The 92,214-nt window shown below is 65.7% G+C and carries 87 protein-coding genes, 1 tRNA gene and 1 pseudogene; 40 read left to right on the top strand and 49 right to left on the bottom strand.

The genetic code is table 11. From position 1 onward, the window contains the following. The first annotated feature begins 92 nt into the window (after window positions 1-92). The 3 genes from NQJ30_RS12515 to NQJ30_RS12505 are packed head-to-tail and all read left to right on the top strand — an operon-like array spanning window position 93 to window position 3,164. Window positions 93-1,322 carry a type III polyketide synthase gene (locus NQJ30_RS12515; RefSeq protein WP_255770256.1) on the top strand — a complete coding sequence of 410 codons (1,230 nt, stop codon included), beginning with the start codon at window positions 93-95 and terminating at the stop codon, window positions 1,320-1,322. Window positions 1,323-1,336: 14 nt separating this feature from the next. Continuing rightward, window positions 1,337-2,029 carry a class I SAM-dependent methyltransferase gene (locus tag NQJ30_RS12510; RefSeq protein ID WP_255770247.1) on the top strand — a complete coding sequence of 231 codons (693 nt, stop codon included), beginning with the start codon at window positions 1,337-1,339 and terminating at the stop codon, window positions 2,027-2,029. Beyond that, window positions 2,022-3,164, top strand: coding sequence for an FAD-dependent oxidoreductase (locus NQJ30_RS12505; RefSeq protein WP_255770246.1), 1,143 nt, complete (start codon window positions 2,022-2,024; stop codon window positions 3,162-3,164). The genes NQJ30_RS12510 and NQJ30_RS12505 overlap by 8 nt, the downstream gene beginning before the upstream one ends. A gap of 23 nt (window positions 3,165-3,187) precedes the next feature. On the opposite strand, the gene NQJ30_RS12500 is transcribed toward NQJ30_RS12505, so the two are convergent. Beyond that, window positions 3,188-3,607 carry a nuclear transport factor 2 family protein gene (locus NQJ30_RS12500; RefSeq protein WP_255770245.1) on the bottom strand — a complete coding sequence of 140 codons (420 nt, stop codon included), beginning with the start codon at window positions 3,605-3,607 and terminating at the stop codon, window positions 3,188-3,190. A gap of 59 nt (window positions 3,608-3,666) precedes the next feature. On the opposite strand from NQJ30_RS12500, the gene NQJ30_RS12495 reads away from it, so the two are divergent. The 5 genes from NQJ30_RS12495 (at window position 3,667) to NQJ30_RS12475 (ending at window position 7,420) form a co-directional block, all read left to right on the top strand. After that, entirely contained in the window at window positions 3,667-4,344 is a 678-nt protein-coding gene (locus NQJ30_RS12495) for a peptide deformylase (RefSeq protein ID WP_255770244.1), read from the top strand. Window positions 4,345-4,354: 10 nt separating this feature from the next. After that, window positions 4,355-5,242 (top strand): methyltransferase domain-containing protein, encoded by an 888-nt coding sequence (locus tag NQJ30_RS12490; RefSeq protein WP_255770243.1) that lies wholly within the window; start codon window positions 4,355-4,357, stop codon window positions 5,240-5,242. 102 nt (window positions 5,243-5,344) lie between these two features. After that, a complete protein-coding gene (locus NQJ30_RS12485) occupies window positions 5,345-5,806 on the top strand; it encodes an NfeD family protein (protein ID WP_255770255.1) in 462 nt (153 codons plus the stop codon). 59 nt (window positions 5,807-5,865) lie between these two features. Beyond that, window positions 5,866-6,807 carry an SPFH domain-containing protein gene (locus NQJ30_RS12480; protein ID WP_255770242.1) on the top strand — a complete coding sequence of 314 codons (942 nt, stop codon included), beginning with the start codon at window positions 5,866-5,868 and terminating at the stop codon, window positions 6,805-6,807. 265 nt (window positions 6,808-7,072) lie between these two features. Next, window positions 7,073-7,420, top strand: a complete 348-nt coding sequence (locus NQJ30_RS12475) for an RNA polymerase-binding protein RbpA (RefSeq protein ID WP_003802221.1) — start codon at window positions 7,073-7,075, stop codon at window positions 7,418-7,420. Between the two features lie 194 nt (window positions 7,421-7,614). On the opposite strand, the gene NQJ30_RS12470 is transcribed toward NQJ30_RS12475, so the two are convergent. From NQJ30_RS12470 to NQJ30_RS12385, 18 genes are all read right to left on the bottom strand, one after another. Continuing rightward, the gene (locus NQJ30_RS12470) at window positions 7,615-8,346 is read right to left on the bottom strand and encodes a polyprenol monophosphomannose synthase (RefSeq protein WP_255770241.1); all 732 of its coding nucleotides are present in this window, start codon (window positions 8,344-8,346) and stop codon (window positions 7,615-7,617) included. A gap of 105 nt (window positions 8,347-8,451) precedes the next feature. Further along, window positions 8,452-10,104, bottom strand: coding sequence for an amidohydrolase (locus tag NQJ30_RS12465; RefSeq protein WP_255770240.1), 1,653 nt, complete (start codon window positions 10,102-10,104; stop codon window positions 8,452-8,454). 83 nt (window positions 10,105-10,187) lie between these two features. Beyond that, complete coding sequence (locus tag NQJ30_RS12460; protein ID WP_255770239.1) at window positions 10,188-13,112, bottom strand: DEAD/DEAH box helicase; 2,925 nt, start codon at window positions 13,110-13,112, stop codon at window positions 10,188-10,190. A 24-nt stretch (window positions 13,113-13,136) separates the two neighbouring features. Continuing rightward, window positions 13,137-13,931, bottom strand: coding sequence for a twin-arginine translocase subunit TatC (gene tatC / locus NQJ30_RS12455; protein WP_255770238.1), 795 nt, complete (start codon window positions 13,929-13,931; stop codon window positions 13,137-13,139). Between the two features lie 48 nt (window positions 13,932-13,979). Further along, window positions 13,980-14,270 (bottom strand): Sec-independent protein translocase subunit TatA, encoded by a 291-nt coding sequence (tatA, locus tag NQJ30_RS12450; protein WP_255770237.1) that lies wholly within the window; start codon window positions 14,268-14,270, stop codon window positions 13,980-13,982. Between the two features lie 32 nt (window positions 14,271-14,302). Further along, on the bottom strand, window positions 14,303-14,656 hold the full coding sequence (locus NQJ30_RS12445) for a hypothetical protein (protein WP_255770236.1): 354 nt from the start codon (window positions 14,654-14,656) through the stop codon (window positions 14,303-14,305). Between the two features lie 10 nt (window positions 14,657-14,666). After that, window positions 14,667-16,649 carry a helix-turn-helix transcriptional regulator gene (locus NQJ30_RS12440; RefSeq protein ID WP_255770235.1) on the bottom strand — a complete coding sequence of 661 codons (1,983 nt, stop codon included), beginning with the start codon at window positions 16,647-16,649 and terminating at the stop codon, window positions 14,667-14,669. Between the two features lie 104 nt (window positions 16,650-16,753). Beyond that, window positions 16,754-17,149, bottom strand: a complete 396-nt coding sequence (locus NQJ30_RS12435; protein WP_255770234.1) for an FKBP-type peptidyl-prolyl cis-trans isomerase — start codon at window positions 17,147-17,149, stop codon at window positions 16,754-16,756. A gap of 38 nt (window positions 17,150-17,187) precedes the next feature. Beyond that, complete coding sequence (locus tag NQJ30_RS12430) at window positions 17,188-18,150, bottom strand: FKBP-type peptidyl-prolyl cis-trans isomerase (protein ID WP_255770233.1); 963 nt, start codon at window positions 18,148-18,150, stop codon at window positions 17,188-17,190. A gap of 109 nt (window positions 18,151-18,259) precedes the next feature. Next, entirely contained in the window at window positions 18,260-19,624 is a 1,365-nt protein-coding gene (gene pafA, locus NQJ30_RS12425) for a Pup--protein ligase (protein WP_255770232.1), read from the bottom strand. A gap of 1 nt (window position 19,625) precedes the next feature. Continuing rightward, complete coding sequence (gene prcA / locus NQJ30_RS12420; protein WP_255770231.1) at window positions 19,626-20,345, bottom strand: proteasome subunit alpha; 720 nt, start codon at window positions 20,343-20,345, stop codon at window positions 19,626-19,628. Window position 20,346: 1 nt separating this feature from the next. Continuing rightward, window positions 20,347-21,168, bottom strand: coding sequence for a proteasome subunit beta (gene prcB / locus NQJ30_RS12415; protein ID WP_255770230.1), 822 nt, complete (start codon window positions 21,166-21,168; stop codon window positions 20,347-20,349). 81 nt (window positions 21,169-21,249) lie between these two features. Beyond that, window positions 21,250-21,453 carry a ubiquitin-like protein Pup gene (locus tag NQJ30_RS12410; protein ID WP_255770229.1) on the bottom strand — a complete coding sequence of 68 codons (204 nt, stop codon included), beginning with the start codon at window positions 21,451-21,453 and terminating at the stop codon, window positions 21,250-21,252. An 85-nt stretch (window positions 21,454-21,538) separates the two neighbouring features. After that, on the bottom strand, window positions 21,539-23,212 hold the full coding sequence (dop, locus tag NQJ30_RS12405) for a depupylase/deamidase Dop (RefSeq protein ID WP_255770228.1): 1,674 nt from the start codon (window positions 23,210-23,212) through the stop codon (window positions 21,539-21,541). Next, window positions 23,209-24,960, bottom strand: coding sequence for a proteasome ATPase (arc, locus tag NQJ30_RS12400; RefSeq protein ID WP_255770227.1), 1,752 nt, complete (start codon window positions 24,958-24,960; stop codon window positions 23,209-23,211). The genes dop and arc overlap by 4 nt, the downstream gene beginning before the upstream one ends. Window positions 24,961-25,043: 83 nt before the next feature. Further along, a complete protein-coding gene (locus tag NQJ30_RS12395; RefSeq protein WP_255770226.1) occupies window positions 25,044-26,120 on the bottom strand; it encodes a tRNA (adenine-N1)-methyltransferase in 1,077 nt (358 codons plus the stop codon). A 101-nt stretch (window positions 26,121-26,221) separates the two neighbouring features. Further along, a complete protein-coding gene (locus NQJ30_RS12390) occupies window positions 26,222-27,385 on the bottom strand; it encodes a site-2 protease family protein (RefSeq protein WP_255770225.1) in 1,164 nt (387 codons plus the stop codon). After that, window positions 27,382-28,107 (bottom strand): HAD family hydrolase, encoded by a 726-nt coding sequence (locus NQJ30_RS12385; RefSeq protein WP_374113257.1) that lies wholly within the window; start codon window positions 28,105-28,107, stop codon window positions 27,382-27,384. The genes NQJ30_RS12390 and NQJ30_RS12385 overlap by 4 nt, the downstream gene beginning before the upstream one ends. 150 nt (window positions 28,108-28,257) lie before the next feature. Between NQJ30_RS12385 and NQJ30_RS12380 the strand changes: the two genes are divergently transcribed. Next, the gene (locus NQJ30_RS12380; protein WP_255770224.1) at window positions 28,258-29,163 is read left to right on the top strand and encodes a PAC2 family protein; all 906 of its coding nucleotides are present in this window, start codon (window positions 28,258-28,260) and stop codon (window positions 29,161-29,163) included. 87 nt (window positions 29,164-29,250) lie between these two features. On the opposite strand, the gene mshC is transcribed toward NQJ30_RS12380, so the two are convergent. Together mshC and NQJ30_RS12370 are read right to left on the bottom strand one after the other, a co-directional pair. Next, the gene (mshC, locus tag NQJ30_RS12375; protein ID WP_255770223.1) at window positions 29,251-30,528 is read right to left on the bottom strand and encodes a cysteine--1-D-myo-inosityl 2-amino-2-deoxy-alpha-D-glucopyranoside ligase; all 1,278 of its coding nucleotides are present in this window, start codon (window positions 30,526-30,528) and stop codon (window positions 29,251-29,253) included. A 15-nt stretch (window positions 30,529-30,543) separates the two neighbouring features. Further along, window positions 30,544-31,377: an undecaprenyl-diphosphate phosphatase gene (locus NQJ30_RS12370; protein WP_255770222.1), complete on the bottom strand. Its 834-nt coding sequence runs from the start codon at window positions 31,375-31,377 to the stop codon at window positions 30,544-30,546. 50 nt (window positions 31,378-31,427) lie between these two features. On the opposite strand from NQJ30_RS12370, the gene NQJ30_RS12365 reads away from it, so the two are divergent. Next, window positions 31,428-32,363, top strand: a complete 936-nt coding sequence (locus tag NQJ30_RS12365) for an aldo/keto reductase (RefSeq protein ID WP_255770221.1) — start codon at window positions 31,428-31,430, stop codon at window positions 32,361-32,363. Window positions 32,364-32,410: 47 nt separating this feature from the next. Here the strand turns inward: NQJ30_RS12365 and NQJ30_RS12360 are convergent, their stop codons facing one another. Beyond that, on the bottom strand, window positions 32,411-32,677 hold the full coding sequence (locus NQJ30_RS12360) for a hypothetical protein (protein WP_255770220.1): 267 nt from the start codon (window positions 32,675-32,677) through the stop codon (window positions 32,411-32,413). A 39-nt stretch (window positions 32,678-32,716) separates the two neighbouring features. Here NQJ30_RS12360 and NQJ30_RS12355 point away from each other — a divergent pair, with 39 nt between their 5' ends. Beyond that, complete coding sequence (locus tag NQJ30_RS12355; RefSeq protein WP_255770219.1) at window positions 32,717-32,950, top strand: DUF5703 family protein; 234 nt, start codon at window positions 32,717-32,719, stop codon at window positions 32,948-32,950. Here NQJ30_RS12355 and NQJ30_RS12350 read toward each other — a convergent pair. Both NQJ30_RS12350 and NQJ30_RS12345 read right to left on the bottom strand, forming a co-directional pair. Continuing rightward, entirely contained in the window at window positions 32,947-34,107 is a 1,161-nt protein-coding gene (locus tag NQJ30_RS12350) for an acyl-CoA dehydrogenase family protein (RefSeq protein ID WP_255770218.1), read from the bottom strand. The genes NQJ30_RS12355 and NQJ30_RS12350 overlap by 4 nt on opposite strands. A 9-nt stretch (window positions 34,108-34,116) precedes the next feature. Then, window positions 34,117-35,421, bottom strand: a complete 1,305-nt coding sequence (locus NQJ30_RS12345; protein ID WP_255770217.1) for a M20/M25/M40 family metallo-hydrolase — start codon at window positions 35,419-35,421, stop codon at window positions 34,117-34,119. Between the two features lie 172 nt (window positions 35,422-35,593). Here NQJ30_RS12345 and NQJ30_RS12340 point away from each other — a divergent pair. Further along, window positions 35,594-35,676: transfer RNA gene (locus NQJ30_RS12340), tRNA-Leu, on the top strand. A gap of 921 nt (window positions 35,677-36,597) precedes the next feature. After that, entirely contained in the window at window positions 36,598-36,900 is a 303-nt protein-coding gene (locus NQJ30_RS12335; RefSeq protein ID WP_252565365.1) for a DUF4193 domain-containing protein, read from the top strand. Window positions 36,901-37,004: 104 nt separating this feature from the next. Here NQJ30_RS12335 and NQJ30_RS12330 read toward each other — a convergent pair whose 3' ends face one another. Next, window positions 37,005-37,469, bottom strand: coding sequence for a GatB/YqeY domain-containing protein (locus NQJ30_RS12330; RefSeq protein WP_255770216.1), 465 nt, complete (start codon window positions 37,467-37,469; stop codon window positions 37,005-37,007). 117 nt (window positions 37,470-37,586) lie between these two features. Here NQJ30_RS12330 and NQJ30_RS12325 point away from each other — a divergent pair, with 117 nt between their 5' ends. From NQJ30_RS12325 to NQJ30_RS12315, 3 genes are all read left to right on the top strand, one after another. After that, window positions 37,587-38,324, top strand: coding sequence for a M50 family metallopeptidase (locus tag NQJ30_RS12325; RefSeq protein ID WP_374113256.1), 738 nt, complete (start codon window positions 37,587-37,589; stop codon window positions 38,322-38,324). A gap of 10 nt (window positions 38,325-38,334) precedes the next feature. Continuing rightward, window positions 38,335-39,474 (top strand): glutathione S-transferase family protein, encoded by a 1,140-nt coding sequence (locus tag NQJ30_RS12320; protein ID WP_255770214.1) that lies wholly within the window; start codon window positions 38,335-38,337, stop codon window positions 39,472-39,474. Between the two features lie 72 nt (window positions 39,475-39,546). Next, window positions 39,547-40,662, top strand: coding sequence for an FUSC family protein (locus tag NQJ30_RS12315; protein ID WP_304664070.1), 1,116 nt, complete (start codon window positions 39,547-39,549; stop codon window positions 40,660-40,662). Here NQJ30_RS12315 and NQJ30_RS12310 read toward each other — a convergent pair. The 3 genes from NQJ30_RS12310 to NQJ30_RS12300 are packed head-to-tail and all read right to left on the bottom strand — an operon-like array spanning window position 40,659 to window position 44,284. Beyond that, window positions 40,659-41,570 (bottom strand): MaoC/PaaZ C-terminal domain-containing protein, encoded by a 912-nt coding sequence (locus tag NQJ30_RS12310; RefSeq protein WP_255770213.1) that lies wholly within the window; start codon window positions 41,568-41,570, stop codon window positions 40,659-40,661. The genes NQJ30_RS12315 and NQJ30_RS12310 overlap by 4 nt on opposite strands. Continuing rightward, window positions 41,567-42,907, bottom strand: coding sequence for a 3-oxoacyl-ACP reductase (locus NQJ30_RS12305; protein WP_255770212.1), 1,341 nt, complete (start codon window positions 42,905-42,907; stop codon window positions 41,567-41,569). The genes NQJ30_RS12310 and NQJ30_RS12305 overlap by 4 nt, the downstream gene beginning before the upstream one ends. A 9-nt stretch (window positions 42,908-42,916) precedes the next feature. Beyond that, window positions 42,917-44,284, bottom strand: coding sequence for an acetyl-CoA C-acetyltransferase (locus NQJ30_RS12300; protein WP_255770211.1), 1,368 nt, complete (start codon window positions 44,282-44,284; stop codon window positions 42,917-42,919). Window positions 44,285-44,372: 88 nt separating this feature from the next. On the opposite strand from NQJ30_RS12300, the gene NQJ30_RS12295 reads away from it, so the two are divergent. Next, on the top strand, window positions 44,373-45,053 hold the full coding sequence (locus tag NQJ30_RS12295) for a TetR/AcrR family transcriptional regulator (protein ID WP_255770250.1): 681 nt from the start codon (window positions 44,373-44,375) through the stop codon (window positions 45,051-45,053). Between the two features lies 1 nt (window position 45,054). Then, window positions 45,055-47,226 (top strand): acyl-CoA dehydrogenase family protein, encoded by a 2,172-nt coding sequence (locus NQJ30_RS12290; RefSeq protein ID WP_255770210.1) that lies wholly within the window; start codon window positions 45,055-45,057, stop codon window positions 47,224-47,226. A gap of 128 nt (window positions 47,227-47,354) precedes the next feature. Here the strand turns inward: NQJ30_RS12290 and glgA are convergent, their stop codons facing one another. Continuing rightward, on the bottom strand, window positions 47,355-48,551 hold the full coding sequence (gene glgA, locus NQJ30_RS12285) for a glycogen synthase (RefSeq protein ID WP_255770209.1): 1,197 nt from the start codon (window positions 48,549-48,551) through the stop codon (window positions 47,355-47,357). Between the two features lie 101 nt (window positions 48,552-48,652). Between glgA and glgC the strand changes: the two genes are divergently transcribed. The 3 genes from glgC (at window position 48,653) to NQJ30_RS12270 (ending at window position 52,108) form a co-directional block, all read left to right on the top strand. Beyond that, window positions 48,653-50,062, top strand: a complete 1,410-nt coding sequence (glgC, locus tag NQJ30_RS12280; RefSeq protein ID WP_255770208.1) for a glucose-1-phosphate adenylyltransferase — start codon at window positions 48,653-48,655, stop codon at window positions 50,060-50,062. Between the two features lie 65 nt (window positions 50,063-50,127). Further along, complete coding sequence (locus tag NQJ30_RS12275) at window positions 50,128-51,591, top strand: SDR family NAD(P)-dependent oxidoreductase (protein WP_255770207.1); 1,464 nt, start codon at window positions 50,128-50,130, stop codon at window positions 51,589-51,591. A 49-nt stretch (window positions 51,592-51,640) separates the two neighbouring features. Beyond that, entirely contained in the window at window positions 51,641-52,108 is a 468-nt protein-coding gene (locus NQJ30_RS12270) for a pyridoxamine 5'-phosphate oxidase family protein (RefSeq protein ID WP_255770206.1), read from the top strand. 17 nt (window positions 52,109-52,125) lie between these two features. On the opposite strand, the gene NQJ30_RS12265 is transcribed toward NQJ30_RS12270, so the two are convergent. The 3 genes from NQJ30_RS12265 to NQJ30_RS12255 form a co-directional block, all read right to left on the bottom strand. Beyond that, on the bottom strand, window positions 52,126-52,977 hold the full coding sequence (locus NQJ30_RS12265; RefSeq protein ID WP_255770205.1) for a transglutaminase family protein: 852 nt from the start codon (window positions 52,975-52,977) through the stop codon (window positions 52,126-52,128). Next, window positions 52,974-53,900 carry an alpha-E domain-containing protein gene (locus NQJ30_RS12260; RefSeq protein ID WP_255770204.1) on the bottom strand — a complete coding sequence of 309 codons (927 nt, stop codon included), beginning with the start codon at window positions 53,898-53,900 and terminating at the stop codon, window positions 52,974-52,976. The genes NQJ30_RS12265 and NQJ30_RS12260 overlap by 4 nt, the downstream gene beginning before the upstream one ends. A 75-nt stretch (window positions 53,901-53,975) precedes the next feature. Beyond that, complete coding sequence (locus NQJ30_RS12255) at window positions 53,976-55,532, bottom strand: circularly permuted type 2 ATP-grasp protein (RefSeq protein WP_255770203.1); 1,557 nt, start codon at window positions 55,530-55,532, stop codon at window positions 53,976-53,978. A gap of 113 nt (window positions 55,533-55,645) precedes the next feature. Between NQJ30_RS12255 and NQJ30_RS12250 the strand changes: the two genes are divergently transcribed. Both NQJ30_RS12250 and pepN read left to right on the top strand, forming a co-directional pair. Next, window positions 55,646-56,716, top strand: coding sequence for a YeiH family protein (locus NQJ30_RS12250; protein WP_255770202.1), 1,071 nt, complete (start codon window positions 55,646-55,648; stop codon window positions 56,714-56,716). 52 nt (window positions 56,717-56,768) lie between these two features. Further along, complete coding sequence (gene pepN / locus NQJ30_RS12245) at window positions 56,769-59,387, top strand: aminopeptidase N (protein ID WP_255770201.1); 2,619 nt, start codon at window positions 56,769-56,771, stop codon at window positions 59,385-59,387. 15 nt (window positions 59,388-59,402) lie between these two features. Here the strand turns inward: pepN and NQJ30_RS12240 are convergent, their stop codons facing one another. The 5 genes from NQJ30_RS12240 to NQJ30_RS12220 form a co-directional block, all read right to left on the bottom strand. Further along, on the bottom strand, window positions 59,403-60,494 hold the full coding sequence (locus tag NQJ30_RS12240; RefSeq protein WP_255770199.1) for a lipoate--protein ligase family protein: 1,092 nt from the start codon (window positions 60,492-60,494) through the stop codon (window positions 59,403-59,405). A 95-nt stretch (window positions 60,495-60,589) separates the two neighbouring features. After that, complete coding sequence (locus NQJ30_RS12235) at window positions 60,590-60,847, bottom strand: type B 50S ribosomal protein L31 (RefSeq protein ID WP_024365679.1); 258 nt, start codon at window positions 60,845-60,847, stop codon at window positions 60,590-60,592. Between the two features lie 122 nt (window positions 60,848-60,969). Then, complete coding sequence (locus tag NQJ30_RS12230; protein WP_255770198.1) at window positions 60,970-61,794, bottom strand: TrmH family RNA methyltransferase; 825 nt, start codon at window positions 61,792-61,794, stop codon at window positions 60,970-60,972. 7 nt (window positions 61,795-61,801) lie between these two features. Further along, window positions 61,802-62,587, bottom strand: a complete 786-nt coding sequence (locus NQJ30_RS12225; RefSeq protein ID WP_255770197.1) for a sulfite exporter TauE/SafE family protein — start codon at window positions 62,585-62,587, stop codon at window positions 61,802-61,804. Between the two features lie 15 nt (window positions 62,588-62,602). After that, the gene (locus NQJ30_RS12220; RefSeq protein WP_255770196.1) at window positions 62,603-63,388 is read right to left on the bottom strand and encodes an ABC transporter ATP-binding protein; all 786 of its coding nucleotides are present in this window, start codon (window positions 63,386-63,388) and stop codon (window positions 62,603-62,605) included. A gap of 131 nt (window positions 63,389-63,519) precedes the next feature. Here NQJ30_RS12220 and serB point away from each other — a divergent pair, with 131 nt between their 5' ends. Continuing rightward, on the top strand, window positions 63,520-64,413 hold the full coding sequence (gene serB / locus NQJ30_RS12215) for a phosphoserine phosphatase SerB (protein ID WP_255770195.1): 894 nt from the start codon (window positions 63,520-63,522) through the stop codon (window positions 64,411-64,413). A 99-nt stretch (window positions 64,414-64,512) separates the two neighbouring features. Here the strand turns inward: serB and NQJ30_RS12210 are convergent, their stop codons facing one another. Both NQJ30_RS12210 and NQJ30_RS12205 read right to left on the bottom strand, forming a co-directional pair. Beyond that, a complete protein-coding gene (locus NQJ30_RS12210) occupies window positions 64,513-65,265 on the bottom strand; it encodes an SDR family oxidoreductase (RefSeq protein WP_255770194.1) in 753 nt (250 codons plus the stop codon). Window positions 65,266-65,406: 141 nt separating this feature from the next. Further along, window positions 65,407-66,132: a beta-ketoacyl-ACP reductase gene (locus NQJ30_RS12205; protein WP_255770193.1), complete on the bottom strand. Its 726-nt coding sequence runs from the start codon at window positions 66,130-66,132 to the stop codon at window positions 65,407-65,409. Between the two features lie 122 nt (window positions 66,133-66,254). Here NQJ30_RS12205 and NQJ30_RS12200 point away from each other — a divergent pair, with 122 nt between their 5' ends. From NQJ30_RS12200 to map, 5 genes are read left to right on the top strand one after another with little or no spacing between them, the layout of a single operon-like run. Continuing rightward, window positions 66,255-66,710 carry a DUF3099 domain-containing protein gene (locus tag NQJ30_RS12200; RefSeq protein ID WP_304664068.1) on the top strand — a complete coding sequence of 152 codons (456 nt, stop codon included), beginning with the start codon at window positions 66,255-66,257 and terminating at the stop codon, window positions 66,708-66,710. Beyond that, window positions 66,707-66,982, top strand: a complete 276-nt coding sequence (locus NQJ30_RS12195; RefSeq protein ID WP_255770191.1) for a hypothetical protein — start codon at window positions 66,707-66,709, stop codon at window positions 66,980-66,982. Before NQJ30_RS12200 ends, NQJ30_RS12195 begins: the two co-directional genes overlap by 4 nt. Then, a complete protein-coding gene (locus NQJ30_RS12190; RefSeq protein WP_255770190.1) occupies window positions 66,983-67,876 on the top strand; it encodes an SURF1 family cytochrome oxidase biogenesis protein in 894 nt (297 codons plus the stop codon). Next, window positions 67,876-68,355 (top strand): YbaK/EbsC family protein, encoded by a 480-nt coding sequence (locus tag NQJ30_RS12185; protein ID WP_255770189.1) that lies wholly within the window; start codon window positions 67,876-67,878, stop codon window positions 68,353-68,355. The genes NQJ30_RS12190 and NQJ30_RS12185 overlap by 1 nt, the downstream gene beginning before the upstream one ends. 52 nt (window positions 68,356-68,407) lie before the next feature. Next, window positions 68,408-69,184 carry a type I methionyl aminopeptidase gene (gene map, locus NQJ30_RS12180; protein ID WP_255770188.1) on the top strand — a complete coding sequence of 259 codons (777 nt, stop codon included), beginning with the start codon at window positions 68,408-68,410 and terminating at the stop codon, window positions 69,182-69,184. An 89-nt stretch (window positions 69,185-69,273) separates the two neighbouring features. On the opposite strand, the gene NQJ30_RS12175 is transcribed toward map, so the two are convergent. Further along, a complete protein-coding gene (locus NQJ30_RS12175; protein WP_255770187.1) occupies window positions 69,274-70,872 on the bottom strand; it encodes an ABC-F family ATP-binding cassette domain-containing protein in 1,599 nt (532 codons plus the stop codon). Window positions 70,873-71,143: 271 nt separating this feature from the next. Between NQJ30_RS12175 and NQJ30_RS12170 the strand changes: the two genes are divergently transcribed. From NQJ30_RS12170 to NQJ30_RS12160, 3 genes are read left to right on the top strand one after another with little or no spacing between them, the layout of a single operon-like run. Further along, a complete protein-coding gene (locus tag NQJ30_RS12170; protein ID WP_255770186.1) occupies window positions 71,144-71,776 on the top strand; it encodes a biotin transporter BioY in 633 nt (210 codons plus the stop codon). Between the two features lie 6 nt (window positions 71,777-71,782). Further along, window positions 71,783-72,499 carry an energy-coupling factor ABC transporter ATP-binding protein gene (locus NQJ30_RS12165; RefSeq protein ID WP_255770185.1) on the top strand — a complete coding sequence of 239 codons (717 nt, stop codon included), beginning with the start codon at window positions 71,783-71,785 and terminating at the stop codon, window positions 72,497-72,499. Continuing rightward, window positions 72,496-73,119, top strand: a complete 624-nt coding sequence (locus tag NQJ30_RS12160; protein ID WP_255770184.1) for an energy-coupling factor transporter transmembrane component T family protein — start codon at window positions 72,496-72,498, stop codon at window positions 73,117-73,119. The genes NQJ30_RS12165 and NQJ30_RS12160 overlap by 4 nt, the downstream gene beginning before the upstream one ends. Window positions 73,120-73,150: 31 nt before the next feature. Here the strand turns inward: NQJ30_RS12160 and NQJ30_RS12155 are convergent, their stop codons facing one another. Next, on the bottom strand, window positions 73,151-74,335 hold the full coding sequence (locus tag NQJ30_RS12155; RefSeq protein WP_255770183.1) for a thiolase family protein: 1,185 nt from the start codon (window positions 74,333-74,335) through the stop codon (window positions 73,151-73,153). Beyond that, on the bottom strand, window positions 74,325-75,728 hold the full coding sequence (locus NQJ30_RS12150) for a class I adenylate-forming enzyme family protein (RefSeq protein WP_255770182.1): 1,404 nt from the start codon (window positions 75,726-75,728) through the stop codon (window positions 74,325-74,327). Before NQJ30_RS12150 ends, NQJ30_RS12155 begins: the two co-directional genes overlap by 11 nt. Window positions 75,729-75,787: 59 nt before the next feature. Here NQJ30_RS12150 and ypfJ point away from each other — a divergent pair, with 59 nt between their 5' ends. Continuing rightward, entirely contained in the window at window positions 75,788-76,672 is an 885-nt protein-coding gene (ypfJ, locus tag NQJ30_RS12145; protein WP_255770181.1) for a KPN_02809 family neutral zinc metallopeptidase, read from the top strand. Between the two features lie 164 nt (window positions 76,673-76,836). Here ypfJ and NQJ30_RS12140 read toward each other — a convergent pair whose 3' ends face one another. The 6 genes from NQJ30_RS12140 to NQJ30_RS12115 form a co-directional block, all read right to left on the bottom strand. After that, window positions 76,837-77,169 carry a metal-sulfur cluster assembly factor gene (locus tag NQJ30_RS12140; protein WP_255770180.1) on the bottom strand — a complete coding sequence of 111 codons (333 nt, stop codon included), beginning with the start codon at window positions 77,167-77,169 and terminating at the stop codon, window positions 76,837-76,839. A gap of 15 nt (window positions 77,170-77,184) precedes the next feature. Further along, on the bottom strand, window positions 77,185-77,970 hold the full coding sequence (gene sufC / locus NQJ30_RS12135; RefSeq protein WP_255770179.1) for a Fe-S cluster assembly ATPase SufC: 786 nt from the start codon (window positions 77,968-77,970) through the stop codon (window positions 77,185-77,187). 87 nt (window positions 77,971-78,057) lie between these two features. Continuing rightward, a complete protein-coding gene (locus NQJ30_RS12130) occupies window positions 78,058-78,417 on the bottom strand; it encodes a non-heme iron oxygenase ferredoxin subunit (protein WP_255770177.1) in 360 nt (119 codons plus the stop codon). Window positions 78,418-78,433: 16 nt separating this feature from the next. Further along, complete coding sequence (sufD, locus tag NQJ30_RS12125) at window positions 78,434-79,720, bottom strand: Fe-S cluster assembly protein SufD (protein WP_255770176.1); 1,287 nt, start codon at window positions 79,718-79,720, stop codon at window positions 78,434-78,436. A 2-nt stretch (window positions 79,721-79,722) separates the two neighbouring features. Further along, the gene (gene sufB / locus NQJ30_RS12120) at window positions 79,723-81,186 is read right to left on the bottom strand and encodes a Fe-S cluster assembly protein SufB (protein ID WP_255770174.1); all 1,464 of its coding nucleotides are present in this window, start codon (window positions 81,184-81,186) and stop codon (window positions 79,723-79,725) included. After that, window positions 81,186-82,028 carry a helix-turn-helix transcriptional regulator gene (locus NQJ30_RS12115; protein ID WP_255770172.1) on the bottom strand — a complete coding sequence of 281 codons (843 nt, stop codon included), beginning with the start codon at window positions 82,026-82,028 and terminating at the stop codon, window positions 81,186-81,188. Before NQJ30_RS12115 ends, sufB begins: the two co-directional genes overlap by 1 nt. 115 nt (window positions 82,029-82,143) lie before the next feature. Between NQJ30_RS12115 and NQJ30_RS12110 the strand changes: the two genes are divergently transcribed. Genes NQJ30_RS12110 through NQJ30_RS12100 form a run of 3 tightly spaced genes read left to right on the top strand, consistent with a single transcriptional unit; the run spans window position 82,144 to window position 84,828 of the window. Further along, a complete protein-coding gene (locus tag NQJ30_RS12110; RefSeq protein WP_255770171.1) occupies window positions 82,144-83,109 on the top strand; it encodes an ABC transporter ATP-binding protein in 966 nt (321 codons plus the stop codon). Between the two features lie 5 nt (window positions 83,110-83,114). Further along, window positions 83,115-83,876: an ABC transporter permease gene (locus NQJ30_RS12105; protein ID WP_255770249.1), complete on the top strand. Its 762-nt coding sequence runs from the start codon at window positions 83,115-83,117 to the stop codon at window positions 83,874-83,876. A gap of 7 nt (window positions 83,877-83,883) precedes the next feature. Beyond that, entirely contained in the window at window positions 83,884-84,828 is a 945-nt protein-coding gene (locus tag NQJ30_RS12100; RefSeq protein ID WP_255770170.1) for a COX15/CtaA family protein, read from the top strand. 366 nt (window positions 84,829-85,194) lie between these two features. Here the strand turns inward: NQJ30_RS12100 and NQJ30_RS12095 are convergent, their stop codons facing one another. After that, window positions 85,195-86,154: a heme o synthase gene (locus NQJ30_RS12095; protein ID WP_255770169.1), complete on the bottom strand. Its 960-nt coding sequence runs from the start codon at window positions 86,152-86,154 to the stop codon at window positions 85,195-85,197. A 505-nt stretch (window positions 86,155-86,659) separates the two neighbouring features. On the opposite strand from NQJ30_RS12095, the gene tkt reads away from it, so the two are divergent. The 4 genes and pseudogenes from tkt to NQJ30_RS12075 form a co-directional block, all read left to right on the top strand. Further along, window positions 86,660-88,777 carry a transketolase gene (gene tkt, locus NQJ30_RS12090; protein ID WP_255770248.1) on the top strand — a complete coding sequence of 706 codons (2,118 nt, stop codon included), beginning with the start codon at window positions 86,660-86,662 and terminating at the stop codon, window positions 88,775-88,777. Window positions 88,778-88,800: 23 nt separating this feature from the next. After that, window positions 88,801-89,916: a transaldolase gene (gene tal, locus NQJ30_RS12085; protein ID WP_255770168.1), complete on the top strand. Its 1,116-nt coding sequence runs from the start codon at window positions 88,801-88,803 to the stop codon at window positions 89,914-89,916. Window positions 89,917-89,922: 6 nt separating this feature from the next. Beyond that, the gene (locus NQJ30_RS12080) at window positions 89,923-91,557 is read left to right on the top strand and encodes a glucose-6-phosphate isomerase (RefSeq protein WP_255770167.1); all 1,635 of its coding nucleotides are present in this window, start codon (window positions 89,923-89,925) and stop codon (window positions 91,555-91,557) included. 15 nt (window positions 91,558-91,572) lie between these two features. After that, a pseudogene (locus NQJ30_RS12075) lies at window positions 91,573-92,214 on the top strand (glucose-6-phosphate dehydrogenase); the annotation flags it as partial.

Here is a 92,214-nt window from a genome sequence, read left to right as displayed (position 1 = left end):
TGAGATTCAACGTGGCGCCCATAGTGCTGCCGCCTGCTGTTTGTGCAGGCCAGGCCATTGTCATATCCCGGACGCTCGCCAAGAATGAACCAATGACGGTCTACGTGCGCTCACTGGAAACTGCTGTTCCGCCGACGGTACTGATCCAGGCTGAAGCCCGGGACGTTTTCGCAGCCCAGCCCGGGCTGACCCGCCTGGGCTCGCGCCTGGTGAACACCTGCTTCGATTCCGCGGCCATCGATACCCGGCACACGGCGGTCGAAGAAATGACCATGGCTTTCCGTTCGGACGATCCGCAATTTTTTGATCCCGCCACCGGCCTTCTGCTGAATCCGTCCACCAAAGCACGCAATGGGATCTTCGCCGAACAGGTCACCAAGCTCTTCATCGAGTCCGCGCAGGCTGCAGTCGACGCCTGCCCGGACCTTACTTTACTTGACATAACTCACGTCATCACGGTCTCATGTACCGGATTCTTCAACCCCGGCCCGGACTACAAGATTGTGCGCGCGCTGGAGCTGGACCCTGCCGTCCAGCGTTACCACCTCGGATTCATGGGTTGCTACGCGGCATTCCCGGCGCTGCGGGCCGCCAAGTCGTTCTGCGAGGCCGATCCGCAGGCCGTGGTGCTGGTGGTCTGCGCCGAGTTGTGCTCCCTGCATGTGCGGACCTCCAATGATCCGGACACCATCATGGGCTCCGCGCTGTTCGCCGACGGCGCCGCTGCCGCCATCGTCACCGCCAGGAACAGTCCGGAAGCGCCGGCCCTGCTCCAGCTGGACCACTTCGAAACCGTCCTGACCCCGGTGGGCGAGGAATCCATGGCGTGGAACATCGGCGATCACGGCTTCGAGATGGTCCTGGGGAACTATGTGCCGCACATTATCGACGACCACATCATCGGTGCCCTCGAACCACTCCTTTCCCGCGACCAGTCACTGCGCGGACTCCCCTACCGGGACATCCGCCACTGGGCCATTCATCCCGGCGGCCGGAGCATCCTGGACAAGGTCCAGTCCCGGCTTGAGCTCACGGACGAGCAGCTGGTCCCCGCGCGGGAAACCCTGCGGAGCTACGGCAACATGAGCAGCGCCACAGTCCTGTTCGTCCTCAAACACATTCTGGAGCAGCCGACAATGGACGGCGACGAACGCATCTGCTCCATGGCGTTCGGTCCCGGACTCACCGTGGAAACCGGGCTCTTCACAAAACTCCGCCGGTCCGCCCGGACTTCGCCCGACAGTGAACCCGGAGGCACCCGTTCCGAGGAACGCTCAGAGGACCATTACCCGGACCGGGCGGCGGCAGCGTCCCGGGCCTGATCACGGTGTTGCCGATGCAGCGAAGGGCGGCCACTGCGGTGGAACTGATGGACGTTCCGGAGTGTGATCCGTTGAAGCTGGAACGGACCTATCAGCAGTTCGGGCTGGTCAACCGGCTCTTCTCCGGCTGGCGGTGGTTGTACGTCCGGGAACTGCGGCCGCTGCTTTCCGCCTACACCGTCACCACCGTCCTGGACATCGGCAGCGGCGGGGGCGACCTTGCCAGGCTGCTCGCGCAGTGGTGCCACAGGGACAGGCTCATGGTCGATGTCACCGGCATCGACCCGGACAGCCGGGCCCATAGCTTCGCGGCCGGCCGGGCTCCCAACCCAACCGTGAGGTTCAGGCAGGCGGGCAGCGGCGAGCTGGTCCGCGAAGGGCGGCAGTTCGACGTCGTGATTTCCAACCATGTCCTCCACCACCTGCAACCGCCCGAACTGGAAAAGTTGCTCACAGACTCGCAGGCGCTCGCGCAGCGACTTTGCCTGCACAATGACCTGCGCCGAAGCATCGCAGCCTACGGCTTGTTCTCGCTCGCGGCACTGCCCTTCCGCGGGTCCTTCATCCGCTCCGACGGCCTGATCTCCATAAGGCGCAGCTACACACCGGCTGAACTTGCCGCCGCCGCTCCCCCGGGCTGGCGCGTCCGGCGCCACCCACCGTTCCACCAGGTCCTCGTCCATCGTCCGAACCAGCCTGATGACTGACGTTGTCATCGTGGGTGGCGGGCCGGTGGGACTGTACCTCGCTGCCCTGCTCCTCCAGGAAGGCGTGCACGTCCGGGTCCTGGAACAGCGGCTCCGGCGTCAGCTGCATTCCCGCGCCATCGGCATTCATCCGCCCGCCCTCACCGCCCTGGACCAAGTGGGCGTGGCCGGTGCCATGGTTGATGCCGGCGTGCCGATCCGCAGCGGTACTGCGCTGAGCCGGGGCAGGACCGTCGGCTCCATGTCTTTCGCCACCGTGTCAGACCGCTTTCCCTTTGTGCTGTCCCTTCCCCAGTTCACCACCGAGTCCCTGCTGGAACAGCGCGTTCGGGATCTCGACAGTTCTGCCCTGATCAGGGGTGCCCGGGTTACGGCAGTAACGCACGACGGCGGCCTGGTCACCGTTGCAGCTGCGGCACCCGATGAGTGTGGTTCCGGCCGGCAGATCAGCGCGCCGATCCTTGTTGCCGCTGATGGGGCCCGGTCATCGGTGCGCAGGCTGCTGCACATTGGGGTGCACACCACAACGTACCCGGACCACTACGTCATGGGTGATTTCGCGGCGGACGGTGACCATGAGCAGCAGGCTGTCCTCTATCTGGAACCTGACGGGATCGTCGAATCGTTCCCACTGCCCGGCGGGCTCCGCCGCTGGGTGGTCCGCACGGGCAGTCCCTGTCCCGACATGGACGCAGCCGGATTGTCCCGCCTGGTTCACCACCGCACCGGGGTCCGGCCTGATCCGTCGACGAACACCATGCTCAGCTCCTTTAGCCCGCGGTCGTCGATGGCGTGCAGGCTGGTGGCGGGACGGGCAGTGCTCGTCGGCGACGCTGCACACGAAATCAGCCCCATTGGCGGCCAGGGCATGAACCTCGGCTGGCTCGACGCGGCCGAGTTGGCACGGATTATCTGCGCAGCCTTAGCGGGCAGTCCGGCCGGTGGGGAACTCCGTGATTATGCTTCTCGGAGGGGGAAAGCGGCGCGCCGCGCACGATGGCAGGCGGGCCTCAACATGTCGTTGGGCCGACCCCTGGCGCTGCCGCTCCTGGGCTTTCGGAACCGGGCGTTTGGCGCCCTGGCAGGATTTCCGTCGGCAAACAGGCTGGTGGCCCGGCGGTTCACGATGCAGTGACTGCCAAGGCTGAGGGCTTTGGCTCAGGAGCCGGGGTAGTAGCAGTCGTAACTGTCCTGGCTGGCAATGAGGCCGTCGCGGACCTCAAATACCGATGCCGTGCGGGCACGGATGGTTTCGCCGGCGTCCCAGTACTTCAAATCCATCAGGACAGTTGCGGACCAGTCCGCCTCCAGCACAACGCGGCCGTTTTCACAGGTTGTGCGCCGGATATCGAACTTCTGGTCAGCCACCACTTCGCCGCTTTTGTCGGCGCCGGCGAGCACCTGCGCCCGGGTACGGGTGGATCCTTCAGGAGCGAGCAGGTGCGGCGCCTCGACCAGACGAAAATCAGCTGCAAGGAATGGCATGAGGGCGTCGCTGCCGCCGCCGGACTCGAGGGTCCGGACGAAATCCAGGACGCGTTGCAGTGCTTCGGGTTCCGACGGATTGAGCTTTGCCATGCATCGACACTAGCCGACGCGGCCGTTGGCGCGGGCCGGGCTCCGGTTAGGCTTTCCCCATGATTGCCGTATCCCCGCCCACCCCTTTCACACCTGCTCAGCTCCGGGAAAGGGTCCAGGAGATCCTGGCCGCGGGTCTTTTGCCGACGATCGTCCAGGCCGGGCATCCGGTGCTCCGCCAGCAGGCGGCCGCCTTCGAGGGTCAGATCAGCGACAGCGAACTCCAACAACTGATAGTCCTCATGCGCAATGTCATGCACGAGGCGCCGGGGGTAGGACTCGCCGCCCCCCAGATCGGGATTCCGCTCCAGCTGGCCGTCCTGGAGGACCAGTTCGACGTCGACCCCGAGGCCGCTGCCGTGCGGCACCGCATGCCGCTGGACTTCCTCGCCATCCTCAACCCGCGTTACGCACCTTTGGGCGACGAAACGGCGGCGTTCTTTGAAGGGTGTCTCTCCCTTAGCGGCCTGCAGGCGGTGGTGGTGCGCCACGAGCGGGTCCTGCTTACGTATGAAACCCCTGAAAGCCGCGGCGCCGAGCAGGAATTCAACGGCTGGCAGGCCCGGATCGTCCAACACGAAACCGACCATCTGCAGGGCACCCTCTACGTGGACCGAGCCGAGCTGAGGTCCTTGAGCAGCAATGCCGAGTACGCCGCGAACTGGGCGGAGCCGGGAATTGGCAAAGCCCGCGCCGCCCTGGGGTTCCTACCCGAATATCCCGGAGCGCCGACTTAAGATAGTACTTATGCCATCATCCCCTCCCCCTCCGCTGCGCTGCCCGCTGTGCGGCGGCCAGCTGGCGCTCCGTTCCCTGGCCGGTGAGGGCGCACGTCCGGCGCTGCGATGCGGGGCAGGGCACAGCTTCGACGCCGCCAGGCAGGGGTACTACAACCTGCTGGTGGGCAAGGGCACGGTGTTCGAAGCCGATTCCGCGGACATGGTCGCAGCCCGTTTCGATTTCCTCGAGGCCGGACATTACCGCCCGCTCGCTGACGCCGTCTCGGACGCAGTCCTTGCCAGGGTCCAGGCCGGGAAGCCGTTCACCGTCCTCGACTCGGGAACCGGGACGGGGCACTACCTGCGGGTAGTGCTCGACGACGTCAAACGGGTCACCGATGCATGCACCGCTGTCGCGCTCGACATCTCCAAATTTGCCCTCCGGCGGGCGGCCCGCCGCAACCCTGAGGCCATCAGCCTGGCCTGCGACGTGTGGCAGGAACTGCCCGTGGCGGACGACGCAGTGGACGTTGTCACGGTCATCTTTGCGCCGCGCAATGCAGCCGAATTTGCCCGCGTCCTGAACCACGACGGCCGGTTGGTGGTGGTCACGCCGCGTGCCGGCCATCTGGCCTCGCTCGCTTCCCTGACCGGGATGCTGTCCATCGAGGACCAAAAGGACGCCCGGCTGGCAGAGTCCCTGGCCCCGTACTTCCTCCCCGAAGCCACGCGGGACGTTGATATCCGGCTGGCCCTGACCCGGGATGAGATGGCGGACCTGGCGTTCATGGGCCCGGCCGGGCATCACCTGGACCGCGGCGCACTTGCGGCCAAACTGGATACGCTGGAGCCGCTTGACGAAGTGGAAGCCCTGTTCCGGATCACGGTCTTTCGGCCGGCCGGGCGCCCAGCGTAACGACTTGGCCACGTTCCCCGGCCCCCGTCCTGAGCACCTGCCGTGTGACGTAAGCGCGGACTACGATAAATGGACAGCTACCGGATGGTCAAGGGGGACGGAATGTTTGAATGGCTCGGTGAAAACTGGTGGGCCCTGTGGCTCACAGCTTTCCTCGCCTTCGCGGTGATCGAGATGATCACCCTTGACCTGTTCTTCATCATGCTCGGCGGCGGCACTCTGGCTGCCCTTATTGCGGACTTTGCCGGCGCTGACCTTTGGCTCCAGATAGTGGTTTTCTGTGTCGTGTCCCTGCTGATGATCGCGTTCGTCCGCCCGGTGGCGCTCAGCCACCTCAAGAAGGGACCCGCCGAACAGCGGACCAACGTGGACCGCCTGATCGGCGAGCAGGCACTCGTCATGGAAGCCGTGAGCTCCACCGGTGGCCTGGTAAAAATCGGCGGTGATGTGTGGAGCGCACGCTCCGCCGGGGCTGTACTGCCCGCCGGTCAAAAAGCCGTGGTCTCGGCCATCGACGGCGCCACGGCCGTGGTGTCCGCGCCGCAGGAGCCAACAAACCCGTAGTAGCTTCAGCCTCACCAACCGTGTTGGATACAACCCAATAATTGGGGATAGGGAGATGTATGGATAACGCAGGTGGAGCCGCCTTAGCCATTGTGCTGGTGGTCCTGATCGTGTTTGTGATCATAGTTCTGGTCCGTTCGGTGCGGATCATTCCACAGGCGAGGGCCGGCGTCGTGGAACGCCTGGGCAAGTACCAGCGCACCCTCAACCCGGGACTCACCATCCTGATTCCGTTTGTGGACCGGCTGCTGCCGCTGCTGGACCTGCGCGAACAGGTGGTCTCCTTCCCGCCGCAGCCGGTCATCACCGAGGACAACCTGGTGGTCTCCATCGACACGGTGGTCTACTTCCAGGTCACTGATCCGCGTGCTGCCACTTACGAGATCGCGAACTACATCCAGGCCGTGGAACAGCTCACCACCACCACCCTGCGCAACGTCGTCGGTGGCCTGAACCTGGAAGAGGCCCTGACCTCCCGGGACCAGATCAACGGTCAGCTGCGCGGGGTCCTGGATGAGGCCACCGGCCGCTGGGGCATCCGCGTTTCGCGGGTCGAGCTGAAGGCGATCGATCCGCCCCACTCGATCCAGGACTCCATGGAGAAGCAGATGCGGGCCGAGCGTGACCGCCGCGCTGCGATCCTGACCGCGGAAGGCACCAAGCAGTCAGCCATCCTCACGGCCGAGGGCCAGCGGCAGGCATCCATCCTGGCAGCCGAGGGCGACGCCAAGGCGGCCATTCTCCGTGCTGACGGTGAGGCGCAGGCCATCCAGAAAGTCTTCGACGCCATCCACAAGGGAAACCCCGATCAGAAGCTGCTCGCGTACCAGTACCTGCAGACCCTCCCCAAGCTTGCGGAAGGGTCCTCCAACAAGCTGTGGATCATTCCCAGCGAAGTCGGGGAAGCCCTGAAGGGCATTGGCAACGCGCTCGGCGGTACCAACCCTGATCCGCGGGCCGGCGGCGGCCTCTTCGACGAAGAACCCGCCCCACAGCCCTAAGCGTGGGTCCGAACTTTGCAGGCAGGGGCCGCACCGCCGTTGAGGGGGTGCGGCCCCTGCCATTTACCGCCGGCCCCGCCGCTGCGTTTGGCGGCGGTGCCGGCTACCGGTATAATTGAGTGTTTGTCCGGCCGGACCAGATCCGCTGGAACAAGAATGCTTCGCAATGCGTTGAATCTAAAGATGCAACACAGTAGTCCGGGGCGGTATATTGCACCGGCGTGCGTGGGGCCTGGCTCCGCGAAACCGACCAGAGGGAGAAAACATGAGCGATCGCAGCCTGCGGGGTATGCGCCTTGGCGCGCAGAGCATGGAGACCGAGTCCGGCGTCGAGCCGGCCCCGCGTCAGCGTGTGGAATACCGGTGCGAGGACGGCGAGCAGGTTTTTGTCACGTTCTCTTCAGAGGCTGAAATTCCTCCTGTTTGGGTTTCCAAGACCGGCAAGGAAGCGCTCCTGGTCGACGGCGAACGTCCGGACACCAGCAACGAAAAGGCTGTCCGTACCCACTGGGACATGCTTCTGGAACGGCGTTCCCTCCCGGAGCTTGAGCAGATTCTCGAAGACCGGCTGACCATCCTGCGCGAACGCCGCGGTGAACGGCGCAGCGCCTGACCCACCGGCGGTCACGGCCTCGTTGACCGAGGCGCACTGAACAATTGAAAAAGGCCCGGCCCGGCGACGTGATCCACGTCGCCGGGCCGGGCCTTTTCGGTTTCCGGACGATGTGCCAGGCGGGAACCGTATTCAGGCCGGAGGTGTGTCCAGCCAGGAACCGGCCGCATGCCGCCGGCGGACCAGCCTGGGGACTACGCCGTTTTGCCCCGGAGCTTGTTCCAGCGCGCCTGCAGGCCCCACCGGGTGACGTTGATCATGGCCTCAACCACAATGTTGCCGCTCATCTTGGAAGCTCCCAGTTCGCGTTCAACGAACGTGATGGGCCGCTCCTCGATCCTGAGGCCCATTTTGGCTACCCGCCAGGCCAGGTCCACCTGGAAGCCATACCCCACCGAATCGACCTGGTCGAGGTTGAGCCGTTCCAGGGTGGACCGCCGGAAGGCACGGTAGCCGCCCGTGACGTCCTTGATCTTCAGGCCCAGCATCAGCCGTGCGTAGGTGCTGCCAACGCGTGAAATCGCCTGCCGGTACAGCGGCCAGTTGACTACGCTGCCGCCCGGCACCCAGCGGGAACCCATGGCCAGGTCTGCCCCTTGTTCAACAGCTTCCAGCAGCTGGGGCAGCTGTTCGGGCTGGTGGGAGCCGTCGGCATCCATTTCCACCAGGACGTCGTAGCCTGCATCCAGGCCCCATTTGAAGCCGGCAATGTAGGCGGCGCCGAGGCCTTCCTTGCCTTTGCGGTGCAGGACGTGAACCTGTGCATCGCTGGCAGCGACGCCGTCCGCCAGTTGGCCCGTACCGTCGGGGCTGTTGTCGTCCACCACCAGCACGTCGGAGGCGGGTACTGCTGCCCGCAGGCGCTGAAGAGTTTTGGGCAGCGATTCCAGCTCGTTGTAAGTCGGAATAATGGTGAGGACGCGCACAAAGGGCCTTTCCTGGACGGGAGCGGTCGAAGCGACTGGTCGTCAGCTGTGTCACTGGCTGGCAGGCGCAACTACCCATTATAGGGCGCTGGCCTGCGCCCCGGATCAGGAACGCAGCGCCGGACTGGAAAAGAGCTCGCGGCCGTCCCTGACTGTTTGCAGGCATACGGGGTTCGTGCCGGTGTCCAGTGCCGGCAGCAGGGGCGTGCGTGCCCTCGGATCCGTACTCCAGGACTGCACGCGCCCGTCCGCCACCTGGACCATCAGTTCCTCGACATCCCAGACGGCGAAGCTGGCCGGAGCTCCGGGAACCAACTGGCCGGCCATCGGGTTCCGGTACCTGGCCGCACGCCAGCCGGCCCGGGTATGGCCCAGGAACGCTGCACGGGCCGAGATCCGTTCGTCGTGGTTGTGGTGTTCCAGACAGGCTCTCACACTCGACCAGGGCCGCAGTGGCGTCACCGGGCTGTCGCTGCCGAAACAGATGGGAACGCCGGCAGAATAGAACGAGGCAAAGGCGTTCATGGACCGGCTGCGGCCGCCCAGGCGTTGCTGGTACATCCCGCCGTCGTTACCCCAGGCCGCATCGAAATGGGGCTGGGCGCTGACCGTGACGGAGTACCGGGCAAGCTGGTGCACGGCGTCGGCGTCCGCCAACTCCACGTGCTCAAAGCGATGGCCGGCTGCACGGACCCGCTGCTCACCCACCTCGGCGGCGGCCAGCTCCAGCGCCGCCAGGGCGGCGTCGAGACCTGCGTCGCCGATGACGTGGAAACCGCCCTGGATGCCCAGGAGGGAGCAGGCCGCCAGGTGGGCGCCGGCCTGCTCGGCGGAAACGTACAGGCTGCCCCGCTCCCCCGGCGCATCTGCATAGCCGTCCCGCAGGGCTGCCGTCCGGGATCCCAGGGACCCGTCAATGTTCAGGTCACCGGCGAGGCCGCGTACGGGGACGCCGAGCCCGTCCAGCAGCTGCCTGGCCTGTTCCTCGGAGGCAGCCAGCTCGCCCCAGTAGGAAAGCACTTCCGGCACGGCCTCGACCGCGTCATCGTTCCATGCGGCGGCGAGCCGAAGATCGGCCAATCCGCTGATGTGGGGCGCTGCCATCTCCGAGACGGCCACGTAGCCGTTGGCAGCCGCTTCCGTGAGCGCGCGCTGCTGGTATCCGCGGACGCTGGACTCCGGAAGGCGCCGCGCCTCCTGACGTGCCGAAGTGTGCGCAGCCCGCAGGACCTGTGCGCCCGGGCCGTAGCCGTCAAGGCCGGCGAGTCCGGCTGCGGCAGCCAGTGAGGAGGACACCAGGGCCGAATGCGCGTCCACCCGTGACAGGAAGACCTGCCGGCCGCCGGCAGCCTGTTCCAGCTCACCGGCCGTGGGCAGGGCGGGATCTGCCCAGGCAGATTCATCCCAGCCGTGTCCCAGGACCGGGCCCTCACCGCGGAAGCCGGCTACGGCGTCGAGCAGCTCCCGGGCCGAGAGGACGCTGCCGAGCTGCAGGCCGTCCAGCGCAATGCCGGTCTCGGTGAGGTGTACATGCGAATCAACAAAGCCCGGCGCAACCAGGGCGCCGCGGAGGTCGATGATCTCCATGGAAGAGTCCGCAATCGAGGACGCCGCCTGCTCCGATCCCACCCAGGCTACGGTGTCGCCGTCAACAACCATGGCGGTAGCCAACGGATCCGCCGCCGAGTAGACCGAGCCGTTGCGGTACAGGACCACCTTCCGTTCGGACGGGGCGGGCACGGTGGAACGTTCAGTCATGGGTCAGGCTCCTGGTTGGGGGATGCAGCAAAGGCTGCCGGTTCGTAAAGACTGGATGATTCGATGGCGGGCCGGCCGGTGCCTCACAGGACCGAGGAGTAGGCCACAACACCGCGGCGGATCAGGGAGATGGCCTCCGAACACAGCCGGGCTATGCGCGGATCCAGTCCCGGAATCTTGGCCAGCTGGTCCAGGAGGTCAATGACCTGCTTGACCCAGCGCACAAAGTCACCGGCCGCCAAGTCTGTGCCGTTGAGTACCTCTTGGAGGTGCCGGCCCTTCGCCCACTTATACATGGGCCAGACCAGTCCCAACTCGGGTTCGCCGGTCAGCGGCAGCTTGTTTTGTTCTTCCACGTCTTCCAGTGCTGACCATTCGCGGACCACCAGGTCCACCGAGGATTCGAGCGCGATACTTGGCATCCGCGGACGGAGGCCCCTGTCCTCGCGTTTGGCCTGGTAGACCAGGACGCTCGCCAACGCTGCAACTTCGACGGCGTCGAGGTCGTCGAAGGCGCCCAATCGCAGTGACTGGGAGATCAGGAGGTCCTTCTCGCCATAGATCCGGCGGAGCCGCTGGCCGTCGGAGCTGATGGACTGGCGGCCATCTGCTCCGGCTTCAAGGTACCCGTAGGCCGAGAGGACATCGCACACCCGGTCGAATGTCTTGGCGATAGTGTTGGTGCGGCCTTGGATCTGACGGATCAAACCGTCAGTTTCCCGGCGCAGCTTCCACCAGCGCTCTGACCAGCGGGCATGGTCCTCACGCTCGCTGCAGCCGTGGCACGGGTGGGCCCGGAGTGCCCGGCGCAGCTCCGTGATCCGTTTCTCCTGGTTGGGCATGGCACTGCCCAACCCAAAGTCCGTGCTTCGGCCGGGCGCCGGTGGGCGGTTTTCGCGCAAGGCATTCCGTGCCGACGCGGCAAGGTCACGCCGGGACTTGGGAACCTTGGCGTTGAACGCCTTGGGAATCCGGATCCGCGTCAGTGGGGAAATCGGCCCCTCAAGGTCTTCGGTGCCGATCCGGCGGAGCTGGTTGTCCAGCGTCAGGACAGCCGGACGCGGCTCCCGGCCGCTGTGGTCCGAACTCAGCACAATGGCCAGGCCAGGTGCCCGGCCTCCCGGCACGTCTACTACGTCACCCGGCATCAGCCGGGCCAGTGAGTCTTCGTTCAGGGACTTCCGGGCGCGGGACTTCGTGCGTGAGGTGACATCTTCGGCGTCGGAGAGCTCGCGGCGCAGCCGGGCATATTCGGTAAAATCACCGAGGTGGCAGGTCATGGATTTGGCGTAGCCCGCGAGGGACTCTTCCCTGCTGCGCACCTGCTTGGCCAGGCCCACCACGGAGCGGTCCGCCTGGAATTGCGCGAACGAGGACTCGAGGATTTCGCGGGCCCGTGCCCTGCCGAACTGGGCCAGCAGATTGATGCTCATGTTGTAGGTGGGGCGGAAGCTGGAATTCAAGGGGTAAGTTCGCCGGGACGCCAGGCCAGCCACCGCCGCCGGGTCCGTACCAGGCTGCCAGAGGACAACGGCGTGACCTTCGACGTCGATGCCGCGACGGCCTGCCCGCCCGGTCAGTTGGGTGTATTCCCCCGCCGTAATGTCCACGTGGGCTTCCCCGTTGAACTTGTCCAGCTTTTCCAGAACCACGGAGCGGGCGGGCATGTTCACGCCCAAGGCGAGTGTCTCGGTGGCGAAAACAGCCTTGACCAGGCCTTCGACGAAGAGTTTCTCCACCACTTCCTTGAACGTGGGCAGCATGCCCGCATGGTGGGCCGCGAATCCCCGCAGCAGGCCCTCCCGCCAGGTCCAGAAGCCGAGGACGTCCAGGTCATCGGAAGGAATGTCCTGCGCGGCCTCATCGACGAGCTGGGCGATAATCCGCTGCTCCTTCTCCGTGGTCAGCCACAGGCCCGAGGAGACGCACTGGGCCACGGCGGCGTCGCAGCCGGCCCGGGAGAAAATGAACGTGATGGCGGGGAGCAGATCCTGGCGGTCCAGGCTGGCAATCACCTGGGGCCGGCTGGCCCTCCGGACGGCGCCGGGCTGGGACCCCTGGGAGGGACGGGAATCGGAACGCTGCCTGTTCTGCCGGCGCTGGCTCCGCCCGCCGTGGCCAAACCGGCCGCGGAAATTCTCCTGGCTCTCGCTCCGGGCCATTGCAAGCAGATCAGGGTTGACCTCAAATCCGAGGGCAGAGGCGCCCCCTCGGCTGGCCGGCCCCTGTGCCGGATCCACCTTTTCCCGGACCGTCAGTGGTGCCCCCGTCCCGGCTTCTGCAGCCGGCGCAATTTCGTCGAAGGTGGTTTCACCCGCGAACAGGTCCACGATTTCGCGGCCGACCATCACGTGTTGCCACAGGGGCACCGGCCGATGCTCCGAGACGATGATGTCCGTGTCGCCGCGCACCGTATCCAGCCAGGCGCCAAACTCCTCCGCGTTGGACACCGTGGCGCTCAGCGAAACCACCTGGACTTCGCTGGGCAGGTGGATGATCACTTCCTCCCAAACGGCCCCGCGGAAACGGTCTGCAAGGTAGTGGACCTCGTCCATGACCACAAACCCAAGATCGTCCAAGGTCGCGGAATCGGCGTAAAGCATGTTGCGGAGAACTTCCGTTGTCATCACCACAACCGGGGCGTCGCCATTGATGCTGGTGTCGCCGGTCAGGAGCCCGACATTTTCAGCGCCGTATTTTTCAGCAAGTTCGGTGAACTTCTGGTTGCTCAGGGCCTTGATGGGCGTGGTGTAGAAAGCCTTGAGGTGCCGCTCCAGCGCGAGGTAAATGGCAAATTCGCCCACGATGGTCTTGCCGGCTCCGGTCGGCGCAGCCACCAGCACTCCCCTGCCTTCCTGCAGGGAAAGGCAGGCGAGGCGCTGGAATTCGTCGAGTTCAAAATCGAGGGTGCGGATAAACCCGCCGAGGTAGCTTCGCGCCTCGGCCGTGCGTTCCGCGCTGGCCCGGTAACTTTCAGAGGGCGAGAGCGGCCCGGAGATGGAGGACATGTTTCAAGCCTAGTGCGCTGCGCGCTACAGGTTCTTCAGTTCACTGCCTGGGGTCGCAATATCGGCTGTTGCATCGGTCTCGGCAGCCACTTTCGCTTGCCTCTTGTCCCGGCGGTTGTCGTTGACGATGCACAGCCCGATCGCAGCGAAAAACAGGACCAGGAGGGGGGCAGCCAGCAGGATCATGGACAATGCGTCGGTCCCCGGGGCGGCCAGTGCCGCCAGGACAAAGACGAGGAAGACGATGATCCGCCAGGCTTTGAGGATGGTCCGGCCGCGCACCACACCGGCCATGTTGATGCCTACAAGGATGACCGGCACCAGGAACGAAATACCCAGGATCAGCAGCATCTGCGTGGCGAAGGTGAGGTAGTCAGTGGCGGAGATATTGTTGGCGCCGGTCTGGGGCGTGAACTGGAGCAGAGCCCGGACCACGGTAGGAAATACCAGCCAGGCAACATAGACGCCGGCCAGGAACAGCGGGACGGCCGCGGCCATGAAGCCGAGCGTGTAGCCCCGTTCCTTCCGGGTCAGGCCGGGGGTGATGAACGCCCAGACCTGATAGATCCAGACCGGGCTGGAAATCACCAGCCCGATCTGGATGGCTATCTGGATCTTGAACGCGAAGGGGTCCGCGATGGTCGCGAAGTTAAGCACGGCCGTCCGGCCGGTCTCGTGCGCGATGGAGATCAGCGGCGCCGAGAGGCTTGAGACGACGGGGTCGTAAAGGAACCAGCCGCCCACCGCAGCGAGCACCACCGCAATTGCTGATTTGATCAGCCGGTTCTTGAGCTCTTTGAGGTGGTCCCAAAGAGCCATCCGCCCCTCAGGGTTGGATTTACGGCCCCGCGTCAGTGCCACTGTGGGTTATGCGCGGTTCGACGGCGGAACGTCGGTGCCGTTGGTCGGTTCGCCGTGCTGGGTCGGTGCAGGATTCGTGTGCGGGTGATTGACGACCTTGCCTTCCACCGGTCCCGCTTCGGTGTCCGCGGCGTCGGTCTTGCCGTCGTTCTTCATTTCCTTGACTTCGGATTTGATGATCCGCATGGACTGGCCCAGGCTACGGGCCATGGCAGGGAGTTTGGGCGCAGCAAAAAGCAACAGCGCCACAACGATGATAATGACAATTGGCCACGGGCCATCAAAGAGTCTTCCCACGGGAATTCCTTTCCTCTTACAACATCCTACGTCTAATTGAGATCCAGATCGCGAAGCGACTGGGGCTGTCCCCTGTCGTGCTTGCGCTGTATCCGCCTCTGGCGGCGGTCCTCCCGGCGGGATGACTTGGATGCGTCGTAATCATGTCGCATCTGCGCGGGTGAGGCAAAAACGGCGGCTCCCGGCAGTGCCGCGGGACTCTGCAGTTCGCCGGCCAGGGGTGCGGCGCCGGCAGGGGCAAGGTGCCCGAGTTTCGTGGCTGCCGCGCCGAAGTCCTTCAACACAGCCATGGCCTGGCGGTACAGCCGGATGCCCAGCAGGACATAAAAGAGCAGGGACACCGCAACAAGCGCTATCCAGATCACGATCCAAGACCACCAAGGCATGCTGACGATTCTAGCTGCCGTACCGGCTGAGGGCCGCCTCGATCCAACTTCGTGCTGCCGCCGCTAGCGCCGACGGTTCGAGGATTCGCGCAGCGCCGCCGTGCTGGGCCACGAACATGGGCAGCCAGGTTGTGTTGCCGAACCGGATCTCGGCTACCAGGCCGCCGTCGGGCAGGGGCGCCACCCGTTCAGCGTAATAGTCGTCCGCAAGCCCCGCGCCCTGCCTGGTGAGCTGCACCAGGACGGTGGTGTCGTCGTCGTTCGGTGTGAATAACTTTGCCGGAAACCCGTCGTCCGGCCGGAGCGGTGTCGAGGCCGGTTGACCGTTGGGCCGAATCTCCTGGACCCTGTCCAGCCTGAAGTTCCGCAAGCCGTCAGCGGAGTGGCAGTAAGCCTCGAAGTACCAGGTGTTGTCCAGCGAATACAGCCGGAGCGGGTCAACATCCCGTTCCGAAACCTGGTCCCGTTGGGCGGAAAAGTACTCCAGCCGCAGCTGGGCCCGGTCCCGGATGGCACTCCGGATGACGTCCAGGACGGCCGAATCCGAGGGGCCGACCTCCGGACCGGCCAGCGAGGCTGCGCGCAGACCCTCTTCCCCGGCGGCCGCCATCAGCTTGAGGGTGACGGACTGCAGGGCGCCCCCCTCGGCGAGTTCAGGCAGGCCGTTGAGAGTCTCAAGACCGGTCAGGAGAGCACAGGCTTCATCGACCGTGAACCTGACCGGCCTGGTGAGGTCCAGGTCCTGGGTGATGTAGACATGGCCCTCCTCCCAGTGGATGTCCAGGAGGTCGTCCGGGTATCCCTCGGGCAGCCCCGAACAGATGAGGATCCTGAGGTCGCTTTCCAGCTCGCCGGGTGTGATCCCGAACCGCGCGGCCACGTCCTCTATGTGCAGGCCCTGGTTATGGACGAGGAACGGCACCAGCTGCAGCATGCGTTTGAGCTGGTCCTCCGAGGTGCGTTTGCGGACAGAGGCACCCCGCGCGTCGGCAAACCGGTACTCAGGGGCCGGAGCCGCACAGAACGCCGCAGCGTTGTGCAGGCGGTTCCGGACGGCCCCCACCAGTTCTTCGGGCTCACGGGCGACGACGTCGGGACCGTAGGAGGCAAGCTCCTGCGCGAGCACCTCAACGTCTCTGAAGTCCACGTGCAGACGCTCGTCGCCGCCGTCGGGCGTTCCCCCGCTTCTGGCGGGCGCAGGCGTTGCGCGCCTCCGCAGGCCCAGGAGGCGGCCCGCCCGGACGTCCACGACGGCGGTGCGGAGCGGGAGTTCGGGGAGCCGGCCCAGTTCCTCCCGGACATTGAAATTTGCCGGCGGTGCGTAGGTTTCCTTGTTCAGCACGGAGACCGGGCCGGTGAAGCGGGAAAGCCTGAAATGGCGGGGTGCCTGGCGGGCCCGGTCGAAGCCGGTCAGGTACCACTGGCCGAACCGGCTCCCCAGGCCCCATGGTTCCACCGTTCGTTGCTCTTCCTTGCCCGTGGTCCCGGCCAGATAAGGAAAACTGACCGGATGCCGGGCGTGCATGGCCGCCACCACGTCATCGAACGCCTGGCCGGCCGGCCTGATCCGCGGCTGCACGCCCACGGGAAGTTCAACGTCGGCGAGCGTACCGGAGGCCTGGAGCTTGCGGAGCGCGCTGGCGGCAGCGGTACCCAGGGCGGCGCGCTCCCACAGCTGGGAGGCCAGGAGCAGGACCGTCCATTCCCCCGGGCTGAGCTCGACGTCCGGCAGGCGGTTGGATTCCTTGCCGATGCGGTACCGGGTGGTGGCGGGGTCGTCTTCGCTCCACCCGAGGTCAGTGACGGTTTCCACCTCGAAGCCAAACTGGCGCAGGTCGTTTTTGTCCCGCTCGAACATCCGGCCGAATGCGACGTCGTTGCCGGTGGCGTCGTGATAGACCTTGGTTCGCAGCTCCGCACGGCGCAGGCCGTATTTTGTGTTCAGAAGGGCAATCAGCAGGTTCAGCAGGCGTTCAGTACGGGATACGGACACTCTGGCTACGTTACTAAATTCACCGCGGGAAAGCAGAAAGCGCGGCAACAACCGGAGCACCGCTCCTGATTGTTACCGCGCCCTTCCGGCCTTCGGTGGTCAGGTCAGCGCACGCCGACGAGGTCCACAACAAAGATGAGTGCTTCGTTGGGGCCGATTGCGCCACCGGCACCGCGGGAGCCGTAGGCCAGTTCGGAAGGAATCTCCAGGCGACGGCGGCCGCCCACCTTCATGCCCAGCAGACCCTGGTCCCAGCCCTGGATGACCTGGCCGACGCCAACGCGGAAGTCCAGCGGCGCGCCGCGTCCCCAGGAGGCGTCGAATTCCTCGCCGGTGGACCAGGCCACTCCGACGTAGTGGGTGGAGACGGTATCGCCCTTCTTGGCCTCGGGACCGTCACCTTCGATCAGGTCGGTGATGACGAGTTCGCTGGGGACGTCGCCTTCCGGGAAGTCGATTTCGGGTTTCTGGCGATCGAAATCGCGCTGACCAAATGACATGGGTTACTCCTTTGTTTGGGTGCGGGATGGGTTGGAAGTTACTTGACGCCGAGGATATCAACAACAAAGACAAGGTCGCCCTTGGCTTCGCCCTGGCCGGCATCACCGTATGCGAGGTCCTTCGGGACGACCAGGAGGACCCGGGAGCCCACCGTCTTGCCGGTGAGGCCCTGCGTCCAGCCCTTGATCACCTGGTTCAAGGGGAAGCTGGCGGGCTGGCCGCGGTCGAAGCTCGAATCAAACTTGGTGCCGCCCACCAGGTTGACGCCGACGTAGTTGACGGTGAGGGTGTCGGATGCCTTGACCTCGGCGCCCTTGCCCTTGATCAGGTCCTGGGCAACGAGGGCTGTCGGGGCAGCAGCGCCATCCACCGATATCTCGGGGACGCCCTTGTCATTTTCCTTAGCTGTCGGGAGGCCGGCTGGCGGCGTAACAGGATCGCCCTCGGGCTTATCGAGCGGCGCGGTGACATCCTTCGCGGAGATCAGCTTGATCAGCAGCAGCTGGGTGGGCTGGGCGGCGGCAGGAGTCGGGGTGGCGTTCTCCGGTGAGGCGCTGGCCGGTGCGGCTGCCTGGCCGGGAACCGCCAGGGCCAGGGTTGAACCGATTTTGGCGCCAACGAAGGCGTTGTAGATGAGGGCGTTTCCGGTCTTCATGTCATCGGTGAGCTCAAGGGCCTCGGGGTCGCTCGGGAAGGTGTCTTCCAGCGTGGAACCGTCGGCGCCGCTCACGGCGAGGATGGAGATGTTGGCGATCTGGTTGGCTTTGATCTTGTCGCCGTCGCCTTCGGTGACCACCTTCACGGTAGGCTCCGTAACCTCCAGCGGCTTGGTGAACTCCACGCCGGGAGCCTTCTTGTCCCCGTTGTCCGTCAGTTTCAGGGAATCGAACTTGGCAGTGTCACCGGCCGACTGGCTGGTGGGTTCCGGTGCCGCGGGCGAACCGCCGCAAGCGGTTAGCAGCAGCAGGCCGGGGAGAAGGATTGCTAGGAGTCGGCGCACGTAAGAGAACTTTCGTCGGGGCAGGGTGGACGCGGTACCGGAACAGGCGCCCGGCACCGCTTCAGGGCCAAAGAATGGCCCTGTCAAGGATAGCCCCTGAACCTGAACGTCAGCCCATAGAGCCCAGGAGGGCGTCCACGCGGTCATCGACGCTGCGGAACGGATCCTTGCAAAGGATGGTCTGGTGGGCGCGGTCGTTGAGTTTCAGATGAACCCAGTCCACGGTGTAATCCCTGCCCAGTTCCTGCGCCCGCCGGACGAAGTCGCCCCTGAGCTTCGCCCGGGTTGTTTGCGGCGGTGCGTCCACGGCGTCCTTGATGACGGTGTCGTCCACGATGCGCCGCACCGCCCCCCTGGATTGCAGCAGGTAGTACAGCCCCCGCGTGCGGGAAATGTCATGGTAGGTCAGGTCCAGCTGGGCGATCCGGGGTGCGTCCAGGCCCAGGCCGTGACGTTCGCGGTAGTTGTCCATGAGCTTTTTCTTGATGGCCCAGTCAATTTCCGTGTCGATGGTGCTGGTGTTCCCGCTTTCGATGGCCTTCAGCGTCCTTTCCCAGAGGTCAAGGATCAGCGGAACATGCGGATTGTGGGCCCCGTGCTCCTGCACAAAGGCCGTGACTTTTGTCAGGTATTCCTGTTGGATCTCCAGCGCGGTGAGCTGGCGCCCGTTGGCCAACCTGACGAGCGCCCGGCCGCTGAGGTCGTGGGAGATCTCCCGGATGCTGCGGATGGGGTTTTCCATCCGCATGTCCCGCATGATCACTCCGGCCTCGATCATGCGAAGGATCAGGTCCACGGTGCCCACCTTGATGAGGGCCGTGGTCTCGGACATGTTCGAGTCACCCACAATGACGTGCAGCCGCCGAAAGAATTCGGCGTCGGCGTGCGGTTCATCCCGGGTGTTGATAATGGGACGGGACCGGGTGGTGGCGGACGAGACTCCCTCCCAGATGTGGTCAGCCCGCTGCGAAAAGGCGAAGGTTGCCCCGTGGGGGGTCTTCAGGATCTTGCCCGCGCCCGCGATCAGCTGGCGGGTGACCAGGAAGGGGATGAGTATCTCGGCCAGCCGGGAAAACTCTCCCCGCCGCGGGATGAGGTAGTTCTCGTGGCTGCCGTAGGAGTTCCCGGCGGAGTCGGTGTTGTTCTTGAACAGGTACACGGTGCCGTTGAAGCCTTCGGCAGCCAGCCTCGCCTGCGCCTCATCCACGAGGTCATCGAGGATCAGCTCGCCGGCGCGGTCGTGCGCAATCAACTGTGCCAGGTCATCACACTCCGCGGTGGCGTATTCGGGGTGCGAGCCGACGTCGAGGTAGAGCCGGGAACCGTTGGTCAGGAACACGTTGGACGAACGTCCCCAGCTGACCACTTTGCGGAACAGGTAGCGTGCCACCTCCTCCGGCGCCAGGGGCCGTGAATCGGGGCTCGAATACGAGATCCCGAATTCGGTTTCAATGCCGAAGATCCTCTTGTCCATCTCAGTCCTCCTCCGCCACCAGCGCCGTGATGTCGGCGTCGTTCAATCGCCGGAAGGCCCGGCGGAAACCGCGGGTCGTCTCGGATTGCCTGTCCAGGACCGCTACCTCCACGGCTTTGGCCGGAAGGGTTGCGCCGGCCTCGCCCTGCTCCGTGCCGCTGGCCAGTCCGCGGATGGCCAGCCGGACCGCGTCGGCAAACCGCAGCGAGGACCGCCAGCCCTCGGCGATGACGGCTGAGACCCGCTCGGCCTGGCCGCCCATCACGATGAAGCCTTGCTCGTCTGCGATCGACCCGTCGAACGTCAGCCGGTACAGGTGGTCCTGGTCCGGAGTGGCACCCACCTCAGCCACGGCAAGCTCCACCTCGAAGGGTTTCTGTTCAGCGGTGAACACGGCGCCCAGGCTTTGCGCGTAGACGCTGGCGAGCCCACGGGCCGTGACGTCCTCCCGGTCGTAGGAGTAGCCGCGGACATCGGCGTACCTGACCCCGGCCTGGCGCAGGCTTTCAAACTCGTTGTATTTGCCAACCGCTGCGAAGGCGATCTTGTCGTAAATTTCCCCGACCTTGTGCAGCGACGGGGACGGGTTCTCCGCCACCAGGGCAATGCCGTCCTGGCAACTGATGACCACCACGGACCTGCCGCGGGCAATTCCTTTTCGCGCGAAGTCAGCGCGGTCCTTCATCAGTTGTTCGGGCGAGACATAAAACTGCTGCGTCATCTCAGGCCTCCCGTCGCTCGGCGGACCGCGCCGCGATGATATCCGCCGCTACTTCGGCCAACTCGGATTCAGGGATCCGCCGTGCCCCGTCCCGGTTCACCGTATAAACGACCGGCCACAACTGGCGGACCGGGTCCGGCCCGCCGGTGGCGGAGTCGTCGTCGGCCGCGTCGTAGAGCGATTCAACAGCCACCGAGACCGCTTCGGCTTCAGTGAGGCCGGGGCGCCAGAGCTTCTTCAGGGCGCCACGGGCGAATACCGAACCGGAACCTACCGTGTGGTGCTCGCGTTCCTCGTACCGGCCGCCGGTGACGTCGTACGAGAAGAGGCGGCCCACCCCTGCCGTGGTATCAAAGCCCGCGAACAGGGGAACCACTGCCAGTCCTTGCATGGCCATGGGCAGGTTCCCGCGGATCATGGCACCGAGTCTGTTGGCCTTCCCGTCCAGGCTCAGGAGCGTGCCTTCAATTTTTTCGTAGTGCTCCAGCTCCACCTGGAAGAGCCGCGTCAGGTCGATGGCGATCCCGGCCGTGCCCGCGATGCCCAGTACTGAGTACCGGTCCGCCGGAAAAACCTTTTCGATGTGCCGGCTGGCAATGACGTTTCCCATCGTGGCCCGCCGGTCGCCGGCCATCAGCACGCCTCCCCCGTAGCTCATCGCCACGATGGTGGTGGCGTGCGGGACTTGCAGCGGCGCGGCCGGTGCCGATTGGGACGCCAGCGAACGGTTGTACGGGAGCAGGTCCGGCCGGTCACGCTGCAGATGCTCGGTAAATGACGACGTCGCGTTGCCGGCTACCTGGTTGGCGGTTGATTCCTGCACTGGTGCACTCCCCTTGAACGTGGTCCGTCTACGTCGTTACAGCTTCCGGCCGGTGCGGCTACCGCCCCGCGTGGATCCCGGTTACTGGCCGCCCTTTTGGACGAAGGCGCGGACGAATTCCTCGGCGTTGGACTCCAGGACGCCGTCGATTTCGTCCAGGAGGTCATCGACGCCCTGAGTGGCGGCCGAGGCCTGCGCATCGGGGGCCGCCGGCGGTGCCTCGGGGATGTCTTCGTCGACTTCGCTGTCCCGCGACTGTGGCTGCTGCTGTTCCTGGCCTGCCATCTTAATCTCTCCTTCTGCAATCATCGGATCCGGACGGATCTGCTGATACGCCCATATTGCCACGCCGAACGCCTGCCGGTGCGGTTTACGCCGCAGGCGGAGCGGTGTTGTGCCCCAGGAGTTCGGCAAGGAAGGGTCCGGCCGTGCGGTGGCGGCTGAAGAGGCCTCCGGTGAGGGCTTTGGTACCACGCAGCGGCTCCCTCGTCGGCACCCGCTGGAGCCGGCCGTAGCCCGGGACGTCGAAGATGACAGAGTCCCAGCTGGCCCCCACCACGTCCTTGCCGAAGCTGCTGATGCAGCGTCCGCGGAAGAACGCACGCGTGTCCGGCGGCGGTTCGGTCACGGCCGCGGCGATGGTGGCGTCGGCAACGATCCGTTGCATGCGGTTCCTGGCCAGGAATCGGTAGTAGAGCCCCTTTTCGGGTCTGATGTCGGCCCACTGCAGATCCACCAGACCAAGCCGCGCATCATTCCAGGCCAGATTGTCGCGTTCTCTGTAGCCGTCCAGCAGTGAGAGTTTAGCCAGCCACTCAACTGACGTTGCTGCTGCGGCCCGGTCGGAATCCAGCTGGGTCAGGGTGGTGGCCCAGCGTTCCAGAACGTCGTGCGTGTGGCCGTCCCCGTCGACGGCGTCGGCTACGCCCGTGTCCTGCGCCAGCTTGGCGGCCGCTTCGTGGTACATCCATTGCAGGTCCAAAGCTGTCACGCGGCGGCCGTCCAACAGCCTGAGCCTGGCGGTGAGCGACGTGTCGTGGCTGACCGTCTGGAGGGCCTGCACCGGTTCATAGACCTCCACCTTCGGCGCCAGGCCGGCTTCAATAAGGCTCAGGACGAGCGCCGTGGTGCCGAACTTGAGGTAGTTCGAGGACTGGCTCAGATTCGCGTCCCCGATGATGACGTGCAGCCGCCGGTATTTGTCTGCCGTGGCATGGGGTTCATCGCGGGTGTTGATGATGGGCCGGCGGATAGTGGTCTCCAGGCCCACCTCGGCTTCGAAAAAGTCGGCCCGCTGACTGATCTGGTAACCGGGTGTGGAGCTGTCCTGCCCGAGGCCCACCCGGCCGGCCCCGCAAAGGATCTGGCGAGTGACGAAGAATGGGGTCAGGCCACGCACGATCTCTCCGAAAGGCACGGAGCGCGGCATGAGGTAGTTCTCGTGCGAGCCGTAGGAGACAGACTTGTTGTCCGTATTGTTTTTGTAGAGATTCACCGACGGAAGCTCCGGGTCCGCAGCGAGGCGGCGCACCGCTGCCAATGCCACCAGGTCACCGGCCGCGTCCCAGGTCACGGCGTCCCGGGGATTGGTCACTTCGGCGCTGGAATACTCGGGGTGGGCGTGGTCCACATAGAGGCGGGCGCCGTTTCCCAGCACCATGTTCATGAGCAGGCTGCCGGCCTCGTCCTCGCCGTCCAGCTCGAGTTCCTCGCGGCCGTACGCCAGCGCCACCGCTTCGGCATCGAGCACTGGCGGTTGGTCCGTGAGCTGGCTGGGGTGGGCCGAGGCGCGCTCAAGTGTCCAGCCGCGGGCGTCGTGAAGCGGTTCCTCGTCGGTGTAATCCCACCGGGTTTCCGCTCCGCCTGCCGCCCGCTGCCGCGTCACCTGGGCGTAGGCCTGGACGACGCGCGCAGACATCATGGTGGCGTTGGCTCCCGGTGCGGACGGGGCGTGGATGCCATACTCCGTTTCCGCACCCATGACGCGCATGGCGCCGCCGACGGGAAGTGCGTCCCCGGCGGGGCGTTCCGGGACTGCGGTCATAGGTACTGTCCCGTGGTGGGCATCGTTTCGATGGACTTGCCCGGCTCCTGTCCCGCCTTGCCCTGAACAATGGTGCGGATGTAGGTAATGCGTTCGCCCTTCTTGCCGGAGATCCGTGCCCAGTCATCCGGGTTGGTGGTGTTCGGCATGTCCTCGTGTTCGCGGAATTCGTCCACGACGGCGCGCAGCAGGTGCTCGATCCGGAGGCCCTTCTGGTGCAGTGTCAGGAGATCCTTGATGGCGTACTTCTTGGCCCGGTCCACAACGTTCTGCACCACTGCGCCGGAGTTGAAGTCCTTGAAGTAGAGCATCTCGGTATCGCCGTTGGCGTAGGTGACCTCCAGGAACTCGTTGGATTTCTCCGTCGCGTACATGGCTTCCACCGTGCGCTGGATCATGGCATCCACTGTCGCCTGCACGTCGCCGTCGTGTTCGGCAAGGTCGGATTCGTGGAACGGCAGGTCGGTGGTGATGTATTTGTTGAAGATGTCCGCCGCGGCTTCGGCGTCCGGCCGTTGGATCTTGACCTTCACGTCGAGGCGGCCGGGTCGGAGGATGGCGGGATCAATCATGTCTTCACGGTTGGATGCGCCGATGACAATGACGTTGTCCAGCCGTTCAACGCCATCGATCTCGCTCAGGAGCTGCGGCACGATGGTGGTTTCGACGTCGGAGGAGATTCCCGTGCCGCGTGTGCGGAAGAGTGAATCCATCTCGTCAAAGAACACCACTACCGGGCTGCCGTCCGAGGCCTTCTCCCTGGCACGGGAGAAGATCAGCCGGATGTGACGCTCCGTCTCCCCGACGTACTTGTCCAGCAGTTCCGGGCCCTTGATATTGAGGAAGTAACTCTTCAGGTCCACATTGCCGGTCCGCTCAGCGGCCCGTGCGGCCAGGGAGTTGGCAACAGCCTTCGCGATGAGGGTCTTGCCGCAGCCTGGCGGGCCGTACAGCAGGATGCCCTTGGGTGCCTTGAGGCCGTGCTCGCGGTAGAGGTCCGGGTGGAGGAACGGCAATTCCACCGCGTCCCGGATCTGCTCGATCTGGGGGCCGAGGCCGCCGATGTCCTCATAGGTGATATCGGGGACTTCTTCGAGGACCAGGTTTTCCACCTCGGAGCGGGGGACCTTTTCGAGGGCATATCCGGTGCGCGAATCGATTGACAGCGCGTCCCCCACCCTGAGCTTTTCGCTGAGGAGGGCGCCGGACAGCCTGATGACGCGTTCCTCATCGGCCCGGCCCACCACCAGTGCGCGGTCCGTACCCAGCATTTCTTTGAGGGTCGCCAGCTCGCCGGCACGCTCATACCCGAGGCCGGCAACAATCAGCAGTGCCTCGTTAAGCAGGACTTCCTGGCCGACGGACAGCTGGCCGATGTTCACCAGCGGGCTGATTCCCACCCGCATCTTCCGGCCTGCGTTGAAGATATCCGCGGATTCCTCGGTGGCAGCCTGCCCGCTGTTGCCGGCTGTGGGCATGCGCCGGGGATTGAGCTGCAGTATGGTCCCGAAGCTGTAAGGGGGTTGGCCCTCCTGATCGAGGGCATTCTTCAGGCGCAGGATCTCGGCTTTCGCCGCTTCCAGCATGCTGACGAGCTTGGTGTTGTTCTGCGTTGCAGCGGCAAGCTGGCGGTCGATGTGCCTGAGTTTGTCCCGAAGGACGTTAACCTGCCTGTCCGCCACCGACAGTTCGTTGGCGGCAGACTGCTCCGCCGGTGTACGTCCGGAGTCCTGATTCGGCGTCTCCATGATGTATCAGCCCCTTCCTGCGCTTCCTATTAAGACCTTAGCCCCAAGTTGGCAGGTACTGCTGGAGACTCCCGAAATGTGGACTAGTTGGTGACCTCGGGAACGTCCTTGACGTTTGTGCCGGCAATGGCATCGCGTGCTGCCCTGCGGAGCTTCTTGTCCGAGACCAGGCGTTCGCCAACCGCGCCGGGCGTCCAGGCGTTGACGTCCTCTTCGTTGAAGTCCGTCTTGGAGGGGCGTCGCTTGACTGAAATGCCGGTGACGCCGTCGGCCAGCCGGCGCGTGACCAGCAGGAACCCGGTGTGTGCCACCATGCGGTGGTCCGGGCGGACCGCCAGGCCTTCGAGGTGCCACCCGCGGACCATGGATTCCCAGGCGTCCGGCTCGGTGAAACGGCCGTCGGCGCGGATGGCCTCCGCGGTCCGGGACAGCTGGGTGACCGTGGCGACGTAGTTGATCCAGACGCCGCCGGGGGCCAGGACGGTTGCCACGGCGTCGAGGCACTCCCAGGGTGCCAGCATGTCCAGGACCACACGGTCCACGGAACCGGGAGCCTCGCTGCGGACTACTTCTTCCTGGAAATCGCCCAGCGAGATCTTCCAGGCGGGGTGCGGCCCGCCAAAGATCGTCTCCACATTGCCGCGGGCAATGTCGGCGAACTCTTCGCGACGTTCGAAGGAATGCAGGTAGCCGTTGTCCCCCACGGCCCGGAGCAGCGAAATGGACAGGGCGCCGGAACCAACACCGGCCTCCACGACGCGGGCCCCGGGGAAGATGTCGGCCATGGTGACGATCTGGCCGGCGTCCTTGGGGTAGACGACGGCGGCGCCGCGCGGCATGGAGAGCACAAAGTCCGAAAGCAGCGGGCGGAGTGTCTGGTACTGCTGGCCAACGTTGTTGACCACCACCGAGCCGTCTGCCTGACCGATGATCTCGTCATGGTTCAGGAAACCGCGGTGCGTGTGGAAGGCGCCGCCGCTCTCCAGAGTGATGGTGTTCATCCGGCCGCGTTCGTCGGTCAACTGGACCCGTTCGCCTTCACGGAAGGGCCCGCGGCGGCGGGCAGCACCTACCGGCTGGACGCCGCTGGCAGCCCCACCTGCGGTGGACCACTCTGTGGGGGACGGTGCTGCGGTGTCGGCGGCAGATTCGCTGCTCATGAAATTTCCTCGCTCCTATAAGACTGTGGGGCCACGGATGGACAACGTCCGCTCAGGTCCCTGGTGGCCCTGCGGCGGCAGTGCACGGCCGGCACGTAACTCTACCGGTTCTGGCCCTGCGGGTGCTTCCTTGGCCGGACCGGCTTGCCGGTGATGGCGCCCACGATCGCGTTTTGTGACAGCAGGCCGGTCACGACGCCGTGGTGGTCCACCACGGCATACTCGCGGCCCTCAAGCTGGGAAAGATATTGGATCAGTTCCTGCCCCTGGGACCACTCCGGCACATAGGCGCCCGCCACGAGGGCGTACGAGACCGCGGTCGCAGGAGTTGAACCCGCGGCGAAGTCGGGAACCGCGGCGAGGGCATGCAGGTCCACAACACCCTGCGGGCGGCCGTCCGGTCCGCAGGTGACTACGGCAGTCCCGTCCGTTGCGACACGGCGGATGTCGGCCACTGTAGCTGTCGCGGGAATTCCGACGGCGGGAGTTGCCAGGGCGGTTGCGCTCACCAGGTGCAGCCTTCCGCGGAGGGTGCCCTGCTGGATTGCTGCGCTGGCGCCCATCCACAGGAACCCGCCGACGAGGACGGTGATCATCAGCAGGCTGAAGTCCGGCGTCACGCCGGCCAGCAACGGCATCGCAATGAACCAGTAGGCCAAAGCCACCACAATGACGCGTCCGGCCCAGCCGGCGGCCACGGTGCCCTTGGCCTGGCTGCCGGTGGCCTTCCACACGGCCGATTCCACAATGCGCCCGCCGTCCAGCGGGAGCCCTGGCAGGACGTTGAAAATGCCAATGACGAAGTTGGCCCACATAAAGATGTTGGTCAGGGTGTCGGCCACAATGCCCAGGCTGCTGCCGGCCAGGACCAGCCAGGCTCCCCCGGCCAGGACCAGGTTGGCTGCCGGCCCCGCCAGGGCCACGATGACAGAGCGGGCGGGAGTGGCGGTGAAGTTCTCGAATTGCGTGTGGCCGCCCCAGAGATTCAGCACGATCTTCTGCGTGGGCCAGCCGTAGACCTTGGCCGTCAAGGCGTGTGCCAGTTCGTGGACCAGGACGGAAAGGAGCAGCAACAGGGCGTAGGCAAACGCCACATAGTAGGCGGTGACGCCGAATGACGGGTTTCGCTGCAGCAGGACAGGACCGTAAACGATGACAGTAAAGGCGGCGATGACGAACCACGAGTAGGCCAGGATGACAGGGATCCCGGCGATCCGTCCGAGCGGGATTCCTTCCCGGCGGGCCGGAGCCGGCGCGTCGCTCATAAGGCGCTCCCGGATCTGGCCCGGGTGCCGGAGGCCGGACTGGCGCCGGCTATGGCTTCCAGTTCGGAGACGGTGCGGCCCGCAAGCGACTCCCAGATGGTGTGCCGGGGGTCTTCAGGGATGGGGACGATATGCGGAATGGCCACTGTGGCCAGACCCGAAGCAACGGCGGCGGCCACGCCGGGGGCCGAGTCTTCCAGGGCGACGCAGTGGTCTATGGTCAGGCCCGGGTCCGCTCCCTGGAGCAGTTCCACCGCTGTGAGGTACGCCTCGGGGTGGGGTTTGCCCTGAGTCACGGTGTCCCCCGTGACCAGGAATTCGAAGTACGGCTTGGGCAGGCTTGCCACGATTTCACGGGCCAGAGGCCCTTCGGACATGGTGACCAGCGCACAGCGGACCCCGGCCTGGTGAAGGTCGTCCAGAAGCTCCCGGGCCCCCGGACGCCAGGGGACGGACCGCTGGACGCTGCTGATGACTTCGGCAGTGAGGGTGTCGATGATTTCCCGGGTCTCGAGCTGAACACCGGCTTCCTGGAGGATGCCTGCCGAAAAGGTGAGAGCCTGCCCGACGAGCTGGGTTGCCTGCTCGTGCGACCAGGTGCCGCCGTGGGCTTCCACGAGGGCACGCTCCGCAGCAATCCAATAGGGTTCGGTGTCCACGATGGTGCCGTCCATATCCCAGAGAACGGCACGGAGCGGGGACAAGGAGGCTGAGGGTCGCATGTTTTCAGTCTACGGTGCGAGCCTGAGCGCCAGCCGTGGGATACGCCATCGGCGAATATCGCGGGGTCAGGGCCTGCCAGGACCGGGCAGGGGACACTTTTGACCGGTCATTTCATGCATCGTCCTCGCCCTTGGACGTAGGGTGAAGAAATGAATAGCTTCGACGGAGACACCACGGATCCTGGTGCCGTGCCTGAACAGGAGCAGTTCCTGCTGCCGGTAGCCGATGGGGAGCGCATCACGGTGATGCTGGCGGCCTTTGAAGGCTGGAATGATGCCGGTGAGGCAGCAAGCGACTCGCTGCGTTACCTCAACAAGGCGTGGGGCGGCAAAAAAGTCGCGTCCATCGACGCCGACGAATACTACGACTTCCAGTTCACGCGTCCCACGGTCCGCCGCAACGCGTCGGGTGAGCGGAAAATCAAATGGCCATCCACGCGCATCTACAAGGCCGCTGCGCCGGACTCCAACGTGGACGTCATCTTCGTCCAGGGCATTGAGCCGTCCTATAAGTGGCGGGCTTACACGGCCGAACTGCTGGTCCATGCCGAGGCGCTGAAGGTGGACTATGTGGTTTTGGTGGGGGCGTTGCTGGCCGATGTCCCCCACAGCAGGCCTATTCCGGTGAGTACCTCTTCGGATGATGCCTCGCTGCGGGAACGTCTTAACCTGGAACCGTCCCAGTACGAAGGCCCGGTGGGGATTGTGGGGGTCCTCTCGGAGGTGGCGCTGCTGGCCGGCATTCCTACCCTTTCCTTGTGGGCCGCCGTGCCCCACTACGTCGCCCAGGCGCCGTCGCCCAAGGCACAACTTGCCCTGCTCCACAGGGTGGAGGAACTGCTCCAGGTGCCGCTGGACACCCACGAATTGGCGGAGGAGGCCGCCGCCTGGGAGCGCGGCGTGGATGAATTGGCCACCGAGGACCCGGAAATCGCCGCGTATGTCCGGCAGCTGGAGGAAGCCAAGGATACCGCCGACCTTCCGGAGGCGAGCGGGGAGTCCATTGCGCGCGAGTTTGAGCGTTACCTCAAGCGTCGGGGCCGCGAGAAGCCCTAAAAGCTCAGGCTCCGGGAGGCCCTGGCCTCAAATGTCTGCGGCGGTGAGGCGCCGCAGACATTTGAGGCAGGGCGCGAGGACAGTAAGTTAAAGAACGACGCCGAGGAGCGCCTCGACAGCGTCGCTCACCAGTGCTTGATCCTGCCGGCAGCCCGCTTCCGCCGCCTCGTTCGCGGCGGCTGCCCACCGGTCAACAGCTGCCAGCGCGGCCGGCGCATCAAGATCGTTGGCCAGTGCGGACCTCATATCGCGGATCACACCCGCGGCGGAGCCTTCCGGCGCAGCGGTGAGCGCGCGGCGCCAGGCGGCAAGCCGTGCCTTGGCGTCCTCGAACCCTTCCTGCGTCCACGACCAGTCCGAGCGGTAGTGGTGGGCGAGGATGGCCAGTCGGATGGCAGCCGGCTCTTCACCGGCCGCACGCAGCTTGGACACCAGCACGAGGTTGCCCTTGGACTTGCTCATCTTTTCCCCGTCCAGGCCCACCATGCCCGCGTGGGCGTAATGGCGGGCCAGGGGGACCCCGGCCAGCGAGTAGGCGTGGCCGGCGCCCATCTCATGATGCGGGAAGATGAGGTCTGAACCGCCGCCCTGGACGGTAAAGGGCGCGGGCAGGTACTGCTGGGCGATGACTGTGCACTCGATATGCCATCCGGGCCGGCCCTGGCCAAGCTCACCGCCGGGCCAGCTGGGCTCGCCGTGCCGGGCAACCCGCCACAGCAGGGGGTCAAGAGCCTGCCGCTTGCCGGCCCTGCCGGGGTCGCCGCCACGTTCGGCGAACAGCTCAAGCATTTCAGCCTCACCCAGGCGCGAGATCGAACCCAGGGTCCACGCATCGGGGGCCACCGACTGTTTTCCGGCGGCCTCGACGTCGTAATAGACATCGCCGTCGGGCTCCCCCGCGGTACCGGCCACCCGGTAGGCAAGGCCGAGCTGGAGCAGCCGCTCAACAGCCGGAACAATCCGGTCTATGGATTCGACGGCGCCGACGTAGTGGCCGGGCGCGATCACGTTCAGGGCTTCCATGTCCGTCTGGAAGAGTTCAATCTGGCTTGCCGCCAGATCCCGCCAGTCCACACCCGTGGCCGTGGCACGCTCCAGGAGGGGGTCGTCCACGTCGGTAACGTTCTGCACGTAGGAGACCTTGGAGCCGGCGTCGCGCCAGGCCCTGTTCAGGAGGTCAAACGCCACGTAGCTGGCAGCATGGCCCATATGGGTGGCGTCGTAAGGGGTGATGCCGCAGACGTACATCGACTGCTCGCCACCGGACGGCAGGCTGACCTCACGTCCCAGGGCGGTGTCGAACAAGCGGATGGCCGGCATGGTGCCGGGCAGCACGGGAACAGGGCGGGAAGTCCAGGATTTCACAGCCCAAGCCTACTTCTAGGCGCTCATGACATTGAAACCGAGCAGGAGATAGAGGGCCAGGCCGAGGAGGATCCGGTACCAGACGAAGAGCCGGTAGCTGCGGGTGGAGATGAATTTGAGGAACCAGCCGATGATGATGTAGCCCACCACTAGGGCGATCACGGTGGCCAGCGCCGTCTCCGGAAGGCCGAACGGCCCGGAGATGCCATCTTTGGAGACCACCTTGTACAGCTGGTACAGGCCACTGCCGAACACTGCCGGGATGGCGAGGAGGAAGGAGTAGCGCGCAGCGGCCTCCCGGGTGTAGCCCATCAGGAGGCCCGCGGTGATGGTGCCACCGGACCGCGAGACGCCGGGGATAAGCGCCATGGCCTGGGCGAAGCCGTACAGGATGCCATGTTTGTAACTGAGCCGGGTCAGGTCCCTGTCCTGCTTTCCCACAGCGTCCGCCACGGCCAGGATCAGGCCGAAAACGATCAGCATGGTGGCGACGATCCAAAGGCTTCGCAGCACGGACTCGATCTGGTCCTGGAACAGCAGGCCCAGCACGATGATCGGCAGGCTGCCGATGATCACCAGCCAGCCCATGCGCGCGTCGGGGTCCTGACGCGAGACCCTTCCCGTCAGCGATCCTGCCCAGGCCTTGACGATCCTGACGATATCGCGCCAGAAGTAGATCACCACAGCTGTTTCGGTTCCGAGCTGGGTGATGGCTGTAAACGCCGCCCCCGGATCGGAGGCGTTGGGCAGGAACTGTCCCACAATCCGCAGGTGCGCGCTCGATGAAATCGGTAGAAATTCGGTCAGACCCTGTATTAGGCCCAGCAGGGCCGCCTCAATCCAGTTCACGCTAAGACACTACGTCATGTGCCCTGTTGATTCCCCGTAAGCTTGCAGCTATGCAGCAGCGTTACGTCGGCAACAGTGGGTTGCGAGTCTCGGCCCTTTCCCTCGGCACCATGTCCTGGGCCAAAGAAACCGACCAAGAGGACGCCTCGGAGATGTTGCGGACTTTTATTGACGGCGGCGGAAAGCACATCGACACGGCGGCGTCCTATTCCGATGGCGGCGCCGAAGCGATGATCGGTTCGTTGCTGGGTGATGTGGTTGCCCGCACCGAAGTCTCGCTGTCCACCAAAGCCGGGACGTCGACGTCGGACGGCCGCCGGTTTGTGGACACCTCCCGGAACGCGATGCTCAGCGCCCTGGACGCCAGCCTGGCACGGCTCGGGACCGACTACGTGGACATCTGGTACGCCCAGGCGTGGGACGGCAACGTTCCGTTGGAGGAAACGTTGTCAGCCCTCGAATTCGCGGTCCGCAGCGGCCGCGCCCGTTACGCGGGCATTGCCAACTTCAACGGCTGGCAGAGCGCCAAGGCAGCCGCAATTGCCGGGTTTCCGCTGGTCGCCGCACAGGCCGAGTACTCCCTGGTCCACCGGAAACCTGAGGCGGAACTGGTCCCGGCGGTCGAAGACGCGGGCCTGGGGCTGATGGCGTGGGCACCGATGGGGCGCGGGGTGCTGACAGGCAAGTATCGTGGCAGCATTCCGGCGGATTCCAGGGCCGCACGGAGTGATACCGCGCCTTATGTGGAGCCTTATCTGGAGCAGCAGCCGTCAAGCGTGGTGGAAGCCGTTGCCATGGCCGCCAAAGGCCTGGGGAGAACACCTCTGGATGTTGCGCTGAGCTGGCTGCTGGCACAGCATGGCGTGGCGACCGCCATCGTCGGACCCCGGACGCCGGTCCAGGCAAAAGAGATCCTCACAGCCCAGCTGACCCGGCTGCCGCCGGAAATAGCGTGTGCGTTGGAGGATGTGTCCCAACCGGCCTGAGGCCGGGGACGCGCCGCAGCCGGGGAGTCTCCCGGGGGCGCTACGCATCATTCCTCGACGATTTCGAGGTCCTCGTCATCGTCGATGCTAGATTCCTCTTCGTCGTCCTCATCGTCGTCAAAAACCTGGAGGGGCGTGACTTCGCTGTAGGCCTCGTAGAGCGCGTCTTCGTATACTTCGAAGGCGTCTGCGACCGCAAAAAATGCCGCTTCGACGGCGGGATCCCCATCCCCGCGCCTGTTGGATGCTGCTATAAGGTGTTCTTCCAAGGCGGATGTCAGGGACTCAAGCGCGACACGCGGATCGATGCTCATGACTTCACGTTAGCCGGAAAAGGACGAAAATGGAGAGCAATGAAGGAACAATTTCTCACCAGCTCGGTCCGTCGGGAGCGGGATATTTTGAAGCAGTACGAGTACCTCGTACTGACGGTCAGCCCCGTGGATTCGCTGCCCGAGGCGAGGCGCCGGCTTGTGGAGCATTCCGAGTACGGCAAGTGGGAACTCGAGCGCAGCGTGCTGTACATGGGCGGAGCCAGGCGCTTCTGGCTCCGCCGCCGGGTCATGCAGGTCCAGCGGACTGTCTAGGGTTCGAGCGGACCCAGCCAGGCGTTGGCCACCGTGTTGTGCGCCGATTCGTCGTCCGACGGGTGGAACATGCCGGCCAGGACGTCCCGGTACAGGCGCTCGAGTTCGGAACCGCGGAAGTAGCTGGAACCGCCGCTGACCCTGATGGCAAGGTCCACGACCCGGCGCGCGGTCTCCGTCGCATTCACCTTCAGGCCCACCAGCTTGGGAAACCATTGCGACCCGTGGTCTGTGAGCGCATCGACGTCGCGGGTTACCGCAAGGAGCTGGGGGTACAGGGCGTCCATGGCCATGGCTGCCTGGGCGACCTTCCAGCGGATGTCCGGGTCCTGCGCGTAGCTTCTGCCGGCATTCTTGAACGAAGTGCGACGCTTGACAGACTCCACGCCGAGGTTCAGCGCACGCTCGCCGACACCCGCGTAGACGGCCGCCAGCAGTGACTCAAAACAGGCAAAAATGGCGAAGATCAGCGGATCGGCGTTCGGGCCTACCGGCAGTTTCCGGAAGATCCGGTCGGCGCGGACTTCAGCGCCGTCCAGGACGGTTGTGTTCGATTGGCTGGCCCGCATGCCCAGGGTGTCCCAGTCCTCCAGGATGGTGTAGCCGGCCGAACCGCGGTCGATAAAACCGTGTACCAGCTCGCCCTCCCCTCCCCTCGCCTCAGTGTCCTTCCCGAAAATGCCCAGACGGGTCCATGCGGGCGAGAGGCTGGTGAAGATCTTTGTGCCGGTGAAGCTGTACCCGCCGTCAGGAAGCGGGGTCGCCGCGGTCCTCGAATCAAAGAGCACTGCGTCGTTTCCGGCCTCGGAATTGCCGAACGCGAAGATTTCGCCTTGGGCGGCATCCTGGAGGACAAAGTTCAGCGATCCGTCTCCCCTGGCAGCCAGGACCTGCGCGACGCCGGTCCACACCAGATGCATGTTGATGGCCAGTGCGGTGGCCGGGGCCGCCGTTGCCAGCCTCCGCTGGCACTGCGCTGCCGCTTCGAGCCCAAGCCCGAGGCCGCCGTCGGACGTTGGAACAAAAAGCTTCAGGTAGCCGGCGGCGGTTAGCTCTTCGAGATCCTCGGCGAAGAAGGCGTTGTCCCGGTCATAACCCGCGGCGCGGGCGCGGATCGATTCCAGCAGTTGGTCCGGGAGTACTTCCTCGGGCGTCATCTGGTACCCCTAGTAGTTGGTGAGGAGGGTGTTGAGGACCCGGGCGCCGAATTTGAGCGAGTCTACCGGGACCCTTTCGTCCACGCCGTGGAACATTCCGGTGAAGTCGAGGTCGTCGGGCAGCATGAGGGGTGCGAAGCCGTATCCGGTGATGCCCAGCCGGCTCAGCGATTTGTTGTCCGTGCCGCCGGAAAGCGTGTAGGGCAAAACTTTGGCGCCAGGGTCCTCGGAGTGGAGAGCATCGATCATGGAGTCCACGAGGTTCCCGGCGAACGGCACCTCGAGCGAAACGTCGTTGTGCACGTAGCTCACGTCAACGCCCGTGCCCGCGAGGTCCCGCACGATTTCCAGGACCTGTTCCTCCTGGCCGGGAAGAGTGCGGCAGTCCACCAGGGCTTCAGCCGATTCGGGGATGACATTGTGCTTGTAGCCACCCTTCAACAGAGTGGGATTGGTGGTGTTCTGCAGGGTGGCGCCGACGAAGCGGGAGACCGTGCCGAGCTGATCCAGCAGCCGGTCCGGGTTCTCCGGATCGAATTCGACGCCTGTGAGTTCTGTCACGCCGTCCAGGAACTGCCGGGTGGTGGGCGTGAGTTCGATGGGCCATTTGTACTCACCGATCCGGGTCACCGCCGCTGCGAGCCGGGTCACCGCGTTGTCCGTGTTGATCTGTGATCCGTGACCCGCACGGCCGTGGGCCACGAGGCGGAGCCAAGAGATGCCTTTCTCGGCCGTCTGCAGGAGGTAGGTCCGCTGCCCTCCGATGGTGGCCGAGAACCCGCCGACCTCGGAGATGGCCTCTGTTGCGCCCTCGAACAGCTCCGGCCGCTTGTCTACGGCGTATCGGGCACCGTATTCACCGCCGGCCTCTTCGTCGGCAAAAAGGGCGAAGATGATGTCACGCTTGGGCTTCCGGCCCGCCCGGGCCAGGTCCCGCATGACGGACAGGATCATGGCGTCCATGTCCTTCATGTCAACGGCGCCGCGGCCCCAGATGAGCCCATCCTTCAGCTCCGCGCTGAAGGGATCCACTGACCACTGGTCGCGCAACGCGGGCACAACGTCAAGGTGGCCGTGCACTACCAGCGCACTGGCTGAGGGGTCCTCGCCGGTCATCCGGGTGACAACGCTGGCGCGGCCGGGAGCTGATTCGAAGATCTCCGCGGTGAGGCCCACCTCCTCGATCAGCGCGGCGGTGTACTCGGCGGCCGCCCGCTCCCCCGGGCCCGAACCGTCGCCGTAGTTCGAGGTGTCTATCCGGATGAGCTCCTGGCAGATCCGGACAACTTCATCCTCGGCGCGGATGTCAGACATGGAAACTCCTTGGGCAGTCGGGGGCGCGTGTAAACGGGCGCTTTCGGTGTGCCTTCAGCCTACCCATCCGCCCCGATTTCATGATCCCGGAAAGTTCGTGTTAGAGTCTTTCTCGCTGCTTCGGAGAAATGCGAAACGCTGAAAGGCGGAAACGTTCACCGAATTACCACCTGCGCGGGTGGCGGAATGGCAGACGCGCTAGCTTGAGGTGCTAGTCCTCGAAAGGGGGTGGGGGTTCAAGTCCCCCTCCGCGCACAAACGGGAAGGCCCCTGGAATCCACGGATTCCAGGGGCCTTTTCTGTTCCCGTTCACGGCCACTGAAGCAGCTGCAGCCCTGGAACCGGGGAAAGTTGCGGCGGAAAGCGCCCGTGCCCAACGGCAGCAGGGCACACCCTCGTCAACACCCGGCCCTGTCCTGGCCGCGGCCCAGGCTGAACCCATGCCGCCGACACCCTTCCCCACCCCGCTCGATGGCTTCAGGGCCCGTATGACTGAAGCTGCCGACGCTGGTGCCGTCTCTGACGAAGTCGCGGTACGGCTGGTGAGGGCGGACGACCCGGAAACTTGGCACGACAATGAAGGGCGACAATGACGGCACAAGCAGGTAGGAGGTCGACGACGGCCATGGCACACCCGGTAACTCACCGCAGGAACGTTCAATCAAGTGCGGACTCGATAGCACCTTCCCGCCGCCCGGCATCGGTCAGCCCCCAGGACAGAAAAGTCCAGATCGCTGCCGCGAAGGCACGGATTACCCTGGACAAGCTAACTGGCGACGTAACCCCCGACTGGATCATTGCCTTGTTCAAGGAAAAGCCGGAATAAATCCGCAGTGCGGTGCTGAGCAAAGGGCCGGGTGACGAACGCCACCAGCGGTTGTCAGGGCGGAACCGGCATTCGGGTGGGTAGCAGGGCTGAATTGGCGTACTCTTGTGGTTCTCCAGTGGAACATCCGGTTAAGCAGGCCTGAATTTTCCAGGTGTTACAGGCCTGGAGAACAGGCCGAGACGGGCTTCGAGTCCCCGCCGTGTACAAATGGTAAAACTTTGGGCCGTCGGATCCCGGGAATCTTGGGCGCCACGGACAAATTTTTCCGCCAGCCTATTGGGGAATAGTAGGCGGATGCTGTACGTTGCATACGCGACAGACGAACCAAAGAAAAGAGATACACCTAAGTGGCAACCGATTACGATGAACTTCGCTCCGATGTCAAGGAGTCGCAGGACAACTCACTCGAGGCACTCCAGTCCGCCAACGCACCGGACGCGCGCAGCGTTGTGCTCGAGCTCGATGAGGCAGACGGACTGGACGGTGCCGGTGTCCCGGGAGGCGAATTCGTTGCCGAGGAACTGGTGGTGCAGGTTATCCCGCAGGCCGAGGACGAATTCACCTGCTACTCCTGCTTCCTTGTGCGGCACCGTTCGCAGATCGCACGGCAGAAGGACGGCCACAGCTACTGCATCGACTGCGAAGGCTAATCTCCTAGTTCCTCAGCACCATACGTTTGGCTCTACTTGCAGCCAGCAGCACAAGGCACGCCCACTCACGGTAGGCGTGCCTTTCCTGTCCGCGGAGCGGGCGCTCAGGTCAATCGGCCGCGGACGATCTCGCTGACTGCCTTGCCGTCGAAGCGGCCCGCAATCCTCGACGTCACGGGCTTCATAACAGCACCCAACTGACGCGGGCCCGGTTCCACGCCCTCGGACCGCAGCCCGGCAATGACCTCATCCACGATCGACTCCACTTCGGCGGCCGTCAGTGCACGGGGCAGGTAGGCCTCAATGACTTCGGCTTCTGCGATCTCGGCAGCCGACCGCTCCGCTTCGCCGGCGTCGGCATAGATCTTTGCCGTCTCGCGCCGCTTGGCAGCTTCTTTCTGCAGCAACGAGGTCACCTGCGCGTCGTCCAGCTCAATCGGTGTCTTTCCCGACTTTTCCCGCGTTTCGATTTCGCCCAGGACGTTGCGGACGGTTGTCAGGGCAGTCTTGTTCCGCTCCTTCATGTGTGTCACAACGTCGGCATGCAGGCGTTCTTTAAGGCTGGTCACTCTGTTCCTCGATTCATTCAGCGCCCCAAGGGCAACAGGACAGCGGTGAACCATCCCTCTAGTACCGTAGAGGCCTATGGCTGACAATTACTACCTCAAGTCCGGCAGGAAAGGCATTTGAGTTCCGCGGAACTGTGGCTACGCATCACAGAGGTCTTCAGCAGGTCTGCCGTCCCCAAAGTCACCATGATCGAACTGGCCGTGGTTTTTGCCGCGGCAACGGCATTGTCCATCCCGAGGGCGAGCTGGAAGTACTTCGGGCTCCTTGCCACCGCCACCCATGAATTGGGGCACGCGTTCGCCGCCGTGATGAGCGGTCAACGGCTCGGCGGCATCAGGCTTCAACTGGACCACTCGGGCACCACCACAAGTTACAGCCGCCGGCGGCTTGCAACCGTCTGGTCAGGATTCTGGGGATACCCCGTGCCTGCCCTGACCGGCGCCGCCCTCCTCACGTCCGGGTTCGCGGGTTGGGGCCCGGCCGCCCTGTCCACCGGAACGCTCATACTCGTGGCCTCCCTGCTGTTCATCCGGAACTTCGCCGGTGTAGCCATTACCGTGGCGGCGATCGTAAGCGGCGCGGCACTGGTCATCTTTGTACCAAGCGCGTTCACCGGCCACGTAGCCATTTGCCTGGGTGTGGCGCTCCTGGTCGCTGCAGTGCGGGACCTCGTCAAACTGACCAACGTCCATCTGCGGCGGGGGGACAGGCTTGCCAGTTCGGACGCCTATATTCTCTACCGCGCCACCTCCGTCCCGTCCGGCATTTGGATCGCGCTGTTCCTCGCGGTAGTTGCCGGGTGCTGGGTGGTGGCGTGGCAGCCCATATCTTCAATTCTGGCCGCCGGAGCCTAGGCTTGTCCCCATGAGCCAGGACCCAGCAGGCACCCACCCCACCCGCACCCTCACCGCAGACAGCCCGGATCGCAGCACTGAAGAATTTGGAGCCCACAGCACCAAAGGCGCTTACGTCACCGGTGGCGCCGAGTTCAACCGCGACACCAATTACATCGAGGACCGGATCACCAGGGACGGCCGCCAGGGTGAGAACGGCGAGCCGGGCTGGCCTGTGGAAGCCGGCCGCTACAGGCTCATCGCCGCCCGGGCGTGCCCGTGGGCGAACCGAACCGTGATCGTCCGGCGGCTGTTGGGTCTTGAGGAAGCAATCTCTTTGGGCCAACCCGGGCCGACCCACGATGCACGCTCCTGGACCTTTGATCTGGATCCCGGCGGCGTGGACCCCGTCCTGGGCATTGAACGGCTGCAGAGTGCCTACTTCCGGCGGTTCCCCGACTATCCCCGGGGCATCACCGTGCCGGCCATCGTGGAGATAGCCAGCGGTAAAGTGGTGACCAACAACTTTCCCCAAATCACGCTGGACTTTGCCACCGAGTGGACGCAGTTCCACCGCCCCGGAGCACCGGACCTCTATCCGCAAAACCTCCGGCAGGAAATTGATGCCGTCAACAAGCGCGTCTTCACCGAGGTGAACAACGGCGTCTACCGTTGCGGCTTCGCAGGCTCCCAGGAGGCCTATGACGCAGCCTATACGCGGCTCTGGACAGCCCTGGACTGGCTCGAGGAACGGCTCACAGGCCAGCGGTTCCTGGTGGGTGACACCATCACCGAAGCCGACGTCAGGCTCTTCACCACCCTTGTCCGCTTCGACGCCGTTTATCACGGCCACTTCAAATGCAACCGGCAGAAACTCGCCGAGCTCCCTGCGCTGTGGGGTTACGCACGGGACCTCTTCCAGACCCCGGGCTTCGGCGACACGATCGACTTTGTCCAGATCAAGCAGCATTATTACATCGTTCATGAGGACATCAACCCCACCGGAATCGTGCCCCAGGGTCCGGACCTCTCTGGTTGGCTCGAGCCACACGGCAGGGAGGCACTGGGTGGCCGGCCCTTCGGCGACGGTACTCCCCCGGGGCCGGTGCGGCCCGGTGAGGAGGTGGCCCGGGGCCACGGTGCCTCTGCCGGCCAGGAAACGGGCCGCTGACGGCGGAGGGCCCACAGCGCGCAAGCAGTCGGTGCCTTGTCCTGGCGTGCACGGGCACCTAACGTGGGCGGAATGGGTGATAAAAGCACAGGGCCGGGCCGGCCGCCGTCGAAGGAAACCCGGATCCTGCGAAACGCCATCGCGGGTATTTCCAGCATCTTCACTCTTCAGCGCCTGCAACTGGCGGCAAAGTCGGCGCTGGCGGCAGGTGTGGCGTTCGCCATCGCGCCGCTGATGCCCGGGTCCGCCGCGGAATATCCGTATTACGCCCCCCTGGGTGCCCTGGTGGCGATGTACCACAACGTGGCCGGATCAGTCCGTCAGGGGCTGCAGACGCTGGTGGGGCTCGCCATCGGGATCGGGCTGGCCTTCGTCCTGGTCAGCATCAGTGATCCGTCGCCGCTGGCCGTGGCGGTTTTTATGGGCATCGGCGTCATACTCGGCGGCCTCCCCCGGATTGGCTCGGGCAGCGATTGGATCCCGACGGCGGCGCTGCTGGTCCTGCTGGTGGGCGGCAGCAACCGGGACGACTTTTCGCTTGGCTACCTGATTCAGATGGGCGCCGGAGTGGGCGTTGGCATTGCCGTAAATTTCCTGGTCTTTCCGCCCCTGCACTTCGCGGCCGCCGCCAACAGTCTGGGCCAACTGCGGCTGGCCTTGGGGCGGCAGTTGACCGACATGGCGGCGGCCCTGACGGAACAGTGGCCGCCCGAGCATGAAGACTGGTCCCGCCGCTCCCAGGAACTCGCGGAAGCGGCCCGCACAGTCCGCCATCTTGTCCAGGAAGCTGACGAAAGCCGGCGGGCCAATCCGCGGCGACGGTTTCACCCGCGCGACCTCGAACTTGATTACCGCAACCTGCACAACCTCGAGCGGGTGACCTTCCACATCCAGGACATGACCGAGGTCCTCTCAGACGTGATCTGGGCGGACGACGTTCCCTATGAGGTGCCGTTCCAGGACAGTGCACCGCTTGCTGCCGCGCTGGACAGCGCCGGGCAACTGATGGCCTCCTTCGAAACTGACGATGAATCGGAGCAACGTCGACTCTTCGCTGCCGCGAAGTCGGCGGTGGACGCCTGTATGGCCGGCTCCGAGGGGAGCGGGAGCCACGGTGCCGTCGCCGCCTCCGAATCCATCCTCCTCAGTCTGCACCGGATTCTCCGGGCCGTGCGGCCGGCCTCCTAGAGCGGCGCCACGAAGCCGCTGAAGTGTTTGCGGCCGGATCGGGGATTCCATGCCACATAGTCGGACTGCTGCCAGCCTCCGCCTGGTGCCTCCCCGGTCGTGATGTCCAGCGCAACCCTGCCCGGCAGGAAGACGGGCGCATCGAATGAAACTGACCACGCGAAGGTTTCGCCCTTCACCGGCCCGACGTCTGCGAGTGCCCTGGAAGCAAGGTACATCCCGTGGGCGATGGAGCGCCGCATGCCGAGCGCCTTGGCTGAGAGGACGCTCAGGTGGATCGGGTTGAAGTCACCGGAAACGGCGGCATAGGCGCGTCCGGTGTCGACTCCGAGGTGCCACACCGCCGTCGGGTCCGGGGGTGTGAAATCGGGTGTCCCGTTGCGGGGTGACGGGACGTCGATACCGGGCAGGAACACACCTTTGGAAAGATAGGTGGACCGCCCGGTCCAGCGGATGTCCTGCGTGTCCGCTCCCCTGATCTCGGCGACGACGTCCAGCTGGGTACCGGCCCGGTGCCCCCGGAGGTTCTCAACCCGCGCCTCGATGTCGAGGAGATCTGTGAAGATCACCGGCGCATGCTGTTCGACATAGTTGCTCAGATGGATCATGCCCAGGAGGGGCAGGGGAAAATCGTCCCGGTTCATCACGCTCATGGCGAGCGGGAAAGCCAGGGCATGGAGAAAGCCCGCGGGCAGGATGTCCCTGGCCGACAATCCGATGAGGTGCTGGTAAGCGGTGAGATTTTCGACGTCGGCCCTCACACCGCGCACGACGTGTGCGGTGTCAGGGAGGGTTGAGCCGCCGTGGGTGCCCAACACGCGTCGGCGCGCCGCCTGGGCGGCGGCATTGACATATAGCTTGGACAGCGAGGGCATCTCCCCCAGGATGACTGGTTGCGCGGCGCTCATGCGCCCACCAGGTTCTGCCCGCACACGCGCAGGATGTCCCCGTTGATGCCGCCGGCGGCGTCGCTGGCCAGGAAGGCGATGGCTTCCGCCACATCCACTGGCAGTCCACCTTGCTGCAGGGCGTTCAGACGCCTGCCGACCTCCCTGACGGCGAAGGGAATCCGCGCCGTCATTTCGGTTTCGATAAAACCGGGAGCCACGGCATTGATGGTGCCTCCCCGTGCCGCGAGCAGGGGCGCGGTTGCCCGCACCATCCCCATGACGCCGCTCTTGGATGCGGCGTAGTTGGTCTGGCCGCGGTTGCCGGCGATTCCACTGGTGGAGGCAACCGAGACGATGCGCGGCGTGCCGCTGAAGCGGTCCGAGGCCAGCAGTGCTTCGTTGATCCTGAGCTGGGCGGCGATGTTGATGTTGAGCACTGCGTTCCAGCGCGCCGCGTCCATGTTTGCGAGGAGCTTGTCCCGGGTGATGCCGGCATTGTGGACCACAATGTCCAGGTGCCCGTGCCGCTGCAGGGCGTGCTCCAGGATGCGCTGGCCCGCATCCACGCGGCTGATGTCCAACTGCAGAGCCGTGCCGTGGACATCGTTGGCGACTGCGGCCAGATGATCACCGGCCGCCGGGATGTCGACAAGCACCAGGGTGGCTCCGTCGCGGTGAAGCGTGCGCGCGATGGCTGCGCCGATGCCGCGGGCCGCACCGGTCACCACAGCCACCTTGCCGGCGAGGGGCCGGTCGGAATCCGCCGGGAGCGTTCCGTTGGCGCTGCTGACGGTCAGGAACTGGCCATCAACGAAGGCCGAACGGCCGGACAGGAAGAATCGAAGCGCCCCGAGGGTGCTCGGACTCGTGGTCTGCACGTCCTCGGCCAAGAGGATGCCGTTCGCCGTTGCGCCCGCCCGGAGCTCTTTGGCCAGGGACCGCACGAACCCGTCGACACCCTGCCGTGCCGCTGCCTCGGCCGGATGTCCTGCCGTGTCCGCAGGCCGGGAAACCGTGACGAACCGGGCGCTCGGGCCAAGGTCACGGAGCGAGGCCGCAGCCGAAAGCACCGGCCTGGCAAGGTCGTCGGGCGTAGTCAGGCCGTCCAGGACAAGAATGATGGCACCAAGCTTTTCGCGGGGCACCGCGTGGCGGCGTACGTCCAGATTCCAGGACAGGAGGGTGGCCGCCAGTTCGTCGGCCCCGGGTGTGGTCCCCTGAACCAGGACGGGCCCGCTGACCAGTGCCTGGCCCGGCGTGTAGCGCCGCAGCGCCGCGGGTTGCGGCAGGCCGAGCCGTTTGGCGAGATCTTTGCCCAATCCCTGGCTGACCAGGCGGGTGTAGGTGTCGGTCATTCGGTGCTCCTACGCTGCTTCGAGAATTGCGACGACGCCCTGACCGCCGGCGGCGCAGATGGAAATGAGCCCCCGCGCGGGCCTGCCGTTCTTGCTGCCTTGGGCCTGCAGCATCTTGGCGAGGGACGCGACGATGCGCCCGCCGGTGGCGGCAAAGGGGTGGCCAGCCGCGAGGGAGGAGCCATTGACGTTCAGCTTGGCACGGTCGATGCTGCCGAAGGCCCCGTCCAGACCCAGTCGTGTGCGGCCGAATTCCTCGTCTTCCCACGCTGCCAACGTGCTCAGGACAGTCCCGGCGAAGGCTTCGTGGATCTCAAAGAAGTCAAAGTCCTCCAGGGTCAGTCCGTTGCGGGCCAGCAGCCGAGGGACAGCGAACGCCGGTGCCATCAGCAGGCCGTCTTTGCCGTGGACGAAATCCACCGCTGCGGTTTCCCCGTCCACCACCGTTGCGAGCATGGGCAGGTCATGAGCCCGGGCCCACTCCTCCGATGCCAGCAGCACCGTGGACGCCCCGTCCGTCAGTGGGGTGGAGTTTCCGGCGGTCATGGTTGCTTCGGCGCCAAGTCCCTTTCCAAAAACCGGCTTGAGTGCAGCCAGTTTCTCCAGCGTGGTGTCCGGCCTCAGGTTCGAGTCCTTGGCCAACCCCCGGTAGGGGGTCAGAAGGTCGTCGAAGAACCCGGCGTCATAGGCTGCAGCCAGGTTGCGGTGGCTGTTGAAGGCGAGTTCGTCCTGTGCTTCACGCGAAATGTTCCACTGAGCGGTGGTGAGGGCCTGGTGTTCACCCATGGACAGACCAGTGCGGGGCTCGCCGGTGCTGGGTGCGTCCGGGGCCAGGTCCTTGGGGCGGAGACGGCTGAGTACCTGCAGCCGCTGTGGCAGGGTCTTGGCCCTGCTGAGGTCCAGCAGCACTCCGCGCAGGCCTTCGCTCACGGCAATGGGAGCATCCGAGGCCGAGTCAACACCGCCGGCGATCGCAGATTCGATCTGGCCCAACTTGATCTTGTTTGCCAGGCCCAGCACTGTTTCCAGGCCTGTGGCGCATGCCTGCTGGAGATCGTACGCAGGGGTCTCCGCGGACAAGGCCGAACCGAGAACCGCCTCCCGGGTGAGGTTGAAATCGCGGGAGTGCTTCAGGACTGCGCCGGCGGCCACCTCACCGATCCGTTCCTCCTGGAGGCCGAACCTGGCGATCAGGCCGTCCAGTGCCGCAGTCAGCATGTCCTGGTTGGACGACTTGGTGTAGGCCCCGCCGGACCGGGCGAACGGAATCCTGTTGCCGCCAACAATCACTGCGCGCCGGACCGAGGGCGTTGGGCGCGGAGCCGCGGGGCTGGTGGATTCCTGGGGTCCGGTGGCGGACTGTCCGTTGACGGACATGGGCGTCTCCTCTGATCTGCGACGGTTATCGATACTCAGCGTACCTGATACGCTGAGTATCGTGAACAAGCTCCCCCTCGAACCGCCGATGCCTGCCGCGGGCCCAAACGCCGACGGCCGCTCCGCCCGCTGGCAGGCCCACCGGGAGGAACGCCGCCGGGAGCTCATCAAGGCCGCCCGGCGCGCTGTCCACGCGTTGGGCAGCGACGCCTCCATGGACGAGATCGCAACAGCTGCGGGCACATCGAAGTCCGTCTTCTACCGCTATTTCGGTGATAAGGCCGGCCTGCAACATGCGGTCGGTGAGGTGGTCCTCAGCCAGATGCAGCGCAAGATCCGCGAAGCGGCAGAAGCTGCACAGACGCCCAGGGAAGGCCTGCTGGCCATGATCTCGGCCTATCTCCAGATGGCGGAGACCAGCCCCAATGTCTATAGCTTCGTCACCCGCTATGCGCCGGTGGACGCCGAGAACCAGCCGGGATCAGCAGCCATTTCCGGGGCCCTAGGCCACTTTTTCGACTCCATCGCCGAAATGATCGCTGCCCCGATGCGGGCACACCTGGGCGACGGCAGGGCAGCCGTGATCGGCTACTGGCCTACCGCCGCCATCGGCCTGGTGCGGAGTGCCGGGGAACAGTGGCTCGCCACTCCTGACTCCGAGGCGAAGCCCGACCAGGCGGCCATGGCCCGCCAGATCACTGCGTGGCTTTGCGTGGGCATAGCCCCCGAACTCCTTGAAACCCCTGTCAGAACCAACGAAGGACATTGACATGACCGATGTAGTGGACCGCACCGGCGGCACCGGCAGAACCGCAGCCACGAAGGCAGGCAATGCTGCCGGGACCCCTCCCCGTGCCAAGGCATTGTCAGCGGGCTCCCGTGTCAGCGGGCAACCGGGCGCCCGGCCCGCCGTGGACGTTGCTGCCCTCGGCGAGCAGCTGCTGGGCAAGTGGGCGGACGCACGGCGGCACGCGCGGACCCTGGCCGCCAACCCGGCACTGCACAAAACCGAAGGCCTGACGCACACGGACCACCGGGCCCGCACTTTTGGCCAGCTCAAACTCCTGGTGGACAATAACGCCGTGCACCGGGCCTTCCCGGCGGAGCTGGGCGGCGCAAACGACCATGGCGGGAACATTGCCGGGTTCGAGGAGCTGGTCACCGCAGACCCGTCCCTGCAGATCAAGGCGGGCGTCCAGTGGGGCCTCTTCGGTTCGGCGGTGATGCACCTGGGCACGGCGGAGCATCATGCCAAGTGGCTGCCGGGCATCATGAGCCTGGAGATTCCGGGCTGCTTCGCGATGACGGAGACCGGCCACGGCTCTGACGTTGCCAGCATCGCCACCACGGCGACGTACGACGACGCCACTGAAGAGTTTGTCATCCACACGCCGTTCCGGGCCGCCTGGAAGGACTACATCGGCAACGCAGCCATTGACGGACTGGGCGCCGTGGTTTTCGCCCAGCTTGTGACCCAGGGCGTGAACCACGGTGTCCACGCGTTCTACGTCGAGCTGCGGGACCCCGAGACCAAGCAGTTCCGGCCCGGCATCGGCGGCGAGGACGACGGCGTCAAGGGCGGCCTTAACGGGATCGATAACGGCCGGCTGCATTTCAGCAACGTCCGTATCCCCCGGACCAACCTCCTCAACCGGTACGGCGACGTGGCGGCCGACGGCACGTACAGCTCACCCATCGCCAGTCCCGGCCGGCGGTTCTTCACCATGCTCGGAACCCTCGTGCAGGGACGCGTCTCCCTGGACGGTGCGGCCGTGGCGGCGTCCAAGATCGCCCTTGCCGCCGCCATCCGGTACGCAACCGAACGACGCCAGTTCAACGCCTCCTCCCACACGGAGGAAGAGGTCCTCCTCGATTACCAGCGGCACCAGCGCCGCCTGTTCACCCGGCTCGCCACCACCTACGCCGCAGGCTTTGCCCACGAGCAGCTGCTCCAGAAGTTCGACGACGTCTTCTCCGGCGCCCACGACACCGATGCTGACCGGCAGGACCTTGAGACCTTGGCGGCAGCACTGAAGCCGCTCAGCACCTGGCATGCCCTGGACACCCTGCAGGAATGCCGTGAGGCCTGCGGCGGTGCCGGCTTCCTGGTCGAAAACCGGTTCGCCTCGCTCCGTGCGGACCTGGATGTCTACGTCACGTTCGAGGGCGACAACACGGTGCTGCTCCAGCTGGTGGCCAAACGGCTCCTGGCCGACTACGCCAAGGAGTTCCGGAACGTGGACTTCGGTGTGCTGGCCCGCTATGTGGTGACCCAGGCCACGGGTGTGGCCATCCACCGCACCGGCCTGCGGCAGGTGGCCCAGTTCGTGGCAGACACGGGTTCCGTCCAGAAGGCCGCCATCGCGCTCCGGGACGAGGAGGGCCAGCGCGCCCTCCTGACGGACCGGGTCCAGACCATGGTGGCCGACGTCGGAGCTGCGCTTAAGGGCGCCAACAAGCTTCCCGTTGACAAGGGCGCGGCCCTGTTCAACCAACACCAGAACGAGCTGATCGACGCAGCCCAGGCACATGCGGAACTGCTGCAGTGGGAAGCTTTCACCGAAGCGCTCGGCGAAGTGCAGGACCCCGGCACCAAAGTTGTGCTGACCTGGCTGCGTGACCTGTTCGGCCTGTCACTGATCGAAAAGAACCTCTCCTGGTACCTCATGAATGGCCGGCTTTCCATGCAGCGCGCCCGGACCGTAGGCGACTACATCAACCGGCTCCTGGTTAAGATCCGGCCGCACGCGCTGGACCTGGTGGACGCCTTCGGCTACGGAGATGAGCACGTTCGCGCGGCGATTGCCACGGGCGCCGAAAAGACGCGGCAGGACGAAGCCCGGGCGCATTACCGGGCGCAGCGTGCCAGCGGATCAGCTCCCATTGACGAAAAGTCCTTGCTGGCGCGCAAGGCTGCGGGGCCGAAGAGCCGCCAGGGCTGACCTCCGGCAGCCCGTCCGGGAAACCAGCCAAAAGCACGACGGCGCCGCTCCCCTGGTGTGGGGGAGCGGCGCCGTCGTGCGTGGTTCTTCACCGGACGATTGCCGGCCGCGGGCCAGGACACTGGGTGTCAGGGGAGCACCGAGCGGTAGACCTCCAAGGTGGTCTCTGTGATGGACTCCCAGGAGAAGTGCTCCTCGGCGCGGCGGCGGCCTGCCTCACCCATGGCACGCGCGCGCTCGGGATCGGACACCACCTCGGTCAGGGCCGCGGCGAACTCGGTCACGAATTTCTCCGGGTCCAGTGGCGTTCCGGTCCCGTCGGTGACCTGCTCGAGCTCAACCAGCAGGCCGGTTTCACCATGCTGGACCACTTCGGGGATTCCACCGGTGGCACTGGCCACCACGGCAGCACCGCAGGCCATGGCTTCCAGGTTCACGATGCCCAGCGGCTCATAGATCGACGGGCAAGCAAAGGCTGTCGCGTGGCTCAGGACCTGGATCAGCTCATGGCGCGGAAGCATGCGCTCGATGAGGATGACGCCGGTGCGCTGCTGCTGCAGGTCCTCAATGAGGCGGGCCGTTTCGGCGGCAAGTTCGGGGGTGTCAGCGGCGCCCAGGCACAGGACCAACTGCACATCGGCAGGCAGCTTGGCGGCGGCCCGCAACAGGTACGGAACCCCCTTCTGGCGCGTGTTCCGGCCGACAAACACCACGCTGGGCTTCTGCGGGTCGATGCCCATCGCCCGCACTGCGTCGTCACCTTCATCGCGCTGCCACAGGTCAACGTCAATGCCGTTGTGGACCACCCTGACCTTCGCCGGATCAACGTTCGGGTAGCTGCGCAGGATGTCCTGGCGCATCCCCTCGGAGACGGCGATGATCGCGGCCGCTGCCTCATAGGCCGTCTTTTCCACCCAGGAGGACAACGCATAGCCGCCACCAAGCTGCTCAGCCTTCCAGGGCCGCAACGGCTCGAGGCTATGCGCGCTGAGTACATGCGGGATGCCGTGCAACAGTGATGCCAGGTGCCCCGCCATGTTCGCGTACCAGGTGTGGGAGTGGACCAGATCGGCCCCTTCAATGTCCGGCACGATGCGCAGATCCACGCCCAGGGTCTGCACGGCCGCGTTGGCCGAACCGAGGTCCTCGGGCACGGCATAGGAGGTCACCCCGGCACCGTGATAGTCAGCGTCGCGGGGCGCCCCGAAGGCTCGAACCTGCAGGTCAACGTGCTTACTAAGCACCCTGCTCAACTCGGCCACGTGGACTCCGGCGCCACCGTAGATTTCCGGCGGGAACTCTTTAGTCACAATGTCTATTCGCACGTTACCCAAGGTAGTCGTTCCGCCGTATCTGTTCTAGTGTGAAGGAGTCCGGACATGCCGGATTGTTTGGGGAGTTACGAAGGCGTACAGGAGCGACCACTATGCCGATAAATAAAAAAGTCCTGGCCATTGTCCTTGCAGGCGGCGAGGGAAACCGGCTTATGCCACTGACGGCGGACCGGGCCAAACCCGCGGTTCCGTTTGCAGGCAGTTACCGCCTTATCGATTTCGCCATTTCCAACCTGGTGAATTCGCGCTATTTGCAAATCGTGGTCCTCACGCAATATAAATCCCACAGCCTTGACCGGCATATTTCCGAAGCCTGGCGAATGTCCACCCAACTGGGCAACTATGTCGCCTCCGTTCCCGCACAGCAGCGCGTGGGCAAGAGCTGGTTCCTGGGCAGCGCCAACGCCATCTACCAGTCCCTGAACCTGATCCACGACGCCAACCCGGACATCGTCGTCGTGGTCGGCGCCGACCACGTCTACCGCATGGACTTCGCCCAGATGGTGGAACAGCACGTGCTCAGCGGCGCCAAGGCCACCGTCGCCGCCGTGCGCCAACCCCTGAACATGGCCAACCAGTTCGGTGTGATCGAAGTGGACCAGGACGACCCCCAGAAGATCGCCGCGTTCGTGGAGAAGCCGGCCACCACGCCCGGGCTTGCAGCCGACCCCAGCCAGTTCCTGGCTTCCATGGGAAACTACGTCTTCGACGCCGACGCCCTGGTGGCAGCCCTGCATGTGGACGCCGAGCGCCTCGATACCAAACACGACATGGGCGGCGACATCATCCCCTACTTCGTCAGCCAGGGTGAGGCCGGCGTCTACGACTTCACGCTCAACGACATCCCCGGCTCCACCGATCGTGACCGGACGTACTGGCGCGACGTCGGCACCATCGACTCTTTCTACGACGCGCACATGGACCTCATCTCACCGGTGCCGATCTTCAACCTGTACAACTCCGAGTGGCCCATCTACACCCGGCAAAGCATCTCCCCGCCCGCCAAGTTTGTCCGCGGTGAAGGCAACACAGTCGGTTCCGCCCTGGATTCCATCGTTGCCAGCGGGTGCGTGATCTCCGGCGGCATCGTGGAAGGCTCGGTCCTCTCCAACGACGTTTTCGTCGGCAGGTCCAGCCGCGTACTCGACTCCGTGCTGATGGACAAGGTCAACATCGGCGAAGGCGCTGTGGTGAAGCGTGCCATCATCGACAAGAACGTCAAGGTCCCGGCGGGTGCCGCAATCGGCCTCGACCACGACCTCGACCGGGCCCGCGGCTTCAAGGTCACCGAGTCCGGCATCACGGTGCTCTCGAAAGGCCAGGCCGTCCCCGAACCGGACGAAGCCGAGCGCGCCCTGGCGGCGGACAATTTGATCCTCGTGCCGGACGCGGTCCGAGCCGCCACGGAAACATGGTCCGAGCTGCGCAACTCCGTGGACAAGGTCGCCGAGGTGCAGGCGGCCGCCGTCGGCGTCAGGATGCCCGGCTCAGCTAAGTCGTAGAGCCCGCCAGGAGCCCGGCACACCACCGTTGGGCCGGGCTCCCGGCAGGCTGTAAAATTGGGGCAATGAGCTCCCCCGATCTGTCAGCCGGGCTGACGCCTGAGGAAATTCAGGCCTGCCTCAAGGTTTTGAACACCATCCACGTCTACGACGAGGAACACCCGGACTACGTGTCGGTGCGCCGGGCGACCGGCAAGATGTTCAAGGCAGTCAAGCGCCACCGCCGCGTCACCAAACGCGACCTGATAGCCGACGCCGACCGGGCGGTCATCGCCCAGACTGCCACTGCAGCCCCGGACCGCATCGACGACGAGACACGCGGCAACAAGCTGGCCACCTCGGCGACCGGCGCGGTTGCCGGCCACCTGATCCGGTCCCGTCCGTGCTACATCTGCAAACAGCACTACACGCAGGTGGACGCGTTTTACCACCAGCTTTGCCCCGAATGCGCGGCGTTCAACCACGGCAAGCGGGACGCCCGGACGGACCTCACGGGGCGGCGTGCACTGCTCACGGGCGGACGCGCCAAAATCGGCATGTACATTGCCCTGCGGCTGCTTCGGGACGGCGCACACACCACCATCACCACCCGGTTCCCGAAGGACGCCGCCCGCCGCTTCGCTGCGATGGAAGACAGCAGTGACTGGCTTCACCGGCTCCGGATTGTCGGCATCGACCTGCGCGACCCCTCGCAGGTCATGGCGTTGACGGATTCCCTGAACGCCGCGGGCCCGTTGGACATCATCATCAACAACGCGGCCCAGACCGTACGGCGTTCCGGCAACGCGTACAAGCCGCTGGTGGACGCCGAAGACGAACCCCTGCCCGCCGAACTGGAGCCCGCCAACGGCGGCCCGGAACTGCTGACCTTCGGCCATGCCCATGACAAGCACCCGCTCGCCCTTGCCGGCAGCGTGACCGATCATCCGGTCCTGGCCGGAGACGCCATCACGTCACTGGCGCTGTCCACGGGTTCGGCTTCCCTGGAACGCATCGCGTCAGGCACAGCGATCGACGCCGGCGGGCTGGTTCCGGATCTTGCCACGATCAACAGTTGGACACAGGTGGTGGATGAGGTGGATCCGCTGGAGATGCTCGAGGTCCAGCTCTGCAACGTCACCGCCCCTTTCCTGCTGGTCAGCCGGCTCCGGGACGCCATGAAGCGGTCCACGGCGCACCGGAAATACATCGTGAACGTCTCCGCCATGGAAGGCCAGTTCTCCCGCGCCTACAAAGGCCCCGGCCACCCGCACACCAACATGGCCAAAGCCGCCCTCAACATGATGACCCGGACCAGCGCCAAGGAAATGCTGGACTCCGATGGAATCCTCATGACGGCGGTGGACACCGGCTGGATCACCGACGAGCGTCCGCACTTCACGAAGGTGCGCCTCATGGAGGAAGGCTTCCACGCTCCGCTGGACCTGGTGGACGGTGCCGCCCGGGTTTACGACCCGATCGTGATGGGCGAAAGCGGCGAGGACCAGTACGGAGTCTTCCTGAAGGATTACAAGCCCAGCCCCTGGTAGGCAGAAGGTCACTGTGCCGACCACGCCTGCACAGCGTAGGCTCGGCGTCATGAGCAGCGAATCAATTACCGAAGTGCACAACCTGGAACACCACGAGTGCTGGGAACTCCTGCGGACCGTCTCCGTGGGCCGGCTCGCGGTGCTGGTGGACGGGCATCCTGACATCTTCCCCATTAACTACACCGTGGACGGGGGCACAATCGTCTTCCGCACCGGCCAGGGGACCAAGCTGGCCGCAGCGTCCGGAGGATCCCACGTGGCAGTGGAGGCCGACGGCGTGGATGCCGTCAGCGGCCTTGCCTGGAGCGTGGTGCTCAAGGGCCCTGCCGCGGCCATCAAGGGCACCGAGGGCGTCCTGGACACCGCGGCGCTCTATCTGTTCCCGTGGCAGGCCGGCAAGAAAGACACCTTCATCCGGGTCAGCCCCGACTCCCTGACCGGACGCCGGTTCAAGGTCACCGCCCCGATGACCTGGTGGACGCAGCTGAGCGGAGCGGCCAAGGCCTCCCCCGAGTGATCCGCTGAGTGGCCTGCCTAGGCCAGCCGGGTGATTTCCACGCTCACGGTCAGGGCAGACCCGCCGCCGCCGGAAAGGATGCCTTTCAGCGGCGGCACATCGCGGTAGTCCCGGCCCCTGGCGACGGTCACGTGAAAGTCACCGGCGGGTTTGTGGTTGGTGGGGTCCCAGCTGCGCCACGCCCCGTCCCAGAACTCCAGCCACGCGTGCGACTGGCCGGCGACTGTCTCGCCGATCGCCGCCGTCGACCGCGGGTGCAGGTAACCCGAAACGTACCGGGCCGGAATCCCGCAGCTGCGCAGTGCACCGATGGCCAGGTGCGCCAGGTCCTGGCAGACTCCCTGCCGCTGCCCCCAGGCCTCCTCAGCATTTGTGGTGACCGCCGTGGATCCTGACATGTACGTCATCTCCCCGCGCATCCACTCAAACACGGCCATGGCGGCGTCGTGCGGGTTCTTGCCCGCAACGACGCCGGGAATGATTCCCAGGACTTCGTCGCCCGGCCCGCTGAGCTGGGACTGCGGCAGCCAATCGCTGAACGAGTTCAGGGTCTCCGTTGACGCCAGGACGTCCCAGCCTGGGATGTCGGCCTCGGCCGGGATCTTTTCTGCCCGGTGCACCTCGACAGTGATATTGGAGACGACTTCAAGGTGCTCGTGCGGCATCTGCATGTCGAAGGCCGTGACCCTGGTGCCCCAATAATCCCGGTAGGTGCTGACGGCGGCCTGCGACGGCGATACCTTGAGCACCGACTCCAGCACCACCTGCTGGGGATCCGTCAGGGGCGTCATGCGGGCCTCGTTGTAGGACAGCGTGACGCGCTTGTTGTATTTGTAGGCAGTGGTGTGGATGATACTCAGCCGGGTCATGAAACTTCTCCCACCCAGGCCAGTTCGTCCGCCTGATTGAAGTACTTACGGGAAATGGCGTCCGACGCCTGGGCCACGGCCTTCTGCACGCGTTCCATGTGCTCGGGCAGCTCGGACATCAGATCGTCCGTGCGGTGGAACTCAAGGAACGTGCGGGCCTGGCCCACGATCCGCCGCGCGTCGTTGATGAAGCCGACGCGCTGCGCGGACGGGTCCAGCTTGGCGAGGCACTCGTCGGCATCCCGCAGGGCATAAACGATCGACCGGGGAAAGAGGCGGTCCAGCAGCAGGAATTCGGCGGCATGCTGGTCACCGAACGCTGCCCGCCGGGTGCGCAGGAAGGACTCATAGGCCCCGGCGCACCGCAGCATGTTCACCCACGACATGCCCGCTGACAGGACATCGCGGGTGGAAAGCATGCGGGCCGTCATGTCCGCGCGTTCCAGGGAACGGCCGAGCACCAGGAACAGCCAGCTTTCATCGTGGCTCACCGTGGTGTCGGCCAGGCCGCTGACCATGGCGGTCCGTTCCAGGGTCCAGTTGCAGAACCGGTACGTCCCCACCACATCCTTGCGGTGCTGGCTCAGCCCGTAATACGTGGTGTTGAGGCTCTCCCACAGGCCGGAGGACACGGTCTCGCGGGCACGCCGTGCGTTCTCCCGTGCAGCGCCCAGGGAACCGGCGATGGACGTCGCACTGGTCTTGTCATACGCCACGGCGTGCAGCAGTTCGGGCAGGCCGAAATCCTCGCTTGGCGGTTTGGCGCCCATGACGGCGAGCAGTTCCTGCGCAACGCGGCGGCGCTCGTCCATGGGCAAGTGGTTGAGTCGTTCCAGGTGGACGTCCAGGATACGCGCCGTGCCATCGGCCCGCTCCACATAGCGGCCGATCCAAAATAGGGACTCAGCAATACGGCTAAGCATTCGCGGTGACCTCCTGTGCGTCCAAAATCAGTGGGCATGAACCCGTTGCTATTACTGCCGGTTCCGGGACACGGCTCACTGCTGCTGCTCCGGCTGACGGTCGCGCCAGTTGCTTTCAACCGGCCAGACGGACACCCGCTCACGGATGGAAATCGTCGGCCGCGGAACCGTCTCCACTGGCACCTGCGGCGACCCCGCCAGCACCCACGTGTCCTTCGACCCGCCGCCCTGGCTGGAGTTCACAATCAACGAGCCTTCCTTCAACGCCACGCGGGTCAGGCCACCGGGCAGCACCCAGACGTCGTCGCCGTCGTTCACTGCGAAGGGGCGCAGGTCAACGTGCCGGGGGCCGAACTTGTCCCCGCCCAGGGTGGGCACCGTGGACAGTTGCAGGACCGGCTGGGCGATCCAGCCGCGTGGGTCGGCGATGACCCGCTGGCGGAGCGCCTCGAGTTCGTCGTTGGAGGCATCCGGGCCGATCACCAGGCCCTTGCCGCCGGAACCGTCCACGGGCTTGACCACGAGCTCAGCCAGGTTGTCCAGGACATATTCCCGGGCTTCCTTTTCCTCCAGCCGGTACGTGTCCACGTTCGCGATGACAGGTTCCTCGCTGAGGTAATACCGGATGAGGTCCGGGACATAGCTGTAAACCAGCTTATCGTCCGCCACGCCGTTGCCCACGGCGTTGGCGATGGTCACGCCGCCTGCGCGGGCGGCGTTGACCAGGCCGGGACAGCCGAGCATGGAGTCCGAACGGAACTGCAGGGGATCCAGGAATTCGTCGTCGATACGCTTGTAGATCACGTCGACGCGCTGCTCACCGGCGGTGGTGCGCATGTAGACGCGGTTGCCGCGGCAGATAAGGTCACGGCCTTCCACGAGTTCGACGCCCATCAGTCCGGCCAGCAGGGTGTGTTCGAAGTAGGCACTGTTGAAGACGCCGGGGGTCAGGACCACCACGGTGGGATCGTCGACGCCGGCCGGTGCCGTTTTGCGCAGCGCTGACAGCAGCCGGCGGGGGTACTCCTCCACCGGCCGGATGAGCTGCTGCCCGAACGCTTCAGGCAGGCCTTTGGCCATGGCGCGCCGGTTTTCCAGGACATAGCTGACGCCCGAGGGCACCCTGACGTTGTCCTCCAGGACACGAAACGTGCCGGCGGAGTCACGGACCACGTCGATCCCGGAAATGTGCACCCGGACCCCGCCCGCAGGCTCGAAGCCGTGCACCTGCCGGTGGAAATGGGCGCTGGTGGTGACCAGCTGGCGCGGGATCACGCCGTCGGCCACGACGTTCATTTTGTCGTAGACATCGTTGAGGAAGGCTTCCAGGGCGCGCACACGCTGCGCCACACCCTTTTCCAGCACGGTCCATTCGTCGGCCGGGATGACGCGCGGCACAATGTCGAGCGGGAACGGCCGCTCCTCCCCCGCAAAGTCAAAGGTCACACCACGGTCCAGGAACGTGCGCGCCATCGAGTCCGCCCGGGCACTGACATCGGCGAGCGAAAGCTTGCGGAGCGCATCCGCCACCTCAACGTAGGAGGCACGGGCCTCCTGGCCGGGGGCGAACATCTCGTCGTAGGCGCCGGTGCGCCCGGCGGCCTCGGAGTAATCCTGGAATAGGTCTGACATGTCCTTTAGCCAACCATCTTTTTGTTTCGAATTCATTACCGCCATCCATTGTGGCGTGTTGCGCCGACGCCGCCGGTTCGCTGAATACGCGCGACATCCGGCAAGGTAGGTGAATGCCAGAGAAGACTAGCAAAGGGAGCTCCGGGAGCGGAGGGGACGGCGGCCGCCGGGGAAGATGGCCCGGGCTGCCCCGGGATGCCGACAGGCTGGTTCCCGGCCTCCTCACGGCCGCCGTCGCCCTGGCCGGCGCGTTTGCCGTGCATGCGGCCGTGCCCGCCCTGCCCGCCATGACAGCGGCGGTAGCGCTGGGGCTGCTCGCCGCGAACCTGCCGGGCACGGCAGCCTGGATCTCCGGGCGGGCAAGGCCGGGACTGGACTTCGCCGGCAAGCACCTGATGAGGGGCGGAATCATCCTGCTCGGCCTGAAGGTGAGCATCATGGACATCCTGGACCTGGGCTGGCTGGCCATGGTCCTGATCACCGGCGTGGTGCTGCTGAGCTTCGGCGGCACCTACGTCCTGGTGCGGCTCTTCCGTCTGCCGCGTGAGACGGCACTGCTGGTGGCCACCGGCTTCTCAATCTGCGGGGCCTCCGCCATCGGCGCCATGGCAGCGGTGCGCCGCATCCGGCATGCGGACACTGTCCTGCCCGTGGCGCTGGTGACGCTGTGCGGCACCCTGGCCATCGGACTGCTGCCGCTGCTGATGCACCCGCTGCAGCTCAGTCCGGAGACCTTCGGAGCCTGGACCGGCGCGTCCGTGCATGACGTGGGCCAGGTGGTGGCCACGGCGCAGACCGCGGGCACAGCAGCGCTGGGGATCGCCGTCGTCGTCAAACTCACCCGCGTGCTGCTGCTGGCGCCGGTGGTTGCCGTGGCGGGTATGCACCACCGCGCAACGGCGGTGACGACCCAGCAGACCCGGCCGCCGGTGGTCCCCCTGTTTGTCCTTGGCTTCGTGGCGCTGGTGGCGCTGCGGTCCACTGGCTGGCTCCCCGGCGGCGTGCTCGACGCCGGCGCCGGGCTCCAGGACATCCTGCTGGGGGCGGCGCTCTTCGGACTTGGCTCCGCGGTACGGATCCGCGCCCTCCTGCACACCGGAGCCCGGGCGCTGCTCGCGGCGCTCGCTGCCTGGCTCTTGATCGCACTGCTGGGACTGGCGGCCGCACTGCTGATCACCGGCTGACGGCCGGCCGGGAGCGGGACTGCCCGGGGGTCCCCCGTGATTAGATAGCTGGGTGTCACATGAAAATCTGCAGCGCAGCGAAGCCGCCCAACGATCAGCCCTGATCACCACGCACAGTTATGACGTGTCCCTGGATGTGCGGCAGGCCGCCGACCCGGACGTGGCGGGGTACACCAGCCGCAGCATCATCACTTTCTCGGCTGCGGAACCCGGGCCCGGGCTGACAAGGTCCACCTTCCTGGATTTCATCTGCGGCGAAGTCCACAGCGTGCTCCTCAACGGCGACCAGCTGCCGGTGGCAGACATTGTGGAGGGTTCCCGCATCCGCCTGGACAACCTGCAGGCAGAGAACCAGGTGACCGTCACGGGGACCGCCCTGTACAGCCGGTCAGGTGAGGGCATGCACCGTTTCGTGGATCCCGCGGACGGCCAGTGCTACCTCTACACCCAGTACGAACCTGCCGATGCCCGCCGGGTGTTCGCCAACTTCGAGCAGCCCGACCTCAAGGCGGAATTCACCTTCCACGTGACGGCCCCGTCAGGCTGGACAGTCGCTTCCAACGGAGCCGAAGCCGCACGCACCCCGCTGACCAGCGACCCGGACACCAGCCGCTGGGACTTCGCCACCACCAGGCCGATGTCCACTTACATCACCACAGTCCTGGCCGGCCCGTACTTCAAAGCCGAAGACCACTGGAGCGCAACGCTCGACGACGGCACCCGGCTGGAGGTGCCGCTGGCCCTTTACTGCCGCGCGTCGATGGCGGAATCCTTCGACCCGGCTGTGCTGTTCGACCTCACCAAGAACGGGCTGGAGTTCTTCAACCGGCTCTTCGGCTTCCCTTATCCCTGGGGCAAATACGACCAGGCCTTTGTGCCCGAATACAACCTCGGGGCCATGGAAAACCCCGGCCTGGTCACCTTCACCGAAAACTACGTGTTCACCTCCCGTGCCACCGACGCCCAATACCAGGCGCGCGCCAACACCCTGATGCACGAAATGGCGCACATGTGGTTCGGGGACCTGGTCACCATGCAGTGGTGGGATGACCTCTGGCTCAAGGAGTCGTTCGCCGACTACATGGGCACCCTCGCGGTGGACCGCGCCACGGAGTGGAAGACCGCGTGGGTGAACTTCGCGAACAAGCGCAAGGCCTGGGCCTACGTCCAGGACCAGCTCCCCACCACCCACCCGATCGTTGCCGACATCCCGGACCTCGAAGCCGCCAAGCAGAACTTCGACGGCATCACGTACGCCAAGGGCGCGTCGGTGCTCAAGCAGCTGGTGGCGTATGCCGGCTTCGACGCCTTCATCGCCGGCTCACGGCAATACTTCCGCGACCATGCCTATGGAAACACCACCCTGGCCGACCTCCTCTCCGCACTGAGTGCGGCGTCGGGCCGGGACCTGGCAGGCTGGGCAGCGCAGTGGCTGCAGACGTCCGGGATCCCCACCCTCGCACTGGAGGTAACAGCCGACGACGGCGTCCTGACCGGCGCGGCAATCGTCCAGGATGCGTTGGACCCGGTCACCGGACGGGAGGAGCTGCGGCCGCACCGGCTGCGCGTTGGCCTTTACAACTTCGACGGCGACGGTGCCCTGGTCCGCACCGGCAGCATTGAGACTGACGCGGCCGGCCGCAGGACCGAGGTTCCCGGGCTGGCCGGCCAGCCCCGGCCCGCGCTGCTGCTGCTCAACGACGACGACCTGACCTATGCCAAGGTCCGGCTCGACCCACAATCCGAAGCGACGGTCCTGGCATCCCTGGACCGGATCGCCGACCCCATGGCCCGGGCCCTCTGCTGGACAGCCCTGTGGAACTCCGCCCGCGACGCAGAGTCCCCCGCCACCCGTTACGTGCACGCCGTCATGGCATTCGGACCCGCCGAAACTGGGATCGGCGTGCTGCTGAACATCCTCGAAAACGCCGAGACCGCCGTCGAACACTACACGCCGGTGACTGAACGCGACACGGTGCGGCGGGACTTCCTGACAGCCGCGGCCCGGCAGCTGGAGCTGGCCGCCCCGGCCTCGGACCACCAGCTTGGCTGGGCCCGGACGGTGGCCGCCGTCAGCCGGCGCGACGACGCATTCCTGCCCCTCCTCAAGGGCCTGCTGGAGGGCACAGCGGAGGTGGACGGACTCGCAGTGGACGCAGAGCTGCGCTGGAACATCTGGCGGGCCCTGGCAGCCCATGGTCAGGCCACTGCCGAGGAACTGGACGCCGAGTTGGCACGTGACACCACCGCGTCAGGCCGCGCGGGCCGTGCCACGGCCCTGGCAGCCCGGCCGGATGCGGACGTCAAGGCTGCCGCCTGGGACGAAGCCGTCCACGGGACGGAGCTGTCCAACCAACTCCTCAGCGCCACCATCACCGGCTTCACCACGGCGGCTCCCGTCCTGCTGGAACCCTATGTGGAGCCGTATTTCGATTGCCTCCGGGAGGTCTGGGAGAACCGGAGCATCGAGATCGCCAGCCGGATTGTGCGGGGCCTGTTTCCTGCGGCGCAGGATCTGCCGGCCGGAACTTTGCCGGCGCAGCACCCCGTGGTGCAGCGCACCGACGCCTGGCTGGCAGCCAATGCCGACGCGCCCCGCGCCTTGCGCAGGATCGTTGTGGAACAGCGGGACCATCTGGTACGGGCACTGGCTGCCCAGGCGCGGGCCTAGCCGCCCCCCACCCTGTCACGGGACGCGGTGCAGCCACTCCTCGGTGCTGAATTTGGCCGCGACGCGGTCGTGGGCCGCGGCCAGCTCGGCATCGGACAGTTCCGACGGGGTGGCTGAGTACCGCTCGGTGAAGACCTCCATCATGGCCGCGATGATTTCGGTGCGGGCCAGCCCGGTCTGCCGCCGGAGCGGGTCCACCCGTTTCTTGGCGCTGCGGGTTCCCTTGTCCGAGAGTTTTTCCTTGCCAATGCGCAGCACGTCGACCATTTTGTCGGCGTCGATGTCGTAGCTCATGGTGACGTGGTGCAGCATGCCGCCGTTGGCCAGCCGTTTCTGGGCGGCGCCGCCGATCTTGCCCTGGTGGGTGGCAATGTCATTAAGCGGGACGTAAAACGCGCTGATCCCGAGCTTCTCCAGCGCGGCCATCACCCAGGCGTCCAGGAAGGCGTAGGAGTCGGCGAAGCTGATCCCGTCCACGAGCGTCTGGGGCAGGTAGAGGGAATAGGTGATGCAGTTCCCGGCCTCCATGAACATCGCTCCGCCGCCGCTGATCCGCCGCACCACGGTGATGCCATGCCGGGCGACGCCGTCCGGGTGCAGCTCGTTGCGCACCGACTGGAAACTCCCGATCACCACGGACGGTTCCTCCCAGTCCCAGAACCGCAGGGTGGGATTTCGCCGGCCGGCCCCCACCTCTTCGGTCAGGACCTCGTCCAGGGCCACATTGACGTGGGTGGGCAACACCGTAGGGGCGATGACATTCCAGTGGTGGTCCGACCAGGAGGTTGCCCGCGCCAGGGCACGCCGGACGGTCACCGCCACGGCGTCGGCCGTAAAGCCGAACAGGACGGCGTCCGGCGGCAAGGAGGCGCTGACCGCCGCGGACAGGTCCTCCGCCGTCGTACTTTCCCGAAGTCCGGTCAGGGCGCGGTTGATCCCGGGCAGCGCTTCATCCGGCTCGAGGAAGAAGTCACCGCTGAGCGAGACGTCGGCGAGGTGCCCGTCCGCCAGGTCGAAGTCCACCACCACAAGTTTGCCGCCGGGGACTTTGTACTCGCCATGGTGGCTGCGCGGACGGTCTTCGGCGGCAAACGGTGTGGCTGTCATGTCTTCCATCCTCCCCCACGCCCAAGGTTCCCGGAAACAACAAAGCCCGCACCGTTGCCGGTGCGGGCTTTGAAAGAACCTTGGGGGGAAGTGAATTACTTCTTGCCGCCGAAGCCCTTGAAGCGAGCGTTGAAGCGCTCGACGCGGCCTGCGGAGTCCATGATGCGCTGCTTGCCCGTGTAGAACGGGTGGGACTCGGAGGAGATTTCGACGTCGATGACCGGGTAGGTGTTTCCGTCTTCCCACTCGATGGTCTTCTTGGAAGACACGGTGGACTTGGTCAGGAACTTGACGCCGGAAGCCAGGTCGTTGAAAACAACAGCTTCGTACTTCGGGTGTGTATCAGACTTCATAATGGGGCCTTTGTTCGCACAACTGGATTTTGCCAGCTGCCAGGTATGAATGGGATGGCTGGTACCTGCGTCCTTGCCGCGGGGCGGAAAGAGCAGGACAGCCAGCTGTTAATGATAGCTGATCAGCGCAGACCCTGCGAACTCCGCGGCCGGAGCTCCCAGAATGCCACGGCCGAGGCCGCCGCCACGTTCAGCGAGTCCACTCCGGCACGCATCGGGATCTTTACGGCGAGGTCGACACCGGCGAGTGTCTCAGCGCTCATCCCCGCACCTTCAGTGCCGAGCACCAGGGCGAGCCGTTCCGGGTTGCCGGCGGCGAGGTGGTCGACGTCGACGGCGTCGTCCGTCAGTTCCAGCGCGGCCACCGTGAAGCCGTTCTGCTTGAGGACGGAGATATCCTGCGGCCAGGATTCCAGCCGCGCCCACGGAACCTGGAAGACGGTGCCCATGCTGACGCGGACGCTGCGGCGGTACAGCGGATCGCCGCAGCGCGGCGAAATCAGGACGGCATCGATATCCAGGGCAGCTGCGGACCGGAAGATCGCCCCGACATTGGTGTGGTCCACAATGTCCTCCAGGACCGCCACCCGGCGCGCGCCCGCCAGGAGTTCAGGCAGCGACACCGGCGCCGGCCGCTGCATCGCTGCCATGGCTCCGCGGTGCAGATGGAATCCGGTGATCTCTTCGAGCAGCGCCGCACTGCCGATGTAGGCCGGCACGTCCGGGTAAGCGGCCAGGACATCCTGCAGGTCTGCGAGCCACTTCTCGGCCAGGAAGAATGACCGGGGCCGGTGGCCGGCGGCCAGTGCCCGGCGCAGCACCCGTGACGATTCGGCGATGTACATGCCTTCAACCGGTTCGCGGAGTTTACGCAGGTGGACGTCTGTCAGCTGGGTGTAGTCGGACACGCGGGGATCCGCGGCGGATTCGAGATAGTGGATTGGCACCGGCTGATTATTTCAGCAGATTGGCGATCATAAAGCCCAGTGCCACCAGGCCCAGCGTGAAAATTACGCCGCGAAGGACCGGCGGGGACAGGCGGCGGCCCACCTTGGAACCGACGAAGCCGCCAATGAGCGAGCTGACCGCGATGATGGCCACCACCGGCCAGTTGATGCGCCCGAACGCGAAGAGCAGGTAGGAAGCTGCCGCCACAATGTTCACGCCCAGGACGAGGATGTTCTTCATCGCGTTGGCGTTCTGGATGGTGCCCGCCATAAAGACGCCCAGGATGCCCACCAGCAGGATGCCCTGCGCCGCTACGAAGTAGCCGCCGTAGACTCCGGCCAGGTACACCAGCACGATCAGCAGCACACCGTGGTTTTTGTCCTTGAGGGCATGCGCCGGGTTTTCCTCCCGGGACCGCACCCATTGCTGGAGCCGGGGCTGGAAGACCACCATCAGCAGGGCCACGACTATCAGGACCGGTGCGGCGTAGTAGAACACCTTTTCCGGGAGGTGCAGGAGGAGCCAGGCGCCGCTGATGCCGCCCAGCAGGGACGCAGGAAGCAGCCTGAGGAGCTGCGGGCCGCGGCCCTTGAGTTCCTTCCGGTACCCCCAGGCGCCGGCGGCATTTCCCGCCACCAGCCCCATGGCGTTACTGATGGAAGCTGTCACGGGGGCCACCCCGAGCGCGATCAGGACGGGAAAGGTAACCAGCGTCCCCGAGCCGACAACGGCGTTGATGGTGCCGGCCCACAGACCGGCAAAAAACACAAGGATGCTGCTGAGAAGCTCCACCTGAACGGAACCGCCTTAGCGGCGGGCGGTGGCCGTGTACCGGCCGGCGTTTTCGGTGACGTCCAGCGGCAGCCCGAAAGTATTGCTGAGGTGCTCGTCGGTGAGCACCTCTTTGATGGGGCCAGCGGCGACAACGCCGCCGTCGCGCAGCAGCATGGCGTGCGTGAATCCGGGCGGAACTTCTTCCAGGTGGTGCGTCACCAGGACCATGGCGGGAGACCCTTCATCGCTGGCGAGTTCGCCAAGCTTATGGACAAGCTCTTCGCGGCCGCCGAGATCCAGTCCGGCGCCGGGCTCATCAAGGAGGAGCAATTCGGGGTCTGTCATGAGGGCGCGAGCGATCTGGACCCGTTTGCGTTCGCCTTCGGAAAGGGTGGCGAAGGTCCTGTTCAGCAGCGGACCCATGCCCCAGTCGTTAAGCAGTCGGAAGGCGCGCCGTTCGTCCGGCCGCTCGTAGCCCTCGCGCCAGCGGCCGGTCACGCCGTACGCGGCCGTGACCACAACGTTCAGGACGTTCTCGGACTCGGGAATCTGGCTGGCCAAGGCGGCGGAGGACAGCCCAATCCGGGGACGGAGTTCGAACACGTCCACCCGGCCCATGGTTTCGTCCAGGATTCCCGCCGTGCCGCTGCTGGGGTGAAGGCGCGCAGCCGCTACCTGCAAGAGAGTGGTCTTGCCGGCGCCGTTGGGGCCCAGGATGACCCAGCGTTCGCCTTCATTGACTTGCCAGTCCACTTTGTCCAACAGGGTCTTTTTGCCTCGGACAACGCTGACGGAAGCCAATTCAAGAACATCACTCATAAGAATAGACACTAGGACAAAATCCGGGCCGACTGATAACCGGAACCATCCCGGTCAAAGCGGCGGACCCGCGGACACCGCGCAGTGCAATGAATTCGGGCGTCCGCGCGGCGCTGGCTAAGATTGCAGCCATGACTCCGAACGTAACTGCGGTCAGCTATGGCCCAAAACTGACCGACTCCGGACTCGGAACCCTGCGCTCCCTGTGGGCCGGCAATGGAGCCACTATCGAGTCGGAGTTGCGGGGCGGCGATGCCCGCTTTGAGGTCCACACCACCGGCCTCACGGTGGCCGACGGCACGGCCGCCGGGATTGCCGCCCTCCGCCGGGCAGTGGCGGAGACGGCGGCCGAGGGACTGGACACCGCCATCGTTCCCACGGATCTGCGGGAGGCGCCGCGGAAGTTCCTGATCATGGACGTTGATTCAACGCTGATCCAGCAGGAAGTCATTGAACTGCTGGCGGCCTACGCAGGCAAGCGCGAGGAGGTGGCTGCGGTGACGGAAGCCGCCATGCGGGGCGAACTGGACTTCGCGCAGAGCCTCCACGCGCGCGTCGCTGTGCTCGCGGGCCTCCCTGCCGCCGTCGTCGATTCCGTCCGGGCCGAAGTCAGGCTCAGTGAAGGTGCGGCTGAGCTGGTGGCCGCGTTCAAGGCGGCAGGCCACGCGGTGGCGGTGGTGTCCGGAGGATTCAACCAGATCCTGCGCCCCATTGCCGAGGAGCTCGGCCTGGACCATTGGATCGCCAACGAACTGGAAATCGTCGACGGCGCCCTGACCGGCAAGGTGCTCGGCGCTGTTATCGACAGGGCTGCCAAGGAGAAATACCTGCGCGAATGGGCCGCCGCCGAAGGGGTGCCCATGGAACACACCATCGCGGTGGGCGACGGCGCCAACGACCTCGACATGCTGGGCGCCGCCGGAATCGGGGTGGCCTTCAACGCCAAACCGGCCGTCCGGGCCGTGGCGGACTCGGCCATCAACATGCCTTATCTGGACGCCGTGCGGCACATCGCCGGCGTCTAAGGCTCCGTAAACTCAGCGAGATGGCACTTCGCGGCAGTGTTCCGGTGGAACATTGCCGCGAAGTGCCATCTCGAGTGAGCCGGTAACCCCGGCGTGCTGCTAGTCGGCGCTCTTGCCGAAGTAGTCTGCTCCGCCGGCATATTCGGTGTGGCCGGACTCGACGTCGGCGGTGGCCATGCCGGCCACCACCTCAGCGAACTCCTCCACTGAGTAGAGCTTGCCGGCCTCCGCGCGGCGGGCTTCGATGGCACCGGGCGTGGCCCGGTCCAGCAGGGTAGCCGTGACGGTGCCCTCGATCATGTCGCCTGAGACAACCACCAGGGAGATGCCCTTCTCAGCCAGGTTCGGCACGAGCTCACGGAGCGCGTCCTCGCCGGCACGCTTGCTGCGGGCAACGGGCTCGTACGACGGCATGGTGGGCACGGTGTTAATGAAGTGCGCCTGGTGGCTGGTCACGAAGACCACCCGGGACCCTTCCTTCATCAGCGGTACGGCGGCGTTGAGCATGTTGACCTGCGCGTCCCGGTTGAGCTTGAGCGCGTAGTCCTCCTCCATGCCGGACTCCATGCCGCCGGAGGCGTTGAGCACCAGCACGTCCAGCGAGCCGAAATTCTCCATGGCTGCGCTGGCCAGGGCCTGGACACCTTCCACGGTGGTCAGGTCCGCCCCCACGGCGACGGCGCGGCCGCCGGCAGCTTCAATGCCCGCCACCACTTTGTTGGCGCGCGGCGCCTTCTGGCGGTAGTTAACCACGACGGCGGCGCCCTCGCCGGCCAGGATCTTCGCCACTTCGGCGCCGATCCCGCGAGAGGATCCGGTCACGATGGCTGTCTTGTTGTCCAGCAGTCCCACAAGGGCTCCTTTGTTCGATACGTCTAAATCGCTTGGGGTCTGCAGTCCATCATGCCAGCGTCGGCGCGGTGTTCGCTTGTGCGACTCCCACAAAGATGGCAGGTCCGGCTAGTCGGCCACAGGCCCCTCGGCCGGCTGCTGCTAGTGGCCCATGCCGAGGCCGCCGTCAACCGGGATGACGGCGCCGGAGATGTAGGCAGCTTCGTCGCTGGCCACCCAACGGACCACGTTCGCCACCTCGGAGGCCTCGGCGAAACGGCCGGCCGGGATGCTGGCGAGGTAGTCCTTCTGGGTGGCTTCCGGAAGCTCGGCCGTCATGTCCGTGTTAATGAAGCCGGGGGCCACCACGTTGGCGGTGATGCCCCGCGAGCCCAGTTCCCGGGTCAGGGACCGGGCGACGCCGACGAGTCCCGCCTTCGACGCGGAGTAGTTGATCTGGCCCGGGGCTCCATAGAGCCCGGACACGGACGAAATCAGCACGACGCGGCCTTTCCGCATCCGGATCATGCCCTTGGAAGCCCGCTTGATGACACGGAACGCGCCCGTGAGGTTGGTGTCAATCACGGAGGTGAAGTCGTCTTCGCTCATGCGAAGAAGGAGCGTGTCCTTGGTAATGCCCGCGTTCGCCACAAGGACCTCCACCGGTCCATGGGCTGCCTCGACTTCGGTGAAGGCAGCATCCACGGATGCTTCGTCGGTGACGTCAGCTTTGACGCCCAGGATCCCGGCCGGCAGTTCCGTTTCGCTCCGGTAGGTCACAGCCACCTTGTCGCCGTTGGCCAGGAAGGCCTGGGCGATGGCGAGGCCGATGCCGCGGTTGCCTCCGGTGATCAGGACACTGCGGGCGGTGGAGGCTGCTTCAGACATGGGACGCTCCGGGATTCTGCGGCAGGAGGCACCGCGGTAGAGAGTGGCGGGATTTTTACTGCCTCCGATCTTAGCGTCCGTTTGGGCGCGTCTGCCGATGGTGGGAGAATGGTGGCAAGCCTTTGGAGCGTGATCAAACAGTCGTGAGCCCTAAAAACAAAGCTGGACAGTCCGTGCCCGGAGACCCTCAACGGTTCTCCGGCGATACCGGGGTCCACAGCATCACGGATGCCGCGACGGCACACTCGGAAGACATGCACCGGCGCATGATGAAGTATGCGCTTGCCATGGGTATCCGCATGGTCTGCCTCATCCTCATTTTTGTGGTGGATGGCTGGTTCAAACTGGTTATGGTTGCCGGTGCGGTGTTCCTGCCCTGGATCGCTGTGGTGATTGCCAATGGCAGCGACAAGGCCGAGGTCCACAGTGATTCACTGCTCGACTACGCACCGCTCGCCGAGCTGGAAGGCACCCCCTGGGCTCCCGAGCCCGAGGAAGACCCGTCCGCCGTGCTTCAGGGCGAACTCATTGATGACGACGACGAACCAACGCACGGACAGGAACGGCGCGCTTCATGAACATTTTTGACCTGGCCGCAGGGACCGCGGGTCCCCCGGTGGCCGCAGCTGCCATGTGCTCCCGGAAGGCCTGCCGCGCCGACGCCGCCTGGCAGCTGGTGTGGAACAACCCCAAGATCCATACCCCGGAGCGCCGCAAAATCTGGCTGGCCTGCGCAGAACACCGCGACTGGCTGGAGGACTACCTGCAGACCCGCGGGCTGTGGAAGGAAACCCTTGTCCTGGCACCGAATGACGAGTCCGGCCCGATGCCGGCGGGACAGGACGGCTGAATGTACCGCTTCCTCTTTTCCAGCAAATGGATGGGTTACCTCCTGCTGGCTGCCATCTTCGCGGCCGCCTGCGTGTTCCTGGGCCGGTGGCAGATGGACCGCCGCGCCGAAACGCTCGCCGAAATCAACCGCGTCCTGACCAACTACTCAGCCACACCCATTCCATTCGCCCAGGCCCGCGAAGAATTCTCCGGGCTGGACCCGTCCAAGGAATGGACGCAGGTGGAGCTCAAGGGCACGTACGACGTTGACGGCCAGCGGGTGGTCCGCAACCGTCCGCTGAACGGGCAGCCTGGGTACGAGGTGGTTGTTCCCTTCAAACTCGACTCCGGTGAGTCCGTGGTGATCGACCGCGGCTGGCTGCCCATCGGCAACAAGAACCCGGGGAGCCCTGACGCCGTCCCGGCCCCCCCGTCCGGTCCTGTCACGGCGATCGTCCGACTCAAGCACGGCGAACCCCAACTGGACCGCGGCGCGCCCGCCGGACAGCTGGCCTCGATCGACCTGCCAACGTATGCGGGCCAGCTGCCGTACCCCATCCTCACCGGCGCGTACGGCCAGTTGGCCTCCGAATCGCCGGCCCCGGCCGACGCGCCTGTCCCGTTCCCGAAGCCGGCCACGGAGGAGGGTACGCATCTCTCCTATTCGCTGCAGTGGTTCGCGTTCGGTGTGCTCGTCTTTGTGGGCTTTGGCTACGCCGCCCGCCAGCAGGCCCGCAACGCCGCCATCGACGCCGAAGATGAGGAAGACGATGTGGACGGGCACCGCGATTCAGGAAGTCCTGTCCACTCCGCTGCCGCGGCAGCCCGCCGTCGTGCACCCGTTGCCCGCAAACGCAAACACGCCACCTCCGAAGAAGAGGAAGACGCCCTCCTGGACGCGCAGGGATACTAATGGCGCACCGGAACATGGCAGCGCCCGTGGCCAACGTGCAACGGGCACTGACCGCCTTTGGCCTTCAGGACACGGTGCGGGTCTTCAGCACCAAAGTCCCCACTGCTGCCGCGGCAGCCACCGTTCTGGGGTGCGATGTCGCCGCCATAACCAACAGCCTCGTGTTTACGCTCGACGGCGGCCCGCTGCTGATTCTCGCCAGTGGCGCCGCCAGGGTGGACACCTCCCTTGTTGCCGGCCGGTTGGGGACGGGAACCATCGGCCGCGCCAGCCCGGAGTTCGTCCTGGAACACACGGGGCAGGAGGTCGGCGGTGTCGCGCCGGTGGGCCACCCCGCCAAAATCAGAACCCTCCTGGACGAATCCCTGGCCGCACACCCCATCCTGTGGGCCGGGGCACGAGACCACCATTCAATGTTCAGCATCACTTACGATGAGCTAAAACTCATTACTGAAGCCCAAGAGCTCAGGGTGCGCTAGGTGTATGCCGGCGGGGCCGTGGGAGCCAGTGGATGCGTGAGAAAGGCGCCGCATGATTGAGATCCTGAACCCCGCCGAAGTGGACCGTGCCAAAGTGACGGGAACATTGGTCGCCGACATCCTGCAGACGCTGAAGCACCGCAGCACGGTGGGCACCAACCTCCTGGACATCGACCGGTGGGCCAAGGAGATGATTCTCGAAGCCGGCGCGGAGTCCTGCTACATCGACTACGCGCCGTCGTTCGGACGGGGCCCGTTCGGACACTACATCTGCACGGGCGTCAACGACGCCGTGCTCCATGGACTCCCCCGCGACTACGGACTTGCCGACGGCGACCTGCTCACACTCGACCTGGCTGTGTCCAAGGCCGGCATCGCGGCGGATGCTGCCATCAGTTTCATCGTGGGCCAGTCAACGCCGGCGGAAAGTGTGGCGATGATCAGTGCCACCGAACGCGCGTTGCGTGCCGGCATCGCCGCGGCCGGTCCGGGGGCACGGATCGGCGATATCTCCCACGCCATCGGCACTGTCCTCAGCGAGTCGGGGTACCCGGTGAACACGCAGTTCGGGGGTCACGGCATCGGCTCCACCATGCACCAGGACCCGCACGTGCCGAACGCCGGACGCCCCGGCCGCGGGTTTAAGCTGCGGCCGGGGCTGCTGCTCGCGCTGGAGCCCTGGGTGATGGCTGACACCGCGGAGCTCGTCACCGATGCGGACGGGTGGACGCTCCGAAGCGCCACGGGCTGCCGGACGGCCCACACAGAGCACACGATTGCCATCACCGACGACGGCGCAGAAATCCTTACGCTGCCCACCGCCGACTAGGACAGCGCCAAGCGCTGCTCCCAGGCGCCCGTGCAGCCAGGCCGCCCGCGCAGCCAGGCGCCTGCGCAGGCCTAAGTCCGGCTCCGGGCTTAGGCCAGCGTGATCAGGTCCAAGTAGTCTTCGTTCCAGTGGTCCTCGACCCCGTCCGGCAGCAGCACGACGCGCTCGGGATTGAGGGCTTCCACCGCACCTTCGTCGTGGCTGACCAGGACGACGGCGCCGCTGTAGTTGCGGAGCGCACCCAGGATTTCGGCGCGGCTGGCAGGGTCCAGGTTGTTGGTGGGTTCGTCCAGGAGCAGCACGTTGGCGCTGGACGCGACGATGGTGGCCAGGGCCAGGCGGGTCTTCTCGCCGCCGGAGAGGACGCCTGCAGGCTTGTCGACGTCGTCGCCGGAGAAGAGGAACGAGCCGAGGATGCCGCGGACTTCCGCGTCCTTCATGTCCGGTGCGGAGGAGCGCATGTTCTCCAGCACCGTCCGGTTCGTGTCCAAGGTGTCGTGCTCCTGGGCGTAGTAGCCCACCTTCAGGCCATGGCCGGCGATGACGTCACCGGTGTCCGGCTTGTCCACGCCGGCGAGCATCCGCAGCAGGGTGGTTTTGCCGGCACCATTGAGGCCCAGGATGACCACCTTGGAACCGCGGTCGATGGCAAGGTCCACGTCCGTGAAGATCTCAAGCGAACCGTAGGACTTGCTGAGGCCTTCGGCAGTAAGCGGGGTCTTGCCGCAGGGTGACGGGTCCGGGAACCGGAGGGCGGCCACGCGGTCGTTCTCGCGGACGGCTTCCAGACCGCTGAGCAGTCGTTCGGCCCGCTTGGCCATGTTCTGCGCCGCAACGGCCTTGGTGGCCTTGGCGCGCATCTTGTTGGCCTGGTCGAACAGGACCTGGGCCTTCTTCTCGGCGTTGGCGCGTTCACGCTTGCGTGCCCGCTCATCGGTTTCGCGCTGGGTGAGGTAGCGCTTCCAGTCCATGTTGTAGAAGTCGATCTGTGCGCGGTTGGCGTCCAGCAGGAAGACCTTGTTAACGGTCGCTTCCAGCAGTTCGGTGTCGTGGCTGATCACGATCAGGCCGCCCTGATGGTTCTTGAGGAAGTCGCGCAGCCAGGCGATGGAGTCAGCATCGAGGTGGTTGGTGGGCTCATCGAGCAGCATGGTCTCGGCGTCGGAATACAGGATCCGGGCCAGCTCAACGCGTCGGCGCTGGCCGCCGGAAAGGGTCTTCAGCGGCTGGTTGAGGATCCGGTCCGGCAGGGCCAGGTTGGAACAGATCGCTGCCGCTTCAGCCTCGGCTGCGTAGCCGCCGGCGGCCAGGAATTCGGATTCCAGCCGGTCGTAACGGCCCATGGCCTTGCGCTGGACCTCCTGGTCCTCGCTGGCCATTTCGTCGTGCGCCTTCCGGAGCTTGCCGACGGCAACGTCCAGGCCCCGGGCTGCGAGGATGCGGTCGCGGGCGAGTTGCTCCATGTCCGGCGTGCGTGGATCCTGCGGGAGGTAGCCGATCTCCCCCGTGCGGGTGACCTTGCCGGCAGCCGGCAGGCCTTCTCCGGCCAGGACGCGGGTCAGGGTGGTCTTACCTGCACCGTTGCGGCCCACCAGGCCGATCTTGTCGCCCTTGTCGATGCGGAAGCTCACCTGGTCCATAAGGAGCCGGGCGCCGGCGCGCAGTTCAAGATCCTGGACAGTAATCACAGCAGGTAAGGCCTTTCACAACAGGGAAACGCCGCAGCTCTACGGATGGTGTCTGGAGCAGCCGGGCAGAATGGCCGGACAGAACGGCCTGTCCAAGTCTACCGGCCCCGGCTTCTCCCCGTAACCGCGGCGCTCATGTCCGCCCTTTGTGCACAGCATGCAGGCTTCCTGCGCCCGGTTAGTAGGTCCCCTACAAAATAGCTCCCGACGGCGGCGGGTAACGTCAGGATCATCCCCATGCTCCGGCGTATACCACCTGATAGGACCCACCATGAGCCAGACTGACACTGCCGTCACAGGCCCCGCTTCCTCCCCTGCCCGCAGCCGCTGGAACGCCACCGACCTCGGCCTGATCGCCGTGTTCGCTGCCCTGGTGGCCGGCGCCGCGCTGGTCCCCGGCATCGCGGCCAACGTGTTCGGTGTGCCCATCACCTTCCAGACCCTGGCGGTGATGCTCACCGGCCTCATGCTGGGCCCCGCCCGCGGGTTCGCCGCCGTCGGCCTTTACACGCTGCTGGGCCTGGCAGGCCTGCCCATCTTCAGCCAGGGCCGCAGCGGCCTGGGTATCTTGGCCGGGCCGTCCGCTGGGTACATCATCGCCTTCCCCCTCGCCGCCGCACTGGTCGGCTGGCTGGCCACGGTGGTCATCCGGCGCACCTCAAAGGCCCGGGCCCTGTGGTTCTTCCTTGCCGCCACGGTGACCAGCATCCTCCTGGTGCACTCCCTCGGTGTTTTGGGGATGGCCGTCAACTCCAAGGCGACCCTCGGAGAGGCCTTCCTCGCCGACCTGGTCTTCTACCCCGGCGATGTGATCAAGAACGTGTTGGCCGCGGTCATCGCCGTTGCACTGCACCGGGCCTTCCCCGACCTTCTGGTCCGCCGGGTCAAGCGGATCGGCGCCTAGGCAGCCATGGCCACAATTTCCTTCCGGCAGGTGTCCGTGGCCGTTGCCGTGGACACCGGTCCGGCGCCCAAAACGCTGCTGGCCGACGTCACGCTGGACCTGACAGAACGGCGCATCGGCGTGATCGGAGCAAACGGTTCCGGCAAGTCAACGCTGCTTCGGCTGCTCAACGGCCTGGTCCAGCCGTCGTCGGGCGCTGTGACGGTGGATGGCGCCGATACCGTCCGGGCAGTCCGGGCCGTGCGCCGGCAGGTCGGGTTCGTCTTTACCGATCCGCTCTCCCAGCTGGTGATGCCCACAGGGCGCGAGGATGTTGAACTGTCCCTGCGCCGCTCGGTCCGGAACGGGACTGAACGGCGGCGGCTTGCCGAGGCCGCCCTGGCCCGGTTCGGGCTGCTGGGCCTCGCAGACCAGAGCATTTACGAGCTGTCCGGCGGCGAACGCCAGCTGATGGCGCTGGCGGCCGTCCTGGCCGTGGACCCTTCAGTGCTTGTCCTGGATGAGCCGTCCACCCTGCTGGACCTCCGGAACCGCGAACTCCTCCGCCGCACACTGGCCGGCCTCGGGCAGCAGATCATCATGTCCACCCACGACCTCGAACTGGCCCTCGAAATGGACCGCGTGCTGGTGGTTGAGGCCGGGCGCGTCGTGTTCGACGGCGGCCCGGCAGCTGCCGTCGACAGGTACCGTGCGCTGTCCGCCAGCGGGCTGGCTGCGCCATGAGAGGGCACGGTTTCCTGCTCGCCAACTACGTTCCCGGCAATTCAGTCGTCCACCGGGCCCCGCTGGCGCTGAAGTTCCTCCTGGTGGTGGGCTGCGGCCTGGCATCGTTCCTGGTGGTGGATTGGCTGGTGTCCGCCGGGGTCCTGGCCGTGATGTGCGGGCTCTTCCTGCTGACGGGTGCGGGTCCGCGCCGGCTGCTGGCCGCCGTCCGGCCCCTGCTCGCGGTCCTCCTGGTCATCGGCCTGTTCCAGTGGTGGCAGTTGGGCGGACCCACCGCGGGCCGGATTGTCCTGAACATTCTGGTGTGTGTGGTGGCCGCTTCCCTGTTGACGGCCACCACCCCCATGCAGCGGCTGCTGGACGGCGTGGTGTCTCTCGCGATGCCGTTCCGCCGGTTCGGTGCCGATCCTGAGCGTTTCGCCCTGACCATCGGCGTGATGCTGCGGAGCATCCCCTACATTGCGGGCGCGTTTGCGGATGTCCGGGATTCGGCGCGGGCCCGCGGGCTGGAACGTAATCCGCGCGCGCTGGTACTGCCGGTCTTTATCACCACCGTGGCGTACGCCAGGCAAACGGGCGAGGCCCTGGCGGCCCGCGGGCTGGGCGACGCGGAGGATTGAGGGGCGCCGGTTGTGCCTGGTTACGCTCGGCTCAGTCGGCGATGGCCTCGTAGCGCAGCAGGGCGGCAGTCCCCATGCCGCCGGCGATGCTGATCATGGCCAAGGCCAGCGCACCATAGTTGCCGCCGCGGCGCGCCTGGGCCAGCAGCCGGGTCACCAGCACCGCACCCGATGCGCCGTAGGCGTGGCCCAGGGCCAGCGCACCGCCGTCGAGGTTCACCCGCTCCGCATCGATGCCCAACCGGTCCAGGCAAGCCAGGGTCTGGGACGCGAAGGCCTCGTTGAACTCCACCAGGTCCAGGCTCTCGGCGGAAAGCTCCCTGGCCGCCAGCATCCGCCCGGCGGCAACCGCCGCGCCGATGCCCAGCAGTTCCGGGTCCACTCCCGCGGTGTCCGTTGCCAGCACCAGCAGTCCGTCGGGAACGCCGAGTTCCCGGGCGCGCAGCAGGGAAGTCATCACGACGGCGGAGGCGGCGTCCGCGTCGAAGCACGAGTTTCCGGCGGTGACGGTTCCGCCGTCCACAAACGCGGCCGGGAACCGTTTCAGGACCGCGGGGCTCAGGCCGCGGCGGGGGCCGTCATCGGCGCTGATGGTTCCGTCGGGTGTCTCCAGCGGGGTGATCTCGCCGCTGAAGTGCCCCGCCGACGCCGCGCCCAAGGCACGCTGGTGGCTGCGCAACGCGAGCTCATCCTGCCGCGGCCGGCCGATGCCGAAGCGGGCGGCCACGTTCTCCGCAGCCACCCCCATGTCGGGGTCGCCGTAGCTGTTGGGCACAAACCGGGCGCGCGCAAAGAACTCAGGTTCGCCGTCGTCGTTCCGGTACGCCCGCAAGGGGGCGGTGCTGATGCTCTCCACTCCCCCGGCGAGGTACACGCCGTTCCCGCCCGTTGCCACCAGGCCGGCCGCGAGAACAATCGCGTCCAGGCCCGAGCCGCACTGCCGGTCAACCGTCAGGCCGGGCACGCTGACGGGAAGCCCGGCTTCGAGCAGGGCCAGCCTGGCAACGTTGCCCCCGCCGCCCACGGCATTGCCGATCACCACGTCGGAGATTTCAGCCGCGGACACCTTGGCGTCAGTGAGGAGCTGCTGCAGGACGGGCGCGAGGAGCTGGTGGGCCCGGAGGCCCTTGAGCGACCCGTTGGCCCGGCGGACCGGGGTGCGCCGGGCCGCGACGATCACGGGCTGCCGGTCCGGGGGCAGCAGCTCAGCGGTCAAGGTGACGGACCCGTGTGTCGTGGGAAGCGATCCACTCCAGCAGGATGTTGCGGCTGATCTTCCCGCGGTCCGTGGTGGGCAGCTCCGTCAGGGAGAAGTACTGCACCGGGCGTTTATCCCGGGACAGGCTGCCCTCGAGCCCGGCCTTCAGCTGGGTGGCGCTGATGCCGCCGTGCGAGGGCACCACGCCCGCCACGACCCGCTGGCCCCGGATGTCGTCCGGCATGCCGGCGGCAATCGCGGCTGCCACACCGGGGACGGACGCCAGAGCCAGCTCCACCTCGTGCGGGTAGACATTCTTGCCTGAGGTGAGGATCATGTCCGCGCGCCGGCCGAGGATGTGCAGCTCACCGTCGGCAAGGTACCCCTGGTCGCCCACCGTGAGCCACCCGTCGAAGGAGCGCAGGGCCTGGCCGTCGTCACCCCATAGGTAGCCGTTGCTCACCATGCCGCTGCGCACGCAGATGTTGCCTGTCTCGCCGTCCGGCAGGTTGGCGCCGTCGTCGTCCAGCACCCTGACCTCCACGCCAGGGAACGCGCGGCCAATTCCGGTGCCGCCGGCGTCGAACTTCCCGGCCGGCAGCCCCAGGCCGGACACAAAGCTCAGTTCCGACGCGCCGTAGTACTCGTAGATGGTGGCGTTGGGTGCCCAACGGCGCGCGGCTTCAAGTGTCCGCGCATCGAGCTTTGAGCCGGCACAGATGATGGTCCGCACCCCGGCGGCGTCCACGCCGCCGGCCAGGCCGCGCTCACTGAGCAACCTCAGCATGGTGGGTACCAGCACCAGGCGGGTGACGCCGTCGTGCGTGATGGCGGCGTGGACGTCACCGACGTCGAAGCTCTGCAGGGTTTGAAACTCCGAGCCCGCGTACAGGCACTCGGCCAGGGCGTACAGGTTAAGGCTCGCCGCGAGGGGTCCTGGGGCCAGCGTCACGTCGTCCTGGCGCAGGCCAAAGAATTCGATGGAGGCGTCAAAGGACTTCCGCCAGGACTGCCGAGACCGGGTAAAGGCCTTGGGCACGGACGTGGTCCCGGAGGTGAGGCCGATCAGGAAGGTCGATTCCGGCTGCCCGTCAGCCAGTGCGTCCGCCGCGGAGACGGCACCGGCCCGGGCCGCTGCGTCGAGCCGTTCCCTGATCTCGCGGCGAAGTCCTTCCGGCCAGGCCGGATCGAGGACAGCGCACTGCCGTTCGCCGGCCAGTGCCGCGGTGAACCGGACCACAAAATCGACGGAGTTAATTTCGGCCAGGACGGTGACGGCCGAGGTGGCCGGGATGGAAGCTGCCGCGGCGTCGCGAAGCTCAGCCCAGCGAACCCGGCGGCCGGCAACCACGACTGCTGTGTCGTGGGGGCGCTCGTCGGCCCAGCGCTGGATCTTGTCGAGAAAAGGCATTCCCCAACTTTACCGGCGGCACCCGCTTCAGCGGCTCCGGCAAGGACTATTGTGACTTCATGAGCTTCAATGACAACGCCCAGCTGGACCCCTCCCAGGTGCAGGACCGTCGCGGCATGGGCCGCGGCGTCAAGGTCGGCGGCGGCATCGGTGGCGGGCTCATCCTGCTCATCGCAGCCCTGCTTGGCGTCAACCCGGCACTGCTCGAGGGTTTGACCGGCGGGGCCGGCACTCCCGACCAGACCCAAGGCACGGCGCCGGCATGCAAGACCGGCGCCGACGCCGACGCCCGGCTGGACTGCCGGATCACCGGCACCGTCAACAGCCTCAACGCGTTCTGGCCGGCGTACCTGAAGGACTACGGCGTACAGTACCCGCAACCGAAGACGGTCATCTTCACCGGCGGCACGAATACCGGCTGCGGTGCGGCCACCAGTGAAGTGGGCCCGTTCTATTGCCCCAACGACACCACCGCGTACTTCGACCCCGGTTTCTTCCAGGAGTTGGTTGACCGGTTCGGTTCCTCCGGCGGCCCGCTCGCGCAGGAGTATGTGGTGGCGCACGAGTTCGGTCACCACATCCAAAACGTGCTCGGGTACCTGGACCGCGCCCAGCAGGATCCGCAGGGACCGGAGTCCGGAGGCGTGCGGGTGGAACTCCAGGCTGACTGCTACGCCGGTCTGTGGGCCCGCTACGCAAGCAGCCAGCCGGACCCCAAGTCCGGCCAGCCGCTCCTGGAGGCGTTGACCCAGCAGGACCTCAACGACGCCCTCTCCGCAGCTTCGGCGGTGGGAGATGACCGGATCCAGAAGGCGGCCACCGCGCGGGTGTCCCCTGAATCCTGGACGCACGGTTCCAGCGAACAGCGGCAGAAGTGGTTCTACACGGGCTACCAGAGTGGCGACATCAACAAGTGCGACACGTTCTCGGCGCCCAGCCTCTGACGCATCGATTGGGTGGGGACGACGACGGCGGGGTTCCCTGGCCGAGCTTAGGGGCCGCTGGGGACGACGAACGACGACGGCCGGTTACCTTCGCGCAGAAGGTGACCGGCCGTCGTCGTACGTCTTCCAGAACAGGGCCCGCGCCGCAAGAGACGCGGCGCGGATCAGATGTTGAAGCCGAGGGCCCGCATCTGGTCCTTGCCGTCGTCCGTGATCCGTTCCGGACCCCACGGCGGCATCCATACCCAGTTCAGGCGCCACTCATCGACTACCCCGTCCAGGGCCTGGCCCACCTGCTCCTCGATCACATCGGTGAGCGGGCAGGCGGCCGTGGTGAGGGTCATGTCGATCAGCAGTGCGCCGTCGTCCTCGGAGTACTTCAGGCCGTAGAGCAGCCCAAGGTCAACGATGTTTACGCCGAGCTCCGGGTCAATAACGTCCTTCAGTGCCTCTTCGATATCCTCGAGGCCCGTTTGGGCCGCTTTGATTTCGGTCATGGCGTTTAGTCCTAACTAGGCCTGTACTGCAGCGATGGCGGCTGCGCCGGCGCCCGTGGCGTAACGGTCGTAGCCTTCTTCTTCGAGGCGGTCCGCGAGCTCAGGGCCGCCCTCTTCGACAACCTGGCCGTCAACGAACACGTGGACGAAGTCAGGCTTGATGTAACGGAGGATGCGCGTGTAGTGCGTGATGAGCAGCGTGCCCATGTTGCCCTCGGCGTGGGCGCGGTTGACGCCTTCGGAGACAACCTTCAGGGCGTCGACGTCCAGGCCGGAGTCGGTTTCGTCCAGGATGGCGAACTTCGGCTTGAAGAGCTCCAACTGGAGGATCTCCACACGCTTCTTCTCGCCGCCCGAGAAGCCTTCGTTGACGTTGCGCTGGGCGAAGTCGGCGTCAATGCGGAGCTGGGCCATCGCGTCCTTGACTTCCTTGGTCCACGTACGCAGTTTGGGTGCTTCGCCGTCAATAGCGGTCTTGGCGGTCCGCAGGAAGTTGGTCATGGACACGCCGGGGACCTCGACGGGGTACTGCATGGCCAGGAAGACGCCGGCGCGGGCGCGCTGGTCAACACTCATCGTGAGGACGTCCTCGCCGTCGAGCGTGATAGTGCCGCTGGTGACGTTGTAGCGCGGGTGGCCGGCGATGGTGGACGCCAGGGTGGATTTGCCGGAACCGTTGGGGCCCATGATGGCGTGGGTCTGGCCGGTCTTGATGGTCAGGCTGACGCCCTTCAGGATCTTCTTGGTGCCCTGCTCCGTGTCAATGCTGACGTGCAGGTCCTTGATCTCAAGAGTAGACATACGTCTTGTTCTCCTCTGCACCGGGCTCGTCGGCTCCGGTGCGGTCTGTGTCTGGAAGTTTGGTTCTGTTGCTGGGTAAAGACTGTGCTAGCTGAAGTTCGGGGCTTGCGCGCCGTTGAGGACGTTGGTGAAGTCCACGTAGACCTCATCCCCATGGATCTCGACGGCGAACACCGGGACGGGGTCGTAAGCGGGCAGTTGGAGCGGCTCGCCGCTGCGCAGGTCGAACTGGGAGCCGTGGCCCCAGCATTCGATCTTGCACCCTTCCACTTCGCCCTCGGACAAGGAAATGTCCGCGTGCGAGCAGGTGTCCCCGATGGCGTGGATTTCCCCCATGGAGTCCTTGACGATGGCTACAGGGTAGTCATCGATCAGGATCCGGAGTGCCTGCTTGAGCTGGATTTCGTCCACCTTGCAAACAAGCTCGCCCTTTGGCTGGTCAGTCATCTGTTGTCCGCGCCGTCTAGTTGTTCGTAACTGCGAGCTCGCGCTCAACAGCCTCGGTCAGCCGCTCTTCGAGGGCCGGGACCTTGATCTGCTGGATGATCTCGTGCAGGAAGCCGCGGACCACCAGGCGACGGGCGGCGTCTTCGGGGATGCCGCGGGCCATCAGGTAGAACAGGTGTTCGTCGTCGAGGCGGCCGGTGGCGCTGGCGTGGCCGGCTCCCTTGATCAGGCCGGTTTCGATTTCCAGGTTGGGAACCGAGTCGGCGCGGGCGCCGTCCGTCAGGAGCAGGTTGCGGTTGGCCTCATAGCTGTCGGTGCCTTCGGCTTCCTTGCGGATCAGCACGTCGCCCACCCACACTGCGTGGGCATCGCGGCCCTGCAGCGCGCCCTTGTACAGGACGTTGGAGGTGCAGTTGGCCACCGCGTGGTCAACGTACAGGCGCTGCTCAAGGTGCTGGCCGGCGTCGGCGAAGTACAGGCCGAACATTTCCGCTTCGCCGCCGGGAGCGGTGAAACGGGCCGACGGCGTGACGCGGACCAGGTCGCCGCCGAGGCTGACAACCACGTGCTTGAGCTTGGCGTCACGGCCGATCTTTGCCTGCTGCGAGGAGGCGTGCACGGCGTCCCCGTTCCATTCCTGGAGCGAAACAACGGTGAGGTCGGCGCCGTCTTCAACAACGATTTCGATGTTTTCGGACACGACGGCCGATCCCTGGTGCTCCAGGACCACAACGGACTTGGAGAACTTCTCCGCAACGATCACCAGGTGCTGGGCGGCTGCATCCGTTGAGGTGCCTTCGATGACGACGGTGATTTCGGTGTCGGCCTCGAATTCAGCCGGGACGGTGAGGACGGTGGCTTCACTGAAGTTCTCCCAGGCGTTGGCGGACACGCGGTCCTCCGGGATGCCGGCGGTACCGATGCGCTTGTCATCGCGGGCCACGGTTTCCACCGTGATCCGGTCAGGGCCGCTGACGGTGACCGTGGGGGCAGCCCCGGCCAGGACGTCGCTGTGCAAGCCCCGGAGGCGCTTGAGCGGGGTGAACCGCCAGTCCTCTTCGAGCCCGGTCAGCGGCTTGAAGTCCGCCAGGTTATAGGAGGTCAGCCGGCCGGCGCGTGAGCTGTCCGGGATACCGACGCCGCCGCCGTGGGAGTGGCTCTTGACAGCTTCGCCGGCAAGCGGTGCCTTGGAGTTGGCCGCGTTGATCGGAGAAAGGCTTTCGCCTTCCTCCGTGAAGCCGTCAATAAACGGCTGGGCCGAGGGCGCGCCGATGCGGGCCTTTTCAGTAGTGATTTCAGTCATCGTTATCCGACGGACCCTTCCATCTGCAGTTCAATCAGGCGGTTCAGCTCAAGTGCGTACTCCATCGGGAGTTCGCGGGCAATGGGCTCGATGAAGCCGCGGACGATCATCGCCATGGCCTCGTCTTCGCGCATGCCGCGGGACATCAGGTAGAAGAGCTGCTCTTCGCTGACCCGGGAAACGGTTGCTTCGTGGCCCATCACCACGTCATCCTCGCGGATGTCGATGTACGGGTAGGTGTCCGAACGGCTAATGGTGTCCACCAGGAGCGCGTCACAGCGGACGGTGTTGGCTGAGTGCTTGGCACCTTCCCGGACCTGGACCAGGCCGCGGTAGGCCGAACGGCCGCCGCCGCGGGCCACTGACTTGGAGATGATGGAGCTCTTGGTGTTCGGTGCGATGTGCACCATCTTGGAGCCCGTGTCCTGGTGCTGGCCGGCACCGGCGAACGCGATGGACAGGGTCTCGCCCTTGGCGTGCTCGCCCACCAGGTAGACGGCCGGGTACTTCATGGTCACCTTCGAGCCGATGTTGCCATCAACCCACTCCATGGTGGCGCCCTCTTCGCAGATGGCGCGCTTGGTCACCAGGTTGTACACGTTGGTGGACCAGTTCTGGATGGTGGTGTACCGGACGCGGGCGCCCTTCTTCACGATGATTTCGACGACGGCGGAGTGCAGCGAGTCCGAGGTGTAGATCGGCGCGGTGCAGCCTTCGATGTAGTGGACGTAGGAGTCCTCGTCGGCGATGATCAGGGTCCGCTCGAACTGGCCCATGTTTTCCGTGTTGATGCGGAAGTATGCCTGCAGCGGGATGTCCACGTGGACGCCCTTGGGGACGTAGACAAAGGAGCCGCCGGACCAGACAGCCGTGTTCAGGGACGCGAATTTGTTGTCGCCCACGGGAATGACGGTGCCGAAGTATTCCTGGAAGATCTCCGGGTGTTCGCGCAGTGCGGTGTCGGTGTCCAGGAAGATGACGCCCTGGGCCTCGAGGTCCTCGCGGATCTGGTGGTAGACCACCTCGGACTCGTACTGTGCTGCCACGCCGGACACGAGGCGGCTGCGCTCAGCTTCCGGGATGCCCAGCTTCTCGTAGGTGTTCCGGATGTCCTCGGGCAGGTCCTCCCACGAGGCGGCCTGCTTCTCGGTGGAGCGCACGAAGTACTTGATGTTGTCGAAGTCGATGCCGGAGAGGTCTGCACCCCAGGTGGGCATGGGCTTGCGGTCGAAGTACTTCAGGCCCTTGAGGCGAAGGTCGAGCATCCACTCGGGTTCGCTCTTTTTGTCCGAGATGTCACGGACGACTTCGTCATTGATGCCGCGGCGGGCGTTGGCGCCGACGTCGTTCTTGTCGGACCAGCCGTACTCGTACGTGCCGATGCCGTGGAGCTCGGGATTCTTTTCCAGAATCTCCGAGATCACAGTGTCTTCGGCTACCGCTTTCTCTGATAGTTGGTCCGTCATCACGGCCTTTCTTGCTGATGGTTGGTTACTTCATTCAGGCTGGCGGGGGCTGCCTGCGGGACGTGGGGTCCCCCTGCAGCCAGCCGGCCTGTGGGTATGTGGGTGGTGCAGACGTGGCCGCCGCGCGCCAGGGTGGACAGGCGGCGCACATCTACGCCGACCAGGCGGGAGAACACTTCGGTCTCCACGTCGCAGAAGACAGGAAAGTGGGCGGCGAGCTGCTGGATGGGGCAGTGCCCCTGGCACAGCTGGACGCTGGACAGCGCCGCCGGAAGCGGGGCTTTGGCCTCGATGGATGCCGCTGACGCCACGAACCCGTCGCGGGTGAGGGCCTCGGCCAGCACCCGGGCACGTGCCGTGATGTCCGGCCCGGCCTGCTCGATTTCCGGTGCATAGCGGCGTTCCATATCGCTGAAACGCTCGACGGCGAACGCGCGGACTGCCTGTACGCCCGCCATCTCCTGGAGCTGCTTGAGCGCCAGGGTGGCGATGTCGAGGTAGTCGTTGCCAAGGGTGGACTGGCCCTGTGAGCTCAAGACGTAGCGCCGTGCGGGGCGTCCCGCGCCGGCACCGGCTTTGGCCACGCGCTTGACTTCAATCACGCCACTGCGGTGCAGCTGGTCGAGGTGGCGCCGGACTGCCGCGGGCGTGAAGCCCAGCATGTCGCCAAGTTCCGCGGCGCTGACGGGACCATGCTCCAGGACTGCGCTGAGCACACGGTCGCGCGTACGCTCGTCAGGGTCCGCCGCCGGAGAAACGGCGACGTGGCCGCGATCCGGGGTGGTGCGCGGCGCTCCGTGCCCGCCAAGGGGCACAGCAGTAGCGTTGGTCATGGAATACACAACACAATCATGTCGTAATTTAGTCCCCCGTTCCAGTAAGGCGAGGCTGACCTGCGCCAGGCCGGGTGCTGGCGGCAGCAACCCCGGCCTGTACTACATCGCGTAGAATGCTGGGGTGCGATCCCCCGAATCCCCGGTTCTGTCCATCAGCGGGTTAATTAAGGATGTTGGTCCGCTGGCCAGTCTGGATGGAAAGATGCTCCGGGTGGTGAGCGGCGTCTCGCTCCACGCCGAACGCGGCCAGGTGACCGCGCTGCTCGGGGCCAACGGCGCCGGGAAGACGACCACCATCGAATGCGCGCAGGGACTGCAGACGCGCAGCGGTGGATCCATTTCGCTGCTGGGGCAGGATCCCGGCCGCGCGGGGGCTGAGTTGCGCTCCCGAGTGGGTGTGATGCTGCAGGACGGTGGCCTCCCGCCGTCGGCCCGGCCCATTCCCTTGCTGCGCCACATTGCCGGGATGTACGCCCGGCCGCGGTCCGTTGACGAACTGGTGGACCGGCTCGGCATCGATTCCTTTGCCCGGACCACTGTTCGCCGGCTCTCCGGCGGACAGAAACAGCGGCTGGCCCTTGCCGCGGCGCTCATCGGCAATCCGGAGGTCCTCTTCCTGGATGAGCCGAGCGCAGGGTTGGACCCGCAGTCCCGGCAGTTGGTTTTTGAGCTTATTGCCGAGCTGCGGGACGCCGGAATGGGAATCATCCTCACCACCCACCTCATGGATGACGCACAGCGCCTGGCGGATTACGTCTACATCATCGACGCCGGCCGGAACGTCGCGGAAGGCACCGTTGCACAGCTTCTCCAGCGGGAGCCCGCCGTCGAATCCGGCGAGCATATCCGCACCCTCCTCTTTGAAGCCGATGCCAGGCTCAACCTCTCCGGAGTCCTTCCCGAGACCATCACCGTCAGCGAAACACGTGCCGGCAGCTATGTTGCCACTGGGCCGCTCACGCCCCACGACCTAGCCGCGCTGGCCTCCTGGTGGGCCGCCCACGGAGTGATGCCCACCTCGCTCAACCTTGCGGCGCGAAGCCTCGAAGACGTGTTCCTCGACGTTTCGGGAAAGGAAATCCGATGACCGCCATGCCGGACGCCGCTGCACGTCAAGCCCCCGCGACCCTCGTCCGCCGCATCCTCCTCCAAGGCAAATACGAAGCAGTTGCCATGCTCAGGAACGGCGAGCAGCTCATCCTCGCAGTGGTCCTGCCGCTGCTCGCGCTGATAGGCCTGACCGTCACACCGCTCCTGGACGGCCTCGGTGGCAGCCGCGTCAACATAGCTGTGCCCGGCATCCTGGCGCTCTGCGCGCTGTCCACAGCCTTTACCGGCCAGGGAATCGCCACCGGCTTCGACCGCAGGTACGGGGTCCTTCGGTTCCTCTCCACCACGCCCCTGGGCCGTCCCGGACTCATCGCCGGAAAGGTGTTGGCGGTCCTGACCGTCCTTGCGCTGCAGGTAGTGGTTGTCTCGGTGGTTGCGCTGTTCCTCGGCTGGACCCCGCCGGCAGCGGCGTGGCTGCCCGGCCTGGCGCTGCTGGTCCTGGGCGCCGCGGCGTTCACTGCGCTGGGGCTGCTGGTGGCCGGCACCGTCCGGCCTGAGGCCACACTGGCGATCACCAACCTGTTGTGGATCCTGCTCGGAGCCCTCGGCGGCATCGTGATTCCCGCCGATCGGCTGCCTGCGCTCGTCCAGGGAATCGTGCACTATCTGCCCTCGGGCGCATTGGGCGCCGCCTTGCGCGAGGCCTTCCTCTCCGGCACCGTTAATTTCGGTGCCGCCCTCATACTGCTGTTCTGGACAGTCCTTGCCGGCGCAGCAGCCATCCGTTGGTTCAAGTGGAATTGAGATATCCGTGAGCACGGCTTCACGCCTTCCCGAGTTTGCCGGCCGCCTGACAGCGCGGCTTCCCCGTACCGTCGACGCCCGGGTGCGCCGCCTTGCCGTGGCCTCCCTTATTGGCCAGACCCTGCTGGTGGTCACCGGCGGCGCGGTCCGGCTGACCGCGTCCGGACTGGGCTGCCCGACGTGGCCGCGCTGTACCGACACCTCCTTGGTCAACACCGCCGAGATGGGAATCCATGGGTTCATCGAGTTCGGCAACAGGCTCCTGACCTTCGCCCTGGCCGCAGTCGCGGTGCTGATGCTGGTGTACCTGTGGAACCTGCGAAAGGAACGCCGCGACCTGTTCCTGCTGGCACTGGGCCTCCTGGCCAGCATCCCGGCACAGGCGGTGATCGGCGGCATCACCGTCCTCACCAACCTCAATCCCTGGGTGGTGGGCCTCCACTTCCTGGTGTCGATGGCGCTGGTGGTTATCGCCACCCTGCTGGTGAACCGGGCCTACGGGCGCACCGGCCGGCTTGCCACCATGTCACGGCCTGCGTTGCCGGGCGTACTGCGCCCGGTGACCGCCGCCGTCGCACTGTTCTCGGCTCTGGCGGTCATGCTCGGCGTTGTGGTGACCGGGGCAGGTCCGCATGCCGGGGATGCCGACGCACCGCGCAACGGGCTGGACTGGGACCTTTTCTCGCACATCCACGCCGTGCCGGCCTATCTGGTGACGGCCGGAACCCTGTTCGCGCTGGTGCTGGTGTTTACCCGCCGGATCACGGGCCCGTTCAGGACGGCGACGGTCCTGCTGCTGGCCGTCACGCTGCTTCAGGCGGTCATCGGCTTCACGCAGTACTACAACGGGATCCCTGCCCTGCTGGTGGGCGCCCACATGTTGGGTGCGGCACTGTTGATGGGCGCCGCCACCAACGCGGCCGACGTCGCGCATTCCAGCCCAACGAAGTAGCCGCAATTCTTTAGCCCGCAACGCAGAAGTGCCACGGTTCCAACGGAACCGTGGCACTTCCCTTTAACGACGCTCTCTCCCTTATTGTGGCATTTTTCCGAACGCTCTCGCAGTACCTACCGGAAATCGGCGGACCCTCTTGCGGTACCTGCGCTTTTACTAAGGTGCGCCGCCGCGCGCTTGTGCTGAAGCGGTTCCGTCTGACTGCTTCAGGGCGACTGATTCGCGCCTTCGTGGCAGGGGTTGTGCTGCGCCCCGATGGCCCGAACCACACCTCCCACGAAACCAAGCAACCCTCCCGCACTTTGGAGTGCGAGAGGGTTGCCCTAGTACGTGCAGGAAGTGACAGAGGGTCGGGTGGGAGGGTCAGCCGATGATGGCGGACCCGATAAACGGATCCACTGCCAGTGCGATAAACAGCAGGGTCAGGTAGCTGATGGAGCCGTGGAAGACCTTCATGGCCTTCTTGTCCGGGATATCCTCGCGCTGGGCCCGGTTGTAAAGTGCATGGGATTCGTAGAGGAACCAGGCCCCGGCCAGGACCGCGGTCACGGTGTAGACCCAGCCCGCGCCGCCGGCCGGGACCAGCAGCAGGGAACAGGCCACCATGGCCCAGGCGTAAAGGACAACCTGAACGGAAACCACCTTTGCTCCGGCGATGGCGCCGAGCATGGGGACGTTGGCGTTGCGGTAATCCTCGCCGTAACGCATGGAGAGCGGCCAGTAATGCGGCGGGGTCCAAAGGAAGATCACCATAAAGAGGATGATGGCGGGCCACTCCACGCGGTCGGTCACGGCAGCCCACCCGATCACCACCGGGAAACAGCCCGCGGCCCCTCCCCACACGATGTTCTGTGCGGTGCGGCGTTTGAGGATCAGGGTGTAGATGACCACGTAGAAGAAAATGGCAGCCACTCCGAGCCATGCAGCGAGGGCGTTGGCCCCGAACCAGAGGATGGCGATGGCGGCCGCACCGAGCAGCCAGGAGAAGATCAGGGCCTCGCGCGGGGTCACTTCCCCGGTGACGAGCGGCCGGTTTTCGGTGCGGTGCATCAACTTGTCGATGTCGCGGTCGAAATAGCAGTTGAACGCACCGGCACTGCCGGCCGCAAACGCGCCACCGATCAGCGTGGCCAGGATCAGTCCGATCGAGGGGAAACCGCGCTGGGCAAAAATCATGGTGGGCAACGTACTGACGAGGAGCAGCTCGATGACGCGTGGTTTGGTGAGGGCGAAATACGCCTTGGCCTTTCGGGCCAGCCCGGCCCTCCCTCGGGCGGGGGCAGCATTTAGCGGCGTATCGGTTGTGCTCACGGTGGCAGTCACCCGTTCTTGTTTGGCAGTTCTGTCTGTCAGTGCAGCTGGATCTCGCGGCCGTTTGCCCGGGCACCCGCCATTGTCATCGGTCAAGGGCGCCCGCAGTACCGCTGGCCCGCAGACCCCGAAGGGCACGGCCATCCGGCGTCGGCCTCCAAATATCATACCGTGCGCATTTGCGACAGATCCCCGCTCAATAGGCCCTGATGATTGCTCGCAGGCCAATTCGAGCAGATTAACTCAACCGCACGGAACACTCATTCACATAAAGCGAAATTGCGTCCAAAACATGAGATTTGAGCCGCCCGAAGCGTGGAATGGAGCTAAGCTGTCACCAGATCAGCACGCACTGGGAAAGCGGCGGAAACCGCATTCCCATTGGTCTGTGTCTGAGTTAGAGATCCACGTTTCGATGGTGAACGGCTGGTACACCGCAGCGGCGCCTCAGCGTGCCGCGGACCGTAACCGCCGTGTCGCCGTCAGCACAGAGAGGGGCCCGGTTTTCGTGCCACATTTGGAAGAGCAAGAACTGTCATGGACCAGCTTGGACCAGCGCGCGGTGGATACCATCCGTGTTCTGGCCGCGGACGCTGTGGAGAAGGTCGGTAACGGCCACCCCGGCACGGCCATGAGCCTGGCCCCGGCCGCCTACCTTCTTTTCCAGAAACTGATGCGCCACGATCCCCAGAACCCGGCCTGGCTGGGACGCGACCGTTTCATCCTGTCCCCCGGCCACACTTCGCTGACCCTCTACATCCAGCTGTTCCTCTCCGGCTACGGCCTGGAACTGAAGGACCTTGAGGCGTTGCGCACCTGGGGTTCGCTGACCCCCGGCCACCCGGAGTACAAGCACACCGCCGGTGTGGAAATCACCACCGGCCCGCTGGGCCAGGGCCTGGCCTCCTCCGTGGGCTTCGCCTACTCGCAGCGCCGGATGCGCGGCCTGTTCGACGCCGATGCTGCCGCCGGCGAAAGCCCGTTCGACCACACCATCTGGGTGATCGCCTCCGACGGCGATCTCCAGGAAGGCGTCACGTCCGAGGCTTCCTCGCTGGCCGGCCACCAGGAACTGGGTAACCTCGTGGTGGTCTACGACGAGAACCACATCTCCATCGAGGACGACACCGACATCTCCTTCACCGAGGATGTCCTCAAGCGCTACGAGGCCTACGGCTGGCACACCCAGCGCGTGGACTGGACCAAGACGGGCGAATACGTCGAAGACGTCCAGGAGCTGTACTCGGCCCTGCTCGCGGCGAAGGCCGAGACGTCCAAGCCGTCCATCATCTCGCTGCGCACCATCATCGGCTACCCGGCACCGAAGAAGCAGAACACCGGCAAGATCCACGGCTCCGCACTCGGTGCCGTGGAAGTCGCCGCGTTGAAGGAGGTCCTGGGCTTCGACCCCGCCAAGTCCTTCGAGGTTGACCAGGAAGTCCTGGCCCACGCCCGCAGCGTGGTTGACCGCGGCGCCTCCGCCCGCAAGGAATGGGAAGAATCCTTCAACGCCTGGCAGGCAGCCAACCCCGAAGGCGCTGCGCTCCTGCAGCGCGTCGAGGCGCAGGAACTGCCCGGGGGCCTGGACGCGGCACTGCCCGTGTTTGAGGCCGGCAAGGACGTCTCCACCCGCGCCGCATCCGGCAAGGTCCTGAACGCGCTGGGCCCGGTCATGCCGGAACTGTGGGGCGGTTCGGCCGACCTCGCCGAGTCCAACAACACCACCATCGAAGGTTCGCCGTCGTTCATCCCTGCGTCCAAGCAGACCGACGCCTGGAAGGGCAACCCCTACGGCCGCGTCCTGCACTTCGGCATCCGTGAGCACGCTGCCGCGTCGATTGTGAACGGCATTTCACTGCACGGCAACACCCGCGCATTCTCCGGCACGTTCCTGATCTTCAGCGACTACCAGCGCCCGGCCATCCGCCTCGGCGCCCTCATGGGTGTGCCGTCCATCTACGTGTGGACGCACGACTCCATCGGCCTGGGCGAGGACGGACCCACCCATCAGCCGGTGGAGCAGCTCGCGTCACTGCGCGCCATCGTCGGTCTTGACGTGGTCCGCCCCGGCGACGCCAACGAAGTCGCCGTGGCCTGGAAGACCATGCTGGAGAACCACTCCAACCCGGCAGGCATCGTCCTCACCCGCCAGAACATCCCCACCTATGCGCGTGGTGCAGGAGCGGCCGACGGCGACACGTTCGGTTCCGTTGCAGGCGTCGCCAAGGGCGGCTACGTCCTGGCCGAAGCGTCCAAGGACGGCGCCACCGTACCGGCCGACGTGATCCTGATCGGCACCGGGTCCGAGGTCCAGCTGGCCGTCCAGGCCCGCGAAGCCCTCCAGGCCGAAGGCATCGCCGCCCGCGTCGTGTCCATGCCGTGCGTCGAGTGGTTCACCAAGCAGGACGCGGCCTACCGCGAGTCCGTGCTGCCCGCCGGCGTCAAGGCACGTGTCTCCGTCGAGGCCGGCCTGGCCCTGGGCTGGCGTGAATTCGTTGGCGACGCCGGCCGTTCCATCAGCCTCGAACACTACGGCGCTTCCGCTGACTACAAGCGCCTCTTCAAGGAGTTCGGCATCACCGCGGAGGCTGTCGCCGCCGCCGCCAAAGACTCCCTCGCCGGCCTGCAGGCCTAACACAGATTCCAGGAGATAACACCATGACTACCCCCACCCAGCAGCTCTCCGACGCCGGAGTATCCATCTGGCTTGATGACCTCTCCCGCAGCCGCCTGGAGACCGGCACGCTGCGCAAGCTCATCGAAGAGAAGAACGTGGTTGGTGTGACCACCAACCCGTCCATCTTCCACGCTGCCATCACGGCCGGCACCGACTACGACGCCACCATCGCGGCCCAGGCAGCAGCCGGCGCCAGCGTCGAAGAGACCATCTTCGAGATCACCACCACCGACGTCGCCGACGCCTGCGACCTGTTCGCCCCTGTCGCGGCAGCGACGAAGGGCGTCGACGGCCGCGTGTCCATCGAAGTTGACCCGCGCCTTGCCTGGGACACGGCGGCCACCATCGCCGAGGCCAAGCACCTGTACAAGAAGGTCAACAAGGACAACGTCCACATCAAGATCCCGGCAACCCTTGAAGGCCTCGAAGCCATCACCGCCACCCTCGCCGAGGGCATCAGCGTCAACGTGACCCTGATCTTCTCCCTGGAGCGGTACCGCGCCGTCATCAACGCCTTCCAGTCCGGCCTCGAGCAGGCCAAGGAAAACGGGCATGACCTCGCCAAGATCCACTCGGTGGCCTCGTTCTTCGTATCCCGCGTGGACACCGAGATCGACAAGCGCCTCGACGCCATCGGCACCGACGAAGCCAAGGCACTCAAGGGCAAGGCCGGCGTCGCCAACGCACGCCTCGCCTACCAGGTCTACGAGGAGCTCTTCTCCACCGAGCGCTGGGCACTCCTTGCCGAAGCCGGCGCCCTCCCCCAGCGTCCGCTGTGGGCCTCCACCGGCGTCAAGGACCCGGCCTACCCCGACACCCTGTACGTAACGGAGCTCGTGGCGCCCGGCGTGGTCAACACCATGCCGGAGAAGACCCTCGACGCCACGTTCGACCACGGCGTGGTCACGGGCGACACCGTTTCCGGCACCTACGCCGAAGCCAACGCCACCCTCGACGCACTCGACGCCCTGGGCATCTCCTACAACGAGGTGGTAGCCCTCCTCGAGTCCGAAGGCCTCGACAAGTTCGTGGCCAGCTGGAAGGAACTGCTGGCCGACGTCGAAGGCGCCCTCGCTTCTGCACGGAAGGCTTCCTAACCCACTATGAGCACTCTCAGCTACGACGCCACCGGTGCCGCGCGGCAGGCACTTGAACAGCACCTTCCTGCCCTTGTGGCGGACCGCATCGCTACCCGGATTTTCGCGAAGGATCGCACCTTGTGGGGTCCCGATGCCGAGTCCGAGTCCGCTGTCCGGCTCGGCTGGGTGGAGGCGGCTACCGTTTCCCGGGCCCTGGTGCCGGGCATCCTGGAGCTCCGTGATGCTTTCAAGGCCGACGGCGTTTCCCGCATTGTGTTGTGTGGCATGGGCGGGTCCTCGCTGGCTCCTGAGGTCATTGCGGGTACCGCTGGCGTTGAGCTGACTGTGCTGGACAGCACGGACCCGGACCAGGTCCGGGCCGCGTTGGCGGACCGGCTGGCCGAGACCGCGATTGTGGTGTCGTCCAAGTCCGGTTCGACCCTGGAAACCGATTCCCAGCGCCGGATCTTTGAGCACGCCTTCACGGAGGCGGGTATTGATGCGAAGAGCCGGATTGTTGTTGTGACCGATCCGGGGTCGCCGTTGGATAAGGCCTCGCGTGAGGCCGGGTACCGTGCGGTGTTCAACGCGGACCCGAACGTCGGCGGCCGCTACTCGGCCCTGACCGCGTTTGGTCTGGTGCCCTCGGGTCTGGCCGGTGTGGATATCCAGGCGTTCCTGGACGAGGCCGAGGAAGCTGCCGAGATCCTCAACGAGGACGCTCCGGAAAACATCGGCCTCGCGCTGGGCACGGCGCTGGGCGGAACCAACCCGCTGCGGAACAAGATCGTGATCGCCGAGGACGGGTCCGGGATTGTGGGGTTCGCCGACTGGGCCGAACAGCTCATCGCCGAATCCACGGGCAAGCTCGGCACGGGGGTGCTGCCGGTGGTGGCCGGACCCAACTCACCGGAGGTCAGCTCCGGTGCGGCGGACGTCCTGGTAGTGCGGCTGGTGGCCGCGGATGCCGACGTCGAACTTGGTGAAAACGAAGTGGCCATCGCCGGCGGACTCGCCACCCAGATGATGGTGTGGGAATTCGCCACCGCCGTTGCCGGCCGCCTGCTGGGGATCAACCCCTTCGATCAGCCGGACGTCGAGGCCGCAAAGGTGGCTGCGCGCGGCCTGCTGGACGCCCAGCCCGAGCCCACCCCGGCCGCGTTTGTCGACGGTGCGATCGAGGTCCGCGGCGGTGACTGGCTCCGCGGTGCCCACACGGCGGAGGAAGCCGTCGGCGCCCTGCTGGGAACGCTCGATGACGAGAGCTACCTCAGCGTCCAGGCGTACTTCGACCGGCTCGCGTTCGCTGATTTGGAAGGCATCCGTGACCAGCTCGCGGGCACCAGCGGCCGGCCCGTCACGTTCGGCTGGGGACCGCGGTTCCTGCACTCCACCGGGCAGTTCCACAAGGGCGGACCCGCGATCGGCGTGTTCTTGCAGGTCACGGCCGCTCCGGCCGAGGATCTGGCCATCCCGGACCGGCCGTTCACCTTCGGGGAACTGATTGCCGCCCAGGCCGCCGGGGACGCCCAGGTCCTCGCCGGCCACGGCCGGCCGGTCCTGCGCCTGCACCTCACCGACCGCACCGCGGGCGTTGCACAGCTGCAGGAAATCATCACTGCCCTTGCCGCCCAGTCTGCATCCGTCTCCGACAGCTAAGGTTCCACAGCTACCATGCCAGAAACTGAAAACGGCAGGAATTCAGCCGCGCCGTCCGGAAAATCGGGGCGAAACCCGCTTCGGGACCCGCGGGACCGCCGCCTCAACCGGATTGCCGGGCCATCGTCGCTGGTCCTCTTCGGAGTAACCGGCGACCTTGCCCGCAAGAAGTTGATGCCGGCGGTGTATGACTTGGCGAACCGGGGGTTGTTGCCGCCGAGTTTCGCGTTGGTCGGGTTCGGCCGGCGTGAGTGGGATGATGCGGAGTTCGCCGCGCAGGTGAAGGCCGCAGTTCAGGCGTCGGCGCGGACGCCGTTTGATGAGGCGGTGTGGAACCAGCTCGCGGAGGGGATCCGTTTTGTGCGGGGCGAGTTCGATGATGATGACGCGTTTGAGCGTCTGGGTGACACGATCGCGGAGTTGGATGAGCACCGCGGGACGCGGGGGAATCACGCGTTTTATCTTTCGATCCCGCCGAAGGCGTTTGAGCAGGTCTGCCGGCAGCTCTCCAAGCATGGTCTGGCGCAGGCTGACGGGCAGAAGTGGCGGCGGGTGGTGATCGAGAAGCCGTTCGGGCATGACCTGGAGTCCGCCCGGGCGTTGAATGAGATTGTTGAGTCGGTGTTCCCGCCGGACGCGGTGTTCCGGATTGACCAC

The organism is Pseudarthrobacter sulfonivorans (assembly GCF_024391045.1).
Lineage (GTDB): Bacteria > Actinomycetota > Actinomycetes > Actinomycetales > Micrococcaceae > Arthrobacter > Arthrobacter sulfonivorans_B.
This window is presented reverse-complemented; position numbering and strand designations above follow the sequence as displayed.

Bases quoted from the DNA above. Each gene is read 5' to 3' on its own strand.
- NQJ30_RS12350 (WP_255770218.1), bottom strand. From the start codon at position 34,107: ATGACGCCCGAGGAAGTACTCCCGGACCAACTGCTGGAATCGATCCGC.
- NQJ30_RS12080 (WP_255770167.1), top strand. From the start codon at position 89,923: ATGAGCACTCTCAGCTACGACGCCACCGGTGCCGCGCGGCAGGCACTT.
- serB (WP_255770195.1), top strand. From the start codon at position 63,520: ATGACTCCGAACGTAACTGCGGTCAGCTATGGCCCAAAACTGACCGAC.
- NQJ30_RS12260 (WP_255770204.1), bottom strand. From the start codon at position 53,900: ATGCTTAGCCGTATTGCTGAGTCCCTATTTTGGATCGGCCGCTATGTG.
- NQJ30_RS12165 (WP_255770185.1), top strand. From the start codon at position 71,783: ATGGCCACAATTTCCTTCCGGCAGGTGTCCGTGGCCGTTGCCGTGGAC.
- NQJ30_RS12515 (WP_255770256.1), top strand. From the start codon at position 93: ATGACGGTCTACGTGCGCTCACTGGAAACTGCTGTTCCGCCGACGGTA.
- NQJ30_RS12140 (WP_255770180.1), bottom strand. From the start codon at position 77,169: ATGACCGAAATCAAAGCGGCCCAAACGGGCCTCGAGGATATCGAAGAG.
- sufD (WP_255770176.1), bottom strand. From the start codon at position 79,720: ATGACTGAAATCACTACTGAAAAGGCCCGCATCGGCGCGCCCTCGGCC.
- NQJ30_RS12300 (WP_255770211.1), bottom strand. From the start codon at position 44,284: ATGTCCGTCAACGGACAGTCCGCCACCGGACCCCAGGAATCCACCAGC.
- NQJ30_RS12465 (WP_255770240.1), bottom strand. From the start codon at position 10,104: ATGACTGAACGTTCCACCGTGCCCGCCCCGTCCGAACGGAAGGTGGTC.
- NQJ30_RS12385 (WP_374113257.1), bottom strand. From the start codon at position 28,107: ATGCGACCCTCAGCCTCCTTGTCCCCGCTCCGTGCCGTTCTCTGGGAT.
- tal (WP_255770168.1), top strand. From the start codon at position 88,801: ATGACTACCCCCACCCAGCAGCTCTCCGACGCCGGAGTATCCATCTGG.
- ypfJ (WP_255770181.1), top strand. From the start codon at position 75,788: ATGAGCTTCAATGACAACGCCCAGCTGGACCCCTCCCAGGTGCAGGAC.
- NQJ30_RS12275 (WP_255770207.1), top strand. From the start codon at position 50,128: ATGAGCTCCCCCGATCTGTCAGCCGGGCTGACGCCTGAGGAAATTCAG.
- sufC (WP_255770179.1), bottom strand. From the start codon at position 77,970: ATGTCTACTCTTGAGATCAAGGACCTGCACGTCAGCATTGACACGGAG.
- dop (WP_255770228.1), bottom strand. From the start codon at position 23,212: ATGACCGCAGTCCCGGAACGCCCCGCCGGGGACGCACTTCCCGTCGGC.
- NQJ30_RS12410 (WP_255770229.1), bottom strand. From the start codon at position 21,453: ATGGCAGGCCAGGAACAGCAGCAGCCACAGTCGCGGGACAGCGAAGTC.
- pafA (WP_255770232.1), bottom strand. From the start codon at position 19,624: ATGGACAAGAGGATCTTCGGCATTGAAACCGAATTCGGGATCTCGTAT.
- NQJ30_RS12475 (WP_003802221.1), top strand. From the start codon at position 7,073: ATGAGCGATCGCAGCCTGCGGGGTATGCGCCTTGGCGCGCAGAGCATG.
- NQJ30_RS12270 (WP_255770206.1), top strand. From the start codon at position 51,641: ATGAGCAGCGAATCAATTACCGAAGTGCACAACCTGGAACACCACGAG.
- NQJ30_RS12460 (WP_255770239.1), bottom strand. From the start codon at position 13,112: ATGTCCTCCATCTCCGGGCCGCTCTCGCCCTCTGAAAGTTACCGGGCC.
- NQJ30_RS12205 (WP_255770193.1), bottom strand. From the start codon at position 66,132: ATGTCTGAAGCAGCCTCCACCGCCCGCAGTGTCCTGATCACCGGAGGC.
- NQJ30_RS12390 (WP_255770225.1), bottom strand. From the start codon at position 27,385: ATGAGCGACGCGCCGGCTCCGGCCCGCCGGGAAGGAATCCCGCTCGGA.
- NQJ30_RS12485 (WP_255770255.1), top strand. From the start codon at position 5,345: ATGTTTGAATGGCTCGGTGAAAACTGGTGGGCCCTGTGGCTCACAGCT.
- arc (WP_255770227.1), bottom strand. From the start codon at position 24,960: ATGGAGACGCCGAATCAGGACTCCGGACGTACACCGGCGGAGCAGTCT.
- NQJ30_RS12380 (WP_255770224.1), top strand. From the start codon at position 28,258: ATGAATAGCTTCGACGGAGACACCACGGATCCTGGTGCCGTGCCTGAA.
- NQJ30_RS12480 (WP_255770242.1), top strand. From the start codon at position 5,866: ATGGATAACGCAGGTGGAGCCGCCTTAGCCATTGTGCTGGTGGTCCTG.
- NQJ30_RS12220 (WP_255770196.1), bottom strand. From the start codon at position 63,388: ATGAGTGATGTTCTTGAATTGGCTTCCGTCAGCGTTGTCCGAGGCAAA.
- NQJ30_RS12240 (WP_255770199.1), bottom strand. From the start codon at position 60,494: ATGACAGCCACACCGTTTGCCGCCGAAGACCGTCCGCGCAGCCACCAT.
- NQJ30_RS12510 (WP_255770247.1), top strand. From the start codon at position 1,337: ATGCAGCGAAGGGCGGCCACTGCGGTGGAACTGATGGACGTTCCGGAG.
- NQJ30_RS12295 (WP_255770250.1), top strand. From the start codon at position 44,373: ATGCCTGCCGCGGGCCCAAACGCCGACGGCCGCTCCGCCCGCTGGCAG.
- NQJ30_RS12365 (WP_255770221.1), top strand. From the start codon at position 31,428: ATGCAGCAGCGTTACGTCGGCAACAGTGGGTTGCGAGTCTCGGCCCTT.
- NQJ30_RS12435 (WP_255770234.1), bottom strand. From the start codon at position 17,149: ATGTCATTTGGTCAGCGCGATTTCGATCGCCAGAAACCCGAAATCGAC.
- NQJ30_RS12190 (WP_255770190.1), top strand. From the start codon at position 66,983: ATGTACCGCTTCCTCTTTTCCAGCAAATGGATGGGTTACCTCCTGCTG.
- NQJ30_RS12235 (WP_024365679.1), bottom strand. From the start codon at position 60,847: ATGAAGTCTGATACACACCCGAAGTACGAAGCTGTTGTTTTCAACGAC.
- NQJ30_RS12320 (WP_255770214.1), top strand. From the start codon at position 38,335: ATGAGCCAGGACCCAGCAGGCACCCACCCCACCCGCACCCTCACCGCA.
- NQJ30_RS12170 (WP_255770186.1), top strand. From the start codon at position 71,144: ATGAGCCAGACTGACACTGCCGTCACAGGCCCCGCTTCCTCCCCTGCC.
- prcA (WP_255770231.1), bottom strand. From the start codon at position 20,345: ATGACGCAGCAGTTTTATGTCTCGCCCGAACAACTGATGAAGGACCGC.
- NQJ30_RS12495 (WP_255770244.1), top strand. From the start codon at position 3,667: ATGATTGCCGTATCCCCGCCCACCCCTTTCACACCTGCTCAGCTCCGG.
- NQJ30_RS12500 (WP_255770245.1), bottom strand. From the start codon at position 3,607: ATGGCAAAGCTCAATCCGTCGGAACCCGAAGCACTGCAACGCGTCCTG.
- glgC (WP_255770208.1), top strand. From the start codon at position 48,653: ATGCCGATAAATAAAAAAGTCCTGGCCATTGTCCTTGCAGGCGGCGAG.
- tatC (WP_255770238.1), bottom strand. From the start codon at position 13,931: ATGGCTCTTTGGGACCACCTCAAAGAGCTCAAGAACCGGCTGATCAAA.
- NQJ30_RS12395 (WP_255770226.1), bottom strand. From the start codon at position 26,120: ATGAGCAGCGAATCTGCCGCCGACACCGCAGCACCGTCCCCCACAGAG.
- NQJ30_RS12355 (WP_255770219.1), top strand. From the start codon at position 32,717: ATGAAGGAACAATTTCTCACCAGCTCGGTCCGTCGGGAGCGGGATATT.
- NQJ30_RS12305 (WP_255770212.1), bottom strand. From the start codon at position 42,907: ATGACCGACACCTACACCCGCCTGGTCAGCCAGGGATTGGGCAAAGAT.
- sufB (WP_255770174.1), bottom strand. From the start codon at position 81,186: ATGACGGACCAACTATCAGAGAAAGCGGTAGCCGAAGACACTGTGATC.
- NQJ30_RS12505 (WP_255770246.1), top strand. From the start codon at position 2,022: ATGACTGACGTTGTCATCGTGGGTGGCGGGCCGGTGGGACTGTACCTC.
- NQJ30_RS12185 (WP_255770189.1), top strand. From the start codon at position 67,876: ATGGCGCACCGGAACATGGCAGCGCCCGTGGCCAACGTGCAACGGGCA.
- NQJ30_RS12345 (WP_255770217.1), bottom strand. From the start codon at position 35,421: ATGTCTGACATCCGCGCCGAGGATGAAGTTGTCCGGATCTGCCAGGAG.
- NQJ30_RS12250 (WP_255770202.1), top strand. From the start codon at position 55,646: ATGCCAGAGAAGACTAGCAAAGGGAGCTCCGGGAGCGGAGGGGACGGC.
- NQJ30_RS12255 (WP_255770203.1), bottom strand. From the start codon at position 55,532: ATGTCAGACCTATTCCAGGATTACTCCGAGGCCGCCGGGCGCACCGGC.
- NQJ30_RS12490 (WP_255770243.1), top strand. From the start codon at position 4,355: ATGCCATCATCCCCTCCCCCTCCGCTGCGCTGCCCGCTGTGCGGCGGC.
- NQJ30_RS12315 (WP_304664070.1), top strand. From the start codon at position 39,547: ATGGGTGATAAAAGCACAGGGCCGGGCCGGCCGCCGTCGAAGGAAACC.
- NQJ30_RS12150 (WP_255770182.1), bottom strand. From the start codon at position 75,728: ATGCCTTTTCTCGACAAGATCCAGCGCTGGGCCGACGAGCGCCCCCAC.
- NQJ30_RS12445 (WP_255770236.1), bottom strand. From the start codon at position 14,656: ATGCCTTGGTGGTCTTGGATCGTGATCTGGATAGCGCTTGTTGCGGTG.
- NQJ30_RS12265 (WP_255770205.1), bottom strand. From the start codon at position 52,977: ATGACCCGGCTGAGTATCATCCACACCACTGCCTACAAATACAACAAG.
- NQJ30_RS12360 (WP_255770220.1), bottom strand. From the start codon at position 32,677: ATGAGCATCGATCCGCGTGTCGCGCTTGAGTCCCTGACATCCGCCTTG.
- NQJ30_RS12290 (WP_255770210.1), top strand. From the start codon at position 45,055: ATGACCGATGTAGTGGACCGCACCGGCGGCACCGGCAGAACCGCAGCC.
- NQJ30_RS12130 (WP_255770177.1), bottom strand. From the start codon at position 78,417: ATGACTGACCAGCCAAAGGGCGAGCTTGTTTGCAAGGTGGACGAAATC.
- NQJ30_RS12195 (WP_255770191.1), top strand. From the start codon at position 66,707: ATGAACATTTTTGACCTGGCCGCAGGGACCGCGGGTCCCCCGGTGGCC.
- map (WP_255770188.1), top strand. From the start codon at position 68,408: ATGATTGAGATCCTGAACCCCGCCGAAGTGGACCGTGCCAAAGTGACG.
- NQJ30_RS12310 (WP_255770213.1), bottom strand. From the start codon at position 41,570: ATGAGCGCCGCGCAACCAGTCATCCTGGGGGAGATGCCCTCGCTGTCC.
- NQJ30_RS12105 (WP_255770249.1), top strand. From the start codon at position 83,115: ATGCCGGACGCCGCTGCACGTCAAGCCCCCGCGACCCTCGTCCGCCGC.
- NQJ30_RS12160 (WP_255770184.1), top strand. From the start codon at position 72,496: ATGAGAGGGCACGGTTTCCTGCTCGCCAACTACGTTCCCGGCAATTCA.